This window comes from Streptomyces marinisediminis (genome assembly GCF_026262575.1).
Taxonomy (GTDB): domain Bacteria; phylum Actinomycetota; class Actinomycetes; order Streptomycetales; family Streptomycetaceae; genus Streptomyces; species Streptomyces marinisediminis.
Genome location: NZ_JAPKFL010000020.1, coordinates 1 through 95043, shown reverse-complemented (window position 1 = coordinate 95043; position 95043 = coordinate 1). Strand labels below are relative to the sequence as shown.

At 74.7% G+C, this 95043-nt stretch carries 75 protein-coding genes, 11 tRNA genes, 2 pseudogenes and 1 riboswitch; of the genes and pseudogenes, 54 read left to right on the top strand and 34 right to left on the bottom strand.

The annotated features are described in order from the left end of the window. Window positions 1-203: 203 nt before the first annotated feature. A complete protein-coding gene (locus tag OSB71_RS17405; RefSeq protein WP_265949061.1) occupies window positions 204-713 on the bottom strand; it encodes a MarR family winged helix-turn-helix transcriptional regulator in 510 nt (169 codons plus the stop codon). 138 nt (window positions 714-851) lie between these two features. Here OSB71_RS17405 and OSB71_RS17400 point away from each other — a divergent pair, with 138 nt between their 5' ends. Further along, on the top strand, window positions 852-2147 hold the full coding sequence (locus tag OSB71_RS17400; protein WP_265949059.1) for an MFS transporter: 1296 nt from the start codon (window positions 852-854) through the stop codon (window positions 2145-2147). A 24-nt stretch (window positions 2148-2171) separates the two neighbouring features. Here OSB71_RS17400 and OSB71_RS17395 read toward each other — a convergent pair whose 3' ends face one another. Both OSB71_RS17395 and OSB71_RS17390 read right to left on the bottom strand, forming a co-directional pair. Continuing rightward, complete coding sequence (locus OSB71_RS17395) at window positions 2172-3968, bottom strand: ATP-binding SpoIIE family protein phosphatase (RefSeq protein ID WP_265949058.1); 1797 nt, start codon at window positions 3966-3968, stop codon at window positions 2172-2174. Window positions 3969-4158: 190 nt separating this feature from the next. Beyond that, a complete protein-coding gene (locus OSB71_RS17390; protein ID WP_265949057.1) occupies window positions 4159-5532 on the bottom strand; it encodes an NAD(P)/FAD-dependent oxidoreductase in 1374 nt (457 codons plus the stop codon). 548 nt (window positions 5533-6080) lie between these two features. On the opposite strand from OSB71_RS17390, the gene OSB71_RS17385 reads away from it, so the two are divergent. Beyond that, on the top strand, window positions 6081-7115 hold the full coding sequence (locus OSB71_RS17385) for a TetR/AcrR family transcriptional regulator (protein WP_416237283.1): 1035 nt from the start codon (window positions 6081-6083) through the stop codon (window positions 7113-7115). A gap of 128 nt (window positions 7116-7243) precedes the next feature. Beyond that, window positions 7244-9337 (top strand): sigma-70 family RNA polymerase sigma factor, encoded by a 2094-nt coding sequence (locus OSB71_RS17380; protein WP_441005704.1) that lies wholly within the window; start codon window positions 7244-7246, stop codon window positions 9335-9337. A gap of 15 nt (window positions 9338-9352) precedes the next feature. Here the strand turns inward: OSB71_RS17380 and OSB71_RS17375 are convergent, their stop codons facing one another. Further along, window positions 9353-11713, bottom strand: coding sequence for an asparagine synthase-related protein (locus OSB71_RS17375; protein ID WP_265949054.1), 2361 nt, complete (start codon window positions 11711-11713; stop codon window positions 9353-9355). A gap of 789 nt (window positions 11714-12502) precedes the next feature. Here OSB71_RS17375 and OSB71_RS17370 point away from each other — a divergent pair. The 4 genes from OSB71_RS17370 to OSB71_RS17355 all read left to right on the top strand — a co-directional run bounded on the left by OSB71_RS17370 (window position 12503) and on the right by OSB71_RS17355 (window position 18005). Continuing rightward, entirely contained in the window at window positions 12503-14119 is a 1617-nt protein-coding gene (locus OSB71_RS17370; protein WP_265949053.1) for an NsdA family TPR-like regulatory protein, read from the top strand. A gap of 91 nt (window positions 14120-14210) precedes the next feature. Then, entirely contained in the window at window positions 14211-15461 is a 1251-nt protein-coding gene (lhgD, locus tag OSB71_RS17365; RefSeq protein ID WP_265949051.1) for an L-2-hydroxyglutarate dehydrogenase, read from the top strand. Between the two features lie 346 nt (window positions 15462-15807). Continuing rightward, the gene (trmB, locus tag OSB71_RS17360; RefSeq protein WP_416237280.1) at window positions 15808-16557 is read left to right on the top strand and encodes a tRNA (guanosine(46)-N7)-methyltransferase TrmB; all 750 of its coding nucleotides are present in this window, start codon (window positions 15808-15810) and stop codon (window positions 16555-16557) included. Between the two features lie 287 nt (window positions 16558-16844). Continuing rightward, a complete protein-coding gene (locus tag OSB71_RS17355) occupies window positions 16845-18005 on the top strand; it encodes a PrsW family intramembrane metalloprotease (RefSeq protein ID WP_323055304.1) in 1161 nt (386 codons plus the stop codon). On the opposite strand, the gene OSB71_RS17350 is transcribed toward OSB71_RS17355, so the two are convergent. Beyond that, complete coding sequence (locus tag OSB71_RS17350; RefSeq protein WP_265949048.1) at window positions 18002-18970, bottom strand: YDG/SRA domain-containing protein; 969 nt, start codon at window positions 18968-18970, stop codon at window positions 18002-18004. The two genes, OSB71_RS17355 and OSB71_RS17350, sit on opposite strands and share 4 nt — an antisense overlap. 311 nt (window positions 18971-19281) lie before the next feature. On the opposite strand from OSB71_RS17350, the gene OSB71_RS17345 reads away from it, so the two are divergent. The 3 genes and pseudogenes from OSB71_RS17345 to OSB71_RS17335 all read left to right on the top strand — a co-directional run. After that, window positions 19282-19965, top strand: coding sequence for a hypothetical protein (locus OSB71_RS17345; protein WP_265949047.1), 684 nt, complete (start codon window positions 19282-19284; stop codon window positions 19963-19965). 45 nt (window positions 19966-20010) lie between these two features. Continuing rightward, window positions 20011-20565, top strand: coding sequence for a DM13 domain-containing protein (locus OSB71_RS17340; protein ID WP_265949045.1), 555 nt, complete (start codon window positions 20011-20013; stop codon window positions 20563-20565). Window positions 20566-20823: 258 nt separating this feature from the next. Then, a pseudogene (locus tag OSB71_RS17335) lies at window positions 20824-21080 on the top strand (GNAT family N-acetyltransferase); the annotation flags it as partial. A 293-nt stretch (window positions 21081-21373) separates the two neighbouring features. Here OSB71_RS17335 and OSB71_RS17330 read toward each other — a convergent pair. Further along, window positions 21374-22432: a M23 family metallopeptidase gene (locus OSB71_RS17330; RefSeq protein ID WP_416237279.1), complete on the bottom strand. Its 1059-nt coding sequence runs from the start codon at window positions 22430-22432 to the stop codon at window positions 21374-21376. Window positions 22433-22443: 11 nt separating this feature from the next. Then, a riboswitch (cyclic di-AMP (ydaO/yuaA leader) is annotated at window positions 22444-22571 on the bottom strand. 264 nt (window positions 22572-22835) lie between these two features. Continuing rightward, the gene (locus tag OSB71_RS17325) at window positions 22836-23975 is read right to left on the bottom strand and encodes a PP2C family protein-serine/threonine phosphatase (protein ID WP_265949044.1); all 1140 of its coding nucleotides are present in this window, start codon (window positions 23973-23975) and stop codon (window positions 22836-22838) included. Window positions 23976-24634: 659 nt separating this feature from the next. Between OSB71_RS17325 and OSB71_RS17320 the strand changes: the two genes are divergently transcribed. From OSB71_RS17320 to OSB71_RS17310, 3 genes are all read left to right on the top strand, one after another. Next, window positions 24635-26224 carry a M28 family metallopeptidase gene (locus OSB71_RS17320; protein WP_416237278.1) on the top strand — a complete coding sequence of 530 codons (1590 nt, stop codon included), beginning with the start codon at window positions 24635-24637 and terminating at the stop codon, window positions 26222-26224. 168 nt (window positions 26225-26392) lie between these two features. Then, window positions 26393-26689: a type II toxin-antitoxin system VapB family antitoxin gene (locus OSB71_RS17315; protein WP_265949043.1), complete on the top strand. Its 297-nt coding sequence runs from the start codon at window positions 26393-26395 to the stop codon at window positions 26687-26689. 347 nt (window positions 26690-27036) lie between these two features. Continuing rightward, window positions 27037-27723 carry a LytR C-terminal domain-containing protein gene (locus tag OSB71_RS17310; protein ID WP_265949042.1) on the top strand — a complete coding sequence of 229 codons (687 nt, stop codon included), beginning with the start codon at window positions 27037-27039 and terminating at the stop codon, window positions 27721-27723. 18 nt (window positions 27724-27741) lie between these two features. Here OSB71_RS17310 and upp read toward each other — a convergent pair whose 3' ends face one another. Continuing rightward, a complete protein-coding gene (upp, locus tag OSB71_RS17305) occupies window positions 27742-28377 on the bottom strand; it encodes a uracil phosphoribosyltransferase (RefSeq protein ID WP_265949040.1) in 636 nt (211 codons plus the stop codon). Between the two features lie 86 nt (window positions 28378-28463). Here upp and OSB71_RS17300 point away from each other — a divergent pair, with 86 nt between their 5' ends. The 6 genes from OSB71_RS17300 (at window position 28464) to OSB71_RS17275 (ending at window position 32569) form a co-directional block, all read left to right on the top strand. After that, window positions 28464-28754 (top strand): hypothetical protein, encoded by a 291-nt coding sequence (locus OSB71_RS17300; RefSeq protein WP_265949039.1) that lies wholly within the window; start codon window positions 28464-28466, stop codon window positions 28752-28754. Between the two features lie 154 nt (window positions 28755-28908). Further along, window positions 28909-29439 (top strand): tRNA adenosine deaminase-associated protein, encoded by a 531-nt coding sequence (locus tag OSB71_RS17295; protein WP_265949037.1) that lies wholly within the window; start codon window positions 28909-28911, stop codon window positions 29437-29439. 208 nt (window positions 29440-29647) lie between these two features. Then, entirely contained in the window at window positions 29648-30112 is a 465-nt protein-coding gene (gene tadA / locus OSB71_RS17290) for a tRNA adenosine(34) deaminase TadA (protein WP_265949068.1), read from the top strand. A gap of 10 nt (window positions 30113-30122) precedes the next feature. Continuing rightward, window positions 30123-30209 (top strand) — tRNA-Ser (locus OSB71_RS17285). A gap of 470 nt (window positions 30210-30679) precedes the next feature. Further along, complete coding sequence (locus tag OSB71_RS17280) at window positions 30680-31471, top strand: RNA polymerase sigma factor SigF (RefSeq protein WP_323055303.1); 792 nt, start codon at window positions 30680-30682, stop codon at window positions 31469-31471. A gap of 201 nt (window positions 31472-31672) precedes the next feature. Continuing rightward, entirely contained in the window at window positions 31673-32569 is an 897-nt protein-coding gene (locus tag OSB71_RS17275) for an RNA polymerase sigma factor SigF (protein WP_265949036.1), read from the top strand. Between the two features lie 763 nt (window positions 32570-33332). On the opposite strand, the gene OSB71_RS17270 is transcribed toward OSB71_RS17275, so the two are convergent. Next, window positions 33333-33539: a hypothetical protein gene (locus OSB71_RS17270; RefSeq protein WP_265949035.1), complete on the bottom strand. Its 207-nt coding sequence runs from the start codon at window positions 33537-33539 to the stop codon at window positions 33333-33335. 251 nt (window positions 33540-33790) lie between these two features. On the opposite strand from OSB71_RS17270, the pseudogene OSB71_RS17265 reads away from it, so the two are divergent. Next, window positions 33791-35281: pseudogene (locus tag OSB71_RS17265) on the top strand (MDR family MFS transporter); the annotation flags it as partial. 31 nt (window positions 35282-35312) lie between these two features. Here the strand turns inward: OSB71_RS17265 and OSB71_RS17260 are convergent. Next, window positions 35313-36221 carry an amidohydrolase family protein gene (locus OSB71_RS17260; protein ID WP_416237282.1) on the bottom strand — a complete coding sequence of 303 codons (909 nt, stop codon included), beginning with the start codon at window positions 36219-36221 and terminating at the stop codon, window positions 35313-35315. Window positions 36222-36703: 482 nt separating this feature from the next. On the opposite strand from OSB71_RS17260, the gene OSB71_RS17255 reads away from it, so the two are divergent. Beyond that, the gene (locus OSB71_RS17255) at window positions 36704-37123 is read left to right on the top strand and encodes a subtilase-type protease inhibitor (RefSeq protein ID WP_265949033.1); all 420 of its coding nucleotides are present in this window, start codon (window positions 36704-36706) and stop codon (window positions 37121-37123) included. 136 nt (window positions 37124-37259) lie between these two features. Here the strand turns inward: OSB71_RS17255 and OSB71_RS17250 are convergent, their stop codons facing one another. Continuing rightward, window positions 37260-38864 (bottom strand): helix-turn-helix domain-containing protein, encoded by a 1605-nt coding sequence (locus OSB71_RS17250; protein ID WP_265949032.1) that lies wholly within the window; start codon window positions 38862-38864, stop codon window positions 37260-37262. A 178-nt stretch (window positions 38865-39042) separates the two neighbouring features. Between OSB71_RS17250 and OSB71_RS17245 the strand changes: the two genes are divergently transcribed. Continuing rightward, window positions 39043-39642: a hypothetical protein gene (locus OSB71_RS17245; protein ID WP_265949030.1), complete on the top strand. Its 600-nt coding sequence runs from the start codon at window positions 39043-39045 to the stop codon at window positions 39640-39642. Window positions 39643-39852: 210 nt separating this feature from the next. Here OSB71_RS17245 and OSB71_RS17240 read toward each other — a convergent pair whose 3' ends face one another. Further along, on the bottom strand, window positions 39853-41157 hold the full coding sequence (locus tag OSB71_RS17240; RefSeq protein WP_265949028.1) for an alpha-hydroxy-acid oxidizing protein: 1305 nt from the start codon (window positions 41155-41157) through the stop codon (window positions 39853-39855). Window positions 41158-41194: 37 nt separating this feature from the next. On the opposite strand from OSB71_RS17240, the gene OSB71_RS17235 reads away from it, so the two are divergent. Together OSB71_RS17235 and OSB71_RS17230 are read left to right on the top strand one after the other, a co-directional pair. Further along, entirely contained in the window at window positions 41195-42439 is a 1245-nt protein-coding gene (locus tag OSB71_RS17235) for a PucR family transcriptional regulator (protein ID WP_265949027.1), read from the top strand. A gap of 284 nt (window positions 42440-42723) precedes the next feature. Beyond that, a complete protein-coding gene (locus tag OSB71_RS17230; protein ID WP_265949025.1) occupies window positions 42724-44337 on the top strand; it encodes a CocE/NonD family hydrolase in 1614 nt (537 codons plus the stop codon). Window positions 44338-44469: 132 nt separating this feature from the next. Here OSB71_RS17230 and OSB71_RS17225 read toward each other — a convergent pair whose 3' ends face one another. The 4 genes from OSB71_RS17225 to OSB71_RS17210 all read right to left on the bottom strand — a co-directional run bounded on the left by OSB71_RS17225 (window position 44470) and on the right by OSB71_RS17210 (window position 47999). Beyond that, window positions 44470-44805, bottom strand: coding sequence for a YnfA family protein (locus OSB71_RS17225; protein ID WP_265949024.1), 336 nt, complete (start codon window positions 44803-44805; stop codon window positions 44470-44472). Window positions 44806-45141: 336 nt separating this feature from the next. After that, entirely contained in the window at window positions 45142-46173 is a 1032-nt protein-coding gene (locus OSB71_RS17220) for a sporulation protein (protein WP_265949023.1), read from the bottom strand. 104 nt (window positions 46174-46277) lie between these two features. Beyond that, window positions 46278-47564: an RNA polymerase sigma factor gene (locus tag OSB71_RS17215; protein WP_265949022.1), complete on the bottom strand. Its 1287-nt coding sequence runs from the start codon at window positions 47562-47564 to the stop codon at window positions 46278-46280. Between the two features lie 15 nt (window positions 47565-47579). Further along, window positions 47580-47999 carry a YciI family protein gene (locus OSB71_RS17210; protein ID WP_265949020.1) on the bottom strand — a complete coding sequence of 140 codons (420 nt, stop codon included), beginning with the start codon at window positions 47997-47999 and terminating at the stop codon, window positions 47580-47582. 249 nt (window positions 48000-48248) lie between these two features. On the opposite strand from OSB71_RS17210, the gene OSB71_RS17205 reads away from it, so the two are divergent. The 5 genes from OSB71_RS17205 to OSB71_RS17185 all read left to right on the top strand — a co-directional run bounded on the left by OSB71_RS17205 (window position 48249) and on the right by OSB71_RS17185 (window position 51435). Next, the gene (locus OSB71_RS17205; RefSeq protein ID WP_265949018.1) at window positions 48249-48512 is read left to right on the top strand and encodes a hypothetical protein; all 264 of its coding nucleotides are present in this window, start codon (window positions 48249-48251) and stop codon (window positions 48510-48512) included. A gap of 139 nt (window positions 48513-48651) precedes the next feature. Continuing rightward, complete coding sequence (locus OSB71_RS17200) at window positions 48652-48891, top strand: hypothetical protein (protein ID WP_265949017.1); 240 nt, start codon at window positions 48652-48654, stop codon at window positions 48889-48891. Beyond that, entirely contained in the window at window positions 48866-49390 is a 525-nt protein-coding gene (locus OSB71_RS17195) for a DUF6879 family protein (RefSeq protein WP_265949015.1), read from the top strand. Before OSB71_RS17200 ends, OSB71_RS17195 begins: the two co-directional genes overlap by 26 nt. 10 nt (window positions 49391-49400) lie before the next feature. Beyond that, a complete protein-coding gene (locus tag OSB71_RS17190; protein ID WP_265949013.1) occupies window positions 49401-50249 on the top strand; it encodes a helix-turn-helix domain-containing protein in 849 nt (282 codons plus the stop codon). 772 nt (window positions 50250-51021) lie between these two features. Further along, window positions 51022-51435, top strand: coding sequence for a hypothetical protein (locus OSB71_RS17185; RefSeq protein ID WP_265949011.1), 414 nt, complete (start codon window positions 51022-51024; stop codon window positions 51433-51435). Window positions 51436-51779: 344 nt separating this feature from the next. Here the strand turns inward: OSB71_RS17185 and OSB71_RS17180 are convergent. From OSB71_RS17180 to OSB71_RS17155, 6 genes are all read right to left on the bottom strand, one after another. Further along, window positions 51780-51852 (bottom strand) — tRNA-Lys (locus tag OSB71_RS17180). Between the two features lie 105 nt (window positions 51853-51957). Further along, window positions 51958-54066, bottom strand: a complete 2109-nt coding sequence (locus OSB71_RS17175; protein ID WP_265949009.1) for a DEAD/DEAH box helicase — start codon at window positions 54064-54066, stop codon at window positions 51958-51960. A 239-nt stretch (window positions 54067-54305) separates the two neighbouring features. Beyond that, window positions 54306-54830, bottom strand: a complete 525-nt coding sequence (locus OSB71_RS17170) for a hypothetical protein (RefSeq protein ID WP_265949008.1) — start codon at window positions 54828-54830, stop codon at window positions 54306-54308. A gap of 289 nt (window positions 54831-55119) precedes the next feature. Further along, complete coding sequence (crcB, locus tag OSB71_RS17165) at window positions 55120-55494, bottom strand: fluoride efflux transporter CrcB (RefSeq protein ID WP_265949006.1); 375 nt, start codon at window positions 55492-55494, stop codon at window positions 55120-55122. Next, a complete protein-coding gene (locus tag OSB71_RS17160; RefSeq protein ID WP_265949005.1) occupies window positions 55491-56045 on the bottom strand; it encodes a FluC/FEX family fluoride channel in 555 nt (184 codons plus the stop codon). Before OSB71_RS17160 ends, crcB begins: the two co-directional genes overlap by 4 nt. Continuing rightward, window positions 56042-56404 (bottom strand): metallopeptidase family protein, encoded by a 363-nt coding sequence (locus OSB71_RS17155; protein WP_265949003.1) that lies wholly within the window; start codon window positions 56402-56404, stop codon window positions 56042-56044. Before OSB71_RS17155 ends, OSB71_RS17160 begins: the two co-directional genes overlap by 4 nt. Window positions 56405-56471: 67 nt before the next feature. Here OSB71_RS17155 and OSB71_RS17150 point away from each other — a divergent pair, with 67 nt between their 5' ends. The 8 genes from OSB71_RS17150 to OSB71_RS17115 all read left to right on the top strand — a co-directional run bounded on the left by OSB71_RS17150 (window position 56472) and on the right by OSB71_RS17115 (window position 63335). Continuing rightward, on the top strand, window positions 56472-58160 hold the full coding sequence (locus OSB71_RS17150; RefSeq protein ID WP_265949002.1) for a metallophosphoesterase: 1689 nt from the start codon (window positions 56472-56474) through the stop codon (window positions 58158-58160). 105 nt (window positions 58161-58265) lie between these two features. Further along, window positions 58266-58338: transfer RNA gene (locus tag OSB71_RS17145), tRNA-Glu, on the top strand. 43 nt (window positions 58339-58381) lie between these two features. Continuing rightward, window positions 58382-58456: transfer RNA gene (locus OSB71_RS17140), tRNA-Asp, on the top strand. A gap of 27 nt (window positions 58457-58483) precedes the next feature. Next, window positions 58484-58560: transfer RNA gene (locus OSB71_RS17135), tRNA-Phe, on the top strand. A gap of 1057 nt (window positions 58561-59617) precedes the next feature. Continuing rightward, complete coding sequence (locus OSB71_RS17130; protein WP_265949001.1) at window positions 59618-60379, top strand: hypothetical protein; 762 nt, start codon at window positions 59618-59620, stop codon at window positions 60377-60379. Then, window positions 60376-62481 (top strand): DNA methyltransferase, encoded by a 2106-nt coding sequence (locus tag OSB71_RS17125; protein WP_265948999.1) that lies wholly within the window; start codon window positions 60376-60378, stop codon window positions 62479-62481. Before OSB71_RS17130 ends, OSB71_RS17125 begins: the two co-directional genes overlap by 4 nt. Window positions 62482-63164: 683 nt before the next feature. Next, window positions 63165-63239: transfer RNA gene (locus OSB71_RS17120), tRNA-Asp, on the top strand. Between the two features lie 22 nt (window positions 63240-63261). Next, window positions 63262-63335, top strand: a tRNA-Phe gene (locus tag OSB71_RS17115). A 141-nt stretch (window positions 63336-63476) separates the two neighbouring features. On the opposite strand, the gene OSB71_RS17110 is transcribed toward OSB71_RS17115, so the two are convergent. Next, window positions 63477-64037: a PIN domain-containing protein gene (locus tag OSB71_RS17110; protein WP_265948998.1), complete on the bottom strand. Its 561-nt coding sequence runs from the start codon at window positions 64035-64037 to the stop codon at window positions 63477-63479. Window positions 64038-64040: 3 nt separating this feature from the next. Continuing rightward, complete coding sequence (locus OSB71_RS17105; protein WP_265948997.1) at window positions 64041-64502, bottom strand: helix-turn-helix domain-containing protein; 462 nt, start codon at window positions 64500-64502, stop codon at window positions 64041-64043. A gap of 502 nt (window positions 64503-65004) precedes the next feature. Between OSB71_RS17105 and hrpA the strand changes: the two genes are divergently transcribed. Both hrpA and OSB71_RS17095 read left to right on the top strand, forming a co-directional pair. Then, the gene (gene hrpA / locus OSB71_RS17100; RefSeq protein ID WP_265948995.1) at window positions 65005-69069 is read left to right on the top strand and encodes an ATP-dependent RNA helicase HrpA; all 4065 of its coding nucleotides are present in this window, start codon (window positions 65005-65007) and stop codon (window positions 69067-69069) included. 120 nt (window positions 69070-69189) lie between these two features. Continuing rightward, window positions 69190-69264: transfer RNA gene (locus OSB71_RS17095), tRNA-Asp, on the top strand. 602 nt (window positions 69265-69866) lie between these two features. Here the strand turns inward: OSB71_RS17095 and bldC are convergent. Next, a complete protein-coding gene (gene bldC / locus OSB71_RS17090) occupies window positions 69867-70073 on the bottom strand; it encodes a developmental transcriptional regulator BldC (RefSeq protein WP_003949541.1) in 207 nt (68 codons plus the stop codon). Between the two features lie 505 nt (window positions 70074-70578). Then, on the bottom strand, window positions 70579-71556 hold the full coding sequence (locus OSB71_RS17085; RefSeq protein ID WP_416237281.1) for a DUF8083 family protein: 978 nt from the start codon (window positions 71554-71556) through the stop codon (window positions 70579-70581). A gap of 318 nt (window positions 71557-71874) precedes the next feature. On the opposite strand from OSB71_RS17085, the gene OSB71_RS17080 reads away from it, so the two are divergent. Both OSB71_RS17080 and OSB71_RS17075 read left to right on the top strand, forming a co-directional pair. Further along, window positions 71875-72972 (top strand): Leu/Phe/Val dehydrogenase, encoded by a 1098-nt coding sequence (locus tag OSB71_RS17080; RefSeq protein WP_265949062.1) that lies wholly within the window; start codon window positions 71875-71877, stop codon window positions 72970-72972. A gap of 321 nt (window positions 72973-73293) precedes the next feature. Further along, window positions 73294-73536: a DUF3073 domain-containing protein gene (locus tag OSB71_RS17075; RefSeq protein ID WP_265948993.1), complete on the top strand. Its 243-nt coding sequence runs from the start codon at window positions 73294-73296 to the stop codon at window positions 73534-73536. A gap of 234 nt (window positions 73537-73770) precedes the next feature. Here the strand turns inward: OSB71_RS17075 and purM are convergent, their stop codons facing one another. From purM to purS, 7 genes are all read right to left on the bottom strand, one after another. Next, window positions 73771-74841: a phosphoribosylformylglycinamidine cyclo-ligase gene (gene purM / locus OSB71_RS17070; RefSeq protein WP_265948991.1), complete on the bottom strand. Its 1071-nt coding sequence runs from the start codon at window positions 74839-74841 to the stop codon at window positions 73771-73773. Window positions 74842-74884: 43 nt separating this feature from the next. Beyond that, window positions 74885-76510: an amidophosphoribosyltransferase gene (gene purF, locus OSB71_RS17065; RefSeq protein WP_265948990.1), complete on the bottom strand. Its 1626-nt coding sequence runs from the start codon at window positions 76508-76510 to the stop codon at window positions 74885-74887. 287 nt (window positions 76511-76797) lie between these two features. Then, the gene (locus tag OSB71_RS17060; RefSeq protein ID WP_265948989.1) at window positions 76798-77604 is read right to left on the bottom strand and encodes a maleylpyruvate isomerase family mycothiol-dependent enzyme; all 807 of its coding nucleotides are present in this window, start codon (window positions 77602-77604) and stop codon (window positions 76798-76800) included. Between the two features lie 113 nt (window positions 77605-77717). Next, window positions 77718-78266: a PH domain-containing protein gene (locus OSB71_RS17055; protein WP_265948987.1), complete on the bottom strand. Its 549-nt coding sequence runs from the start codon at window positions 78264-78266 to the stop codon at window positions 77718-77720. Window positions 78267-78335: 69 nt separating this feature from the next. Further along, window positions 78336-80597: a phosphoribosylformylglycinamidine synthase subunit PurL gene (gene purL / locus OSB71_RS17050; protein ID WP_265948986.1), complete on the bottom strand. Its 2262-nt coding sequence runs from the start codon at window positions 80595-80597 to the stop codon at window positions 78336-78338. Next, window positions 80594-81274: a phosphoribosylformylglycinamidine synthase subunit PurQ gene (gene purQ, locus OSB71_RS17045; RefSeq protein WP_265948985.1), complete on the bottom strand. Its 681-nt coding sequence runs from the start codon at window positions 81272-81274 to the stop codon at window positions 80594-80596. Before purQ ends, purL begins: the two co-directional genes overlap by 4 nt. Continuing rightward, the gene (purS, locus tag OSB71_RS17040) at window positions 81271-81555 is read right to left on the bottom strand and encodes a phosphoribosylformylglycinamidine synthase subunit PurS (RefSeq protein ID WP_265948983.1); all 285 of its coding nucleotides are present in this window, start codon (window positions 81553-81555) and stop codon (window positions 81271-81273) included. Before purS ends, purQ begins: the two co-directional genes overlap by 4 nt. A 387-nt stretch (window positions 81556-81942) precedes the next feature. Here purS and OSB71_RS17035 point away from each other — a divergent pair, with 387 nt between their 5' ends. The 9 genes from OSB71_RS17035 to OSB71_RS16995 all read left to right on the top strand — a co-directional run bounded on the left by OSB71_RS17035 (window position 81943) and on the right by OSB71_RS16995 (window position 87864). Next, a complete protein-coding gene (locus tag OSB71_RS17035; protein ID WP_265948982.1) occupies window positions 81943-82260 on the top strand; it encodes a histone-like nucleoid-structuring protein Lsr2 in 318 nt (105 codons plus the stop codon). A gap of 143 nt (window positions 82261-82403) precedes the next feature. Then, a tRNA-Gly gene (locus tag OSB71_RS17030) sits at window positions 82404-82475 on the top strand. Window positions 82476-82549: 74 nt separating this feature from the next. After that, window positions 82550-82622 (top strand) — tRNA-Gly (locus tag OSB71_RS17025). 147 nt (window positions 82623-82769) lie between these two features. Then, on the top strand, window positions 82770-83750 hold the full coding sequence (locus OSB71_RS17020; RefSeq protein WP_265948981.1) for an ABC transporter ATP-binding protein: 981 nt from the start codon (window positions 82770-82772) through the stop codon (window positions 83748-83750). Further along, entirely contained in the window at window positions 83747-84526 is a 780-nt protein-coding gene (locus OSB71_RS17015; RefSeq protein WP_265948980.1) for an ABC transporter permease, read from the top strand. Before OSB71_RS17020 ends, OSB71_RS17015 begins: the two co-directional genes overlap by 4 nt. After that, window positions 84499-85896, top strand: coding sequence for a sensor histidine kinase (locus OSB71_RS17010; protein ID WP_265948979.1), 1398 nt, complete (start codon window positions 84499-84501; stop codon window positions 85894-85896). The genes OSB71_RS17015 and OSB71_RS17010 overlap by 28 nt, the downstream gene beginning before the upstream one ends. Then, complete coding sequence (locus tag OSB71_RS17005) at window positions 85893-86501, top strand: response regulator transcription factor (protein WP_265948977.1); 609 nt, start codon at window positions 85893-85895, stop codon at window positions 86499-86501. Before OSB71_RS17010 ends, OSB71_RS17005 begins: the two co-directional genes overlap by 4 nt. Before the next feature lie 529 nt (window positions 86502-87030). Continuing rightward, window positions 87031-87103, top strand: a tRNA-Gly gene (locus OSB71_RS17000). A 104-nt stretch (window positions 87104-87207) separates the two neighbouring features. Next, window positions 87208-87864 (top strand): putative DNA-mimic protein, encoded by a 657-nt coding sequence (locus OSB71_RS16995; protein ID WP_265948976.1) that lies wholly within the window; start codon window positions 87208-87210, stop codon window positions 87862-87864. 3 nt (window positions 87865-87867) lie between these two features. Here OSB71_RS16995 and OSB71_RS16990 read toward each other — a convergent pair whose 3' ends face one another. Next, window positions 87868-88602: an SLATT domain-containing protein gene (locus OSB71_RS16990; protein WP_265948975.1), complete on the bottom strand. Its 735-nt coding sequence runs from the start codon at window positions 88600-88602 to the stop codon at window positions 87868-87870. Window positions 88603-88836: 234 nt separating this feature from the next. Between OSB71_RS16990 and purD the strand changes: the two genes are divergently transcribed. From purD to OSB71_RS16970, 4 genes are all read left to right on the top strand, one after another. Beyond that, window positions 88837-90108 carry a phosphoribosylamine--glycine ligase gene (gene purD / locus OSB71_RS16985; protein ID WP_265948974.1) on the top strand — a complete coding sequence of 424 codons (1272 nt, stop codon included), beginning with the start codon at window positions 88837-88839 and terminating at the stop codon, window positions 90106-90108. A 378-nt stretch (window positions 90109-90486) separates the two neighbouring features. Further along, entirely contained in the window at window positions 90487-92148 is a 1662-nt protein-coding gene (locus OSB71_RS16980; protein WP_265948972.1) for a YML083C domain-containing protein, read from the top strand. Window positions 92149-92548: 400 nt separating this feature from the next. Further along, a complete protein-coding gene (locus OSB71_RS16975) occupies window positions 92549-94036 on the top strand; it encodes a N,N-dimethylformamidase beta subunit family domain-containing protein (RefSeq protein ID WP_265948971.1) in 1488 nt (495 codons plus the stop codon). A 95-nt stretch (window positions 94037-94131) separates the two neighbouring features. Beyond that, window positions 94132-95043: phosphoribosylaminoimidazolesuccinocarboxamide synthase (locus OSB71_RS16970; RefSeq protein WP_265948970.1), on the top strand; the 912-nt coding region annotated here is incomplete at its 3' end.

Sequence of the window (95043 nt, the reverse complement as noted above, 5' to 3'; positions counted from 1 at the left end):
TCCACCACTTTAGGCGATTTCCCCGGCCATTCAAAATCAGCCGTTCTGGACGCGATTTCGGCATGCCGAAACAGCCCCCAGCGGGGGTTTGCCGTGCTCGTAGTGGGTGCCACCGGAAGTGGCGGAGATGCCGTCACGCGACACGATGGGCCGCTGACAACCCGAAGTACTCTACGGAGCGGCCCGCCCCGTGTCAACCCGGCTCAGTCGAGGTGTCGGGAGACCCGGTCGAGGAGCCGGATGAGCAGGTCACCGAGGTGGGTGCGCTCGGCCGTGGTGAGGTCCTGGAGGAGTTCCGCCTCGAAGGTGGTGGCCTCGCGCATGACCTCCAGCCACTTCTCGCGCCCCTGGTCCGTCAGGCCGATGATGACGCGGACCCGGTTGTCGTCGTCGCGCGCGCGGGTGGCGAGGCCGGCGTCGACCATGCGGTCGATCCGGTGCGTCATGGCGGCGGGCGTCAGGCCGAGCCGCTTGGCGATCGTGCCGGGCCAGAGCTGGTACGGCTCGCCGGCCATCACGAGCTCCTTGAGGACCTCCCACTCGGCGTTGCTCAGCCCGTGGGTGGCGAGCTGCCGGCCGAAGGCGACGTTCATCCGCCGGTCGAGCCGCGAGAGCGCGTTGACGACGCGTTCGACCTGGGGGTCGAGGTGCCGGTACTCGCGCTGGTAGATCGCGATCTGCTCGTCGAGCGAGGGCCGTGGGTCGTCGGGCATGCCCCGCAGTATCGCACGCGGGCGATTAGCGTCGAAGGCTTTCCCTGTGTACTCTTTAGCTTCGAACTTTAACTTCGAAGTCTCTGGTCGTCGTCATGGGGACCAGGACGACGACCAGACGACCCAGGGAAGGTGAGTGTGACCACCCAGACGGGCGCGACGCTGCGCCGGATCCAGTGCGGCAACGCCCTCAGCGCGTTCGGCAGCGGCTTCACCGTGCCGTACCTCTTCCTCTACGTGGCCGACGTGCGCGGGCTCGGGGCGACCACGGCCGGGCTCGTCCTGGCCGTCTTCGCCGCCGCCTCGCTGCTCGTGCTGCCGCTGGTGGGGCGGGTCATCGACCGGCACGGCCCGCTGCCGGTCGCCCTCGCGGGCAGCGCGGCGGCGGCCGTGGGCTCGCTGGGCTTCGGGCTCTCCGGGACGGCGTCCAGCGTCACCGCGTCGGCGGCCGTGATGGGTGGCGGCATCGCCGTCCTGCAACCCGCGCTCGCCACGATGATCGTGTGGAGCTCGACGACGGAGACGCGTTCGCGCGCCTTCGCCACCCAGTTCTTCCTGATCAACCTGGGCATGGGCGCCGGGGGTCTGCTGGGCGGGCAGATCGTCGACGAGCACGCCCCGGCGAGCTTCACCCTGCTGTTCGGCATCGAGGCGCTCATGTTCGCCGTGCTGGCCGGTGTGCTGCTGACCGTCCGGCTGCCGCGCGGCGCGGGGGTGGCGGAGCCGCTTCCGGCGGACTCCGGCACGCCGGCGGCGGGCTGGCGCAGGCTGCTCGCGGACCGGGCGATGCTGCTGCTCTGCGTGCTGGGCTTCGTGCTCTTCTTCACCTGCTACGGGCAGTTCGAGTCCGGGCTCGCGGCGTACGGCACCGCGGTGACCGGCGTCTCGGCGAGCACGCTGGGCTTCGCGCTGTTCGCCAACACCGGGGTGATCGTCGTCGCCCAGTTCGTGGTGCTGCGCCTGGTGGACGGGCACCGGCGGAGCCGCGTCGTCGCACTCGTGGGCGTGGTGTGGACGGTGGCGTGGCTCGCGGCGGGCGCCTCCGGGCTCGTCCCGCAGGCCCCGGCGGTGGCGACGGCCCTGTTCGTCGGCACCTACGCGCTCTTCGGGCTGGGCGAGGCGATGCTCTCGCCCACCGTCGCCCCGCTGGTGGCGGACCTGGCGCCGCGCCGGATGGTGGGCCAGTACAACTCGGCGTTCGCGCTGGTCAAGCAGGTGGGCGTGGCCGTCGGACCGGCGGTGGGCGGCGTCATGGCGGCGCGGGGCGCGTACGCCTCGTACGTGGTCTTGCTGGTGGCCTGCTCGCTGGGTGTCGCGGTGCTCGCGCTGCGGCTCGGCCGCCGTCTGACGCCGGTTCAGGACAATCCGCGGCTGCGGGAGGCCGCCGCGGCGCCGGCGCGGGAGGCCGAGGGGCCGGTGGCCGTCCCGGCGTGAGCCCGCGGGCGGAGCCGCCGGGGGTCAGGTGAGGGCCGGGGCCGGCCGGAAGCCGGGCAGGGCGAACTCGCACCAGACCGCCTTGCCGCCGTCCGGCGTGCGTCGGCAGCCCCAGTTGGAGGCGATGGTCGCGACGATGGAGATGCCGCGGCCCGCCTCGTCCCCCGGGTCGGCGCGGCGGCGCCGGGGCAGGTGGTCGTCGCCGTCGGTGACCTCGACGATGAGCCGGCGGTCGGTGCGCCGCAGCCGCAGCCGCATGGGCGGGACGCCGTGCTGGAGCGAGTTGGCGACCAGCTCGCCTGCGGCCAGCACCCCGAGGTCGTGCAGCTCGCGGGGGAAGCGCCAGGACGTCAGCACGCCGGAGGCGAACGCGCGGGCGCGCGGGGCGGCCTCGACGCCGCCGAGCAGGTCGAGCGAGGCGTTGCGGAACAGCTCGGCGTCCTCGCCCTCGCGGCTGGGGTGCTGGAGGACGAGCAGGGCGACGTCGTCGTCGTGTTCGGCGGTGATGCCCAGGGCGCGCAGGAGGCGGTCGCACATGACGTCCGGGGTGCCGGTGGCGCCCGCGAAGGCGCGCTCCAGGGTGGCGACCCCGTCGTCGATGTCGGCGTCCCGGCGTTCGACGAGCCCGTCGGTGTAGAGCACGGCGCAGGCGCCCACGGGGAAGGCCACGGAGCCGGAGGTGTAGAGCCAGCCGCCGGTGCCCAGCGGTGGGCCGGTGGGGCCCTCGGCCCGGTGGATCGTGCCGTCGGCGGCGCGCACCAGGACGGGCGGGTGGCCGGCGGACGCGTAGCTGAGCGTGCCCTCGCTCGGGTCGTGCACGGCGTACACGCAGGTGGCGATCTGGCTGGCGTCGATCTCCGCGGCGAGGCCGTCGAGCAGTTGCAGCACCTCGTGCGGGGGCAGGTCGAGCCGGGCGTAGGCGCGGACCGCGGTGCGGAGCTGGCCCATGACGGCGGCGGCACGCACCCCGCGGCCCATCACGTCGCCGATGACCAGGGCGGTGCGTCCGGCGCCGAGGGTGATGACGTCGTACCAGTCGCCGCCGACGGCCGCGTCGGTGCCGCCGGGGCGGTAGGTGGCGGCCACCCGCAGGTCGTCGGGCTGCTCCAGGCCCTGGGGCAGCAGGCTGCGCTGGAGGGTGACGGCCGCCTCGCGCTGCCGGGCCTCGCTGGCGCGCAGCCGCTCGGCGGACTCCACCTGGTCGGTGACGTCGGCGGCGAACACGAGCACGCCGCGCTCGGGGCGGGCGCCCGGCGGCGCGGGGCGGCCGTCCGCCGCGAGGTCGAGCGGGGTGCAGGTGAAGGTGTAGTAGCCGTGCTTGCCGTGGCCGTTGACGCGGCGTGACTTCACGGTGCGCGGCCTGCCGCTGCGCAGCACCTGGTCCATGAGCGGCAGCAGGCCCAGCTCGACGAGCTCGGGCAGGCAGGCGCGGGCGGGTTCGCCCACCCGGCGGTCGCCGAAGACCTCGCGGTAGGCGGCGTTGAGGTGGGCGACGCGGTGTTCGGGGCCGTGGACGAGGGCGACGAGGGCCGGGATGCGGCCGAGGACGTGGGCCACGGACAGCCCGTCCGGTCCGGGCGCGGGGCGGGAGGCCGGCTCCTCGCCGGCGGCGGCGCGGGCGGCGTCCGGGCGCGGGCCGTGGGCGGTGCGCGCGGCCGACGCTTCGGGGCCGGCGGCGGCGCGGCCGCGGAGCGACCGGCGGGCCGGTGGCACCTCGCGGCCGGAGCCGGAGGCGGGCACGGAGTCGGCGGACCGACCGGCGCGCGCGAAGGTGCGTCGCGGGGTACCGGGCAGTCGGGCGCTCCAGCGCGTGAAGTTCACTGCGGTTCAGGTCCGATTCTGCTGGGGATGGAAGCGTGGTGCGGCCGCGGCGGACCGCGGGCCGGGCGGGCTGGGAGGCGGCCCGCCCGGACGTCGTGATGCGTCCATGATGGCTCATGGTCGTCACGCAGTGCCGCCATGGACCCACCCATCGTCACATGAGCAGTGTGTCCGACGGCACTGACATCCGTCAGTCCTCGCGCGGCCGTCGGCCGTCGCCCGCGGCCAGCTCGAACTCGGCGCGTGGATGCTCCAGGGAGCCGAGGGAGACGATCTCCCGCTTGAAGAACCCGGCGAGGGTCCACTCCGCCAGGACGCGGGCCTTACGGTTGAACGTGGGGACGCGGCTGAGGTGGTAGGCGCGGTGCATGAACCAGGCGGGGTAGCCCTTGAGCCTGCGACCGTACACGCGGGCGACGCCCTTGTGGAGACCGAGCGAGGCGACGGAACCGGCGTAGGCGTGCCGGTAGGGCGTCTCCTCGCCGCCGCGCAGGGCCGCCACCAGGTTGTCGGCCAGGACGCGGGCCTGGCGGACGGCGTGCTGGGCGTTGGGGGCGCACTCGGCGCCGGTTTCGTCGGCGGTGAGGTCGGGTACGGCGGCGGCGTCTCCGGCCGCCCAGGCGTGCTCGGTGTCCGCCAGGCGCAGGGTGGCGGTGCAGCGCAGCCTGCCGCGTCCGGTGCGCGGCAGACCGGTGGCGGCGACCACGGGGTGCGGCTTGACGCCCGCCGTCCACACCAGCGTGCGGCAGGGGAAGCGCGCGCCGTCGCTGAGGACGGCCACGCGGTCGAGGCAGGACTCCAGGCGGGTGTCGAGGCGGACGTCGACCGCGCGGGCGCGCAGCTCGCGCACGGCGTAGCGGCCCATCTCCTCTCCGACCTCGGGGAGAATGCGCCCGGTGGCCTCCACCAGAATCCACTTCAGCTCCTCGGGGCGGAGGTTGTGGTAGTAGCGGCAGGCGTGGCGGGCCATGTCCTCCAGCTCGGCGAGTGCCTCCACACCGGCGTAGCCGCCGCCGACGAAGACGAAGGTGAGGGCGGCGTCGCGGACGGCCGGGTCGCGCGTGGAGGAGGCGATGTCGAGCTGTTCGAGCACGTGGTTGCGCAGGCCGATGGCCTCTTCGACGGTCTTGAAGCCGATGCCGACGTCGGCGAGGCCGGGCACGGGGAGGGTGCGCGAGACGGAGCCGGGGGCGAGCACGAGCTCGTCGTAGCGCAGCCGCCGCGGGGCGCCGCCCTCGTCCCGCGTGGCGACGGTCTCGACGGTCGCGGTGCGCTCGGCGTGGTCGACGCCCCTGACCTCGCCGACGACGAGGCGACAGTGCGGCAGGACCCGGCGGAGCGGCACGACCACGTGGCGCGGTGAGATCGACCCGGCTCCGGCCTCGGGGAGAAAGGGCTGGTACGTCATGTACGGCTCGGGGCTGACGAGAGCGATCTCGACGCCGCCCCGTCCCTCTCGCGCCTGCTTCAGTTCCTGTTTCAACTTCTTCTGCAGGCGCAGCGCGGTGTACATGCCGACGTAGCCGCCGCCGACCACCAGAATGCGCACCGGTTCCTTCGTCAACTGGGACCCCTGTCCTCGCGTCACTCATCCATGACGCACCTGCGGGCACGTGTTTGTCCACAGGGCTGACGAATTTGTACGACGAGTGGAGGCTTTCCTTCCGGATGGCTCGCCAGATGGATAGCGCAGGGAAAGGCGCAGTTCAGCCGGGGTTGCGCCGCGCGTGCCCGGAGGCGCGCGGGCCACGCCGAATGGAGTAATCCCCGACGGCGGGACGCGCCGGGAGTCAGCCCTCTTCTGTCGTGACCTGGGGTCAACTATGTTCGTACGGCCGGGGTGAGGCGGGGAGGGTGCTGGAAGCCCGGCGTTCACAGGAGGGGAGTCTCCGGGGGGAGACAGTGATTTTCGGGGGAAGACCCATGCGTATTCAGGGCATTCACGGCGTTCATGACCTGCACGGCGCGGAGGAGATGCGCGGCGTCCGGGAGATGCGCGGAGTTCAGGAGGTCCGCGGCGTCCAGGAGGTCCGCGGCGGCGACAACGGGCGCGCGGTTCAGGACGTGCGCGGCGAGCGCGCCGTCGAGGGGGCCCCGGCGCCGCGCGGCCGTATGGCGCTCGTGGCGGGAGGCGCGGGAGGCGCGGGAGGCGCGGGAGGCAGGGCCACGGCCCACGCCTCGGGCCGACCGGGCGAGGCGGACGGGTCGCCCGGGCCCGCCGCGGGGGACGCGCCGGGTGGTGTGGTGCCGCACGCGGTGCCGGGCCCGGGCGGCACCGGTGAGCGCGAGCCGGGTACGGAGACGGCGCCGGCGGGCGCGGCGGGCGCCCCGGGCCAGGCCGACGGTGTCGGCGGTGCGCAGGGCAAACCCGCCCGGCTGCGGATCGACGCCCAGCGGAACCTGGAACACGTGCTGCGTGCGGCACGCGAGGTCTTCGGCGAGCTGGGCTACGGCGCGCCGATGGAGGACGTGGCGCGCCGCGCCCGGGTGGGCGTGGGCACGGTGTACCGGCGCTTCCCGAGCAAGGACGTGCTCGTCCGGCGGATAGCCCGGGAGGAGACGGCGCGGCTGACGGAGCAGGCGCGCACGGCGCTGTGGCGGGAGCAGGAGCCGTGGCCGGCGCTGGCCTCGTTCCTGCGCACCTCGGCCGCCTCCGGGGCGGGGCGCCTGCTGCCGCCGGAGGTCCTGCGCGTGGGAGCGGTGCCCGGTCCGGTGGCGGACCCCGGCGACGCCGAGGCGGGGCCGCACGTGCCGCAGCAGCGTCGGCCCGGGGCCACGGGGGCGGGTGGACCCGGTGAGCCGGTCATACCGACGGAAACCGCCGGGCCCGCGGAAGCCGCCGGGCCTGTCGACGCCGGCGAACCCGCCGACGCCGGCGGGGCGCCGGGCGGGGCGGCACCGGAGGCGGCCGGGGCGCCGGGCGTCCCGGTGGACGCGGACTCGGCCGAACTGCTGTCGGTCGTCGGCGAGCTGGTGCGCCGGGCGCGGGACGTGGGTGCGCTGCGGCCGGACGTCACCGTGGGGGACGTCCTGCTCGTCATCGCCACCGCCGCCCCCGCACTGCCGGACGCCGAGCAGCAGGAGCAGGCCTCCCTGCGGCTGCTGGACATCCTGTTGGAAGGGCTGCGCGCGCGCCCGGAACGCTGAGCGACGCCGCGTCGCACTGACGTCCGAGGCCGCCCCGCCCGGGTGATTCACGCCCGGACCCCGGCCGCGGGCGTTCCCGGCGTGCCACGCTCACCCGGTGCTGGGCTGGGAGTGTGGGGGCGGCCACGATGGGCGTTGAGGAGCGCGAGCCGCGCGGTGGCGCGGACGGAGCGCGCGACGGAGCGGGCGAGGCGCGCGACGGAGCGGAGGGAGCCGGGGCACGCCCGGTGGCCGGGCCCGGGCGGCCGACGGGACCGACGGGACCGACGGGACCGAGGGTGCCGCAGCAGGGCGGGCGCGCCGCGCGCCGGTCCGGCCGCACGGGCCCGCGGCACGCCCGCGGGCGCGGTGGGCAGGCCGTACCGCCTCAGCGCCCGGCCCCGCGCGGCGAGGCGGAACGGCCCGCCGAGGGGGCGCGGGCCGGGGTCGCGGACGCGGAGCTGCTCGCCCGGATGCGCGAGGGCGACGGGCAGGCCTACGGCGAGCTCTACCGGCGGCACTCCGAGGCCGTGCGGCGGTACGCGCGCGCCTGCTGCCGGGACGCCGACACGGCGGACGACCTCACCCACGAGGTCTTCGCGCGCACCCTGCTCGCGGTGCGCGGCGGAAGCGGCCCGCGGACGGCGGTGCGCCCCTACCTGCTGGCGGCGGTGCGGCACGCCGCCGCCCACTGGGTCCGCACCCGGCGCCGCGAGCACCTGGTCGACGACTTCGCGGCGTTCGCCGTCGCCGCGGCGGGCGGACGGCGGGCCGCGGCGGACGAGACCCTGGCGTTCGGCGCGGACGTGCGGGCCCTGCACGCGGCCGAGCAGGCGCTGGTGGTGCGGGCCTTCCGCGCCCTGCCCGAGCGCTGGCAGACGGTGCTGTGGCACACCACCGTCGAGCAGGCGCCGCCGCACGAGGTGGCACCGCTGCTCGGGCTCACGCCCAACGCCACCGCCGTCCTCGCCCACCGGGCCCGCGAGGGGCTGCGCCAGGCGTACCTGCAAGCCCACGTCAGCGACGCGCTGACGACGGGCGGCTCCTGCGCGCAGCACGCGGACCGGCTCGGGGCGTACGCCCGTGGCGCCCTGCGCACCCGCGCCGAGCGCGGCGTGCGCCGGCACCTGGAGGGCTGCGCCCGGTGCCGGACGGCGGCCCTGGAGCTCAGCGACCTCAACGCCCGGCTGCGCGGCCTGCTCCCGGTCGCCGTCATCGGCTGGTTCGCCGCCGAGTACACGGCCCAGGCCGCCGGCGCGGGAGCGCTCGGCACGGCCACCGCCACGGCGGCGGGCGCGGGAGCCGGAGCCGGGGCGAACGCGGGCGCGGGAGCCGGAGCCGGAGCGAGCGCGGGCGGTGGCACCGGGGCAGGGGCCGGCCCCGGAGGCACCGGAGGGGCCGGGGTGGGCGCGCCGGTGAAGGCCGGGGCCGGCGCGGTGCTGGCCGCCGCGGCGGCGGCCGTGGCGCTGGTGCTGGCGCTGGCCGGTGCTCCGCAGCCGGGCGAGCCGCCTCCGCCGCAGGCCCGGCCGTCCCCCGCTCCCACCGCACCGGCCGATCCCCCGGTCACGCGGGCCCCGCGACCGGCACCCGAGCCCCCGGCGCCCGTGCCACCCGCCCCGCGCGCGTCGGCGACACCGGCCACGGCCCCGTCCACCGTTCCGCCTCCGCCCCCGGAGGCCGCCCCGAAGACGGCGCCTCCCGAGCCGTCCGCCCCACCACCCTCGTCCCCCGGCCCGCCGCCCAGTCCGTCCCCGGCCCCGGCCCCGTCGCGTACGTCGGCGCCGCCGACCGCTCCGCCCGAGCCGCCGGCCCCGGTCGCGTACCGGCTCAGCACGCTGCCGTTCGACGTGCTGGGCGGCGACGGTCCGGCCGTGCGCGTCGAAGGGAGCAGCCCGGTGTGGCCGCGCGGGCCGCTGCGCGTCGGCGGCCGGACGTACCCGCACGGGATCACGGTCCAGGCGCCGTCCACCGTGCTCGTGGACCTGCGGCGGGAGTGCACCGGCTACGAGGCGCTCGCCGGGGTGGACGACCTGACGCTGGGCCTGGGCGCGGCGCGCTTCAGCGTGCTCGGGGACGGGCGGCCGCTGTGGCGCTCCGGCGTGGTGCGCGGTGGCGAGCCGCCCGTGCCGGTGCGCGTGCCGCTGGCCGGGGTGCGGGTGGTGAGCCTGGTGGTCGAGCCGCACGGGCCGTACGGGTCGGTGACGCAGGCGGACTGGGCGCGTTCCGTGCTCCACTGCCGGTGACGCGGGCGGCCCGCGTCAGGCTCCTTCGAGCGGGGCGGCGGGGCGGGCCGCCACCGTGCGCCCCGGCACCCCGGCGGAGACGGCGCGGCTGCGCGGCGCGGCGGCGCCCGTCCAGCTCGTGCCGCGCCGCTGGGTGAGCCGCCGCAACCACAGCTCGGTGGAGACGAGTTCGGCCAATCCGTCCGGCGGGAGCGCCTCCCCGCGCACCGCGGCGTGCAGCGCGTCCCGCAGCGCGTGGGCGTCCACCAGGCCGGCGTGGGCGAGCCAGGACGTGGCGAAGAGGTCGAGGAGTTCCTCGCCGTGCGCCCGCAGCCCGGCGCGGAGGGCGGCGGTGTGCGCGGCGTGCGTGGGCGAGCCCCAGCCGGGCGGCAGGTCGCGCGCCCCGGCCCCGGCGAGGACCGCGCGCAGGACGGACGCGCGCGCACCCGGTCGCACGCGCAGCGCCTCGGGCAGCTCCCGGGCGGCGCGGACCACCTGGTTGTCCAGGTACGGGGCGTGCAGCCGCTGCCCGCGCGCGGCGGCGAGCTGTTCGAGCGCCCGGTAGTCGGCGGCGTGCCGGGCCAGCGCGGCGCGGGCCCGGTGCACCCCCGGGCGCAGCCCGTCGCCGGTGTCGGCACGCCGCGCGGCGTGCTCCAGGCGAATCGATACGTCAGCGAGCGCCTCGCCGGTCATCCAGCGGGCGGCGGGGCCGGGGCGGCACCAGGCGAGCGCGGCCAGCGACGCCTCCAGCGCGCCGTCCTCCTCGGGGTGGCCGGAGCCGGTGAGGTCGCGTGCGCGCAGGCGGCGGGCGGCGGCGGCCACGCCGTCACGGTGCGGGGTGCGGGCCAGGCGGCGGGCCGCCCGGTAGAGCGCGAAGGGCACCAGCAGGGCCCGGCCGCGCGGGGCGCCCTCGGCGGCGGCGAGCGCGGCGGCCGGGCGCAGCAGGTGGCGGCGGCGCCGGTCGCGCAGCAGGTCGGCGAGGCGGGCCGGGTGGGCGTCGAACACCTGGCGTGCGCCGTAGCCGGTGAGCTGGTCGGCGCTGCCGCCGGCCAGCCTGGCCCGGTGCCGGGCGGCGACGACGAGCGCGGGCCCGGGCTCGTCGGGCAGCGGCAGCCGCAGCAGGTCCCACAGCCCGGCGTAGGGCAGCGCCTCCTCGTGCCCGGTGACGACGACGTGGTGGAGCCGGGGGTCGGCGGCGACGGCGCGGGCGCGTTCCAGCTCGTCCTGGCGCGCCGGGTCGGCGGTGGCCGTGAGGTCGTTGAAGGTCACGGCGAGCAGCCGCTGTCCGGCGACGGTTCCCGGGGCGCCCGCGATGGTGCCGGGCACGCCGGGCAGGCCGGCTGCGAGCAGGGCGAGCGTGGCGGAGGCGGCCCCGCCGGAGAGGTCGGCGCCCAGGCCGGGGGCGGGGGTCCCCCGGCGGGCGTCGGGGCCCAGGCCGGGCACGGGGCCGGGGTCGCGGCCGTCGCGGGCGCCGGGCACGTGCCCGCCTGCGCCCCGCCCGTACGCGGCGTACCGCTCGTACTCCCCGCGCGGCTCGTACTCCCCGCGCGGCTCGTGCGCCCGGTGCGGTCCGTGCGCCCCGTGCGGTCCGTGCGCGTCGCCGGGTCGGCCGTCGGGACGGACGGCGCCGGGGGTGCCCGGGGTGCCGTCGGCGTCCGGTGCGGCCTCCGGCGCGGCGGTGTAGGCGTCCGGGACGTGCCGGGGCGCGGCCAGCCGGACCCGGACGGCGTCCACGAGGGCGTCGCGCACCGCGCCCACCGCCGCGTCGGCCTCCACGGGCGGGGCGGCGACGACGGTGGGCGCGGCGGGCTCGTAGCTCGCGATCTCCCGGGAGCCGCCTTCGCGCAGGATCAGCGCGTGCCCCGGCGGTACGCGGTGGACGCCGGTGTAGGGGGTGCTGTCGCCGAGGGCCTCGGGCACGTCGGGCATGGCGAGCAGGGCGCCGAGGTGGCCGACGTCGAGTTGGGCCTCCACGAGATCGGCGAGGGTCAGCGCGGCGGTGGCGTAGGCGGTGCCCCCCGCGAACGGGGTGTGGAAGACGGGCCGGGCGCCGGCGAGGTCGGTCGTGACGGCCACGCGCCGGCCGATCCGGGCGACGGCGGTGTAGGAACCGGGCCAGGAGGTGAGGTGGCGCAGGGCTCCCCCGCGGGCGGCGCGCAGGCCGACGCGCAGGTCCTCGTCACCGGCGCCGCAGTGGCCGAAGACGGCGAGGTGGGCGTCCCGGCCGCCGTCCACGACGCGGACCTCGTCCGGGCGCCAGTCGCCCACCGCCCACAGCGGGTCGGTGCCGCCCCAGAGCCGGTGGCCGCCCACGGGGCACAGGCTGCCTTCGGCCAGGCCGCCGGGGACGCGGGCCCGGCCCGCCGCGGTGCTGCTCCACCCCACCAACCACCGCATCGCCGCCGCCTTCCACCCGTGGGCCGGGCATCGCTGGGGCCTGTGCCCGAACCGGCGGGCCCACGCCCGGACCGCTGCGCCGCGGGCGCCTCAGCTCCCACCGGCTGCTCATGAGTCCCCGTCCGCCACTCCCGTTCCGGCCGACGCTGGGCCCATGCTGCCATGTGTCGGGCGCGGTGGCGGCGTGAAAGGCGCGTGGCGGCAGCCGTGTTCGCGGGTAGTGATCCCGTGCCGGACGGTCTTCAAACCACTAGTTCCAGCCAACTTGCGGTGCGGCCCGGCTCCTTGGCGAAACCTTTTCGCAGTCGTGGTCGTCGCGGTCGGGCCGGAACGCCGCGGGCGGCGTCCCCTGCCGGACGCGCCGCGGGACGGCGTGCCGCGCGGGAGCGGCCGCGCGTCGACGGCCCGGGAGACGTGGAGTGCTCCCGGGCCGGGACCGCCGCCCGCGGGGATGTGGGACGGCGGCATTCCCCCAGCCCACTGCCACGCGCACAGCGGGCCGACCCACGCGGAGCCCATCCAAACGCCGCAGTACACCGCCGGGCAGAGCGCACGCACGGGCGCACGGCCACACGGCCGGGGCACGCGCCCGCGCGGACGCCCGCGCCCCCGCCGCGCGGCCCGCCCGGCGGCGGGCGGCTCCCCCGGCGCACTCGTGTACGGGGAGGAATCCCGCCAACCGGGGCGCCACCCCTTAACGGTCGGGATGCGGCGAACTACTCTGGGTTCACGAATGCCCCGCGCATGTTCCGTGTGCGGCGGGGCGGGCGTCGTGTGTCAGGGGTGCGCATGTCCAGGGAGCCACGCGGACCGAATGAGAAGCTCGGGACCGTTCTCGCCCTCGCGGGAATCAGCAACGCCGGGCTCGCCCGCCGGGTCAACGACCTCGGCGCGCAGCGCGGACTGTCACTGCGGTACGACAAGACGTCGGTCGCGCGCTGGGTTTCGAAGGGCATGGTGCCCCAGGGCGCGGCCCCGCACCTCATCGCCGCCGCCATCGGCAGCAAGCTGGGCCGCCCGGTGCCGCTGCACGAGATCGGGCTGGCCGACGCCGACCCGGCGCCGGAGATCGGCCTGGCCTTCCCCCGTGACGTCGGCGCCGCGGTGAAGTCGGCGACGGACCTGTACCGGCTGGATCTCGCCGGACGCCGGGGCAGCGGCAGCGTGTGGCAGTCGCTGGCCGGCTCCTTCGCCGTGAGCGCGTACGCCACCCCGGTCTCGCGGTGGCTGATCAGCCCGGTCGACAGCTCCGTGGCCCGCGCGCACGCGCCCGGCGAGGGCGGCGGTCCGCGGACCGAGGCCGCGGCCGAGCCGCCGGGCGGCGCGGGGGCGCCGGGCAGCCCGGGCGCCGCGGGCACGACGAGCACCACGGGTACCACGAGCACCACGGGTACGTCGGGGTTCCCGGGCGTTCCGGGCGGGAAGGTCGTCGGTCTCGCCGGGACCGCGGGCGGCCCGGGGCGCGGTCCGGCGGGCGCGGTGCCGCGCTCCCGGGTGGGCCACAGCGACGTCGCGAAGCTGCGCGAGGCCGCCGAGGAGGCCCGGCGCTGGGACTCCAAGTACGGCGGCGGTGACTGGCGTTCGTCGATGGTGCCGGAGTGCCTGCGGGTGGACGCCACCCCGCTGCTGCTCGGCGCGTACACCGACGAGGTCGGGCGCGCGCTGTTCGGCGCCACCGCCGAACTGACCCGGCTGGCCGGGTGGATGGCCTTCGACACCGGGCAGCAGGAGGCCGCCCAGCGGTACTACATCCAGGCCCTGCGCCTGGCCAGGGCGGCCGCCGACGTGCCCCTCGGCGGCTACGTGCTCGCCTCCATGTCGCTGCAGGCCACCTACCGCGGCTTCGCCGACGAGGGCGTCGATCTGGCGCAGGCCGCCCTGGAGCGCAACCGCTCGGTCGCCACGGCCCGCGGCATGAGCTTCTTCCATCTCGTGGAGGCCCGCGCACACGCCAAGGCCGACGACGCGGCCGCGTGCGCCACGGCGCTGTCGGCCGCCGAGAGCTGGCTGGAACGCTCACGCGAGGGCGACCCGGACCCGTCGTGGCTGGACTTCTACTCCTACGACCGGCTCGCCGCCGACGCCGCCGAGTGCTACCGCGACCTGCGCGCCCCGCGCCAGGTGCGGCGCTTCACCGAGCAGGCGCTGTCCCGGCCCACGGAGGAGTACGTGCGCTCGCACGGGCTGCGGCTGCTGGTCTCCGCCGTCGCCGAGCTGGAGTCCGGCAACCTGGACGCGGCCTGCGCGGCCGGGACGCGGGCGGTCGAGGTGGCCGGGCGGATATCGTCCGCGCGCACCACCGAGTACGTGCGGGACCTGCTGCACCGCATGGAGCCCTACGGCGACAACCCCCGCGTCGTGGAGTTCCGCGAACGCGCCCGCCCCCTGCTGGCCGCCCCGGCGTGACGCCCGCCGCTCCGCCCGGCGCCTCCCGCACCCCGTGCCTTCGTCACCCCTCCCCGCGACCGGTGTCAGTGGCTCCCCTCATCATGGACGCGTGGTGAACCGCGACGGCAGCGCTCCAGCCCCCGCAGAAGGCCGTGCGTACGACTGCGACGTGCTCGTGGTCGGCGGCGGCATCGTCGGCCTGGCCACGGCCCACGCGCTGACCCGCGCGCGGCCGGGTCTGCGCGTCACCGTGCTGGAGAAGGAGGCCGGCCCCGCCCGGCACCAGACGGGCCGGAACAGCGGCGTGATCCACAGCGGCGTCTACTACCGCCCGGGCTCGCTCAAGGCGCGGTTCGCGGCGCAGGGCGCGGCCGAGATGGTGAAGTTCTGCGCCGAGCACGGGGTGTCGCACGCGGTGACGGGGAAGCTGATCGTCGCCACCGAGCGGGCGGAGCTGCCCCGGCTGCACGCCCTGGCCCAGCGCGGCCGGGAGAACGGCATCCCGCTGCGCGAGCTGGGCCCGGCGCAGATCGGCGCCCTGGAGCCGCACGTGCGCGGGCAGGCCGCCATCCACATCGCCACCACCGGCGTCTGCGACTACTCCGGCGTCGCCCGCGCCCTGGCACGGCTGGCGTGCGACGCGGGCGCGGAGGTGCGCTACGGCGCCGAGGTGGCGGCCGTCGACCGGCGGGACGGCGTGGGCGTCGCCGTGCGCACCGGCACGGGCGCCGTGCTGCGCGCCCGCGCCCTGGTCAACTGCGCGGGCCTGCACTGCGACGCGGTCGCCCGGCTCGCCGGGGACGCGCCGCCCGCCCGGATCGTGCCGTTCCGCGGCGAGTACTACGAGCTGGCCCCGGCCCGCGCCGCCCTCGTGCGCGGCCTGGTCTACCCGGTGCCGGACCCGGCGTTCCCCTTCCTGGGCGTGCACCTCACGCGCGGCGTGGACGGCACCGTCCACATCGGTCCCAACGCCGTCCCGGCCCTCGCCCGCGAGGGGTACGACTGGCGCACCGCCCGGGCGGGCGACCTGGCCGGCACGCTCGCCTGGCCCGGTTCCTGGCACGTCGGACGGCGGCACTGGCGCTACGGGGCGGGCGAGCTGCGCCGCTCGCTGTCCAAGCGGGCGTTCACCGCTGCCGTGCGCCGCCTGCTGCCCACGGTCACCGAGGACGACCTGCGGCCCGCCCCCGCCGGCGTCCGCGCCCAGGCCGTGCTGCGCGACGGCACGCTCGTCGACGACTTCCTCATCACCGAGGCCCCGCACACCGTGCACGTGCTCAACGCGCCGTCCCCGGCGGCCACCGCCGCGCTCCCGATCGGCCGCGAGATCGCCGCCCGGGCCCTCGCCCGACTCCCCTGACGCCCTACGGCGCCGCGAGGCCCGCGGCCGCCGGGCGCGGGGCGCTGGGCGCTGGGTGCGGGCGCGCCCGGTCGTCGGTGCCGGCGGCGCCGGTGCCGCCGTACGGCCGGGCACCGCTGCCCTCGTCCGCCGGCGCCGTGAACGCCGTCCGTCCCCGGTGCCCAACGTCACTGCGGTCCGCGTCACGGGGCCGAGCGGCACCGGATGGCGCGCGGCACCGCGACGCCGCCGGGCGGCGACCGCCAGCCACTCGGCCGCCGCGCCGCCGAGTGCGGGCCGGGGCCGTCCAGCCACGGGGGGCGACGGCCCACGGCGGGGCCTTCCGGGCCGGTAAAATACCGGCCTTGTGTCCTCACCGATGTTTCCGCCCGGTACCGGGCCCGCGGCCGACCCGGCGGGCTCGCACCACGACCGCCGCATCCGCAGCTTCCAGCCCCGGCGCAGCCGCGTCACCCAGGCACAGCGCGCCGCGCTGACCCGGCTGTGGCCGCGGTGGGGCCTGGACATCGACGGTCGGCGCGTGCTGGACCTGCCCGCGCTCTTCGACACCCTGCCCGACGGCGCCCCCGTCGTCCTGGAGGTCGGCTTCGGCATGGGCGAGGCCACCGCGCGGATGGCCGCCGACGCCCCCGGCACCGGCATCCTCGCCGCCGACGTGCACACCCCCGGCCAGGGCAACCTGCTGCGGCTCGCCGAGGAGCGGGGACTGACCAACGTCCGGGTGGCCAACGGCGACGCCGTCATTCTGCTCCAGGAGATGCTCCCGCCCGCCTCGCTCGCCGGGCTGCGCGTCTACTTCCCCGATCCGTGGCCGAAGAAGCGCCACCACAAGCGCCGCATCATCCAGCCCGCCTTCCTCGACCTGGCCGCCGGTCCGCTCGCCCCGGGCGCGCTCGTGCACTGCGCCACGGACTGGGAGCCGTACGCCGAGCAGATGCTGGCCGCCCTCACCGCCCACCCGGCGTACGAGAACACCCGGCCGGACGGCGGCTTCGCCCCCCGGCCGCCGGAGCGTCCGCTCACCAAGTTCGAGGGGCAGGGCCTGGGCAAAGGACACACCGTCCGCGACCTGCTCTTCCGCCGCGTGGCCGACTGACCGCGCCCCTGCGCGCGGGCGCGGCGACGGCGCCGGGCCGCACCGCGCGGAGGGCCGCACGCGGCGGCGCGGGAACGCCGGGCCGGGCCGTCCACGGGTCGTCTAGGGTCGGACGCGTGCAGCCACACGCCCCCGGAGACCTCCCCGCGACCGCGCCGCCGGCCCCGCGCACGCCGCCGCCCGCGCCCCCACAGGCCCCGGCCGCGTCTCCGGCACCGGCACCGGCACCGCCGCCGGGTCCGTGGGCCTACCCGCCGCCCCGGGCCGCCTGGTGGCGTCGCCGCACGGTGCGGGCCGTCGCGATCGCCGTGCTGCTCGCCCTGTCCGGGGCCACCATCCTCGCCATCGTGCGCGAGCAGACGGGTACGGACGGCTTCCTCATAGGTCTGCTCCTGGCCACCTTCCCGGTGCCGCTGCTCATCGCGGCGTTCCGCTGGGTGGGCAACGTCGAGCCGTCCCCCTGGCGCACCGTGGCCTTCGCCTTCGCCTGGGGCGCGTGCGCGGCCACCCTCGTCGCCATCATCGCCAACGGCTTCACCGCCGAGTGGCTGACCACCAGCGTGGTGCCGGACAGCGACGCCGACCTCGTCGGCGCCACCGTCGTCGCCCCGGTCGTCGAGGAACTCGCCAAGGCCGCCGCCGTGCTCCTGCTCTTCCTGCACCGGCGCCGCTTCCTCGGCGGCGTGGTGGACGGCGTCGTGACGGCCTGCGTGACCGCCACCGGCTTCGCCTTCACCGAGAACATCCTCTACCTGGGCACCGCCTACGCCGACGACCAGCTCTACGCCGGTGACGGGTTCGCCGCCACCACCGCGCAGACCTTCTTCGTGCGCATCGTGATGTCCCCGTTCGCGCACCCGCTGTTCACCGCGATGACCGGGATCGGCTTCGGCATCGCCGCCGCCGTCTCCGCCCGCCGCCGGAGCGTGCGCATCACGCTGCCGCTGGTCGGCCTGGTGACGGCGATGGTCCTGCACGCCCTGTGGAACGGCGCCGCCTCGTCCCACAACGGGCTGCACTTCCTGCTCGTGTACGCCCTGTTCATGATGCCGGTGCTGGCCACCCTGGTCTGGCTGACCGTCTGGTCCCGGGGGCGCGACCTGCGCACCATCCGCGAGACCCTGCACGCCTACGCCGCCCAGGGCTGGCTGCACCCGGCCGAGCCGTGGACGCTGGGCTCCATGCACGCGCGCTCCCAGGCCCGCTCCCTGGCCCGCCGCGTGCACGGCAAGCCCGCGGCCCGCTCCGTCGCGGCCTACCACGCGGCCGCCACCTCCCTGGCCCTGCTGCGCGCCCGCGCCGAACGCACGGCCACCCCGCCCCCCGACTTCCCCGCCCGCGAGTCCGCCCTCCTCAGCACCCTCCTCACCCACCGCCCCCAAGCCAGCCCCCCCACCACCACCGTCGCCCCGGTCCCCCCGCACACCCTCCTGGGCCCGTGGCGTTAGGGGTTGGGGTCCAAGCCCAGTGCTCGCGAGCGATCGATCCACCGCGCTCGGTGCTGTCTGAGGTAACGCACCTCAAGGTTGTGCCGGGCGTGCACGTACAGGTCGCCGATCACTTGCCCCGAGAGGGCGTCCACGACCCGGAGCTCGTCGCTGACGAGGCGGGCGCCGTTGTCAAACAGCACGTGACAGTTGGGGCAGAGACAGAGAATGTTCTCCGGAACATCGGGGCCCAAATGGGGACGGCCAAGGGCCTGGACATGCGCGCCCTCGCTGTAGTGGACGCCATCTCCGAGGGTCACCGGGATGCGACACAGTTGGCAGAGGCCGCCGTACAGCTCCTTCACTGCCCGTGTGTGCTGAGTACTGCGAACCCGGCGCTGCGTCGTCACGAAGCGCGCCGCCTGCTTCTCCAACTCGGTGAGTCCACCGACGTCCGTGACGCCCACCGCCGAGCTTTCGGCATCCACGGACTCAGCTCCGGTGGCGAGCGTCTCCGGCTCCGCTGCCGTCTGAACCAAGCGGAATTGCCACAGGATGCAGCCGTACCGTGACTTCTTGCTCCAGTAATCCTCGACTCGGAAGAGGCCGCGGTAGGTGTACTGCTTCTTCTTGCCTCCACCCCGTACTGCCGTTCCTTCGATGACACGCAGTGGGAGACCTTCGCGTACGTTGACCACGAGACCGGCATTGGTGGTGACGCTCAGGGACTGATCACTGTGAATGTGCCCTTCCTTGTCGGGATGCCCACCCTCTGCGGTGTACACGATGACGTCGCCGTGGTCTTCGTCGTCGGCATAGCCTCCGGACGCCACGATCGAGTCAACACCTGTGTGGCGGTTCCCCGCGATGCCCTTGCCGTACGCGCGGTGCAACTTGTTGTCATAGAGCTCGCGATGCGAGGTGAACGTGGCTCCCACGGCAACATTGGGCGGGTGACCAAAGTAGATTTTCCAACCCCCTGGCATTCGGTCAGTCTGCCGGAACCAGACGTCCGACGGCCAGGCCCCGCCCCGGCCACGGGCCCTTGCTCCCGCCCCAGCCCCGTCAACCACGACGGGGACGGGGCCTGCCAGACCCTCGCGGAGCGCTCATCGGCTGCTGGAGGGGTGGAGGCAGTGATCTCCGAGCCGATGCACGGCGCGGTGGAGCTTGCCGGCAGACGTCGGGCGGGGTGGGCATCTGTGGGGTGGGGTTGCGGGTGAGTGGTGGGGGGTTGGGGGAGTTGGGGTATGGGGTGGTGCCGTTGGTGTGTCCGCTGGCGTATCCGGGGCGGGCGGTGGGTGGGCCGACGCTGCTGCGCGGGGACGAGCTGCTGCCGCTGACCGGTGTGCGCACGCGGGGCCGGGTGCCGGTGGTGGCGGTGGGGTCGAACGCGGCGCCGGCGCAGTTGCGGTACAAGCTGGCGTCGGCCGGGGTCTCGGGAACAGTGCCGATGGTGCCCGTGCGCGTGGGTGGGCTGGCGGTGGGCCACTCCGGGCACGTGAGCGTGGCGGGGTACGTGGCATACGCGCCGTACGCGGCCCCCGGGCGGCACGCGGAGGTGGTACTGCTGTGGCTGGACGCGGAGCAGCTCGCCGTGGTGGACGCGTCGGAGCGGCGCAACTACCGCCGGGTGCGGCTGCCGGTGGGGCGCTTCCCGGTGCGGGCGGCGGGCCGGGCCGTCGAGGTGGGCGAGGGCGCGCACGTCTACGCGGGTGTGCGCGGGCTGCTGGCCGGGCCGGACGGGCGGCCCCGGGCGGCCGGGCCGCAACCGGAGCTCCTCGGTGACCTGCTGCGGCACTCGGCCGGGCTGCGGGCGCTGTTCGGGCGCACGCCGCGGGAGTGGGTGGCGCGCGTGCGCGCCGACCACCGGGTGTGCGCGCGGGGCACGGCGGTGCTCCGTGCCGAGGGCCGGGTCCTGGACGCGGCGGGGCTGGACGGCGGCGGAACTCCCGGCCCGGGTCCGGCGTTGCCGGGGTGAGACCGCGGGGCGCGGTCGGTTCATCGCTGGTAGGGGAGGGCGGACGTGAGGCGTCGCAAGCCGTGGTTCGTGGCGGTGCTGGCGCTCGGTCTGGCGCTGGGCGGGGTGGGGCTGTACCTGTTCCAGCCGTGGACGCTGTGGACGGACCGGGCGGTGCACGAGTCGCTGCCGTCGACCCGGCCGGCAACGGAGCAGGAGGCCGGGGACGCGGAGCGGCCGGAGCCCGGGGAGTCGCGACCGGCCGGGCCGGTGACGTTGGCCTCGGGGGAGTTCATCACCCACGAGCACGCCACGCGCGGCATGGTGCGGATCGTCGAGCTGGCGGACGGTTCGCGGGTGCTGCGCCTGGAGGGGCTGGACACCAGCAACGGGCCTGACCTGAAGGTGTGGGTGACGGACGCCGAGGTGCTGCCCGGCCGGGACGGCTGGAGCGTGTTCGACGACGGCGCCTACCTCGACCTCGGTGAGCTGAAGGGCAACAAGGGCAGCCACAACTACGCGCTCCCGGCCGACGCGGACCTGGACGCGTACACCAGCGTCAGCATCTGGTGCGACCGGTTCGACGTCTCCTTCGGCGCGGCCGAGCTGGCCCGGGTCTGAGGCCCGGCCCTACTCGGAAACCCGGCCTGGTTCTGAAACCCGGCCCGGTTCGGAAACCCGCCTGGTTCGGAGGTCCGGCCCCGGCGCCCGTGCCGGATGCCGGGTACCGCGCCCGCGGGTGCGGTACCCGGCGTGGGCCTCCACGACGAGCTGGTACCGGTGGCGCGGGTACGGGCGTCCGGTCCGGGCGGCCACCGGGTACGGCTTGTGCGGAGCCGCCGGTCGTCACCCGGTTCCGATCCGCCCAGCGGCTGTCCGACCGTCGACGTGCGCAGTGCCGACCTGGTCGAGCCTCCCCGATCAGAGGAGGGCTTCCGTGCCTGGACTGCTGAGCGTGCTGGACGCCCCCGGGCGGGGAGGCGTTCCGGCTGGTCGTCGAGGCGCTTGCCGACCACGCGTTCGCAGGGTCTGTGACGGTCGGGGAAACCGACAGTCGTGCGGGACGGTTCAGGACGGGCGTCGAGATCCACCGCGCTCACCGCCGCAAGGGCTACGCGGTCAACGACGCCTCACTCGCCTCTCCACCGCGAGCTGGGCTTGCCAGTGCCCGCCGGTCGGGGCGCCGCCACAGGGGCGAGCCGGCCGGGGGGGGCGACGCCACCGCCGGCTCCGGCTGCCGAGGCGCCCCCGCCCGGAGCCGCCGCCCGCGACCGGCCCGCACAACGCCGCCCCGGGCGCCGTCGCCCCGGGGCGGGCGAAGGGGGCGCGGGTGCGTGGTGGGGACCGGCGGCCCTGGTGTCGGGGGGTGGTCCACCAGGGCCGCCGGAGGCGGGGACGGTTGCGTCGCGGACGTACCGGCGCGCGGGGGTCAGATGTCGAGGCCCTTGCCGCGCAGCCAGCTCAGCGGGTCGACCGGGTCGCCGCCGCCGGGGCGGACCTCCAGGTGCAGGTGCGGGCCGGAGGAGTTGCCGGTGGAGCCGACGCGGCCGATGGTGTCGCCGGTGGTGACCTGGCCGCTGGTGACGGTCATCGAGGACAGGTGGCAGTACCAGATCTCGGTGCCGTCGTCGAGCTGGAGCACGATGCGGTAGCCGTAGGAGCCGGCCCAGCCGGCCTCCTTGACCGTGCCGCCGTGCACGGCCTTGACCGGGGTGCCGGTGGGCGCGGCGAAGTCCTGCCCGGTGTGGTTGCTGGCCCACATGGAGCCGGAGTCGCCGAAGCTGGAGGTCAGTTGGTAGCTGCTCAGCGGGAGGGCGTAGCTGGCGGCGAGCTTGCGCAGCCGCTCCTCCTCCGCCTTGCGCTTGCGCTCCTCCTCGGCCTTGCGCTGCCGCTCGGCCTCCGCTTCGGCCTCGGCCTTCGCGGTCCGCGCGGCCTCTTCCGCGGCGGCGGTGGCCTCGGCGTCGACCGCGGCCCGGGCGGCCTCGGCGTCGGCCGCGGCCTGCTGGGCGTTGGCCTGCTGGAGAATGCGGGAGCGCAGTGCCTCGCCCGCGTCGGTGCCGTTCTCCGCTCCGGTCAGCACCGCTTGCGCGGTGGGCGCGGCCTTGGCGGTACCGGCCGGGTCCGCGGCGGCGGCGTCGGCCGGGTCGGCGGCCGCCTCGGCGTCGCCCGCGAGGAGCGAGGCGCCCGGGATGCCGTCGGTCAGACCGCTCAGGTCGGGCATGGAGACCGGGGCCGTGGAGGGGGACTGGGCGCTGGCCATGCCGCCCGCTCCAATGGCCGCGACCATGCCGACGCCGAGCACGGCGCCGCTGCGGGCCATGCCGCGCTGTTTGGCCACCCGGTGCCGTCCGCGCACGGGGCGGACGCTGTCGGTGGTGGGGTTCCACGTGCCGAGGGAGTCGTCGGACTCCGACAGGGCCGGTCCGTAGACCTCGTACGTGGGGGAACCGGCCAGTCCGGTACCGGTGGCAGACCTGCTCGACGCCACGGGGGCGCTCTCCTTTCCTTCCTTCTCGCCTACCGGGTTAGCTGACGGGTTCGGAGCAGGAAGGTCTCCTACGGGCACGGGTGCCCGATTCACCCCAAGAAGTGGTTCCCCGGTTCCTTGAGTGCGGTGATGCCGTGGTGCAGCCGGGTTGGCAGTCGACGCACTGTCAGGATTCGGCCAAGGCGCACGGTGCCGCCTCTTGCGGCGGCGGTGACGACCGCGCTGCGTTATCGAACGTTAATAGACGCGTGCCTCATATTCCAAGCTTTCCGGGGAACAACCCCCCGCTCCGGCCTGCACGTTCGCCGCAGCGCGGGGCAGAACCGGGCATATGCCTCCACCCCTGTGGTTGCCCTCCCCGGGCCGATCGTGGCCAAGTCGTCATCTCACGCGGTACGCCCGGTCACTCACCGTCACGGTCGGAGTACGTCACGGCGAGCAGGGCCATGTCGTCCGTCGGGCCGCCGTGGGTGTGCTCCGCCACGTCCGCCAGCAGCGCGTCCAGCAGCGCGTCGGGTCCGGCCCGCGCCCAGTCCTCCTCGCCCAGCCGGTGGGTGAGGTCGTAGAAGACGCCGTGGGGGTCGCGGGCCTCGGTGAGCCCGTCGGTGTGCATCAGCAGCGTGCTCCCGGGCGGGAGGCGGAACGCGTCGGTCCCGGGGGGTTCCTGGAGGCCGACGGGCAGCGCGGCCAGGCCGAGCGGCAGGGCGGGCGTGGACGCGTCCAGGACACCCACCTCGCCGTCCGGAGCGAGCAGCAGCGGCGGCGGGTGCCCGCAGTTGACGACGTGGAGCCGCCCGTCCCCGGAGACCTGCGCGAGCGCGGCCGTGGTGAACCCCTCCGACGCGTCCAGCGTCCCCGCGCGGCGGGCGGCCTCGCGGCGCAGTGCCCGGTCCAGCCGCTCGGCCACCCCGGCCAGCGTCTCCTCGTCCTCGGCGGCCTCCCGGAAGGCACCCAGCACGATCGCCACCGCACCGACCGCCTCCAGGCCCTTGCCGCGCACGTCCCCCACCAGCATGCGCACGCCGAAGGCGCTGTCCTGCACGGCGTACAGGTCGCCGCCGATGCTCGCGTCGGTGTGGGCGGCCTGGTAGCGCGCCGCGATCCGCAGCGGGCCGAGCCGCCGCTCGGGGGGTGGCAGCAGTGCGCGCTGCGCCGCCTCGGCGATGTCGCGCACGCTGGCCAGTTGCCTCTGGCTGCGCCGGAGGACGCGGTTCAGGACGACGGCGATGACGGAGACCGTGGTCACCGTCGCGGCCCGGAGGGTGCCTTCGAAGAGGTCGAAGCCGTCGCGCGCGTACATCAGCACGCTCAGCGAGGCCGAGGCGAGCAGGCCGAGCAACGCGGTCGCCCAGGCGGAGTACAGGGGCGCCGCGACGAGCGGGACGGCGGCGAACAGGGCGGCGAAGACGAAGGTCCGCGGGGTCAGGCCCTGTGCGGTGACGGCCGCCACCAGGAGCACGGGCGGCAGGAACCGGGCGAGCCGCCGACCGGTGGTCTCCGCGTCCAGCCCGTCCACCACTGCGTCCAGCCCTCGCCTGCCCACCCTCCCACTGTGGTGGCGCCGCGCGCTCCGGGCGACCGGAGCAGGCCGAACGGCGGGCCGCGCGCTCACGCGCGGGGCGTGCGCGGGGTGCGCCCGGCGCGTGGGGGAGCACGCGCGGGCGCCGACCGCGCGGGCGCTCCGGCCCCCGGGGCCGTGCGGCCGGCCGGCGCCGGTGCGGTGCTCCCCGGCGGGTTCGCGCGGCAAGCCGGCGCCGGGAGGCCCGGGCGGGGCGGGCGGACGCGGCGTCCCCAGCGCCGGCGGGCTCCCCGGGAGGCCCGCCGCCGGGAGGCCGCGGACCCGCCGGGTGCGGGAGCCGCTCCGGCGGGACCGTGCCGCTCCGTCCGCGCCCGCCCGGGAGGCGCGGCCCGGGCCGCGCGGTGACTCCGGCCGGAGCCCCTCGCGCCACACCCGTGGGGGCGAAGTGTGCGACATGCGTTCCCATCGCGCGCCGCGCCCGCTACCTTGCCTGCGACGCGCGTCCGCAACCCGGACACGCGGCCCCCCACGCCGAACAGCACGCCCGCACACGCGGAACAGCACGCACACCAGCACGCACACCAGCACGAGGCACAGCACACCGAACAGCACGCAGCCGGCGGCGGCCGAGCGCCCAGCGCCCCCGCGCCGCTCCTGCCGCTCCTCCACCGGAAGGACTGTCCGTGTCAGATTCGCCCAGGAACAGACGGCGCGCCCTGGCCGCCTTCGCCGCCGCCGCGGTGGCCGCGCCCCTGCTCGTCACCGCCACCGCCGCGCCCGCCGCCGCCCAGCAGGACCCGGCCGAGCGGGGCGAGCGGCTGGCCAAGCAGCTCGTCCGCAAGACCACCGGGGACGGCGCCCTGCGGCACATGCGGGTCTTCCAGGCCATCGCCGACCTCAACGACGACAACCGGGCCGCCGGCTCCCGGGGCTACGACATGTCCGCCTGGTACGCGAGCGCCCTGCTGCGCGCGGCCGGGTACGAGGTGACGCAGCAGGAGTTCGCGTTCACCTACCGCGAGACGGTCGCCGAGTCGCTCACCCAGCTCACGCCCGAGCAGCGCGACATTCCCATCACCCTGATGACCTACACGCCCAGCACCGCCGAGGGCGGCGTCGAGGCGGCCGTGACCGAGGTCCCGGTGGACGAGGACGGCACCACCGGCTGCACCACCGACGACTACGCCGCCGGGGACTTCACCGACCGGATCGCCCTGATCCAGCGCGGCGGCTGCTCCTTCGCGGAGAAGCAGGCCGCCGCCGCGGAGGCGGGCGCGCTGGGCGCGCTGGTCTACAACAACGTCGAGGGCGACCTCAACGGCACGCTGGGCGACCCGGCGGCCGGGCGGGTCCCGACCGGCGGGCTGTCCCAGGCCGCGGGCGAGGCGCTGTCCGACGCCGTGGCGGCGGGCGAGGTCACCGTCAACCTGGAGCTCATCGAGTTCCAGGAGGAGCGCACCACCAGCAACGTCATCGCCGAGACACGCGGCGGCGACGAGGACAACGTGGTGATGGTCGGCGCCCACCTCGACTCCGTGCCGGAGGGCCCGGGCATCAACGACAACGCCTCCGGCTCGGCCGGCGTGCTGGAGTCCGCGCTGCAGTACGCGTGGGCGACCAAGCAGTGGCACCCGCGCGGCGACCACCGGGCGCAGCCCGCCAACAAGGTGCGGTTCGCGCTGTGGGGCGCCGAGGAGCTCGGGCTGCTGGGCGCGGAGCACTACGTGGGCGCGCTGTCGGAGGCCGAGCGCGAGCGGATCGCCCTCTACCTCAACTTCGACATGATCGCCTCCCCCAACTACGGCCTGTTCGTCTACGACGGCGACGACTCCGACGGCGTGGGCGCCGGTCCGGGCCCGGAGGGCTCGGCGCAGATCGAGCACGGCATCAACGAGTTCATCCGCTCCCGGGGCGAGGAGCCGCGCGGCACCGACTTCACCGGACGGTCGGACTACGGCCCGTTCATCGAGGTCGGCATCCCCTCCGGCGGCACCTTCACCGGTGCGGAGGGCGTCAAGACCGAGCAGCAGGTCGCCCTGTGGGGCGGTACGGCCGGCGAGTCCTACGACCCGTGCTACCACCAGGCCTGCGACGACCTGGACAACGTCAACGAGCACGCGCTCGACGTCAACGTCCGGGTGATCGCGGACGCGGTCGGGCGATACGCCTGGGACACCTCCTCGCTCACCGCCGAGGTGCCCTCCGTGCCCTCCGGCCCAGGGTCCGACACCGACGGCGGCCACGACCACGACCACGGCGGCGTGACCGAGTAACACCGGCCTCACCCGAGCGGGCGTCCTCCCGGTCCCGGCGGACCGGGGGGACGCCCGTGCTGCGGCCCGGGAAGGGCGCGCGCCGGGTGTCGTGCGCCCCGGGTGCGCCGGTGCTCACGCCGGTTCAGTCGGCTGTGCCGGGTGCCGTGCGCCCGGTAGGCTTTCCGTGTGATCTTCAAGCGCATCGGAAACGGTCGACCGTACCCCGACCACGGCCGGGACAGCACCCGCCAGTGGGCGGACGTCGCCCCGCGCCCGGTCCGACTTGACCAGCTCGTCACCACCAAGGGGCAGCTCGACCTGGAGACGCTGCTGGCGGAGGACTCCACCTTCTACGGCGACCTGTTCGCGCACGTCGTGAAGTGGCAGGGGGACCTCTACCTGGAGGACGGGCTGCACCGGGCCGTACGGGCCGCGCTCCAGCAACGCCAGATCCTGCACGCCCGCGTGCTCGAACTCGACTGAACCCGGCCACTTCCCGCCCGCCCCCGTCCGGCGCCCCATAGCCCGGCCGGGCACGCCGCGCGGTGGGGCGCCCGGGCGCGCCGGGACGCCCCGCCCCGGCTCGACGACCCGGCCCGGCCCCCGCGCCGGACGCCGCCCGCGAGGGCGCCGCACCGGTACGCCGGTGTACGGGCCCGCGGCAGGCCCCCGGGCCGGTCGGCGCTCCCGCCACCGTCCCGGTGCCGGCGGTGCGGCGGGGGCGGGCGCTGGCCTGTTCTCCGTAGTGCCGTGACCCTTTCGGGGCGCCCCCGGCCCCGTACGATGTTCAGCCAGTACGCACATCCTTCGCGCGGAGATACCCTGCGGCCATGAGCATGCTGACTCCCCCCGGCATGGGCGGCGAGTACCGCATCACGGGAGACCGCTACCCCCGGATGCGGCGCCGTCGCGGCCGCCGCCGGATCGTGCTGGGCGGCCTGGCCGCGGTCACCGCGCTGGGCCTGTTGTCGTGGGGCACGCTGCAGCTCGTCGACGTCTTCGCCGGCCACACCGCGCCGGTGCGCTCCGCGCACGCCGCGGCCTGCTCGCCGCGTCCCGCGGACTCCGCCACGGAGCCGCCCGTGGCGTCCGCGTCGGCCGGGTCCGAGCGCGTCTCGCCGGTGAGCGTCGCGCGGCCCGCCGACGTCACGGTCAACGTGCTCAACGCGACCCGGCGCGCGGGCCTGGCCCAGCGCACCGCCGACGCGCTGGAGGAGCGCGGCTTCACCATCGGCGCCGTGGACAACGCCCCGCCGGAGCTGGACGGCGAGGTGTCGGCGCCGGGACTGCTCATCGGCCCGCCGGACGCCGCGGCCGACGGCGTCTTCGCCCTGCTGGGCGCGCACCTCGCCCGGGCCGAGAACCGGGTGGACGCCGCGCGCGAGGGGGCGGCCGCGGGCAGCGTGGATCTCGTACTCGGGGACGGCTTCACGGAGCTGGCCGCTCCGGCGGACGCCGCGCGCACCGTCACCGCGCTGGCCAGTCCGTCGCCGAAGCCCCGGCCGACCGGCTGCTGAGCGCGCCGCGGCCCCGGGTCAGCCCGCGGCGCCGTACATGCGGTCGCCCGCGTCCCCCAGGCCCGGCACGATGTACCCGTCCTCGTTGAGCCGCTCGTCGACGGCGGCCGTCACCACGGTCACCGGCGTCCCGGCCAGCTCCCGTTCCATCAGTTCGACGCCCTCGGGCGCGGCCAGCAGGCAGAGCGCGGTGACGTCGTCCGCGCCGCGCGCGATCAGCTCGCGGATGGCGGCGACGAGCGTGCCCCCGGTGGCCAGCATCGGGTCGAGCACGTAGACCTGCCGCCCGGAGAGCTCGTCGGGCATGCGGGTGGCGTACGTGGACGCCTGCAGCGTCTCCTCGTCGCGGATCATGCCCAGGAAGCCCACCTCGGCCGTCGGCAGCAGCCGCACCATGCCGTCGAGCATGCCGAGCCCGGCGCGCAGGATCGGCACGACCAGGGGGCGCGGCCGGGACAGCCGCACCCCGGTCGTCCCGGTGACCGGGGTGGTGATGCCGACCCGCTCGGTGCGCACGTCTCGCGTGGCCTCGTAGGCGAGCAGGGTCACCAGCTCGTCGGCGAGCCGCCGGAAGGTGGGGGAGTCGGTGCGCGCGTCGCGCAGGGTGGTGAGTTTGTGCGCCACCAGCGGGTGGTCGACGACGTGGGTCCGCATGCCCCGCACCCTACCGGCGCCGCCTCCGGTGGCATGAAACAGATGTTCCGGGGAAAGTGGGACGCACAGGCCGGAGGTGATGCACGATGCCCGAAGCGTCCCCCGCCAGGCGTTCCCCCGCCCCCTCCGGCGCCCGGAGCCCCCGGCGCCCCCCGCGCGAGGCGCGCGGCGAGCCGCCGGAGCGGCCGCGCACCTCCGAGGGGCGGGCCGCGCCGCGGCCGGGCGAGGCCGTCTTCGACCCCGAACGGCTGCGGCGGCGCGCGCTGTTCCTGCGCGAGCTGAGCGAGGCCAAGGCGCTGCGGGACCGCGTCCAGCCGCGCCGCGCCCGGGCGGCGCGCATGCGGGAGCAGATGCGGATGCGCACGTTCCGCTGGTGAAGCGTGGGGCCAGTCGGCGTGCGGGCGGTAAACACCTGCCCGACGCACGCCCGAACACTCCTCTCGGAGCTGAGGTTTCTGTCACGATTCGAAAGTGAGCGGGGCGCCGCCCCTCTTGCGACTCGGGAACGCGGAAACCAGTGGGAGAGTCACGGTGTACTTCGCCGCACTGCTCGCTCGTACCGAAGAGGGTTGGGTAGCGAGCGACACGGAACTCGACGACGTCGAAACCCTGGACGATCTCGCCGACCTCGCCCATCAGGCGGCCGTCGACGACGATACGGTCCTGATCTGCATCGAACAGGAGGGCGCCTGGTTCGGCGTCGTCCGGGTGGACGGTGAGGAGGACCCGCGGATCTTCGTCTCCAGCGCCGCCGCCGCCGCGCGCAGCGCCTACGGCGAGATCCTGCTCACCGACGAGCTGCTGGGCCGCGAGCCGGACGGCTCCGACGACCTGGACCGCCTCACCGACCTCGACGGCACCGAGGACGGCGAGCCCGAGCCGGACGGCGACGAGCCGGACGCCGGCCCGCACGCCGTGCCCGAGGGCCCGGTCGGGGACGCGGAGCTGCTGGAGGACTTCGGGATGGCCGACAAGGAGGTCCTCTCCCTGGGCGCGGAGGAGGCGCTGAGCGAGATCGCCGACGCGCTGGGCTGCACGGAGGTGCTGGAGGCGGTCCGCTAGCCCGGCGCGGACGCGGCACGGCCGGCCCCGCGGCGGCCGGGGCCGGACGGTTCCCGGGGCCGGCGCCGGGACGCCCGCGGGGGCCCGGACGGCCGCCGGGACCGCACCGCCGGGGCCGCACTGCCGGGGCCGGACGGCGGCGGTCGTGGGCGGGCGGGAGAATGGGGCCGTGTCCGCCGACCCCGTACGCGATCCCTGGCTGCCCGCGATGCGCCTCGCGCTCGCCGAGGCCGCCCGCGCCCCGCAGAGCGGCGACGTGCCCGTGGGCGCGGTGGTGCTCGGCCCGGACGGCACGGTGCTCGGCCGCGGCCGCAACGAGCGCGAGGCCGGCGGTGACCCGACCGCGCACGCCGAGGTCCTCGCCCTGCGCGCGGCCGCCCGGGCGCTCGGCGGCTGGCGGCTGGGCGGGTGCACGCTGGTCGTCACCCTGGAGCCGTGCACGATGTGCGCCGGGGCGCTCGTGCTCGCCCGCGTCGACCGCGTCGTCTACGGCGCGCGGGACGCCAAGGCGGGGGCGGCCGGTTCGCTGTGGGACGTCGTCCGCGACCGGCGTCTCAACCATCGCCCCGAGGTGGTCCCCGGAGTGCTCGCCGACGCCTGCGGCGACCTGCTGACGGCCTTCTTCCGGGGGCGTCCGGACACCGATTTCGGCGCAGCGCCGGGCATGGGCTAGGCTCTCTCCCGGTAGCGTGTCCGAGCGGCCGAAGGAGCTCGCCTCGAAAGCGAGTGAGGGGGCAACTCCTCCGTGGGTTCAAATCCCACCGCTACCGCTTCTCCTCGTCAGGGGCTCAGCCGGGTGCGGCTGGGCCCCTGACGCGTGTGCGGGCCGCGCGGCGCGCGCGGGGACCGGCGGCTGCGCGGGGGTGAGGCGCGCAGGGGGGCGGTTAGACTCTCGCGACCGCGCCCGGGGGAGTCGGCGCGCAGAGCGGGGAGGGGCGGCGTGGCCCAGGCCAAGAAGGTCTTTCTGGTGTGTCTCACGGTGTTCGTGATGTACACGATCATCAACGATCCGGAGCGGTCCGGAGAGCTGGTCAAGATGGGGTTCCAGGGCATCTCCTCCGCCGCCGGAAGCGTCGGCGACTTCATGACCGAGCTCGTCAACTGACGTTCGGCCGTTCGGTTCACCGGCCACCAACACGGAAATCCCGGGTGCTTGCACACCGGCGAGCGGAATTGTGATGCTATGACCGCTTTTGCCGGAACATGCCGGAATGAGGGACCGTGAAGGGGTGGTCAGACGGTGGCGGCGACTCAGGCCGGCGGGAGCCGCAGCGCGCGGACACGGGCGCTGACGCGGATGCTCTTCGAGGAGCTGGCCGGGCAGGAGCCGGGCACCGCCGGGCACGAGCGTGCGCGGGGCGCTCTGATCGAGGCGAACATCCCGCTCGTGCGGTACGTCGCCGCCCGCTTCCGGCACCGCAACGAGCCGATGGAGGACATCGTCCAGGTCGGCACGATCGGCCTGATCAACGCCATCGACCGCTTCGACCCGGAGCGCGGCGTGCAGTTCCCCACCTTCGCCATGCCGACCATCGTCGGCGAGATCCGGCGCTACTTCCGCGACAACGTGCGCACCGTCCACGTGCCGCGGCGGCTGCACGAGATGTGGGCGCAGGTGAGCACGGCCGGGGAGGAGCTGACCGTGCTGCACGGGCGGAACCCGACGACGGCCGAGATCGCCGAGCGCCTCGGCGTCCCCGAGGAGGAGGTGCTGGCGTGCATGGAGGCGGGCCGGGCCTACCGGGCCACGTCCCTGGAGGCGGCCCAGGAGCGCGACGACGGGCTGCCCGGGCTCATCGACCGGCTCGGCTACGAGGACCCGGCCCTCGTGGGCGTCGAGCACCGGGACCTCGTGCGGCACCTGCTGGTCCAGCTCCCCGAGCGTGAGCAGCGGATTCTGCTGCTGCGGTACTACAGCAACCTGACGCAGTCCCAGATCAGCGCGGAGCTCGGCGTCTCCCAGATGCACGTCTCCCGGCTGCTCTCGCGGAGCTTCGCCCGGCTGCGTGCCGCGAACACCATCGACGCGTAATCAATTCGAGCGACGGGCAAGTGGGTTGCGCGCAGACGGAGCAGTGCGGTTTTATCGACATGGCGCTACGTCGTGTTGCTGACTTGTGACATTCTGCAAGAACCGCGTTTGCCGTGGCCGCACCGTCGGTATGGAGCCGGAGGTGCCATCCTCGCCTGCGAGGGGGCCGCTGCGACCCGTCCGCGACCTCAAGGGGGTGGCATGTCCGTAGAACTGGGCAGCTCCAAGGTGCTCATCGAGGAGATCGGCGCCGAGGCGGAGCACGGCACGGTGCCCGAGTCCGACGTGCCGGGCGGCGAGGCCGCCGACGCGGGACTCCCACCCGACGTCACCGCGCTCGACACCCGCACGCTCTCCCGCTCGCTGTTCCTGCGCCTGGCCTCGCTCCCGCAGGACAGCCCCGAGCGGGCCTACGTGCGGGACACGCTCATCGAGCTGAACCTGCCGCTCGTGCGCTACGCCGCGGGCCGCTTCCGCAGCCGCAACGAGCCGATGGAGGACATCGTCCAGGTCGGCACGATCGGGCTGATCAAGGCCATCGACCGGTTCGACTGCGAGCGGGGCGTGGAGTTCCCCACCTTCGCGATGCCGACCGTCGTCGGCGAGATCAAGCGGTTCTTCCGCGACACCTCCTGGTCGGTGCGGGTGCCGCGCCGCCTCCAGGAGCTGCGGCTCGCGCTGACCAAGGCGAGCGACGAGCTGTCCCAGCAGCTCGACCGCTCCCCCACCGTCACGGAGCTGGCCGCCTGCCTCGGGGTGTCCGAGGAGGACGTGGTGGACGGCCTGGCCGTCGGCAACGCCTACACCGCCAGCTCGCTGGACTCCCCCGCGCTGGAGGAGGACGGCGGCGAGGGCTCGCTGGCCGACCGCCTGGGCTACGAGGACGCGGCGCTGGAGGGCGTGGAGTACCGCGAGTCGCTGAAGCCGCTGCTGGCCCGGCTGCCCTCCCGGGAGCGGCAGATCATCATGCTGCGGTTCTTCGGCAACATGACGCAGTCGCAGATCGGCGAGCGGGTCGGCATCTCGCAGATGCACGTCTCGCGCCTGCTCACCCGGACGCTGGCCCAGCTCCGCGACGGGCTGATCTCCGAGGAGTGAGCACCGCGCCGCGGCGGGCGCCCGGGGGCCTCTCCCCCACGCCGGCCCTCCGCGGCACCCGCGCCCTCGCCCGTCCTGGCGGCGGCCGGGACGGGAGCGCGCCGTCCAGGCGGCCGTGCCCAGCCGGGTGACGCCCCCGCCGCGCGCGGGACCCGGCGCGCGAGGGCCCGGCGCGCGCGACGGCCCGGCGCCGGGCGTCAAAGACGCGGCGCGCGGGAGCGGTGACGCGGGCGGGCGCGCCGAGAACGGGGGCTCCGCGCAGCACAGGCGGACGAGCGGACGAGGAGCACGGCCCAGGCAGGCGAGTGGCGCACGGAGCCAGCGCCGAGCACCACCGCGCCAACACGCACCGGCGGTCGCGCGCACCGGCGGTCGCGCGCGGAACGGCGTGCCCGGCCCGGTGGCACGCGACCCGGCGGCCCCACGGCGCAGCGGCTCCACGGCTCCGCGCGCACGGGCCGACGGCGTCACACGGCCCGGTGGGCACCATGCCCAGTGACCACCCGGAGCAGCGTGCGCGACCAGCGCCACGCGCCGCAGTGACCACGCCGCCCGCCGGAGCCGCACCGATCAGCAGTCTCCGGGGTCGACGCGCGCGGGCGCCGGCGGCACAGCAGCGCGGGCACACCCGGGCATGACCGCCGAGCGGGAGCCACCCGGCGCCACGGTCGTCCGGGTCACCGGGCTGACGCGCACAGGCAGGCGACGCGGAAGGCAGGCGACGCGGAAGGCACGGGCGACGCGGCCCGGCGGTCGCGCTCGCTCAGCCGGTGACGGCGAGCCAGGCGACGGCGACGAGGGCGACGGCGATCACGAGGGCCACGACGAGGCGGAGGTTCGGCCCCTTGGACTCGGGCCGGGCGGCGGGCTGGGGGCCGCCCTCGTCGACGAAGGCGCGGAACATCTGCGTGTTGCCGGCCGGGTCGTGGTCGCCCTGGGGACCCTGCGGCGCCTGCGGGTGGTTAGCCATAGGCGTGACCTTAGCGAACCGGCGTACCGGGCCGCACGCTTCGGAGGCCGACCGTCCGTTTTGCGCGAGCTTTAACGACTGTTTGCCACGCGTGCCCTGTTTTCGTTTGTCCGGTTCGACCGCCGGCCGTATGGTTGCTTAGAGCAACAAACTACACTGGAGGAACGTGCATGGCGGCGGCTACGGGAACGGCCGAGGCGGAGATACCCAGGGCGGCGGGCGCGGAGCAGGCGTCCGCGGGCGCGCCCGCGATGACCCACCGGGAGATCATGGAGGCGCTGTCCGGGCTGCTGCTCGGCATGTTCGTCGCCATCCTGTCCTCCACGGTGGTCTCCAACGCACTGCCGCAGATCGTCGCCGAACTCGGTGGCGGGCAGAGCGCCTACACCTGGGTCGTCACGGCCTCGCTGCTGACCATGACCGCCTCCACACCCCTGTGGGGCAAGCTCGCGGACCGCACCAGCAAGAAGATGCTCGTGCAGTGCGCCATCGTCGTCTTCGTGCTCGCCTCCGCGGGCGCCGGGCTGTCCCAGACGACCGGCCAGCTCATCGCCTTCCGCGCGGTGCAGGGCCTGGGCATGGGCGGCCTGGTCTCCCTGGCGCAGACGATCCTGGCCGCGATGGTCTCGCCCCGCGAGCGCGGCCGGTACAGCGGCTACTTCGGGGCCACCTTCGCCGTCGCCACCGTGGGCGGGCCGCTGCTCGGCGGCGTCATCACCGACACCTCGTGGCTGGGCTGGCGCTGGTGCTTCTACGTCGCCGTGCCCTTCGCCGTCATCGCCCTGGTGGTGCTGCAGAAGACGCTGAAGCTGCCCGTGGTGCGCCGCGAGGGCGTGCGCATCGACTGGCTGGGCGCCCTGCTGGTCAGCGCCGCCGTCTCGCTGCTGCTCATCTGGGTGACGCTGGCGGGCAAGGAGTACCCGTGGGCGTCCTGGCAGACGCTCGCCATGACCGGTGGCGCGGTGCTGCTCGGGCTGGCCTTCCTGCGCGTGGAGGCGACGGCGGCCGACCCGATCATCCCGCTGCGGCTCTTCCGCAACCGCACGATCACCCTCACCGCCGGCGCGTCCCTCTTCGTGGGCATCGCGATGTTCGGGGCGACGGTGTTCCTCAGCCAGTACTTCCAGCTCGCCCGCGGGCAGTCGCCGACGATGTCCGGGCTCATGACGATCCCGATGATCGCCGGCCTGTTCCTGTCGTCCACCGTCTCCGGCCTGGTCATCACCCGCACCGGGCGCTGGAAGCGCTGGCTGGTGACCGGCGCGGTGCTGGTCAGCGTCGGTCTGGGGCTGCTCGGCACGATGCGCCACGACACCGAGTACTGGCGGGTCGGCGTCTTCATGGCGCTGCTCGGGCTCGGCATCGGCATGATGATGCAGAACCTGGTGCTGGCCACGCAGAACCAGGTGTCGGTGAGCGAGCTGGGCTCCGCCAGCTCCACCATCACCTTCTTCCGCTCGCTGGGCGGCGCGGTCGGCGTCTCCGCCCTGGGCGCGGTGCTCTCGGAGCGGATCAGCGGCTACGTGCGCGACGGCATGGCGCGGGCCGGGCTCGACGCGGGCGGCTCGCTCGGCGGCTCCGGCAGCGCGATCCCGGACCTGGACGCGCTGCCCGCGCCGGTGCGGCCGGTCGTCGAGGCCGCCTACGGGCACGGGATCGGCGACATCTACCTGTTCGCGGCGCCCGTCGCGGTGGTGGCCCTGGTCCTGGTGGTGTGCATCCGCGAGGTGCCACTGAAGACCCACCACGGGGACTGACCCGACCCCCGGGCCGTCAGGGGCGGGCGGCCGAAGGGAACAGGCGCAGGGCGTTGTCGTGGCAGACGGCGCGGAGCCAGGCGGCGTCCACGGTGTCCTGCCCGAGCCGGGCGAGGACCTCCAGCGCGTGGGCGTAGCCGTAGGGGATGTTCGGGAAGTCGCTGCCGAAGAGGATGCGGTCGGCGTGGTGCGCCAGGCGCGGGCGCAGCCCGGGCGGGAACGGGCTCATGCGCTCGGAGAAGTCGGTGAACGCCATCGTCGTGTCGAGGTGGACGCCGGGGTGGGCGTCGGCCAGGTCGAGGAACTCGCGGTACTCCGGCATGCCCATGTGGGCGATGACCAGCCGCAGCCCCGGATGCCGGGCGAGGACGGCGGCGACGGGCCCGGGGCCGGTGTGCGCTCCGGGCGCCGGACCGGAGCCGGCGTGGACGACGGTGAGCACCCCGGCGTCCGCGAGCAGGCCCCAGACCGGGTCCAGCAGCGGGTCGGCCGGGTCGTAGCCGCCGACCTGGACGTGCGCCTTGCACACCCGCGCGCCCGCCGCCAGCGCCCGGGCGAGGTAGGCGGGCGCGTCCGGCTCGGGGAAGAACGTGGCGGTGTGCAGGCAGTCGGGGGTGCGGGCGGCGAACCCGGCGCTCCACTCGTTGAGCCAGGCCGCCATGCCGGGCTTGTGCGGGTAGACCATCGAGGTGAACGCGCGCACGCCGAAGCCGCGCAGCACGGCGAGCCGCCGGTCCTCGTCGAACCGGTAGGTGATCGGCCACGCGACGGCCGTCAGCGGGCCCACGGAGTCGAAGTACGCCCACACCTTGTCCAGCACGCGCCGGGGCATGAAGTGGGTGTGGACGTCGATCAGGCCGGGCAGGCCCAGCTCCCGCCAGAAGGCTCGGACGCGCCGCGCCTCGACGGCCACCTCCGGGGGCACGGGCGCCGTCCCGGGGGCCGCCCCGGGCGGCTCCTCGGAACGCGGGGGCTCCCCGGAACGCGGGGGCTCGTCGGGGGTGGCGGGGGTGGCGGACGGCGCGGGCACGCGCCGAGCCTACGGCCGTCCCCGTACGTCGAACACCCCTCGCGAGCAGGGGCTCCGCGCCGGGCCACGGGGTCGGCCCGGTGAACGCCGTGTGACCGGACGCGGACCCGCGGCCGCCCCGGCGGAGCGCCCGAGAACCGTTTCCAGCCGTTTGCCGAGCGGGCCGTGACCGGCGCGAGCCGTCCGGTTCACGCCCCCTGTGCACCAGTCCGCCCAGGCCGCACGCCAGGACCACTCGTGACTTCGCGCCACTGGTTCACCACGCAACGTTGCCGAATATGGCGGGTCGATGTGCATTCCGGGAAGGCAGTCGGCAGACTCCGGAACGCAGTCACGCACACACCAAACGTCATCACTGACGCGGAAGGAAGCACACCATGCGGATCACCGCGAAGCTGGCGGCGGGCACCCTGTTCACAGCAGCCGTGTTCGTCCCGCTCGGTGGCACTGCGGGCGCGACCCCCGCACCCACCCTCGCCCCCTCGGCCCTCGCGCTGACCGTCGCCGAGGGCGAGAGCGCCGCCACGACCACGCCGGAGCGCGCCGTCACCCTCTCCTGCGCCCCGGGCACCGGAGGCACCCACCCGAACGCCGCGGCCGCCTGCCGGGAGCTCATCGCGGCCGACGGCGACTTCGAGAACCTGCCCGGCAGCGGCGAACGGCTGTGCCCCCTGCACTACGACCCGGTCGTCGTGACCGCCGAAGGCGTGTGGAACGGCAAGCGCGTCTCCTACGAGCGCACCTTCGGCAACGCCTGCGCCAAGGGCTCCGAGGGCCGGGCCGTGTTCGCCTTCTGACCCCGCCCCGGCCGGTCCGACCGGCCGCTCCCCGAGAACGTCCCGCTCCGCCTCCCCGCGGCGGGACCGCCACCGGGGGCGGCCCGGAGACTCCCCCGCTCTCCGCGGCCGCCCCCGGTCTCCTCGTGCGGTGGCGTCAGCCGAGCAGGCCGACGCGCCAGTTGCCCGTGGCGTGGTCGTGGCCGTACAGCGGGCGGTCCGCCGTACCGCTCGTACGGAACGGGCGCCCGTGGTCGTCGACGCGCAGCGTGCCGGAGCGGCCCCGCGCCGACCAGTCCAGCTCCAGGTACCAGTCGCAGTCGCACCCCGTGGTCGTGGCCGTCACCCGCAGGACGTGCGGCTCGGTGGCCGAGACGCGGAAGGGGAACCGCTCGGCGGGCAGCGCGCGGCCCTCCCCCTCGCCGTCGTAACCGTCCCGCGGCACGGCCTGCGGGCGGGGGGCGTCCAGGTCGACGGCGAAGCGGGCGGGGGTGAGCGCGCCGCCGCAGCCGTTGGACATCGCGTAGGCGTTCCACGGCAGCGGGTCGCGGCGCTCGACGACGCGGACGTGCAGGTCCCGCAGGACGACGGTCGCGCTGTCCACCCCCTGAACGGTCACCTCCAGCAGCGTGCGGTCGCCGTGCACGGCGCCCACGTCCGCCGCCCACCGGGGCGCGTCCTGCTCCACGGGGGGCGGCGGCACGTCGGCGGGGGCGGTGCGGCCGGGGTCGATCAGGTAGCGGTGGTCGCACTGGGCGAGCCACACGTGGGACCGCGTGGTGACGGTCACGGGAGCGGCGCCGGGGTCATCGGGCGCGGGCCCGCCGGGCGCCGACCCGGCCGGGCGCGGCGTCCCCGGGGGCTCGGTGCCACCCGCCTCACCGCTCACCGCCGGGCCGTCGGCGGCTCCGGGCGCGAGCGGCCCGCCCGGCTCCGCACTACCGCCCGGCGCGGGCGTCGACACCTCCGGCGCGCCCGGTTGCGCGCGTCCCCCGCCGGAGGGGGCGGCGGACGGGCCGCCCGGGTCGCGGGTGAGGGCGAGCACGGCGGAGGTCAGCAGCAGGGCGAGCGCGAGCACGCCCGCGAGCACCACCCCGACCGACGACCGCCGCCGCACCACCCCGCGCACCTCCACCACGGCGGCCCGGACCCCCCGGCGCCACTCCGGCCCGGACTCGGGGTCCGGTCCCGGACGGAGCTCGGGCCCCGGCCCGGACTCGGGCTCCGAACCGGCCTCCGACGCGGAACCGGCCCCCGGCGCCGGCTTGGGCTGCGGGTCGGTGACGGGGTCCGGCTCGGGCGCGGGCGGGGGCGTGGGCCGCTGATCGGGCGCAGGCTCCGGGTCGGGCGCGGGCCGCCGTCCGGACGGGGCGCTGGACGCATCCCCCGAACTCCGCCCCGGCGCGGGCTCCGCACCGGGTCCGGCCTCCTGGCCGAACGCGGACCCGGGCGCGGGCGCGGGCCCGGGCTCGGACGCGGGCTGCCGCTCCGGGCCGGGTGCGGGGGCCGCGCGGTGGGCGTCGGCCAGGAGCCAGCGGCGGTGGAGCTCCGTCAGCTCGCCCGGCGTCGCGCCGCACAGTCGGGCCAGGCGTTCGGCGGGGGCGTAGTCGGCGGGGAGCGCGGCGCCGTTGCAGTAGCGGTGCAGGGTGGACGTGCTCACGTGCAGGCGCCCCGCGAGGAACCCGTAGCTGCGTCCCGAGCGCTCCTTCAGCTCGCGGAGGTACGCGGCGAAGTGCGCCGTCTGCGGATGTCGTGCGCCCATGCCTCCCCCGTCGCTCCGCCCGGCTGTTCCACCCCGCCGTTCCAGGCCCGTGACGCGTTCCCTGGTCAGCGTACTCCCCGGCGTTCCAGCGTCCCGCATGCGGCGCGGACCGTTGGCACGGCGCGGTGGCCGTGCCGAGACTCGTTGCCGTAGGACCTCGATGACCAGGAGGAACGAGATGAGACTGACGCATCGTCCACTGCGAGCCGGTGTGGTCGCGGCCGCGTCCGCCGCGGTGGCGCTGACCGTCGCGGTGCCGGGGCCCGCCCAGGCGACGGTGCGACCCGCCGAGCGCGGCTACACGCTGCTGGACGCCGCCGACCTGCCGCCCGCCCCCACCCCGTGGGCGGCCGGGCCGGTGACCGAGGGCGCCGGCGGGGAGCGGTTCTGCGTGGAGTCGCGGGTCCCGAACGCCGGATCGGTGCACCGGTCCTTCCACACCGAGCTGGACACCGGCGGCGCGCAGATCGTGCACGAGGCGGCGAGCGTGCGGGACGCGCGGGACCTGACCGCGGAGCTGCGCGAGGCGGTGGAGACCTGCGCCGAGCGGTTCGCCGAGCGGTACCCGGAGGGGAAGGTCCGCGAGCGCGACCACGGACGCGTGCACGCCCTGCAGACCGAGGTGCCGGAGTCCAGCCGCAACGTGAACATGGTCGGCGTCGCCCGGAGCGGACGCCTGGTCACCGTCGTCGAGTGGGGGCAGATGGGCACGCTCGAGGACGCGCCGGTGCGCGAGTTCCGGCGGACGCTGCGCACGGCGGTGGACAAGCTGCGCTGAGCGCCGCGCGGTGGGCCCCGGCACGGGGGTCCGGGGTCCACCGACCGTGCGGGGCGAGGCGGCGCCGCTCCCGCTCCGCCCCGCGATGGCGGGACGCGGGCGGCGGGCGGCGCGTACCGGCGGGCGCGGGTGCCGAGCGGCCCGGGGGGCGGGCGTCCGGGGTACGAGCTGCCCCCGCGCTCCGGGCGGGGGGCGCGGGCGGCGCGGGCGCTAGATGCGGCGCAGGGCCTCCGGTGTGAGGTCGGCGACGCGGGTGAGTCCGCTCAGGCCCAGCGTCAGATCGAACTCGGCGATGATGTCGGCCACCGCGTCGCGCGCGCCCGCCGCCCCGGCGAGCGCCAGCCCGTACAGGTGGGGGCGGCCGACGGTGACGGCGTCCGCGCCCAGGGCGAGCGCCTTGAACACGTCGGCTCCGCCGCGCACGCCGCTGTCCAGCAGCAGGGTGGCCCGCCCGGCGACCACGGGCGCGATGTCGGCGAGGGCGTCCAGCGCCGCGACGGCGCCGTCCACCTGCCGCCCGCCGTGGTTGGACACGACGATGCCGTCCACCCCGGCGTCCAGGGCGCGGCGCGCGTCGTCGGGGTGGAGGACGCCCTTGAGCAGCACCGGAAGGTCGGTGCGCTCCCGCAGGGTGGCCAGGTCCGCCCAGCTCAGCGAGGGGCGGGAGTAGACGTCCAGGAACGTCTCGACGGCGGCGCGCGGTTCGGGTGAGCGCAGGTTGGCGGCCAGGGTGCCGGGGAAGCGCCGGCTCATCGCCAGCAGGGTGCGCAGGGCGCCGAGCGTCACGCCGGGGGCGTCCGGGCGGGCGCCGCCACCCCCGGCGCGGGCGGCGGCGATCCGCTCGCGCACCAGGGCGCGGAAGCGGGGGTCGGAGGTGTACTGCGCGATGCCCTGGCCGCGGGCGAAGGGCAGCGAGCCGAGGTTGAGGTCCATCGGACGCCAGCCGAGCATGGTGGTGTCGAGGGTGACGACGACGGCGTCCGCCCCGATGTCCCGCGCGCGCCGCAGCAGGCTGTCCACGAGTGCGTCGTCCGAGCTCCAGTAGAGCTGGAACCAGCGCGGCGCCCGCCCCATCGCCGCCGCCGACTCCTCCATCGGGGCGCAGCCCTGGTTGGAGAGGACGTACGGCACCCCCAGCTCGGCCGCGGCCCGGGCGACGGCCACGTCGGCCCGCGGGTGCACGAGTTCGGCCGCGCCGACGGGGGCGAACAGCACGGGTGCGGGAACGCGGCGGCCGAACAGCTCGACGGACAGGTCGCGGTGGGAGACGTCGCGCAGCACGCGGGGGACGATCGCCCAGCGGTCGAACGCCGCCCGGTTGGCGCGCGTCGTCGCGCCGGACCCGGCGCCCCCGGCCACGTAGGCCCACGCGCGGGCCGACATGGCGCGGCGGGCGCGGCGTTCGAGGGTGGCGAAGTCCGTCGGCACGGTCGGCTTCCGGCCGAGCGCGCCCGCCCGGTAGTGGGTGTTCTGCCGGGCGCGGCCGAAGCCGCCGGGCGGTGACGTCTCAGGCATGGCCGCACGGTACGGCCGCCGCGTGCCACAGTGAACTGTGACCGAACCCAAACCTGCCGGGATCATCCTGGGCGGCGTCCCCGTCGCGCGGCACCTGACCGCCCACGCGCACGACCTCGCCCTGCGCGTGGTGGAGGAGCTGGCCGGGCAGCTCGCCGCGTACGCCGCCCTGCCGGACGAGCAGTTGCGCACCGACATCGTGCGGGTGGCGCACCGGAGCATCCGCTCCTTCGCGCGGGCGCTGGACAGCGGCCGGCTGCCGGACGCGGAGCGGCTGGCGGCCATCGAGGAGTCCGCCGCCCGGCGGGCCGAGGAGGGGCTGCGGCTCGGCGCCGTCGTCAGCGCCTACCACCTGGGCGCCCGGGTGTGCGCGGACGAGCTCGCGGCGCTGGCCCGCCCCGCCGACCTGCCCGCCGTCCTCCAGCTCAACCGGCTGCTCCTGGACTACCTCGGACGGGTGACGGCGGCCGGCGTCGACGGCTACTTCCAGGAGCGCCAGGCCGCCTTCGGCGAGGAGCACTCCGCGCGGCGGGCCCTGCTGGACGCGCTGCTGGACGGCGCGTCCGCCCCGGACGCCGCCGGGCGCGCCGGCATCCGGCTGCCGCCCTGCTACCTGGTGCTGAGCCTGGCCGTGGGGCCGCACCCGGACGAGCGCACCCCCGGGGTGGACCCGGTGATCGCCGGGCGGCGCAAGCTGCGGCGGCTGCGGGTGGAGCTGGAGCGGCACGTGCGCGGGGTGACGCTCTCGGCGCTCACCGCGGACGGCGGGCCCGCCCTGCTGCCCGCCGAGTCCGCGCCCGGGGCGGTGCGCGCGGCCACCTGGGAGTGGCTGGCCGGGGTGCTCGCGCACCTGACGCGGGTCGCGGGCGCCGAGGTGACCGCGGGCGTCGTCGCCGCCGCGCCGGACGGGGTGCCCGGCGCGGTGCGGCTGGCCGAGGAGGTGCGCACGGTGGCCGCCGCGGCCGGACGGCCGCCCGGGCTGTACCGGCTGGCGGACGTGCTGCTGGAGTACCAGCTCACCCGGCCGGGGCCCGCGCGGGACGAGCTGGCCGGGCTGCTCGCGCCGCTGGGCGCGAAGCCGGAGCTGCTGGCGACCCTGCGGGCGTACCTGGCGCACGGCATGGACCGGCGCGGCACGGCGCGGGCGCTGAGCGTGCACCCGAACACGCTGGACTACCGGCTGCGCCGGGTCACCGCCTTCACCGGGCTCGACGCCACGCGCCCCGCGGACGCGGCCCGCGTCCAGGCCGCGCTGACCGCCTACGACGCGGCCCGCCCCTGAGCCGCCGCCGCACCCGGCGCCCCGGTGCGGCGCGCACGCATCGCCGGGCGCGGGCGTGCCCGGGGCGGGGGTGGCGGAGGGCCGTGCGGCGGCGCCGTACGCGCGCGGACTCACGCGCGGGACGACGGGACGGACGGTTCCGCCGCACGGCTTGTGACGCGTCACCAACCACGGCGTCGGAACTTTGGCACCGGCCCAGCGCCGGGCACCGCTCGCCGCGCCATCCTGGACACAGCCTGTGTTACCCCCGGGTAACAGCCGCCGCGTCCCGAGGAGCCGACGCCATGCACCGTAGCCACCGCGCCCGCAGCAGCCGGGCGGACCGCAGGAGACGCGCCGCCGTCGGGGCGGTGTCCGTCGCGCTGCTGGCCGGCGCGGCCCTCGGCGGCGCCCCGGCGGCGCACGCCGCGCCCACCGCCGTCACCGCCCCGCCCACCGCCGTCACCGCGTCGGCGGAGCTGCCCACCGAGGTCCGGTTCGTCGACATCCCCGGCCACCAGGGCGTGCGGCTGGCGGCCAACGTCGTCGCCCCGGCCGGCACCGGCCGCGCGCACCCCGTGCTGGTGTTCCCCACGAGCTGGGCCATGCCGCAGGTGGAGTACGTCGCACAGGCCCGCAAGCTCGCGGCGCGCGGCTACGTCGTCGTCTCCTACAACGTGCGCGGCTTCTGGCAGTCCGGCGGCGAGATCGAGGTCGCCGGGCCCGCGGACATCGCCGACGCCTCCCGGGTCATCGACTGGGCGCTCGCCCACACCGCCGCCGACCCCGAGCGCGTGGGCATGGGCGGCGTCTCCTACGGCGCGGGCATCAGCCTGCTGACGGCCGCCGCCGACCCGCGCGTGCGCGCGGTGGCCGCGATGAGCGGCTGGGCCGACCTGGTGGAGTCGCTGTACTCGGGGCAGACCCAGCACACGCAGGCCACCGCGTTCCTCACCGGCGCCGGCTACCTCACCGGCCGCCCGAGCGAGCGGACCGCGACGATGATGAAGCGCATGCTCAGCGGGAAGCTCGACGGCCTGGACGACGTCATCGCCTGGGCCGAGCAGCGCTCCGCCACCCACCAGGTGGACCGCATCAACGCCAACGGCACCGCCGTCTACCTCGCCAACGCCTGGGGCGACTCCTTCTTCGCGCCCAACCAGTACGCCGACTTCTACGAGGAGCTGACCGGCCCCAAGCGGCTGGAGCTCCGCCCCGGCGACCACGCCAGCGCGGAGGCCACCGGCCTGCTCGGCCTGCCCAACGACGTGTGGACCGGCACCCAGCGCTGGTTCGACCACCACCTGGGAGGCGTCCGGAACGGCATCGACACCGAGCGGCCCGTGCGGCTCAAGCCGCGGAGCGGAGCACCGTACGAGTCCTACGCGAGCTGGTCGCAGGCCACGGCGCGCACCGAGCGGATCGCCTTCGCCGACCGCGAGCGCATCCTGTCGAACGGGGGCTCGGGCGCCAACGCGGGCGTGTCCTTCCTGTCGAACATCTTCGACCAGTTCACCCGGGAGGCCCCGAAGGCGGCCATCCCGCTGCTGCCCGGCCACCGCGCCGCCACCTGGCAGACCGGGCGCCACGACACCGAGCGGCGGGTGCGCGGCGCCGCCACCGTCCGCACCACGGTGACCAGCTCCCACCCCAGCGGCACGGCCGTCGCCTACCTCTACGACGTCGGCCCCCTCGGCGTCGGCGAACTGATCACGCACGCGCCGGCCACGTTCCACGACGCGGTGCCGGGGAAGCCCTTCGCCCTCGACGTCGAGCTGTTCGCCACCGCCTACGACGTGCCCGCCGGGCACCGCCTGGCACTCGTCATCGACGGCGTGGACACCCTCTACACCGACCACAACAGCTTCGCGCAGTCCCTGACGTTCACGGACACGGAGCTGACCGTGCCGCTCGGCTGACCGCCCGGCGGCCGCCGCGGTGACGGGCTCCGTCCGGTGCGGGGCGGGGCCCGTCTCCGCGGGGGCGCGTGCCCCGGCACGGACCGTGCCCCCCGCGAGGCCCGTGCGGCGCGTTCCGCGCGGGCCGTCCGGCTAGCCGCCGCGCGGCGCGTACATGATCACCGCCATGCCGACGAGGCAGAGCAGCGCGCCCGCGACGTCGAACCGGTCCGGGCGGTAGCCGTCCGCGACCATGCCCCAGGCGAGGGACCCGGCGACGAAGACCCCGCCGTAGGCCGCCAGCACCCGGCCGAAGTTCGCGTCGTGCTGGAAGGTGGCGACGACGCCGTACAGCCCCAGCGCGATCGCCCCCGCGCCGACCCAGACCCAGCCCCGGTGCTCGCGCAGCCCCTGCCACACCAGCCAGGCGCCGCCGATCTCGCACAGGGCGGCCAGCACGAACAGCGCGACGGAACGGGCGACGACCACGCGGTGCACTCCCTCGACCTCGGACGACCTCGGACGACATCAGACGGCCCCGGACGACCCCGGATGGCCCCGGACGCGACGAACGCCCCCACCCTCTCACCCGGCGTACCCGGGGCAGACCTCGGCCGCCCCGGGTACGCCCCTCCGCGTCCCGGAGCAGCCCGGACGGCGAGGCCACCGGGCGGGGGCCACCGGGCGGGGGCCACTGGGCGGGTGCCACCGGGCGGGGGCACCGGGAGGCCGCGACCGCGGGGCGGCGGGCGCGGCGCGTTCCGGGGTCGGTCGTGGACCGGTCAGCGGCGTCCCGCCGCCGCGCGCCGCGGGCGCGGCGCGCCGTCAGCCCTCCTCGCCCTCGTCCCCGCCCTCGTCGTCGCCTTCGTCGTCGCCCTCGAAGGCGTCCCCGATCTCGTCGACGACCTCGGCGGCGACCATGCCGCCGACGACGCCGACCGCGAGCCCGGCCGCGCCCGCCGCGACGGCCGCGCCCACGCCGGAGCCGGAGCCGTGGTGGCCCGCGTGGTGGTGCCCGTCCTTGCCCGGGTGGGCCCCGTAGGGGTGGCCGTGGTCCGTGCCGGACGCGGCGTAGGCGGCACGGGCGTCGACGAGCGCGCGCAGCCAGGCGTCGACCTCGGCCACCCAGTCCCGGTCCGCCACCCCCTCGTGCGGGACGACGTGGCGGTTGAGCGCGTCGCCGCCCCCGAAGGCGCCGAACGGGCCCGCACCGCGCTTGTCGGCCTCCAGGACGACCTCCACCCCGGCCGGCGAGGCCAGGAACGTCACCTCCAGCTCGTGCAGCGCGTGCGCGTACTGCGGCGCCGGGGTCAGCTCGATCTCCTGGTAGAAGGGCAACTGCTGCCCGGTGCCGTGGATGTGCCCCAGTTCCACGTCGGCCGAGGCGAAGCCGAAGCCGAGCTGCCCCAGCGCTTCGAGCACCGCCTCCTGGGCCGGCGTCGGCGTCACGGCCAGCGCGTCCAGGTCGCCCTTGTCCCGGGCACCGGCGACCGCCAGCTCCGTGCGCACCCCGAGGACCACGCCGAGGTGCTGACCGTGCAGCTCCGTCAGCGGCGTCTCCCACGGCAGGGTGACGGCGAAGGGAACGGCGTGCTCGGTGCCCGCCGCGAGCCGGAAGCCGCCGCCCACGGTGAAGCGGCCGAAGGAGACCGTCCCCTCCGCCTCCCCCTCCTCGTGCTCCGCCTCGACCCGCGCGACGAGGTCGAGCGTGACCTGCTCGACCTCGTAGTCCGCGTCGCCCCCCTTGAGGCGCACCTCACCGCGCAGCGTGCCGCCGGGCACGGCCGACCCGTCCAGCACCGTGTCCACCGTGGGCGCGCCCACCCCGAGCGCCCCGAGCAGTCGTTTGAACACCATGGGAACCGTTCGCTCCTTCGTCTTCCCACCACCGCGCCGCACACGGCGCGCTACGCCCCCTGACGTTACGTGCACACCGGCTTTCCTGCCCACACCCCCCTGGGTCAGCCGAGGTCGGCGAGCTTGCCCTCCAGGACCGCGCGCTCGCGGTCGTTGCCGCACAGCCGCGCCGCGCGCTCCAGCTCGGCGCGCGCCTCGTCGGCGCGGCCCAGCCGGACGAGCAACTCCCCGCGGACCGTGGGCAGCAGGTGCGAGCGCGGCAGGGCTCCGGCGGCCACCAGCCCGTCCACGATGCGCAGCGCCACGGCCGGCCCCCGTGCCATGCAGACGGCCACCGCCCGGTTGAGGTCGACCACGGGCGAGGGCGCGAGCCGGCCGAGCGCCTCGTAGAGCAGCACGACACGCTCCCAGTCGGTCGCGTCGGCCGAGGGGGCCAGGGCGTGGCACTCCGCGATGGCCGCCTGGAGCCCGTAGACGCCCAGGCCCCGGCCCGCGCCCTGCGCGCGGGCCAGCGCGGCGCGTCCCCGGCGGATCGCGGCGCGGTCCCAGCGGCCGCGGTCCTGATCCTCCAGGAGCACCGGCCGCCCGTCCGGCCCGGTGCGGGCGGGGAAGCGCGCGGCGGTCAGTTCCAGCAGGGCCAGCAGGCCGTGCACCTCCGGCTCGCCGGGCGCCAGCCGGGCGAGCACCCGGGCCAGCCGCTGGGCCTCGCCCGCCAGGTCGAGCCGGATCAGCTCGCCGCCGGAGCTGGCCGAGGACCCCTCGGTGAAGACCAGGTACACCACGCTGAGCACCGAGCCCAGCCGCTCGGCCCGCTCGTCGGCCGGTGGCACCGCGAACGGCACCCGGGCCGCGGCGAGCGTCTTCTTCGCCCGCGTGACGCGGGCCTGGACGGTGGCGGTGGGGATGAGGAACGCCTTGGCGATCTCGTCGCTCGTCAGGCCGCCGACCACCCGCAGGGTCAGCGCCACCCGCGCCTCGCGCGACAGCACGGGGTGGCACGAGACGAACATCAGCGCCAGCACGTCGTCGTCGACCCGGTCCGGGTCCCACAGCACGTCCTCGGCGCCCCCGTCCCGGGCGCCCGGCGGGCCGCCCGAGGCCACGCCTCCCTCGTCCAGCCCGTGGGCGAGGGAGGCGTACCGCTCGGCGAGGGCGGAGCGCCGGCGGAACGCGTCGATCGCGCGCCGCCGGCCGACGGTGAGCAGCCAGCCCGTCCGGTCGCGCGGCACCCCGTCGCGCGGCCAGGCCACCAGCGCCTCGGCCAGCGCCTCCTGCGCGCAGTCCTCGGCCAGCGCGAAGTCGCCGGTGTACCGCGCGAGCGCGCCGACGATGCGCGCGGACTCGATCCGCCACACGGCGGCCACGGCCTCCCGGCCGCTGTACTCACCCATCTCCGACCGCTCCGCTCAGAGCTGGCCCGTGGCCTCGCGCCACGCCCGCTCCTTCTTGATCCACTCGTTGTCCTGCGGGAACTCGTCGATCGTGGTGACCCGCCGGATCTCGGTCTTGAACCCCGGCCCGGTCATCGGCGCCCGCTTGGCCCACTCCACGGCCTCCTCCTTGGAGGCCACGTTGATGATGTAGAAGCCGCCGAACAGCTCCTTGGTCTCGCCGTACGGGCCGTCGGTGACCACGGGCGGCTCGGCGGAGTGGTCGACGACCACGCCCTCCCCGGCGTCGTCGAGCCCCTCGGCGGCCAGCAGCACCCCGGCCCGGATCATCTCCTCGTTGTACCTGCCGACGGTCTCCAGCAGCTGGTCGAAGTCGAGGTCCGCCATCCCGGCGTAGGCCTCGTCGGTGGCGCGCCAGATCAGCATGTACTTCATGGTTCTCCCTCTCCCGGGCTCTCCACGGGCCCTCGTGTGGACCCTCTCACCCCAAGGTCGAACGCCCACGCCCCCGATCGACACGCCACCGAAATTTTTCCCCACCTCGTCCCCCACCTCGTCCCCCGCCCCCGCCCCACCGCCGGGCCCGGACGCCGGGCGGAGCGCCGGGTCCGGCCGCCGCCCGGAACCGTCCGCGCCCGTACCGGCGTTCCCGTACCGGAGACCGGTGATCACGACCACCTCGCCGTGACGGCGCCGCCGGAGCCGTCCGGCGTCCACATCAGCGTCACCCAGAAGTACCAGGAGGTGAGGGGGCTGGCCCAGACGGTCGACAGGATCGAGCACAAGCTCGACGGACTCCTCGACGAGACCCGGGATATCCGGGGCGACGTGCAGGGTCACGAAACGCGTATCCGGGCGCTGGAGCGGTCGAGGTGGCCGCTGGCGTCGATCGCCGCGCTCACCGGCGTGGCCGCCCTGGTCATCGCCCTCCTGGAGATCAGTCGCTGACCCACCGCGCCCCCGCTGGCCTCGGCCAGCGGGGGCGCTTCGTCATGTCCGGACATCGACCTGATGCCGTCTTGACGGCGCTGACCCACAGGGCGAAGGTGCGCAAGGAAACGCAACTCCCTCGACGCCGGAGGCTGCCATGCCACTACGGTTCATCGCGAAGGACCCGGAGACAGACACGGGTCAAAGTCCCACCGTGTGGGTGGACGAGAAAAACTTCGATCTCGTCTTCCAAGGCTGGAAGATCGACGAGGCCACCGAGAAGGAGTGCCTGCAGGTGGGTGTGATCCCGGATCACGAAGCGGTCGTTCGTATCCCCGCCCGCATGGTGTCGATCATCAGGGAGGCTTGCGATGCCGCCGAGCGTGCTCAGCTTTGACGAACTGCTGGACTCAGCCGAGCGGTCGGCGGTTCACCTGGAGATGCGTGACGTCTACGCGGTCTCGCACGAGAACGAGCACTTCCGCATGTGGAAGGAAACCGGCGTCCGGCCGACCGACCCGGACTCGCCGTACTGGAAAGCGTGGACGACCCTGATCCGGCGCACCGTCGCACGCGGTGTTCAAGTGCGCCGAGCACGGATCGTCTCCGAGCCGGTGTCTGAGTATGTCCGGTACGGGTACGCCGGGGCGCCCGTCAACTTGGCCGCAGGCGAACAGGTGCGGTGGCTGCCCCGGCGGCGGGCATCCGACATCGCCCTGCCAGGCAACGACTTCTGGCTGATCGACGACCGTCTGATCAGGTGGAACCACTTCACCGGCGACGGTGCCTCCGCTGGTGGCGAGATGTGCGACGACCCTGCCGTCGCAAACCTCTGCGCCACAGCGTTCGAGTCCGTGTGGGCCCGCGCGGTCCCCCACAGCGAGTTCACCGTCTGATCCGCCCAGCATGTCGCTCTCGCCGTCGTCCAGCGTCCAGGAGGCCCGTAAGGCAGTCGCCCAGCGGCTGCGGGAGGCCCGCCTGGACGCTGGACTGACCGGCCGCCAGATCGCCGAGCGCTGCGGGTGGCACCCGGCGAAGACCTCCCGCATCGAGTCCGCCAAGGCCGTCCCCTCGGACGCCGACATCCGCGCCTGGTGCGCAGCCTGCGGCTGCGAGGAGCGGGTCGAGGACTTCATCGCCGCCTCGCGCACGGCCGACTCGATGTACGTCGAGTGGAAGCAACTGCACCGCACGGGCATGAGGAAGGCCCAGCAGGACTTCGTACCCCTCTTCGAACGTACCCGCCAGTTCCGGGTCTACTGCTCCACCGTCATGTCCGGGCTTGTCCAGACCCATGAGTACGCCGCGTCCCTGCTGTCGATGATCAGCCGCTTCCAGGGCACCCCCGACGACTCGGAAGGGGCCGCCGCCGCCCGCGTCGCCCGTTCGCACGTCATCCGGGAAGGAGATCACCGCTTCGCCCTGTTGTTCGAGGAGGACATCTTGTACCGGCTGCACGGCGACTCGGAAGTGATGGCCGGGCAACTGGGCTACCTCTTGGCGGTGATGGCGCTGCCATCGGTGTCCCTCGGCGTGATCCCGAGGGGTGCCCCGCGCACCATGTGGACGCTGGAGACGTTCACGATGTTCGACGAGGCGCGCGTGCACGTGGAGCTGCTGACGGCGAAGGTGACCGTGACCCAGCCCGGCGAGATCGCCACCTACCAGCGGGCCTTCGGGCGGATGGCCGAGATGGCTGTCTACGGAGCGCCAGCGAGGCGGCTGATCACCCAGGCCCTCGACGCCTTGGGCTGACGAGTCGCAACTTTTCGCAACTTCGTAGCCGCTCCTCAGCCACCCTCCCTACGTTCGGTGCACACGCCACTACGGACGCCCGGAGGTTGCCGTGCTCAACCCCACCCCCACCGACTACCCGCCCCCCGCCCGGGCGCTCTTGCGCTGCTGCCGATGCGGCGATCTGACCCAGGACGGGACCCCGGTCGACGCGCCGAAGGCCGGGGAGGGCGCACCGCAGCCCGCCGTTGCCTGCCCCGCCTGCTCGCGGCCAGGCGAGGGTGAGCGATGAGGACAACGCCCCCGCGGTGCCCCGACTGCGGCGAGCTGCGCGGCGACGTGCGCCCCGTCGCGTTCATCGAATCCGGCTCCGGCCCGGGCTGGACCCGGTACGCCTGCCGGCGGTGCGTCCCCCGCACCCCGCTCGACTCGGAACCCGTCGACAGAATTGACGGAACACCGCTCCAGGCCCGTTCCGTCAATTCTGTCGACACCGTTCCCCTGCGCGGCCCCGAGTCCCCGCCGCCCGCACCCTGCCCGTTCCCCTGCCGCATCTGCCGCGAGAAGGGCCGTCAGTGACCCGGCGTCTCGTTATCGCGCCGCACGTGCGGGTACCGCGCGCTCCGAGAGAGGGACACCCTGTCCCTCTGTGCCATGCCGACCTCCCGCCCCGGGCCGCCCGGGTACGCCCCTACGTGTTCCTGCCGTACTCGGTCTGGAAGCGCCCGCCCGGCGGCCCCTACGCGGCCCGGCGGGGTTCGTAGACTGGCGTGCCGCCGACGGAAGGAACACCATGCGACCCCAGCGCTTCGAGTCACTGGCCCTGGACCTGGCGAAGAACGACCCCAAGGTCGGCGCCGCCACGACGCTGAAGGACGCCGGGGAGAGCCGGTACCCCTACGGGCTGGCCGTCACGGCGGACGGCCGCGACATGCGGTTCCAGTTCATCGCGCAGTCCCGAGACGGGGACAAGTTCGACGAGCCGGAGCGCGTCACCGAGGCCCAGCAGCCCTTCAACACCGACGCGGTACCGACGGGCGGCCTGCCCGAAGAGCGTTTCCTGGCCGACCTGGTCGCCCGCTCCGGCTCCCGCGAGCTCGTCGACATCGTCATCTGGTCCCCTCGGAAGACCAACCGGGAGGGCAACCACGGGGTCACCTTCTTCTTCGCCGACACGGCGAGGATCTACGCCCGCGTCATCCGCTGATCCGCCCGCGGGCGGGCGTAGCGCACCACCGAGCACGGACCTGCACCACCACCCACCGAGGAGGTCGTCATGTCTGACCAGTCCGGTTGCGGCGCATGCGGGGCCCGGGTGAGCGTCCCGCCCGGCACCCCCTGCCCGCCCCACCAGCCAGCCGGCGATCGGGCCATGTGCCCCGGCGCCGGTCAGCCCACCCAGTAACGCGACTCTCCGGCCCCCGCTCAGCTCCGGCTGAGCGGGGGCCTCGTCATGCATGATCGCCACCACTCGGCCGAGCAATGGCCCACTGGGCGGCCCAGGAACGACGAAAGCCCCGGCTCAGGCGCTTCTGAGCTGGGGCTTGTCGGTAGGCCGTGTGGGACTCGAACCCACAACCAATGGATTAAAAGTCCACTGCTCTGCCAATTGAGCTAACGGCCCGGGCTGTGCTGGATCGAGCATAGCGGGGCGGGGCGCTGGGGGCCGAGTGGGTATCAGGCGGCGCGTGGTGCCCGCAGGCCCGGGTGGGCCTGCGGGCGGCGGCGGTCAGCCGTTGTGCTTCCAGCGCGGCTTGTCGGTGCGGCGGCCGTAGGCGCGGTTGCCGGCGGCGGGGGCGCCGCGGTGGTCCTCGCGACGGCCGTACGGGCGGCGGTCGTCGGAGCGGCGGTCGCGGTTGAACGGGCGGTCGCGGTCGCGGTCCCGGTCGCGGTTGAACGGGCGGTCGTCGCGGCGGAAGCCCCGGTCCGCGTGGTCGTCGCGGCGGCCGTACGGACGGCGGTCGTCGGAGCGGCGGTCACGGTTGAACGGACGGTCGTCGCGGCGGTCGTCCCGGCGGGGGGAGCGGTCGTCGCGGCGGAAGGGGCGGTCGCCACGGTCCCGGTCGCGGTTGAACGGGCGGTCGCGGCGGTCGTCGCGGCGCTGGGGGCCGCCCTCGCGCTTGCGGTCCTCGCGGGACTGCTGCGCCGCCTTGCGCTCGCGCTCCCGCTCGGCGACGCGGGCAGCCGCGATCTTGGCGGCGCGCTCGGCCTCCTCGACGGCGACCCGGTCCATGTCGGCGCCGAGCTGGGCGACGGCCTCGTCGGCGTCGGCGCCGCGGTCACGGGCGGCGCGGGCGGTCAGCCGTGCGGCCTCCTCGCGCAGCTCCTTCGCCCGGCTCCTGGCGTCCTCCAGCTTGCTGGCCAGCTTGGCGACGTCGCGCTCGGCCTGGCGGGCGGAGTTGGCGGCGGCCTCGGCCTGCACCTCGCTCAGCGAGCGGGCGCCGGTGATGGCGGCGACCTCGTCGTCGAACACGTCGCCGCGGCCGATGAGGTGGCGGGACGCGTCCACGCCGGCGTCCTCCATCAGCCGGAACGTCTGCCGCCGCTGGTGCGGGAGGGCCAGCGAGACGACGGTGCCGGACTGGCCCGCGCGGGCGGTACGCCCGGAGCGGTGCAGGTAGTCCTTGTGGTCGCCGGCCGGGTCGACGTTGAGGACGAGGTCGATGCCGTCGACGTGGATGCCGCGCGCGGCGACGTCCGTGGCGACGAGCACGTTGACGTGGCCCTCCTTGAAGTCGGCGAGCGTGCGGGTGCGGGCGCCCTGGGTCATGCCGCCGTGCAGGGCGTCGGCGCGCACGCCGGACTCGCGGAGCTGCTCGGCGACGCGGTCGGCGCCCATCTGGGTGCGGACGAAGGCGATGGTGCGGCCCTTGCGCGCGGCGATGGCCGCGGTGACGGGCGCCTTGTCCTGCGGCTTCACGATGAGGATGTGGTGCGTCATCGTCGTCACCGCGCCCTGCGCCGCGTCGACCTCGTGGCTGACCGGGTCGACGAGGTAGCGCTTGACCAGGGAGTCGATCTCGCGCTCCAGCGTGGCCGAGAACAGCATGCGCTGGCCGCCCTCGGGCACCATGTCGAGCAGTTCGGTGACTTCGGGCAGGAAGCCGAGGTCGGCCATCTGGTCCGCTTCGTCCAGGACGGCGACCCGCACGTCGGCGAGCGTGCACGCGCCGCGGTTGATCAGGTCGCGCAGGCGGCCCGGGGTGGCCACGAGAACGTCCACACCGCGCTCCAGGGCGCCGATCTGGTTGCCCATGGACGTACCGCCGCACACCACCTTCAGCTTCAGGCCGAGCACGTCGCCGTAGGGCTGGAGGGCGTCGGAGACCTGCATGGCCAGCTCGCGCGTCGGGGTGAGGATCACCGCGCGCGGACGGTTCCGGGCGGTGCGCCCGCCGGCGAGACGGGCGAGCGTGGGCAGGCCGAAGCTGAGCGTCTTGCCGGAGCCGGTGCGGCCCCGGCCGAGGATGTCCTTGCCCTCCAGCGCGTCCGGGATGGTCGCGGCCTGGATGGGGAAGGGCGCGACGACGCCGTTCTGCGCGAGCTTGCGGACGACGGGCTCGGGGAGGCCGAGGGTGGTGAACGTGACCTCGGGCTCGGCCTCTTCGGCGTCGGCGTCGGCGGTGGTGTCCGCACCGGCCGCACCGGCCGCACCGGCCGCACCGGCCGCGTCGGGCGCCTCGGCACTGTCGGCCGCCGCGGTCGCGTCGGCGGCCGGTGCCGGTGCCGGGACAGTGATGTCGGGGTCGGCGTCCGCCCGCTCGCCTACGGGGGCGTCGAGGGTACGCTCGATCTCCTCCACGACGGCGGAGGCGTTTTCGGGCGTGGAAACAGACATGCTGATGCGAACCTTCCGGAGTTCATCGGCACGCGCCACAAACTTCCGTGATTCGCACACGACCGCCTCGTGCGGTCAAGCCCACGGCTAAGCAACGGAACGCGCCACACGGCGCGCTTCGGTTTCGGCGCCGGGCAAATGGGATCAAACGATCTACCACCATACGCACCCGCCACCCTTTCGTGCAAACGCGTCCGGTCGGGGGACGACGGCGGCCGCCCGCCGGGCCGGGGCGAGGCTCACCCGCCCTCCCCACCGCCCGGCTCGTCGGAGGCTTCCGGGGTCTCGCCGGGGCTCTGCGGCGGTTGCGGGGTGGGGGTGGGCGTCGACGGTGGCGGGGCGGACGGGGGCCGGGTGGGGCCCGGCTCCTCGACCGGCGGGCCGGGGTCCCGCGGCCCCTCGCCGCCCTCGTCCGGGGGCGCGTCGCCGGGGTCGTCGGCCCCGGGGCGGGAGGGGTGGACGCCGGGGCCCTCGTCCCGGCCCGGGGCGCCGGCGCCGCGGGGCCCCTCCCCCGCCTCCCCGGGGTCCTCCGCGCGCCCGCCGTCCGCCGTACCGGAGGCGCCGGGCTCGGGCGCGGGGGTGGCACCGGGTTCCTCCGCCCGGGCCCCGGGCGCCGAGGGGCCGGGGGCGCCGGGCGCACCGGGTACCTGCCCGCCGTCCACCACGCCGGGCTCGTCCGGGACCGAGGAGTGGCCCACCGGCGCCGTGCCGGGGCTCTCGTCGGCGCCGACGGTGACGCAGCCGGTGACGCCCAGGACGGCCAACGCGGCGGCGAGCCCGGCACCGACGGCCCGGGCGGCCCCCCGCGCGGCGTTCCGGGAAGCGGCACCCCGGGCAGGGGCGGCGACCCGGACAGCGGGACGGGGGCCGGTGGCACGGGGGGCGGCGGGACGGGGGCCGGCGGGGCGGGGGGCGGCGGGTTCGGGGGCGGAGCACACGGTCGGGCACCTCTCGGCGGGGGCGGCGGCCGCGTGGGCCGGAACGGGACGGGCCCCCTGCCCAACTGCGCACGCGGCGTCCAGGACACGCGCCCGCGGAGGACGCCGCCCGCGCTCAGCCCGCCAGGCCGCGCGCGGCGGCGAACCCGGCGTACAGCGCGGCGAGTCCGGCCACCAGCGTGCCGCCGGTGTTGGCCAGCGCGGCCGGCGCACGGCCGCGCTCGACCAGGCGCAGGCTCTCGTAGGAGAAGGTGGAGTACGTGGTCAGCGCGCCGCACAGGCCGGTGCCGAGGAGCGCGTCGGCCGACGGGCCCAGCGCCCCGCCGCGCACGGCCCCCGCGACCACGCCGAGCAGCAGGCACCCGACCGCGTTGACGGTGAACGTGCCCCACGGGAACACCGAGTCGTGCCGGGCCTGCACCGCGCGGTCCGCCAGGTAGCGCAGCGGCGCGCCCACCGCGGCCCCGAGCGCCACCAGCAGCCAGGTCACCGGCGCGCCCCCGGAGCCCGCCCCGCCCCCGGACTGCGCCCCGCCCCCGGCGCCCGTCCGGCCGCCAGCGCCCGTCGGGTGGCCGCCGCGCCCGCCCACACGGCGCCGAGCGCGCCCAGCAGCGTCCCGCCGAGGTAGGCCGCGGCGGCGCCGACCGCGCCGTCCGCCACCAGCGTCAGGCCGTCCCAGGCGTACGCCGAGAAGCTCGTGAAGCCGCCCAGCAGGCCGACGCCGAGGAGGGGCCGGGTCAGCGCGGGCGCCCCGCGCGCGTCGAGTACGGCCATCAGCACGCCGATGAGCGCGCACCCCGCGAGGTTGACCAGCAGCATGGCCCAGGGGAAGCCCCCGCCGGGGGGCCACAGCCGGGTGAGGCCGTACCGGGCCAGGCCGCCCAGCGCGCCGCCGAGCGCGACGGCCGCGAGCACCCGCGGGCGCCGGGCGCCGCGCGCCTCCGCCCGGTCGGCGGGCACGCTCAGGTCCACGTCGGGGTCGACGGCCCGGCCGCGCCCGCCCGGGCCGTCCCCGAAGGCGTGGGCGGGAGCGGGGCTCACCCGTATCCCAGGGCGTGCAGCCGTTCGTCGTCGATGCCGAAGTGGTGCGCGATCTCGTGCACCACCGTCGTCTCCACCTCCTGGACGACCAGCTCCCGCCCGCCGCCCTCCCGCTCGCACATCCGCAGGGTGGGGCCCATGTAGACGGAGATGCGGTCGGGCAGGACGCCCGCGTACCACTCGCCGCGTTCGGTCAGCGGCGTTCCCTCGTACAGACCGAGCAGCTCCGGGTCCTCGGCGGCCGGCTCGTCCTCGACGAACACGGCCACGTTGTCCATCAGCCGCGTCAGCTCGGGCGGTATGCGGTCCAGCGCCTCGGCGACCAGTTCCTCGAACTCCTCGCGCGTCATCTCCACCACTGGTCCATTGTCGGGTACCGCGGTGGGCCGCCGCATACTCGGGTCCGGACGGGGCAGGGGGTTGCGCATGGCCCGTGCTCAGCTCAGGACGCTCGGCGCCGCCGGTGTCCGCGCCCGCGCCGCCGCCCGCCGCCTGGTCCACCGTTTCCGCTCCGGGCGATCGGCCCGCGTCGTCCCGGAGCTGGCCGCCCGCCGCCCCCGGCACCGCTACGCCCGCGCCGCGGGGCTGCTCGCCGTCACCGTGCTGGGGGCGTGGCTGGGGCTGCTGACGGTCGGCAACGTGCACAAGCCGGTCGGGCCGATGGACACCACCATGACGCTGCGCCCCTCGGCGGTCGGCGGCACCCGGATCAACGTGCCGCCGCTGGGCGCGCTGGACCTGGAGAGCCACTACGCGCCCCTGCGCCTGGACGTCGACGTCACCCAGCTCGACCCGGACCGGGTCGGCTACCTGGTGGACGACCCCAAGCGCCTCGCCGGGCTCCAGGACCAGGTCACCGACGACGTCGCCGCCGGCACCCGCGACCTGGCCGTCCGCTCGTGCGTCGCCGTCGTCTTCGGCGCGACGGCGCTGGCCCTCGCGGTGTACCGCAGGCCGCGCCGGGCCCTGGCCGCGGGCGGCCTCGCGCTCGTGCTGCTGGCCGCGTCCGGGGCGAGCGCCGCGGCCACCTGGAACCCCAAGGCCGTGCTGGAGCCGCGGTTCTCCGGCCTGCTCGCCGGCGCGCCCAGCCTCGTCGGCAACGCCCGCAGCATCGCCTCCGACTTCGACGTCTACCAGCGGGAGCTGGCGCGCCTGGTGACCAACGTCACCAAGCTGTACGACGCCGTCTCCACGCTGCCCACCTTCGCCGCGGACCCGACCACGATCCGGGTGCTGCACGTCTCCGACATCCACCTGAACCCCGCCGCCTGGGCGATCATCGAGTCGCTGGTGGAGCAGTACGAGATCGACGTCGTCATCGACACCGGCGACACCATGGACCACGGCACCGCGGCCGAGAACGCCTTCCTCGACCCCGCCGCCGAGCTGGGCGCCCCGTACGTGTGGGTGCGCGGCAACCACGACTCGCAGACCACCCAGGACTACCTGGCCGCGCTGGACAACGTGCACGTCCTGGACGACGGCGAGGTGACCGAGGTGGCCGGGCTGCGCGTCGCCGGCATGGGCGACCCCCAGTTCACCCCGGACCGCTCGGTCGTCCCCCAGGGCGACCCCGCCGAACGCGCCGCGGGCCGCGAGCTGGCCCACCGCCTGCTCACCGCCCAGCGCGCGGGCGATCCGGTGGACATCGCCGTCGCCCACAACCCCGTGCTCGCCGAGCAGGTGGACGGCACCGTGCCGCTCGCGCTGGCGGGGCACGTCCACCACCGCAAGCAGCGCGACCTGCCCGGCGGCACCCGGCTCATGGTGGAGGGCTCCACCGGGGGCGGCGGGCTGCGCGCGGTGGAGGGCGAGGTGCCCGAGGAGGTCAACGCCTCCGTGCTCTACATCGGCCAGGAGACGCGGCAGCTCCAGGCGTGGGACGAGATCACCCTGGGCGGGCTGGGCCTGACCTCCGCCGAGGTCGTCCGCCACCTGGTCGACGACCCCCTCCCCGCCCCCGGCCCCTCCCCGACGGCGTCCCCCACCCCGACCGGCACCGGCACGCCCTCGCCCACCGGCTCCCCCACGGGCTCCCCGACCGGCTCGCCTACCGGCGATCCCGCCCTGAGCCACCCTGGCAGCCCCGCGCGCGAGCCCTCGGCGGTGCCCTGACGTCCACCGCCGCACCCGCCGCAATCCGTTTTGGCGAACCGTCCCGCTATCCCATATGCTTCTCACGTCCCCGACGCGCTGACGAGGCGCCCAGGTGGGCCATCAGCCCTCATCGTCTAGTGGCCCAGGACGCCGCCCTTTCAAGGCGGTAGCACGGGTTCGAATCCCGTTGGGGGCACGCACAACCTTGCATATGCGAATTCGTTCGCGTGTGCAGATCTGGTCCTGTGGAGCAGTTTGGAGTGCTCGCCACCCTGTCAAGGTGGAGGCCGCGGGTTCAAATCCCGTCAGGACCGCTTGTAGTTCATTTCGGTGAACTGCGTGGCTGGGTAGCTCAGTTGGTACGAGCGATCGCCTGAAAAGCGATAGGTCGCCGGTTCGATCCCGGCCCCAGCCACCATACCGGAGACGTCCCGGACGGCACGCCGTCCCGGGACGTCTCATTCTGTGCTCCAGCAAAGACACGCCCCTGCCCCCAGGGTTCCATGTGCTGACACGGTGCTGACGTGTCAGCACCGGACTGCCGTGATTCCTGGCTGCCGAGCCCTTCCGGCTCCCGCAGGGAACCCGTGCTACTCCGAGAGCGCCCGTGGGTAGACATCGGGTCTCCCGGCAATCAGGCGCGCAGCAGGGTGGCAGTGCACCCCGACGGCGTGGTCTGCTGCGAGAAGGCGGTGCGCTCGTGCGGCGGACGGTCTGCGCGTAGGGGCCGAAGACGACGAGGGCGCCCGTGGACAGCTCCATACGGTCCAGGTAGTCGTCCAGCTGCGCCGCCGTCTCGGGGTCGCCGTTCTCCCGCCAGAGCTCGGCGAAGGAGCGCAGCAGCTTGTCCATGTAGATGATGACCGATTCCATCCTGCGGCCCAGGACGCGGACGATGACCTCTTTGTAGGTTGGCCACGCACACCGGCGAGCGGCTGACCTGCGGGTCTAAACTCGCGGTCGGCACAAGCGGAGGGTCGTGTGGATCTCAACGCGGCGTCCGGCATCGAGATCGGTGACGCCTGGGTCACCGCGACCGTCCACGGCACGGAGCGGTACGAGGTGGAGCCGCCCTTGGACAGTCCCGAGGGTGTGGCCGGGGCGTGCGACTGCCCGTATGGCCTAAAAGCGAACGGTGCGCATCGTCGTTCCGGGGCGGTGGCGCTCAATCCCCCTCGGCGCCACGCCGCTCCCCTCGGACATCCAGGTCCTCACCAGAGAGTGCGTCCAAGATTCCCCGGGTCCGCGAGGTTTCCAGTGCCATCAAGCGGGACCAGCTGAGGGGCCCGCAGACCTCGGCTCGGAGACCGTGCAGGTCACGCCGAAGCAGATGCGGTCGGCGGTCACTGCGTGACCGATGCTGCCAACACGTCTATCAGGCGATGTCACCGCTTCCCGATACGATGCCCCCGAAAGGAAGCGCGCCCCACTCCCGGCGGTGCGGTCGGACGAACCGAACAAACGGAGGGCAGCAGGTGGGCGCGGTCGAGCAGGTGTTTCTGGAATGTGAACGCGCTCGGGCGGACGGCGACCTGATCCAGCGAGTGTCGGCGAGCGACAAGGAGTACCACTTCCAGAACTGGGTTGGGGAACGCATCGAAGCGTGCCGCCTCGCCTACGACGAACCGGGCAGGAACACGTATCCGGACTTCCGGCTCGTTAACCACCCGGAGGGCTACGAAGTCAAGGGTTTGGAGTTCCCCGGCCGAGAGGCTGACTACGACTCCAACTCCCAGGTACCCACGGGGAACCACAACGGCCGCGAGGTCTTCTACGTCTTCGGACGTTACCCCAAGGCCGAGCGCGGCGTTGACGAGTACCCCGTCGTCGATCTCGTGGTCTGCCACGGCAGCTTCCTGAACGCCGACACCAACTATGTCCATAAAAACAAATCGTTCCGCGGCTTCGGCTCCTACGGCGACATACTGGTCCGCGACCGGAAGATGTACGTCGTGCCGACGCCGTTCGCACTGGCCGCGGGAACGGCCGGCCTGGCCACACTCATCGCACCCGCCGACTACCAGGTGCAGTCGAGCGAGCTCGTCCAGGTGGGCGAGCTGGACCGTGTCGAGGTCGACGATGTGCTCGTGTCCTACGAGTTCAACATGCAGACCAACGAGATGGTCACGCACAAGGAGCCGAACCCGAACGCCGGTACCGTGCACCAGTTCCGTGCCTACCGATCGCGTGGAGCGGGCGACACCAAGACGGTCACGCTGAAGGAGCCTCGCTCATGACGCCCGTGGTGCCTGCACGGACGTGCCTGGAGTCAGCCTTCCCCGCCGCGATGCTCAGTGCCGTTGGCACGAAGGAGTCCTGGCGCAAGGAGGTCCACCGCCCTGCGACCAGCACACACAAGTGGTGGGCTAAGCGCCTCGGCACTGTCTTCCGCGGAATTCTCGCCTCGGCTACAACACCCGAGGACGCCGATAGCGCCGCGGCATACGCATCCCCGCTGGATCTGAAGGGTGCCGTCGTTCTCGATCCCTTCTCTGGCTCTGGTGTCACTGGTGTCGAAGCGCTCAAGCTCGGAGCCCGAGCAGTCTGCTTCGATATCAACCCTGTGGCAACCCTGGTCCAGCGCCAAGCAATGCAGCCCTGGAACATGGAGCGTCTGGCGACTGTCTACGAGGCCGTCGAGTCTGCCTGCCGCGAGGAGATTGACCGCTTCCACCGGGCCGAAGATGGCCGGAGCGTCCTGTACTACTTCTGGGTCGCGACCGTCCAGTGCCCCAGTTGCTCCGACAAGGTCCGGCTGTTCGACTCGCCGGTGTTCTCCAAGAACGCTTATCCCAAGCGGGTGCCGAAGGCACAGATCGTCTGCCCTAAGTGCCTGGCTGTCAAGCAGAGCCGACACGACTTCGACTCCGAAACGTGTCTCAACGGCCACGAGATCAGCCAGCGCGGAGCAGTCCGTGGTCAGATGGCAACCTGTCAACAGGGCCACACCTTCAAAATCTTGACTGCTCTCGGCGGCAACAGGGCCGAGTTCGAGATGTACGCCAAGATGGTCGCGAACCCGGACGGCTCAAAGGTCTACGAGAGCATCACTGACTGGGATCGCGACCTCTACGCACAGTGCGTCGAGCGGCTCGCCGGTCTGCCCGACTCCGCAGTCCTGCCGCAGGGTGAGCTCGCCAGAGGCAACAACACCGACCAGGCGCTGAAGTGGAACTTCCGCAAGTGGCACGACTTCTTCAACGCGCGCCAACTGGTCTCGCTCTCGCTGATCGCGACCGCAATCCGGGACTTGCCCGGACCCTCCGCAGAACGTGAAGCGCTCGCGGCACTCTTCTCGGGCACCCTTGAGTTCAACAACCTCTTCACGTCCTTCAAGGGCGAGGGGACCGGCGCTGTCCGGCACATGTTCAGCCATCACGTCCTCAAGCCGGAGCGTACGCCCCTCGAAGCTCATCCGTGGGGGACGCCTCAGTCATCGGGGTCCTTTTCGACTCTCTACAAGAGTCGGCTGCAGCGTGCGCATGAATACAAGGTGAAGCCCGTCGATCTCGTCGACGAAGGCGACGGGGTCGAACGTGTCACCGGGCTCGCTAAGCCGCTGGTTGCGACCCTTGTCGACTCATGGGCATCGTTCGAGACCGCCCAGGGCCAAACCGCCTACGTCGCCACGCGGAACTCGGCGGAGACCGATCTTCCCGATGAGTCTATCGATCTAGTCGTCACGGACCCGCCCTATATGGACAACGTTCACTACGCGGAGCTCGCTGACTTCTTCCACGCCTGGCTTCGCGGAATGCGGCCGCACGAGGCATATGCGGCGACGGCGACAACACGCCGAACCGGAGAAGTGCAACACGCGGATCCGGTGGAGTTCGGCAAAGCCATCGAAGCTGTCTGGAGCGAATGCGCACGGGTCCTGAAGCCGGGTGGCCTCCTCGCCTTCACGTTCCATCAGGCCCGCATCAGCGGGTGGGTACAGGTAGTCGAGTCGCTTCGCCGCGCCGGCTTCGTGATCACTGCCGTCCAGCCGGTCAAGGGGGAGATGTCGACGAGCATCGTCAAGGCTGGCGCCCGAGAGCCGTCGAACCTGGACAGCGTGGTTGTTTGTCGTCGGGCAGCCGACGGCGCGACCAACCCGAACGGCTCACTCGAAGAAGCTCTGGCAACCGCACAGAAAGAGCTGAGCGCTCTGCTGGAGGCCGGTGTGGATGTGGGGGCAGGAGACGTGCGGTCCGTCGTTCGCGGCTCCCTGTTGGCTTACCTCTCGTCAGCGAGCATCGACTTGAACGATGCGGTCATCGCTCAGGTGGACGCGCTGGCTTCAGAGGCAGTCGACGCACCGGTCGCCCCGAAGCAATCTGCTGCGATTCCCGTCTGACACGAGCAACAATGCCGAGAAGCTGGGACGTGTTTCGAAGGTGGCGTCGTGCCGCCCGTGAGGACGGTGCGGGGCGGTGGCAGGTGCGCGCAGCTGCAAGGCGGAGAGAGGATAGGCCACACCACGCATCAGACGCGTGCGCGAGTGATCACTACCGGCACTGAAATGCGTCGTTCTCGGATCCAGCCTCGTGACCTTGACGACTGGGGACACGAAAGCCATCCGTCCCACCGAGTCTGTGTGACCCCCTGCCCCGCACCGCGCAGGTTGAGGACCAAGCCAGAGGGAAGGTCGGCGCCACGCATGAACACTCCCCCTATCCCCCCCCCGCCCGGGAACGACGATGTGCGTGGCGTGCTGAACGCGGTTGCAAGCGCCTCTGGCGCCTCAGCATGATTTGCTTCAGCAGGCACTATAGAGTCGGCGCAAGATTCCCGGAATCGTGGCAATCTCCCACCACACCCAGCAAGTCCAGATTCTCGATCGCAAAGACTGCCCTCCCCGTGCTGACGTGTCAGCACGGGGAGGGGATCGAGGAGGATCGAGCAGGACCCAGGAGGACACACATGGGCAACCTTGTCCGATTCTCTCACGTTTCCGCAGGTCAGGAAGGTAACGATTTCGGGTTCGAATCCCGTTGGGGGCACGCAACACCTGTGCGAGACTGGTGCTCGCACGCTCCTGGTCCTGTGGAGCAGTTTGGAGTGCTCGCCACCCTGTCAAGGTGGAGGCCGCGGGTTCAAATCCCGTCAGGACCGCTGCAACCCTCCGGGGTTGCGTGGCTGGGTAGCTCAGTTGGTACGAGCGTCCGCCTGAAAAGCGGAAGGTCGCCGGTTCGACCCCGGCCCCAGCCACCGCGCTGAACAGCGAGAACCCCCTGCGGAGAGCACTCCGCAGGGGGTTCTCGCGTTCGGGCACACCAACCGCTGTCAGCGACCACGCTCCCGCACGCCCCTGACCCCGGGGAAGCCAGACGGGTCGCGGCGGGGAGGCGGCTACGTCATGGCTCGCAGCGCCGCTGCCGATGCCACGAGGCCTTCCCTCTCCAACGAGACGAGCACGTCCGCGACCACCGCGTTCGGCGGGTTCACCCACGCATCCGCGATCTGTGTGAGCGTCGCGTACACCAACTGGGGCGACAACCCCACCTGCGCTTCGATGAACGCGTCTGGGTGGACTGCCTGCACGTCCCACGCCGACAGCTTGTCCGCGGGGAAGTCCTTCAGGTTGAACGTGACGATGACCTGCGCCTCCGCGCGACTGGCGGCCGCCAGGACGTGACGATCACCGGGGTCCGGCAGATCGACCGCCTCGATCAGCGGTTCGTACCCTCTGACTAAGACGTCCCGGATCGAACCAGCCATCAGCTCCCGCGTTCGCTCCAGCTTGTGCGGGTCCAGGTCGGGTCGGTTCTCCTTCAGGTTCCGGAAGGCTTCGTCGAGGATCTGGTCCGTCCACTTCGCTCGAACCAAGCCACCCTGCCCGATGCGGATGAGGACATCGCGCAGAGTGCTCGGATACAGGACGTTGGCGTCGTAGACGGCGGTGAAAGCCATGCCCTAGAGCGTTCCCGTCTCCTGGCCGAGCCGAGTGAGCTCATCGGCCACCAGCCGACGACGGTGATCATCTTGGCGCTGGTACTCCAGCAGAGACGACGCGGTGATCCTGCGGTGCGTGCCGACGGTCCGGTACTCGATCTCACCGGCCTCCAACAGCCCGATGAGGAAGGGGCGGGACACGTTCAGCATGTCGGCGGCCTGCTGCGTGGTGAGCTCGGCGTCGGAAGGAACGATGGACACGGCCCGGCCGGCGCCCAGGTGGGCGAGCAGCGACGCCAGGAGCTCCACAGCTTCGCGGGGGAGGACCAGCGACTCGCGGCCCCCTCCGTCTCGGACGCTGACGTGGATCTGGGACGCGTCCTGGTGCTCGGCAAGGTAGCTCCGAACTCCGGCGAGTGCGTGATTGGCGGTCTTCCGCTTGTCCTCTGGCAGCTTCACCGGACGGAGGTCAGTCTTGGCCATTTCGTGCGCCCCTAGGTGCCGTGGGTGGGCGCCAGTGGGAATCCGCCACCGTCGGCGCGGCGGCAGGCTGGCGACGGGGGATCCCGTGGCCGTGGCGTGGCGAGGGGATCCGCTGCCGTGGGAGCAGTGACGGTACTGGGCAATGGTTGTGGTCGGGCTCAGGGCTGTCCCGCTGAGTACAGTATCCGCAACAAGCGAAATAAACGCAACAACTAACCGGAGGGCGTGCCGTCACCGCCCCCCGGGCGTGGTGAGGCGGCGTGGGGCGGGAGCCGCGGGCTGCCGCTTCTCCGTCTCGCTCCCGCCCGTGCTCGTCAGACGCGGGTGGCGCCGGGCGGCGCGGCGTTGGGAGGGGGCGTCGGAGCGCGGGCTGCGGGCGGTGGGGACGTCGGGCGCCCGGGGTCGGGCGCCCCGGGGTCGGGCGCCCGGGGCGGGGGCTGGGCGGGGGCGCGGGGGAACTCGGTCGCGGGGAATCGGGCGGGGGTGGGATGCTGGAGGGCGTATGTCCAGAGCGCCTGACCTCAGCCTGCCCGCCCTGTTGGAGCGGGTCTCCGAACTGATGCCGCGGGACGAGCGGCGGCTCGGCCGTCGGCTCGACGGCGTGCGGCGTGTCCGCAAGCCGGAGGCCCGGGAGGCCGTGCTGGCCGAGATCGCCGGGGAGGTGGAGCGCGCGGAGGCCCGCGTCGCGGCGCGCCGGGCGGCGGTGCCGACCATCACCTACCCGGCCGAGCTGCCGGTCAGCCAGAAGAAGGACGACATTCTGGCCGCCGTGCGCGACCACCAGGTGGTGATCATCGCCGGTGAGACGGGGTCGGGCAAGACGACGCAGATCCCGAAGATCTGCCTGGAGCTGGGCCGGGGCGTCAAGGGGCTCATCGGGCACACCCAGCCGCGCCGGATCGCGGCGCGGACGGTGGCCGAGCGGGTGGCGGACGAGCTGAGGACGCCGCTGGGCGACGCGGTGGGCTGGAAGGTGCGCTTCACCGACCAGGTGAAGGACACCACCCTGGTCAAGCTGATGACGGACGGCATCCTGCTCGCGGAGATCCAGACCGACCGGGAGCTGCGGCAGTACGACACGATCATCATCGACGAGGCGCACGAGCGCAGCCTGAACATCGACTTCCTGCTCGGCTACCTCGCCCAGCTCCTGCCCCGCCGCCCGGACCTGAAGGTGATCATCACCTCGGCGACGATCGACCCCGAGCGGTTCTCGCGGCACTTCGGGGACGCGCCGATCGTGGAGGTCAGCGGACGCACGTACCCCGTGGAGGTGCGGTACCGGCCGCTGCTGGAGGAGGACGGCGAGCCGGGCGACGCCGACCGGGACCAGGTCACCGCGATCTGCGACGCGGTGCGGGAGCTGCAGGCCGAGGGGCCCGGCGACATCCTGGTGTTCCTCTCCGGCGAGCGGGAGATCCGCGACACCGCCGACGCGCTGACCAAGCTGAGGCTGCGCTCGACCGAGGTGCTGCCGCTGTACGCGCGCCTGTCGCACGCCGAGCAGCACCGGGTGTTCCAGCCGCACGCCGGGCGGCGCGTCGTGCTGGCGACCAACGTCGCCGAGACCTCGCTGACGGTGCCGGGCATCAAGTACGTCATCGACCCGGGTACCGCCCGCATCTCGCGCTACAGCCACCGCACCAAGGTGCAGCGGCTGCCGATCGAGCCCGTCTCGCAGGCCAGCGCCAACCAGCGCAAGGGCCGCTGCGGGCGCACCTCGGACGGGATCTGCGTCCGGCTGTACTCGGAGGAGGACTTCCTCTCCCGGCCGGAGTTCACCGACGCGGAGATCCTGCGCACCAACCTGGCGTCGGTGATCCTGCAGATGACGGCGGCCGGGCTCGGCGACATCGCCCGCTTCCCCTTCATCGACCCGCCCGACCACCGCAGCGTCAAGGCCGGTGTGCAGCTCCTGGAGGAGCTGGGCGCGCTGGAGCCCGCCGAGAAGGACCCGCGGAAGCGGCTGACGGACACCGGCCGCAAGCTGGCCCAACTGCCGGTGGACCCGCGGCTGGCCCGCATGGTGCTGGAGGCGGAGCGCAACGGCTGCGTGCGCGAGGTGATGGTCATCGCGGCGGCGCTGTCCATCCAGGACCCGCGCGAGCGGCCCGCCGACAAGCAGCAGCAGGCCGACCAGCAGCACGCGCGCTTCCGCGACGAGACGAGCGACTTCCTGTCCTTCCTGCACCTGTGGACGTACCTGCGCGAGCAGCAGAAGGCGCTGTCCTCCTCGGCGTTCCGCCGCATGTGCAAGGCGGAGTTCCTCAACTACCTGCGCATACGGGAGTGGCAGGACATCTTCACCCAGCTCCGCCAGGTGGCGCGCTCGCTCCAGGTGCAGGTGGGCGAGGCGCGCGAGGAGGTGGACGCCGACGCCGTGCACCGCTCGCTGCTGGCCGGGCTGCTGAGCCACGTCGGGCTGAAGGACCCGGGCGGGGAGGGCGGGAAGCCGGCCGGGAAGAACGAGTACCTGGGCGCGCGGAACGCGAAGTTCGCCGTCTTCCCCGGGTCGGCGCTGTTCAAGAAGCCGCCGCGCTGGGTGATGTCGGCCGAGCTGGTGGAGACCTCGCGGCTGTGGGCCCGCGTCAACGCGAAGATCGACCCGGACTGGATCGAGCCGCTGGCCGGGCACCTGGTCAAGCGCACCTACAGCGAGCCGCACTGGGAGCAGCGGCAGGCGGCGGTCATGGCGTACGAGAAGGTGACGCTCTACGGCGTGCCGATCGTGGCGCAGCGCAAGGTCAACTACGGCCGCATCGACCCGGAGACCTCGCGCGACCTGTTCATCCGCCACGCGCTGGTGGAGGGCGACTGGCGCACCCACCACCAGTTCTTCCACGACAACCGCAAGCTGCTGGGCGAGGTCGAGGAGCTGGAGCACCGGGCGCGGCGCCGGGACATCCTCGTCGACGACGAGACGCTGCACGACTTCTACGACCAGCGGCTGCCCGAACACGTCGTCTCGGGGGCGCACTTCGACTCCTGGTGGAAGCACCGGCGGCGCACGGAGCCGGACCTGCTGAGCTTCGAGAAGTCGATGCTCGTCAACGAGCGGGCCGCGCAGATCACCAAGGCGGACTACCCGGACGTGTGGCGGCAGGGTCCGCTGCGGCTGAAGGTGACCTACCAGTTCGAGCCGGGCACGGACGCGGACGGCGTCACCGTGCACGTGCCGCTCCAGGTGCTCAACCAGGTGACCGACGACGGCTTCGACTGGCAGATCCCCGGGCTGCGGCCCCAGGTGGTGACGGAGCTGATCCGCTCCCTGCCCAAGCCGGTCCGGCGCAACTGCGTCCCCGCGCCGGACTTCGCCGACCGCTTCCTCGCGCTGTTCCCCGCACCCTCGGACGTGCCGCTGGGCGAGCCGCTGACGGCGGTGCTGGCCCGTGAGCTGCGCCGGATGACGGGCGTGCCGATCGCCCCGGAGGACTTCGACTGGGGCCGGGTGCCGCCCCACCTGCGCGTCACCTTCCGGGTGGTGGACGAGCGCGGGCGCCGCGCCCGGGGAGACGCGGAGGACAAGGACCTGGAGGTGCTGCGCCTGCGGTTCAAACCGCAGGCGCAGGCCGCGCTGTCCCGGGCGTTCGAGGCGGCGGACGGCGGCTCCCGGGGCGGACGGCGCCGCGGCGGGCCCGGCCCGGAGGCCGCGCCCGCCGGAGCGCCGGCGCCCCGGCAGGCGCGCACGGGGCTGACCGCGTGGACGATCGGCACCCTGGAGCGGACGTTCGAGACGCGGCGTGCGGGGCAGCCGGTGAAGGCCTACCCCGCGCTGGTGGACGAGGGCGCCTCGGTGGCCGTCCGCCTGTTCGACAGCGAGGCGGAGCAGCAGCAGGCCATGGCGCGCGGCACGCGGCGGCTGATCCGGCTGAACCTGCCGTCCGATCCGGGCCGCTTCGCCCAGTCCCGGTTGACCAACCAGCAGAAGCTGGCGCTGGCCGCCTCCCCGCACGCGAGCGTGTCGGCGCTCTTCGAGGACTGCGTGAGCGCGGCGATCGACCTGCTGGTGGCCGCGCACGGCGGCCCCGCGTGGGACGAGGCGGCCTTCCGCAAGCTCTTCGACGCGGTGCGCGCCGACGTCGTCGACGCGACGCTCACGACGGTGCGGCAGGTGCGGGAGGTGCTCGTCGCCTGGCAGTCGTGCGAGCGGCGCCTGAAGTCCCCGGAGCTGGCGCGCAGCGCGACGCTGCTGCCCTCGCTGACGGACGTCCGGGAGCAGGTGGCGGGGCTGGTGCACCCGGGCTTCGTGACGGAGCACGGTGCGCGCCGCCTGCCGGATCTGCTGCGCTACCTGACGGCCGTCGACCGGCGGCTCCAGCAGCTCCCGACGAACGCGCAGCGGGACCGCGCGCGGACGGAGAAGGTGCGGGAGATGCGGGACGAGTACGCCTGGCTGCTGGAGCAGTTCCCGCCGGGGCGGCCGGTGCCGCGGGCGGCCCGGGAGATCCGGTGGATGATCGAGGAGCTGCGCGTCAGCTACTTCGCGCACTCCCTGGGCACGGCGTACCCGGTGTCCGACAAGCGGATCGTGAAGGCCGTCGACGCCGCGGTCCCGGCCGGGCGCTGAGCACCGCCTCCGATCCGCCGCGCGGCCGGTCGGAGGCGGTGCGGGCGGCGATTCGCCCGGACGGGTCAGCCTGCTGTAGAGTCTCGTCTCGCGCCGGTCGGCAGCGACGGGCGGTGCTCTGGTCCTGTGGAGCAGTTTGGAGTGCTCGCCACCCTGTCAAGGTGGAGGCCGCGGGTTCAAATCCCGTCAGGACCGCATGGGTTGCCCGAAGGGCCCGGATCTCACTGGAGATCCGGGCCCTTCGGCGTGCGCGGGCCGGCGCCGGGGCATAGACCACAGGGATGGTGCCGGGTTCGCGGGGTACGCGGGGATCGGGACCAACGTCCCGGCACGACATGACGAAAGCCGCCTCCGGGGGCGGCGGGGGGATGCGACAGTGGGGGCAGGACGCACTCCTCGGGGCGTCCGTGAACGGCTGTCCTCACTACCGCAGGACCAACGGCACCCGCAAGTGGGCAGGGATGTGACGGGAGTCACCGAATTGGCCCTACAACCTGCGGACTTTACGTCGTCCCTACATGCGGTCAATTTGATATGTGCAATTGCACGAATGATTCAACTACCCCGCTGGAGCGTGTTCACACCTCGCCGCGCTGGCCGGTAGCTGCCACCGCCGGCGGCGGGAGGGGGGCCGGGACGGCCTCACAACGCGCAATCGCGCCGGACCCGGCGGAGTCCGACGCGATTGACGACAGTGACGACGAGAGGTGACCCGGCGCCGGGGGAAGCGACCAGGGTCGGCAGCACGCGGGCCCACGCACCGGTGGCGCCGCCCGTTCTGCCCGGTGATGCGGTGTTCAGGCCTCGCTGCGCTGTTGCGGGATGCCCGCCAGCAGTGCACGCACCTCCGCCTCGCGGTAGCGACGGTGCCCGCCGAGCGTGCGGATCGACGTCAGCTTGCCCGCCTTTGCCCAGCGCGTGACCGTCTTCGGGTCGACGCGGAACATGGTGGCGACCTCAGCCGGGGTCAGCAGCGGCTCGGCATCAGGGGTGCGAGCGGTCATGAGCGGCCTCCTCGGGAGAACCGAACCATCACGGTTCTTTCCTCTAAATTCTGCACCTTGGCCCACGTTGCCCGAAATGACGCACGCAGGCCGAGTCGGTTATAGGACGAACGGCTTGTCCTCGGCACTACAACTACACCATCTGTCCAGCCACGTCGGCCAAACCGATGGAATTGCCCTCTCAGGTGTACAACACCGAGCGGACCGCGATGGACCGCCCCATAGCGGACAGTCACCCCGCGATGACAACCCGTCACAGTCATGGGCGAGCCCTCACCAGAGTGAACAACCGATGCAATACCGAAGTATCGGAAGTGTCCGCCCCACAGGAGGACGGAAGGAGGCCATCCCGGACTCCTTGTCCTATTTTGACACGAGGAGTGGCCTTGCGGGCAAGGGGCTCTTTACGCGGTTTTACGTGCTATCCATCACGCTTGAGCCAAAAGCCCGGTTCAGGACCAAGGTCCCGCGCCCGTCCGGACCCCGGAGGGCCCCGCTGCGGCGGTCAGCTCGCGAACTGGCGCTCCTGGACGGCCCGCCAGCGCTCCGTGAGCCGCTCGAAGACCTCACCGGCCCGCTCCGCGTCGCCGTCCCGCAGCGCCGCGATCCCCTCGGCCGCGTCGGCCGCCGAACGGTCCGCCGCGAGCTGCTCCTCGGAGATCGTATGCACCAGCCCGCCGTAGTCCAGTTCGACGAGGGAACGCGGGTGGAACTCCTCCAGCCAACGCCCCACATCTACCAGGCCGTCGACGAGGGGCCCCTCCTGGATCTCCGTCCGCAGCGTCCGCAGGCTCCGCGCCAGCCGCCGCCGGGCCTGGACCATCGGCGTGCGGTAGCGCAGCGCCGGACCCCCACCGCGCCGGCCGCGCGCACCGTTTCCGCCGTGTGCGCCGTCTCCACCGCTCACGCCGCCTCCACCGCTCACGCCGTCCCCACCGCTCACGCCGTCCCCACCGCTCGCGCCGTCCCCGCGGCGCCCTCCGCGCTCCTCGGGCCCGTCCCCGCCGGACGGGCCGTACTCGCGCTCCTCGTCCGTGAAGAGCAGGAACCAGCGCACCGGCACGTGCCACAGCGCCGAGCGCAGCCACGGGCGGGCGTCGGGGTGGTCCTCGCGCCACCGCTCGTAGTCGGCCTCGGCCTGACGGCGCACGACGGCCGGCAGCGCGGCGTCCAGCACCTGCGGCGGCAGCTCGCGGGCCGCCTCGGCCAGCGCCAGCCACGAACGCAGCCGGGTGCGCCAGGGGCACACGCACACCACGCCGCCCACCTCGGTGACGAAGGCGTCGCCGCTCTCCCGCTCCGGGACGGCCACCGGCGGCACCGGCAGCAGCCCCGCCAGCGAGCGCCGCAACTCGTCCTGGGCCCCCGGGCGGAACTCCCGCCGGGCGTACCGCGCCCAGTGCGTGCGCTCCGGCTCCGGGAAGGCGGCCAGCGGTTCGTACACCCGCAGGTAGGACACGTACGGGATGCTCAAGGCCGACATCGGGCCCACGTGCGCCCTCCCTCTCCACTCTCGCCAGCTCTGCCGTCCACCGGGGGCACCCGGACCCGGGCGGTCCCGGCACCGGGCCGGCACCGGACCGCGCCGGGCCGGCGCCCGATGCGGGCCCGGGTGCCCCGAAAGTGGCACACCCATGATCTGCCGGGTCCACCCCCGCGCGCGAGGTCGTACCCTGCTGGACTACAGGCCCTCCCCACCCTTCGGAGGGCGCCCTCCGCGACTACAGGAGTCACCACCGTGACTGACGTACGTCCTCTCTCCGTCAGCGTCGACGGCGTGTCCGCGAGTCAGGCCGGGGTCATGGCCACCCTGTTCCGGTCCGAGCTCGGCGGCCACGAGCAGGTCGTGTTCTGCCAGGACCGGGCCAGCGGCCTGAAGGCCGTCATCGCCCTCCACAGCACCGCGCTGGGCCCCGCGCTCGGCGGCACCCGGTTCCACGCCTACGAGGGCGAGGAGTTCCCCGAGGAGGCGGCGGCGCTGGACGCGCTGAACCTCGCCCGGGGCATGTCGTACAAGAACGCCATGGCCGGCCTGGAGCACGGGGGCGGCAAGGCGGTGATCATAGGGGACCCGGAGAAGGACAAGAGCGAGGAGCTGCTGCTCGCCTACGGGCGCTTCGTGGCCTCGCTCGGCGGCCGCTACGTCACCGCCTGCGACGTGGGCACCTACGTGCAGGACATGGACGTCGTGGCGCGCGAGTGCCGCTGGGCGACGGGGCGCTCGCCCGAGAACGGCGGCGCGGGCGACTCCTCGGTGCTCACCGCGTTCGGCGTCTTCCAGGGCATGCGGGCCAGCGCCCAGCACCGCTGGGGCGCGCCCACGCTGCGCGGCCGCAGGGTCGGCGTGGCGGGCGTGGGCAAGGTGGGGCACCACCTGGTGGAGCACCTGCTGGCCGACGGCGCCGAGGTCGTCGTCACCGACGTGCGCGACGAGGCCGTGGCCCGCGTCCGCTCGGCGCACCCCGAGGTCGTCGCCGTCGCCGACACCGAGGCGCTGATCCGCACCGAGGGCCTGGACGTGTACGCGCCCTGTGCGCTCGGCGGCGCGCTGAACGACGCGACGGTGCCGGCGCTCACCGCCTCCGTGGTGTGCGGCGCGGCCAACAACCAGCTCGCCCACCCGGGCGTGGAGAAGGACCTGGCCGACCGCGGCGTGCTCTACGCGCCCGACTACGTCGTCAACGCCGGCGGCGTCATCCAGGTCGCGGACGAGCTGCACGGCTTCGACTTCGCGCGGGCGAAGGCGAAGGCCGAGCGGATCTTCGACACCACGCTGGAGATCTTCACCCGCGCGGACGCCGACGGGGTGCCGCCGGCCGCGGCCGCCGACCGCATCGCCGAGCAGCGCATCGCCGCCGGGACGCGGCGGGCCGGCGAGGGCCTGAAGCCGGTCGGCTGACCGCTGGCCCCCGCCCGGGCCCCCGCACGGGCGTGCGGGATACGTCACTTTGAGTGACGGGTGGTGGGGGAGACATCCCTCACCACCCCCGCGGCGGGTCTTCCGCCAACGAGAAGGTAAAATCATCGTTGACCAGCGAAGAACCGGTCACCGGGCGTGCCGGGGGCCTGCTCGGTCGCGCGGACGGCGTACCGTACGGGCGCGGAAGCAGGTACCGTTGAAGCCCTAAGAGCCGGTCCCTCTGCCGAGGGGCCGCTCTCCACCATGAACGCGTGTCAAGACTCTGGGGCCGTCGAGCCCCGTCGTTGAGGGGGTCGAGCCATGGGGCGCGGCCGGGCCAAGGCCAAGCAGACGAAGGTCGCCCGCCAGCTGAAGTACAACAGCGGTGGGACGGATCTGACGCGTCTGGCCGAAGAGCTGGGTGCAACGTCGCCGTCGCAGCAGCCGCCGAACGGGGAACCGTTCGAGGACGGCGAGGACGATGACCCGTACGCGCGGTACGCGGACCTGTACAACGCGGACGAGGAGGACGAGGACGACGGCGAGTCGTCCCGTCGCCGCTGAGTTCCCGGGCCTGCCGGGCGCCGTCGTCCGGCGCGTCGGCTCCGCCCGCTGATCTCCGCCTTTCAGTCCCAGCGCCGGAAGCGGCTGGGGCTTCTTGGCGTGTCCGGGGCCGCTGAGCCCGGCGCGTCCCGAGCGGCGACCGGCACCGGGTCCGCCGAGCCGCGCAGCGCACGCTGGAGGTCCCCCGCCCGGCCAAAGTACCGCGGACCCGGCCCGGCGGGGGAACGAACGGTGTCAGCTCGCGTAGGAGCCGGTGAGGGTGACCGGCTGCCCGCCTGCGGCGCGCGGCGTGACCTCGCCGGCGACCCAGGCGTCCACGCCCCGGTCGGCCAGGGTGGTGAGCGCGGCGTCCACCGCGTCGGGCGCGACGACGGCCATCATGCCGACGCCCATGTTCAGCGTGCGCTCCAGCTCCTCGCGGGCCACGCCGCCGACGGCGCCCACCGTGTCGAACACCGCGCCGGGGGCCCACGTCGCCCGGTCCACCGCGGCGTGCAGCGTGTCGGGGACGACGCGCGCGAGGTTGGCCGCGAGGCCGCCCCCGGTGATGTGCGCGAAGGCGTGCACATCGCTCGTACGGGTGAGGGCGAGGCAGTCCAGGGAGTAGATGCGCGTGGGCTCCAGGAGCTCCTCACCGAGCGTGCGGCCGAACTCGGGCACCTGGCGGTCCAGCGCCCACCCGGCGCGCTCCAGCAGCACGTGGCGCACCAGGGAGTAGCCGTTGGAGTGCAGCCCCGAGGAGGCCATGGCCAGGACGGCGTCGCCCGCGCGCACCCGCTCGGCGCCCAGCAGGCGGTCGGCCTCGACGACGCCCGTTCCCGCCCCGGCGACGTCGTACTCCTCGGGCCCGAGGAGACCGGGGTGCTCGGCCGTCTCGCCGCCGACCAGGGCGCAGCCGGCGAGCGTGCAGCCCTCCGCGATGCCCTTGACGATGGCGGCGACGCGCTCGGGCACGACCTTGCCGACGCAGATGTAGTCGGTCATGAACAGCGGCTCGGCACCGCACACCACCAGGTCGTCCACGACCATGGCGACCAGGTCGCGCCCGATGGTGTCGTGCACGTCCATGCGCTGGGCGACGGCGACCTTGGTGCCCACGCCGTCCGTCGCGGAGGCCAGCAGCGGGCGCTCGTAGCGCTTGAGCGCCGAGGCGTCGAACAGCCCGGCGAAGCCGCCGAGCCCGCCCAGGGACTCCGGGCGCTGGGCCTTGCCGACCCACTCCTTCATCAGCTCGACCGCGCGGTCGCCCGCCTCGATGTCGACGCCGGCCGTCTTGTAGGAAACGGGCTGGCTCGGCTCAGTCATGTCTCTCCGTACACAGGGCTCAGCGGGGTGGTGCGGGGGCGCGTCAGGGGCGGCGCAGGGCGTCCGCCCCGCCGGGGCCGGCGAGCAGGGTCCGCACGCCGTCGACGTCCGCGTGACCGCCGGCGGAGGGCTCCCCGGCCCCGCTCGCGGCACCCGACGCGGCGCCCGACGCGGCGCCCGACGCGGCGCCCGACTCCAGGTAGTGCTTCCCCAGCAGCTCCGGGTCCGGCAGCTCCATCGGGTACTCGCCGTCGAAGCAGGCGCGGCACAGGTTCGGCTTGGCGATCTTCGTCGCCTCGATCATGCCGTCGGTGGAGATGTAGGAGAGGGAGTCCGCGCCCAGGGACGTGCCGATCTCCTCCACGCTGAGCCCGTTGGCGATCAGCTCGGCGCGGGAGGCGAAGTCGATGCCGAAGAAGCACGGCCACTTGATCGGCGGCGAGGAGATCCGCACGTGGATCTCGGCGGCACCGGCCTCGCGCAGCATGCGCACCAGCGCGCGCTGGGTGTTGCCGCGGACGATGGAGTCGTCCACGACGACCAGGCGCTTGCCGCGGATGACCTCCTTCAGCGGGTTCAGCTTGAGCCGGATGCCGAGCTGCCGGATCGTCTGCGAGGGCTGGATGAAAGTGCGGCCGACGTAGGAGTTCTTCACCAGGCCGGAGCCGAACGGGATGCCGCTGGCCTCCGCGTAGCCGACGGCGGCCGGCGTGCCGGACTCGGGGGTCGGTATCACCAGGTCGGCGTCGGCCGGGGCCTCCCGGGCCAGCTTGCGGCCCATCTCGACGCGCGAGAGGTAGACATTGCGGCCCGCGATGTCGGTGTCGGGGCGGGCGAGGTAGACGTACTCGAAGACGCAGCCCTTGGGCCGGGCGTCGGCGAAGCGGCTGCTGCGCAGGCCGTCCTCGTCGACGGCGATCAGCTCGCCGGGCTCGATCTCCCGGATGAAGGACGCGCCGACGATGTCCAGGGCCGCCGTCTCGCTGGCGACGACCCAGCCGCGCTCCAGACGGCCGAGCACCAGCGGGCGGATGCCCTGCGGGTCGCGGGCGGCGTAGAGGGTGTGCTCGTCCATGAAGACGAACGAGAAGGCGCCGCGCACCTTCGGCAGCACCAGCGGCGCCGCCTCCTCGACGGTGAGGGGCTTGCCGTTCCCGTCGGTCTGGCCCGCCAGCAGAGCGGTGACCAGGTCGGTGTCGTTGGTGGCCGCCACCTGGTTCGCGCGCCCGCCGCGGCGGGTGTCGGCCAGTTGCGCCACGAGCTCGGCCAGCTCGGCGGTGTTGATCAGGTTGCCGTTGTGCCCCAGCGCGATCGAGCCGTGCCCGGTGGCGCGGAAGGTGGGCTGGGCGTTCTCCCACACCGAGGCGCCGGTGGTGGAGTAGCGGGCGTGGCCGACGGCGATGTGGCCGCGCAGCGAGCCCAGGGACGTCTCGTCGAAGACCTGCGAGACCAGACCCATGTCCTTGAAGACGAGGATCTGCGATCCGTTGCTGACCGCAATGCCGGCCGATTCCTGGCCGCGGTGCTGGAGGGCGTAGAGCCCGAAGTAGGTGAGCTTGGCGACCTCTTCGCCGGGGGCCCAGACGCCGAAGACGCCACAGGCGTCCTGCGGGCCCTTCTCGCCGGGGAGGAGATCGTGATTGAGTCGACCATCGCCGCGTGGTGCCACGCCCCCGAGTCTAGACACGGACTCGGGGTACGCCGAACCGGGTGGCGCAGCACCCGTGGCTGACCAGCGGTTCTCCGGATTCCTACGAGAGCCACCTCACGACAGCGCTGGGTATTTCCCCAATTCCGGCCGCGCTCCGCGCCCGGGGGTACCGCTCCCCGCGCCACGGGGTCGCCCGCCCTCCGGAGGCGCGAACGGCCTCGCGGCCGGGGGCGCGGGCGACCCCGCGGCCGGGGCGACGCCCCGCGGTTCCGGGGTGCTGCGGGCAGGGGCCGGGCGGGCGTCCCTCAGCCCAGCACCGGCAGGTGGTGCTCCAGGTCGGCGCGCGGGCCGGTGGCCGTCACCGTGTGGGACGCCAGCGCACGCGGCCAGGCCAGCCGGCCGGTGGCCAGGCGCAGCCAGGTCAGCGGGTCGGTCTCGATGACGTTCGGCGGCGTGCCGCGGGTGTGCCGGGGCCCGGCCACGCACTGGACGACGGCGAACGGCGGCACCCGCACCTCCACCGCCCCGCCCGGGGCCTTCGCGGCGAGCGCGTCGGCCAGCACCCGCACCGTCGCGGCGAGCGCGTAGCGGTCCAGGGAGACCGGCTCGGCGAGCGCGCGGACCAGGTCGTCGGTGTGCACGACGAGCTCGACCAGGCGGCTGACGGCGAAGTCCAGCGCGCGCATCGCGCCGAAGCGGTGCGGCAGCAGCACGTCCTCGCGGACGGCCATCTCCAGCACCGGTTCCAGCTCCTCGGTGGCGGCGTCGATGGCGGCGGACGCGTCGGGCGTGCGGGCGGCGTCGCCGCGGGTGCGGGCGTCCAGCAGCTCGGCGAGGTCCGCGGTGGACAGCGCCCACTGGACGACGTCGGTCCGCGCGCGGGTGGCCGTCGGCGCGGGCTCGGCCAGCAGCCGGGGCACGGCGTCGATCTGCGCGGCGAGGTGGACGAGCAGGTGGCGCACGTCCCAGCCGGGCAGCGCGGTGGGGCGCGCGAGTTGCTCGGGCGTGCAGCGGTGCGCGGCGGCGCGGACGTTCTCGGCCTGTGCGGCCAGGGCGTTGCGGACCCGCACGGGGTCGTAGGCGCGGGCTCTGCGGCGGGCTGCTGGCGGCATGGGGCGAGCGTAGCGGCCCGGGGCGGCCCGCCCGGGCACCCCGGGGGCCGGTGCCCACCGGCGCCGCGCGGTCGGCGCTGGGCCGTCAGCGCTGGGCCGTCAGCGCTGGGCCGTCAGCGCTGGGCGGCGGGCGGCGGGCCCTCGTAGCCGCCGCCGAGGTGGTCGCCGCGCTGCTCCTCGTCGACCTGCTGGTAGATGAGCGCCTTCAGGCTCTCCGGGTCCGGGACGTGGCGCAGCGTCATCGTGCCCTGTTCGGATGCCGACTGTATGGTCAGCGTCCCGTAGCGCATGATGCGCTGCCACAGGTTGGCCTTGAACGACACGTCGTTGACGCGGACGAGCGGGATGCTGCGGCCGCGCTTGGTCAGGAAGCCCGAGCGCTTGTAGACGCGCTTGGTGGTCAGGATGTAGAGGGTGAAGCGCCAGCGCAGCAGCGGCACGAGCCAGTACCACAGCGACGCGGCGACGGCGGCGCCGAGCACGAGGTAGGCGCCGCCCCGGCTCCACGGCGCGTCCCCGGGGATGGCGGTGAGCAGCACGGCGGCCAGCACCCAGATCCCGCAGAGCGCCAGGAACTCGCTGACCATCTCCATCCAGTGCTGCCGGGTGACGTGCACCAGTTCCTCGTCGTCGGCGAGGTAGCGCTCCGCGATGACTGCCATGGCCCGCATCCTGGCACAGCGGACCCGCCGTGTGAGGAGGGCGCTCCCCACCCGGCGGGTCCGGCGGGCTCAGGCGAACAGGCCCGGCAGCGTGGCCTCGTGGGCGGCGCGCAGCTCCGCCAGGGGCAGCGAGAACTGGCCCTGGACGTCGATCGCGTCGCCGTCCACCACGCCGACGCGGGTGGCGGGCAGGCCCCGCGCGCCGCACATGTCGGTGAACCGCAGCTCCTCGCTGCGCGGCACGGCGACGAGCGCGCGCCCCGCGGACTCGGAGAACAGGAACACGAACGGGTCCAGGTCGTCGGGGACGACGATCCGCGCGCCGTTGCCGCCGCGCAGGCAGGACTCCGCGAGCGCCTGGACGAACCCGCCGTCGCTCAGGTCGTGCGCGGCGTCGATCATGCCGTCGCGGGAGGCGGAGACGAGGATCTGCGCGAGCAGCCGCTCGCGCTCCAGGTCCACCGCGGGCGGCAGCCCGCCCAGGTGGTCGTGGACGGCCTGCGACCAGGCGGAGCCGCCCAGCTCGTCCCCGGTGTCGCCCAGCAGGTACAGGAGCTGGCCGGCCTGGGAGAACGCCATGGGCGTGCGCCGGGTGACGTCGTCGATGACGCCGAGCACGCCGACGACCGGGGTCGGGTGGATCGCGGTGTCGCCGGTCTGGTTGTAGAGGGAGACGTTGCCGCCGGTGACCGGGGTGCCGAGCACCTGGCAGGCGTCGGCCAGGCCGCGGCAGGCCTCGGCGAACTGCCACATGGCGCCCGGGTCCTCCGGGGAGCCGAAGTTGAGGCAGTCGGTGACGGCCAGCGGGGTGGCGCCGGTCGCGGCGACGTTGCGGTAGGACTCGGCGAGCGCGAGCTGCGCGCCGGTGTAGGGGTCGAGCTTGGCGTAGCGGCCGTTGCCGTCGGTGGCGACGGCGACGCCGAGGTTGCTCTCCTCATCGACGCGGATCATGCCGCCGTCCTCGGGCTGGGCCAGCACGGTGTTGCCGAGCACGTAGCGGTCGTACTGGTCGGTGATCCAGCTCTTGGCGGCCTGGTTCGGGGAGCCGACGAGGGTGAGCACCTGCGCGCGCAGCTCGTCACCGGTGGCCGGGCGCGGCAACCGGGCGGCGTCGTCGGCCTGGAGGGCGTCCTGCCAGTCGGGGCGCGCGTAGGGCCGGTGGTAGGTGGGGCCCTCGTGGGCGACCGAGCGCGGCGGGACGTCGACGATCTGCTCGCCGTGCCAGAAAATCTCCAGCCGGTCGCCCTCGGTGACCTCGCCGATGACGGTGGCCGTCACGTCCCACTTCTCGCAGATTTCCAGGAAGCGGGCGACGTTGCCGGGTTCGACGACGGCGCACATGCGCTCCTGCGACTCGCTCATGAGGATCTCCTCCGGCGAGAGCGTCGCGTCGCGCAGCGGCACGGTGTCCAGCTCCACGCGCATGCCGCCGGAGCCCGCGGAGGCCAGCTCGCTGGTGGCGCAGGACAGGCCGGCGCCGCCGAGGTCCTGGATGCCCGCGACGAGGTGCTCGCGGAAGATCTCCAGGGTGCACTCGATGAGCAGCTTCTCCTGGAAGGGGTCGCCGACCTGGACGGCGGGGCGGTTGGCCGACGCCCCCGCGGAGTCGTCCGCGTCGAAGGTCTCCGAGGCGAGCACGGAGACGCCGCCGATGCCGTCGCCGCCGGTGCGGGCGCCGTAGAGGATCACCTTGTTGCCGGTGCCCGACGCCTGGGCGAGATGGATGTCCTCGTGCTTCATCACGCCCACGCACAGGGCGTTGACCAGCGGGTTGCCCTGGTAGCAGGAGTCGAAGACGACCTCGCCGCCGATGTTGGGCAGCCCCAGGCAGTTGCCGTAGCCGCCGATGCCTGCGACGACGCCGGGCAGCACGCGCCGGGTGTCGGGGTGGTCGGCGGCGCCGAACCGCAGCGGGTCCATGACGGCGACCGGGCGGGCGCCCATCGCGAGGATGTCCCGGACGATGCCGCCGATGCCGGTGGCCGCGCCCTGGTAGGGCTCGATGTAGCTGGGGTGGTTGTGCGACTCGACCTTGAAGGTGACGGCGTAGCCCTGGCCGACGTCGACGACGCCGGCGTTCTCGCCGATGCCCACCAGCAGGGCGTCGCTCTCGGGCGCCTTCTCGCCGAACTGCTTCAGGTGCACCTTGCTGGACTTGTAGGAGCAGTGCTCGGACCACATGACCGAGTACATGGCCAGCTCGGCGCCGGTGGGACGGCGGCCCAGGATCTCCCGGATGCGGGCGTACTCGTCCTCCTTCAGCCCCAGCTCCGCCCAGGGCTGCGCGGTCTGCGGGGTGTCGGTCGCGTGCTTGACGGTGTCCAGGGTCATCGTGCGTCCACCAGCGTCTTGAGGGCGGAGGTGAAGAAGCCGAGCCCGTCGGTGGTGGGACCGGTCAGGGTCTCCACGGCGTGCTCGGGGTGCGGCATGAGACCGACCACGTTCCCGGCCTCGTTGGTGATGCCGGCGATGTCGCGGCGCGAGCCGTTGGGGTTGCCGCCCAGGTAGCGGAGGACGACGCGGCCCTCGGCCTCCAGCATGTCCAGGGTGCGCTCGTCGGCCACGTAGCCGCCCTCGCCGTTCTTCAGCGGGACGGTGATCTCCTGGCCCTCGGTGTAGTCGCGGGTCCAGGCCGTGCCGGCGTTGGCCACCGCCAGGCGCTGGTCGCGGCAGACGAAGTGCAGGTGGTCGTTGCGGGTGAGCGCGCCGGGCAGCAGGTGCGACTCGCACAGCACCTGGAAGCCGTTGCAGATGCCGAGCACCGGCAGGCCCGCCCGGGCCTGCTCGACGACCGTCTCCATCACCGGGGAGAAGCGGGCGATGGCCCCGCAGCGCAGGTAGTCGCCGTAGGAGAAGCCGCCGGGCAGCACGACGGCGTCGACCTGGCGCAGACTGGTCTCGCGGTGCCACAGGGCGACGGGCTCGCCGCCGGCGACGCGGACCGCGCGCAGCGCGTCGGTGTCGTCCAGGGAGCCGGGGAAGGTCACGACTCCGATGCGCGTGGTCATGCCGGCGCCCCGTTCCGGGCGTCCCCGGCGGGGGTGCCGTCCTCGACGCGGACGGTGAAGTCCTCGATCACGGTGTTGGCGAGGAAGGTCTCGGCCATTTCCCGGACGCGGGCGAGCACCGCGTCGTCGACCGGGCCCTCCACGTCCAGCTCGAAACGCTTGCCCTGACGGACGTCTGAAATGCCGGTGAAGCCCAGGCGCGGCAGCGCGCGCTGCACTGCCTGCCCCTGGGGGTCCAGGATCTCCGGCTTGAGCATGACGTCGACTACGACGCGAGCCACAGGTACTCCCGGTGGTGTTGGTGCTTGCCTGCCCGATGCCGCGTGCCGTCGTCGGCGGGGTCCGCTCGTTGACGTTCCTGCGCGGCCGCGGCTTCAGCGTACCGGGGGCGCGGATTCTACGCGGGTAGATATCGGGACGGTTTCGGCCAGTACGCATCACATTCACATCTCGGCGACCCAAAAACCCTGCACGAAACGAACGGAAAAACGTAGGGTCCGATTGCGGCGGGACACGCGGTGGCAATTTCCCCGGCTTCCCATTGCGGCGACGGCCGCTGTAGAAAGGGACGGGCGATGCCCGCCCGGCGACGGCCGCCGCATCGCCGCACGTCAGCGTGGTGATCACCGCTCGTTCGGGCGGTGAACCTCCCGAAAGGACCGATATCCGTGGCACAGCGCGTTGTGGTCACACTCTCCGACGACCTGGAAGGCGGCGAAGCCGTCGAGACGGTCACCTTCGGGCTCGACGGGAAGTCGTACGAGATCGATCTCAGCTCGGCAAACGCCAAGAAACTCCGCGGGGCGCTCGCACCGTATGTGCAGGCCGGGCGGAAGCGGTCCCGGTCGGGGAAGACCTACGAGCGCACGTCACTGGCCCCCGATCCGCAGACCGTACGGGCGTGGGCCCAGTCCAACGGGTACGACGTGCCCGCGCGCGGCCGGATCCCCAAGCGCGTCTACGAGGCGTTCAGCGCGGCGAGTTGACCCCGGCGGCGGGCCGGTGCGCGGTGGCGCCGGCCCGCCCGCGGCGGCGCCCGGAGCCGACTTGCACCGGCCCCGGGGTGATCGGCTAGAGTCTGGAACACGCCGCGAGGGCGGGCCGAGAAGGGCCCGACATCGCAGGTCACGCGGGTGTAGCTCAGTAGTAGAGCGCCCTCTTTCCAAGAGGGAGGCGCAGTGTGCGATTCCTGTCACCCGCTCCGCTCGCTCTACCGGTCCCAGGGATCGGGTAGAGTGGCCACCGCGCCACCCGGTGAGAGCCGAGTGGTCGCATGCGGACGTAGCTCAGTTGGTAGAGCGCAACCTTGCCAAGGTTGAGGTCGCGAGTTCGAGCCTCGTCGTCCGCTCCGCAGCCGAAGGCCCCCGGTCACCGCCGGGGCCTTCGTCGTGTGCGCGTCGTGCGCGCGCCCCACGCGGGCGGACATGACATGTGTCATGTCCGCAGGTGACACCGCGCATCGCCACCCGCCGCCGCCGTCCCGCAGGCTGGGGGCATGCGGGATGCAGACAGACACGAGACGGCCATCGAGGCGCGCGGCCTGTGGCGGCGCTACGGCCCACCGGGCCCCGGCGGCTTCGACGCGGTGCGCGGGCTCGACTTCACGGTGGCGCGCGGCGAGCTGTTCGCGCTGCTGGGCACCAACGGCGCGGGCAAGACCTCCACGGTGGAGCTGCTGGAGGGCCTGGACCGGCCGAGCCGGGGCACGGTGCGGGTGCTGGGGCACGACCCGGCCACGGAGCGGGCGAAGGTCCGGCCCCGGATCGGGATCATGCTCCAGGAGGGCGGGTTCCCCGGTGACCTGACGGTCGCCGAGACGCTGCGCATGTGGGCGGGGCTGACCACCGACCCGCGTCCGCAGGGGGAGGCGCTGGACCTCGTGCGCCTCACCGCGCGGGCGTCGGTGCGCGTCAAGCAGCTCTCGGGGGGCGAGAAGCGGCGGCTGGACCTGGCGATGGCGCTGCTGGGCCGCCCGGAGGTGCTCTTCCTGGACGAGCCGACGACCGGCATGGACGCCGAGGGCCGCCGGGACACCTGGCGCGTGGTGCGGGAGCTGACGGCGCGGGGCACGACCGTGCTGCTGACGACGCACTATCTGGAGGAGGCCGAGGAGCTGGCCGACCGGCTCGCCATCATGCGCGCGGGACGCATCGTGGCGGCCGGGACGCCCCAGGAGGTGACGGCGTCCCGGCCCTCGCGCATACGGTTCACGCTGCCGGCCCACGTGCCCCCGGCGCGGCTGCCGCTGGCGGTCCCGGCGGCCGCCGACGGACACCGGGTGGAGGTGCGCACCGACCGGCTACAGGAGGCCCTGACCGACCTGCTGCTGTGGGCGCGCGAGGAGGACGTCGAACTCGCCGGGCTCGACGCCCGGTCGGCGTCGCTGGAGGAGGCGTTCTTGGAGATCACCCAGCGGGACCGGGACGCGGCGGACGACGCGGCCGCCGCGGAGGAGCACGCGGAGGTGTCGGCGTGAACACGGCGACCCTGACCGCGACCCTGACCCGGCTCGGCGCGCTCGGCCGGGCGGAGCTGACGCTGCTCCTGCGCAACCGCTCGGCGGTGTTCACCTCGCTGCTGATGCCGGTGTTCTTCGTCGTCATCACCCGCACGTCCATGAGCGGCGTGGACCTTGAGGAGACCGGGACGAGCGCCAACGGCGCGGTGATGACCGGGGGCATCGGCATCGTCCTCATCCTGGTCGTCTACACCAACCTCGTCTCCGCCTACGTCGCCCGCCGCGAGGAGCTGCTGCTGAAGCGGCTGCGCACCGGGGAGCCGACGGACGCCGAGATCCTGGGCGGCACGGCGCTGCCGTCGGTGCTCATCGCGCTGCTCCAGTGCCTGGTGCTGCTGGCGGCCGGGGTGGCGGCCCTGAACGTCGGAGCACCGGCCCGGGCCGACCTGCTGCTCCTGGGGGTGCTGCTGGGATGCGTGATGCTGACGGGGCTGGCCGCCGCGACCTCGGCGGTGACCCGGAGCCCGGAGAGCGCGCAGATCACGGTCATGCCGCTCATGCTGGTCTCGCTGGCCGCCTCGGGGCTGATGATCCCGCTGGAAATCTTCCCCGACCCGGTGGCCGACGTCTGCCGCCTGCTGCCGCTCACCTCGGTGATGGAGCTGGTCCGGTTCGGCTGGCTGGGCGGCGGCTCGGCCGGTGAGGTACTCCGGGCGCTGGGCCTGGCGGTGGTGTGGACGGTGCTGTCGGTGTTTGCTGTACGCCGGTGGTTCCGCTGGGAACCGCGCCGCTGACGGTCGGTGGCGGCGAGCACGGGAAGGCGGGCGGCACGGTGGGCATGGCGTCACGCCGGCGGTGGATGGCGTGGTGGACGCGGCGCAGCGACACGGCGCGCATCGAGCTCTACACCCGCTGGACGTTCCACTTCTTCGCGCTGTGCGAGGCGCTGGTCTTCTCCCTGCCGGGCCTGCTGGTGACGCTCCCGGTGTGGGCGCGGATCGCGCTGACCGGGTCCGTCGCCGCCCACGCGCTCCTGGTCTCGCGCGCCACCGACCGCGCGCTGGACTGGGCGCTGGAGCGGCGCGGGCGGCCGACCCGGCTGCTGGCCGGGCAGGCCGCGCTCGGCGGGGCGCTGGCGGTGGCGGTCGGGGTGCTGCACGCCGTGGGCCGCACCCCGGAGTTCTCGGTCACCCTCACGCTGTGTTCGGCGGTGCTCACCTTCTCGGTGCTGCCGCTGGTGGTGAACCTGCGTCCGGCGGCGCGCGTCACCGGCGTCGCCTGTGCGGTCGGCGCGGTGGCGTTCGTCCTCGGCCTGCTGGCGACCGACCATCTGGTGCAGGCCGTCAGCCTGGGCGGCTACACCCTGTTCTTCGCCGCCCTGCTGGTCTTCACCGGCCGGTTCTCCGCCTGGCTGCTGGCGGTGGTGCTGGAGCTGGAGGCCGCCCGCGAGACGCAGACCCGGCTCGCGGTGGCCGAGGAACGGCTGCGCTTCGGCCGCGACCTGCACGACGTGCTCGGCCGCAACCTGTCCGTCATCGCGCTCAAGAGCGAGCTGGCCGCCCAGCTCGCCCAGCGCGGCGCGGCCAGCGCCGTGGACCAGATGGCCGAGGTGCAGCGCATCGCGCGCGAGTCGCAGCGCGAGATGCGCGACGTGGTGCGCGGGTACCGCGAGGCCAGCCTCGACGCCGAACTGGCCGGGGCGCGCGGGGTGCTGGAGGCGGCGGGCATCGCCTGCCGGATCGAGGCGGGCGGGGAACGCGGACTGCCGCAGGCGGTCCAGGCGGCGCTGGGCTGGGTGGTGCGCGAGGGCACGACGAACGTGCTGCGGCACGCGGACGCGCGGACCTGCACCATCACCGTGCGCACCCGCGACGCGGTGGTGCTGACGATGGAGAACGACGGCGTCCGCCGACGGGCCGGGGCCGCGGGCGCGGGGACCGGGCTGGCGGGCCTGCGCGAACGGCTCGCCCCGCTGGGCGGCACGCTCACGGCCGAAGCGCCCGAGTGCGGCCCGTTCCGGCTGACGGCGAGGCTGCCCACGGAGCCGGGGCCGGACGCCGCGCCCGGCCCCGGCGACGCGGGCGCCGGTCCCGCGGGCGGGGCGGCGGGGGACGGGAGGAGCCGCGGGGACGGGCCCGCGGCGGAAGGAGAAGTGCGCACATGACGATCCGGGTGCTGCTGGCCGACGACGAGCACCTCATCCGGGGCGCGCTGGCCGCCCTGCTGGCGCTGGAGGACGACCTCGCGGTCGTCGCGGAGGCGGCGTCCGGCCCCGAGGCGCTGGCCATGGCCCGGGCCCACCGGCCGGACGTGGCCGTGCTCGACCTCCAGATGCCCGGCGCGGACGGCGTCTTCGTCACCGCGTCCCTGCGCACGGAGGTGCCCGACTGCGCCGTCATGATCGTCACCGGGCACGGACGCCCCGGACACCTCAAGCGCGCGCTGGCCGCCGGGGCGCGCGGGTTCCTGCCGAAGACCGTCTCCGCCCAGCGGCTCGCGGAGATCATCCGCACCGTGCGCGCGGGCGGGCGGTACGTCGACCCGGAGCTCGCGGCCGACGCCATCAGCGCGGGCGACTCCCCGCTCAGCGCGCGGGAGGCCGAGCTGCTGGAGCTGGCGTCCGACGGCGCGCCGATCGCCGAGATCGCCGACCGGGCGGCGCTCGCGCCGGGCACGGTGCGCAACTACCTGTCCTCGGCGGTGGCGAAGCTGGGGGCGGACAACCGGCACGCGGCGGTCCGCCTCGCCCGCGAACACGGGTGGCTGTGACGCCCGCTCCGCCGACGCCGCCCGCGCCACCGAACCCCGCGCTCCGCGCCGCCCGCGCGGCCGAACCCCGCGCGCCGGGCCGCCCGCGCCGCACCGAGCCCCGGGGGCGAAGTACCTCGGTCGCGTCCTGCGTGCCTCCTGCGCCGGACCGCTGCTCCCGCGCCCGCGTCGGCCCGCGTCCCGCTGACGTGCCCGGGCCCCGTGGGCCCGCTGCCCGGCCGCGCCCCCGGCCCGGGCTCCGACCGTCCCGGGCCGCGTCGGTCACGGCGCCGCGTCGGTGCCGTTACCGTCACCACGGGGTGGGTGCCCCGGCCCGGGGGTGGGTTTCACCCGATCGTGGGTAGGCGTGGAGCGTCGGCAGCGGAAGGCCCCCGGACGTGCCGGGCGGCCCGGAAGGAGACCCGATGGGCAAGATCCTGGCGCTCGTCCTCGTCGTCGTCGTGATCGTCGTGGTGGCGCGCACCCTGAGCGGCCGCAAGGGGCGGCGGTGACACCGGAGCCGGGCGGCTATACTCTGTGGCGCGACCAGGCGGACGTAGCTCAGTTGGTAGAGCGCAACCTTGCCAAGGTTGAGGTCGCGAGTTCGAGCCTCGTCGTCCGCTCCGTGGGAAGGGCTCCGGTCTTCGGCCGGGGCCCTTCGCGCTGCCCGGCCAGGCCATTACGCTGACCCGACGACCCGCGGCCGCGACCCTCCTGGAGCGCTACCTTGGCCTGTGATCTCTGGCTGGTTCCCCTCGTCGACGTGTTGTGCCACAGCCCGGACAACCCCCTGGCCGAAGAGATCGCCGTCTACGACAGAGCGCTGCGGGAGGCGGGCCTGCCGCCGGTGCCCGTCCACGGGTACATGCCCGGCCTGTCCGGGGACGTGGCGCCGGTCGCCGGGTTCGACTACGACGCGCTGCACTTCCTGCGCCGCGCCCACCTGCTCCAGCTCTGCGGCCTGGAGGTGACGCCGGTCGAGACGCTCGGCGGGGAGTACGAGCGGCTGCTGGAGATGTTCGAGGCGACGGCGCGCCAGTCCCACCTGGTGTGGCACTTCGACCACGCGGGCGCCTACGTGCCGGTGGACTTCGCGGAGCCGCTGGGCGGCGCGGAGCTGATGGCCTCGGGCGGCCCGCTCGGCTCGGCGCACGGCCTGCTGCGCGAACTCGCCGCCGTCGCCCCGCACCTGGGCATCGACGCCGACAACCCGCCGCCCGCGCCGCCGCCCCCGGCCGGGCCCACCGACCTCGGGGAGCCGGCCGGGCACCGGCCCGACCCGGCGGTGGAGGGGCCGTTCGCCCGCGAGCGCCACGTGTGGCTCGGGCTGCACGCCGCCGTGACCCGCAGCCTGGCCCAGAGCTCGATGATCGTCTTCTCCTGACGGCTACCGCGGGTTCTCCGGCGGCCGCTGGCGCGGCATGTTGGGCCGGGCCGCCGGGTGCGGCGCCGGGAAACGCGGGTGGCCCGGCGCGGTGGGCGCGTCCGGGCGGGACGACCAGGCCGTGGCCGGCGCCGCCTGCGTGAGCTGGGGCGCGGGCCCGGAGCGGAAGGCGGCCATCCAGTCGAGCGTCTCCACCCGCACGAGTTCGGTGACGTCCTCGGTGAACCGGCGCAGCAGGGTCAGGCAGCGCTCGGCGGCGTCGGCGGCGCTGCCGTCGGCCGGGCCGAGCACCTCGCGCACCGCCTCGGCGGCCCAGTCGTACTGGAGCGCCTCCAGCCGGCGCTGCACCGCCTGCGCGGCGGCGACGTCGCGCATCCAGCCCGCGGTGCAGCCGAACCAGCGGTCGGCGCCCACGCACACGGCCGCGCCCAGCAGCGACATCAGGCCCCACGCGCCGGCGCCCGGCAGCGCCCCGGTCAGCTCCAGGGCCGGCAGCGCCGCGCCCCCGGCGCCGCCGAGCGCCGCCCCGGTCCGCAGCAGCCGCGCGCCGCGGCGTTTCCACGCCCGGTCGGCCAGGTACCAGGCGGTGACGCGCAACGCGCCCTCCTCCGCCCACTGGTACAGCTCGTCGAGCCGCTCGACGGGTTCCCCCCAGTCCCCGAGCGGGAAGGTGCGCCCGAGCAGATCGCTCCGGCTGACCCGCCTGCTCCCCCGGGGCTCCTTCTCCGGCTGACTCACCCGCCACTCCCAACCACGCGCCGCGACGACACCACGCAAAGGTCCCCATTCCTACCGTCCGGGCAAGGGCCTCTCCGGCCCGTCCGCGCCCGTTTTCGCCCCGAGGGGGCCTGCCGCCAGGCGCGGGGCGGGAACGGGCTCACCCGAAAGGAGGACCCCGTCGTGCCGCCCGCTCCGTTCCACCGTCCGGACCGGGAGCCGGGGGGCGCGGGCGCTGCGACTAGGCTTCGCGGCGTGAAGGTCCTCGTCATCGGCGGCGGCGCCCGCGAACACGCCCTGTGCCGCGCTCTCTCCCTCGACCCCGAGGTCACCGCCCTGCACTGCGCTCCCGGCAACGCGGGGATCGCCGAGGTGGCGACCCAGCACCCCGTGGAAGCCCAGGACGGCGCGGCCGTGGCCGAACTGGCCGCGCGGCTGGGCCTGGGCCCGGCCGACCTGGTCGTCGTCGGCCCCGAGGCACCGCTCGTCGCGGGGGTGGCCGACGCGCTGCGCGCGAAGGGCGTCCCGGTGTTCGGGCCGTCGGCGCGGGCCGCCCGGCTGGAGGGGTCCAAGGCGTTCGCCAAGGACGTGATGGCCGCCGCCGGGGTGCCCACGGCGCGGGCGTACGTGTGCGCGACCGAGGCGGAGATCGACGCGGCGCTGGACGCGTTCGGCCCGCCCTACGTCGTCAAGGACGACGGGCTGGCCGCGGGCAAGGGCGTCGTCGTGACCTCCGACCTCGCCGCGGCGCGGGCCCACGCGCTGGCGTGCGACCGGGTGGTCGTCGAGGAGTTCCTGGACGGCCCCGAGGTCTCCCTGTTCGCGGTGACCGACGGCCAGACCGTGGTGCCGCTGCAACCCGCGCAGGACTTCAAGCGCGCCTACGACGGCGACGAAGGCCCCAACACCGGCGGCATGGGTGCCTACTCGCCGCTGCCGTGGGCCGATCCCGGGCTGGTGGACGAGGTGCTGGCCACCGTGCTCCAGCCCACCGTGGACGAACTGCGCCGCCGGGGCACGCCGTTCGCCGGGCTGCTGTACGCCGGGCTGGCCGTCACCGCGCGCGGTGTGCGCGTCATCGAGTTCAACGCCCGGTTCGGTGACCCCGAGACGCAGGCCGTGCTCGCGCGGCTGCGCACCCCGCTGGCCGGGCTGCTGCACGCCGCGGCCACCGGCGCGCTCGCGGCGTTCCCACCGCTGCGGTGGAGCGCGGGCGCGGCGGTCACGGTGGTGGTCGCGGCCGAGAACTACCCGGCCGCGCCGCGTGGCGGCGACCCCGTCGAGGGGCTCGACGCCGTGGCCGCCGAGGACGCCCCGCACGCCTACGTGCTGCACGCGGGCACCCGGCGGGACGAGACCGGACGCGTGGTGAGCGCGGGTGGGCGCGTGCTGTCGGTGACGGCGACGGGCGCGGACCTGGCGGCCGCCCGCGAGCGCGCCTACCGCGCCGTGGGGCGGATCTCGCTGGCCGGTTCGCACCACCGCACGGACATCGCCCGGGCCGCGGCGGCGGACGCCACGGCGTAGGCGCGGCCGGGCCGGCCCCGCGGTCGGCGCCCGCAGGCCCCAAAGGTCCCGAAGGCCCCGAAGGCGACGCGGGCGGCGGAAGGGGACGCGCGGAGCCGAAGGGGACGCGCGGGCATCCGGGCCCCGAGAACGGGCGGGACGGGGCATAGGAGGGCACCCTCGACGTCCGGCGGTGGCGCAAGAGCTTTGGCCGGAGCCATTCCATCGAGTGACCGCGGGGCGCGAGCCGCTGACGGTCGTGCGCCCCGGGACTAGGGTTCCGCGCGGCGGACGCCGGGCTGGTCGGTCAACTGGCCCACCGCACATTGCGATGTCGGTGCCCGGTGCGACAGTGGGTGGATACCCAGGCACGTCGTCCCGGCAGGGGGTGAGCGGTCCATGGCAAGGCCGGCAGGAAGGGGCGCGAAGTCGGCGCGGGAGCACGCGCTGGCCGTGCTGCGGGTCCGTGGGGCGGCGTTCGCCGTCGCCCTGCTGCCCGCCGCCGTGGCCGTGGTCCTGCTCACCGGTGTCGCCACGGGGCACCTGGGCGGCGGCTGGGCGTGGCTGCGGCTGCCCGCGGTGCTGCTGGCCGCCATCGTCCTGGCCGGGGCCGCCGCGGCGACGGCGTCGATCGCGCGGGCGCGCCCCGCCGTCTCGCCCACGGTGCCGGTCGCCGAGCGGGCCGCGCCGGACCTCTACCGGTTGGTGCGGGACCTCGCCGAGCGCCTGGCGGTGCCGGTGCCCGCCGGTATCGCGCTCACCCCGGACTGCGACAGTTGGCTGGAGGAGCGCGGCAAGGCCGGCGCCACACCCCCCGTGCTGGTCGTCGGCTCGCCGTTCCTGTGGTGGATGCGGGTGGCCGAGCTGCGGGCCCTGCTCGCCCCGGTCGTCGCCGGTACGGGGCCCGCCGCGCACCCGGACGTCGCGGCCGCCCGGCGGTTCGTCCGGGCGCTGGACGCCGCCGCCGTGCGCCCGCGCGTGGGCGGGCTCGCCCGGCTGCTGCTGCGCGCCGCGGGCGGGCACGCGGCGGAGATGGAGCGGCTCGTGGCCGCCGCGGCGTCCGCCCGGGCGCAGACGGTGGACCACGGGCTGCGGATGCTGGCCCAGGAGCAGGTGGGCCTGGCCTACGCGGGCTGGGACCGGCTGCTGACCCGGGTGGCGCTGCCGGCCTGGCGCTGCGGCCGCTGGCCCGCCCGGCTGGACGCGGGCGTGGTGTCGGCGCTGACCGAGCTGTCCCGGCGCGACCGGCTCGCGGAGGGCTTCACCTCCCGGCTCGGCGAGCGCCCGGCGTGCGATCTGCTGGAGGAGCCGGGCGCGGTGGACGAGCAGGTGTCGCTGCTGGCCGCCCGGCTGTTCTACGGCGGCCCGCCGGGGCCCGGGGGCGCGTGGGCCCCGGTCACCTGGGCGGCGTACCCGGAGGAGGTCGTGGACCGGCTGTGGCGCACCGAGGCCTCCCGCCTGTTCGACGCGCTGGACGCCACCGAGCCCCCGGCGGAGCGGGAGGCGGCCCGGCACCGGCCGGAGCCGGCGCCGGCCGGGCGCGCGGCGCCGGGCGGGCGGGCCCGGCTGCCGGGCGGCGGGCCCGCCCGGGCGGCCGGTCCCGCGCACGACGACGGCGGCGGCTGGGGCCGTCCGACGCTGGCCCGGGTGATGGCCCGGCTGGCGCACGAGGAGGGCCGGGGCCTGCTGGCCGCCCGGCTCAGCGCGACGGCGGCCCGCGCCGAGCGGCACGCCCCACCGCCCCCGGGCACGGCCGGGCTGATACCGGACGCCACCGGGGACGCGGGCCCGCTGGGCTTCCCCGCGCCCGCCGCGCGCGGCGCCCGGGAGGTGCTCGCCGACCACATCAGGGCCGCCGTGTGCTGCGCCGCCGTGGACACCGGGCACGGGGCCCCGGGGCTGGACTGGCTGGACGGCCCCGCGCTGCTCGTCGGCGGCGAGCGGCGCACGGACCTGGGCCCGCCGGTGCTCGCGCTGACCGAGGACGGCGACCCGGAGCCGCTGCGGGACTGGCTGGCGGCGGTCGGCGTCCGCGACGACAAGCCGCTGCGGCTGGTCTGACGGACGCCCCCGGGGCGCGGTCGGCCGCGCCCCGGGACCCCCGGGCTCCGCGCGCCCGGGCCCACGCCCGCGCTGGGACGGCCCCGGGGACGCTCGGTACCCGGGGCCGCCCCGGGCAGCCGAACACCCGTGCGGCGGAGCGCCCGAACGCCCGCGCGACGCGGGGCCCGGCCACCCGCGCCGGGGCCCGCGCGGCGGCGCTCACGTGGCCGGGACCACCGGCTCGGCGCCGGGGCGCGGCGCTCGCGGCGGTCCGGGCGGCGGCGAGCTCCGGCCCTTTCACGACGAACCGTGACGGTGGCGCTGCACCATGTGATGTGCTGTACTCCGCGCAACCACGGCACTACGCGGAGCGGAGCGGAGCGACAGGAGCGCGGGAGACGCCGGGAGGGGAAGTCCGATGGCCACTGAGCAGATCAGGCGCTGGGAGTCCGGCGCGCTCGCCCACGCGGTGACGGACCCCTTCGGGCAGGGCCCGCTGCCCTGGCTGCGCGGCAGCGAGCAGTACTTCGACAGCGGGCGCGTCGTCCCCTGGTACGTGGACAGCACCACGCTCGCCGCCGACGGGCGCCTGCTGCCCGCGCCGCGCGGGAGCGGAAGCGCCACCCGGTCGGCGGACGACGTGCGCTGCCAGATCAAGGGGTTCGCCTCCACCAGCTCCGTGGCGCCCGGGGAGTCCATCGACTTCCGCGTCACCGTCAACCCGCCGCAGCCGTTCGCCGTCGACGTCTACCGCATCGGGCACTACGACGGCGCGGGCGCCACGAAGATCTCCACCAGCCCCCGGCTGTCGGGCATCGTGCAGCCGCCTCCGCTGGCGGCCGAGCGCACGGTCTCCTGCCACCACTGGTGGCAGTCGTGGCGGCTGCCCGTCCCGGCCGACTGGGGCGGGGGCGCGCACGTGGCCGTGCTCACCACCGACGACGGCCACCGCTCGCACATCCCCTTCACCGTGCGCGACACCCGCGCCGCCGACCTGCTGCTCGTCATCCCCGACATCACCTGGCAGGCGTACAACCTCTTCCCCGAGGACGGCCGCACCGGTGCCAGCCTCTACCACGCGTGGGACGGGGCCGGGCGGCTGCTCGGCGAGGAGGAGGCCGCCGTCACCGTCAGCTTCGACCGCCCCTACGCGGGGGCGGGGCTGCCGCTGCACGTCGGCCACTCCTACGACTTCATCCGCTGGGCCGAGCGCTACGGGTACGACCTGGCCTACGCCGAGGCGCGCGACCTGCACGCCGGGCGCGTGGACCCCACCCGCTACCGGGGCGTGGTCTTCGCCGGGCACGACGAGTACTGGACGGCGCCGATGCGACGGTGCGTCGAGCGCGCCCGGGACTGCGGCACCGCGCTCGTCTTCCTGTCGGCGAACACCATGTACTGGCAGGTGGAGCTCGCCCCCTCGCCCTCCGGCGACCCCGACCGGCTGCTGACCTGCCGCAAGCGCCAGGGTCCCGGCCGCCCCGCGCTGTGGCGCGAACAGGGGGAGCCGGAGCAGGGGCTGCTGGGCATCCAGTACGCGGGCCAGGTGCGCGAGCCCGCGCCGCTGGTCGTGCGCAACGCCGACCACTGGCTGTGGGAGGCCACCGGGGCCCACGAGGGCGACGAGCTGCCCGGGCTGGTGGCCGGCGAGGCCGACCGCTACTACCCGCGCGTGCCGCTGCCCGACCACAGCGGGCGCATCCTGCTGGCGCACTCGCCCTACCACGACCGGCGCGGGGCGCGCCGCCACCAGGAGACGTCCCTGTACCGGGCGGCGAGCGGCGCCCTGGTCTTCGCCTCCGGCACGTTCGCCTGGACGCCGGCCCTGGACCGCCCCGGCCACGTCGACTCCCGCGTCCAGCGCGCCACGGCCAATCTCCTGGACCGCATCTGCAAGGTCGACTGACGGCCGGGGCGCGTCCGCCGCGGCCGGGGCGAACGCGCCGTCGGCGGGGTCGTGCGGGAGAATCGGGGTGTCGTCGTACTCTCCATGGAGGACTGGTGTCCGGATTCGTCGAGAAGCCCGAACCCGCGCAGGTGCCGGGGTTGGTGCACCTGCACACCGGGAAGGTGCGCGACCTGTACCGCAACGAGGCCGGGGATTTGGTGATGGTGGCCAGCGACCGGATCTCCGCCTACGACTGGGTGCTGCCCACCGAGATCCCGGACAAGGGCCGCGTCCTCACCCAGCTCTCGATGTGGTGGTTCGAGCAGCTCGTGGACCTGGCGCCGAACCACGTGCTGTCCACCGAGGTGCCCGAGGGCGCGCCGGCCGGCTGGGCGGGCCGCGTCATGGTGTGCCGGTCGCTGGACATGCTCCCCGTGGAGTGCGTGGCGCGCGGCTACCTCACCGGGTCGGGTCTGGTGGAGTACCAGCGCACGCGCACGGTGTGCGGGCTCGCGCTGCCCGAGGGCCTGCGGGACGGCTCCGAGCTGCCCGCGCCGATCTTCACCCCGGCGACGAAGGCCGAGGTCGGGGAGCACGACGAGAACGTCTCCTACGAGGAGGTGGCCCGTCGCGTGGGCGCGGAGACGGCGACCCGGCTCCGGCAGCTCACGCTCGCGGTGTACGCCCGGGCCCGCGACACCGCCCGGGAGCGGGGCATCATCCTGGCGGACACCAAGTTCGAGTTCGGCCGCGCCACCGACGGCGCGGACGCCGGGGGCCTGGTCCTCGCGGACGAGGTGCTGACGCCGGACTCCTCCCGGTTCTGGCCCGCCGACCAGTGGGCGCCGGGCCGCCCGCAGCCCTCCTACGACAAGCAGTTCGTACGGGACTGGCTCACCGGCCCGGAGTCGGGCTGGGACCGCCGGAGCGAGCAGCCGCCGCCCGCGCTCCCCGAGGAGGTCGTGGCGCGCACGCGGCAGAAGTACGTCGACGCCTACGAGCGCCTCACCGGGCTGCCCTGGAGC

What these genes read in the sequence shown, in the direction of transcription:
- OSB71_RS17405 (WP_265949061.1), bottom strand. Translation starts at nt 713, where the DNA reads ATGCCCGACGACCCACGGCCCTCGCTCGACGAGCAGATCGCGATCTAC.
- OSB71_RS17385 (WP_416237283.1), top strand. Translation starts at nt 6,081, where the DNA reads ATGGCGCTCGTGGCGGGAGGCGCGGGAGGCGCGGGAGGCGCGGGAGGC.
- OSB71_RS17380 (WP_441005704.1), top strand. Translation starts at nt 7,244, where the DNA reads ATGGGCGTTGAGGAGCGCGAGCCGCGCGGTGGCGCGGACGGAGCGCGC.
- OSB71_RS17375 (WP_265949054.1), bottom strand. Translation starts at nt 11,713, where the DNA reads ATGCGGTGGTTGGTGGGGTGGAGCAGCACCGCGGCGGGCCGGGCCCGC.
- OSB71_RS17370 (WP_265949053.1), top strand. Translation starts at nt 12,503, where the DNA reads ATGTCCAGGGAGCCACGCGGACCGAATGAGAAGCTCGGGACCGTTCTC.
- OSB71_RS17350 (WP_265949048.1), bottom strand. Translation starts at nt 18,970, where the DNA reads ATGCCAGGGGGTTGGAAAATCTACTTTGGTCACCCGCCCAATGTTGCC.
- OSB71_RS17310 (WP_265949042.1), top strand. Translation starts at nt 27,037, where the DNA reads ATGAGCATGCTGACTCCCCCCGGCATGGGCGGCGAGTACCGCATCACG.
- upp (WP_265949040.1), bottom strand. Translation starts at nt 28,377, where the DNA reads ATGCGGACCCACGTCGTCGACCACCCGCTGGTGGCGCACAAACTCACC.
- OSB71_RS17300 (WP_265949039.1), top strand. Translation starts at nt 28,464, where the DNA reads ATGCCCGAAGCGTCCCCCGCCAGGCGTTCCCCCGCCCCCTCCGGCGCC.
- tadA (WP_265949068.1), top strand. Translation starts at nt 29,648, where the DNA reads ATGCGCCTCGCGCTCGCCGAGGCCGCCCGCGCCCCGCAGAGCGGCGAC.
- OSB71_RS17275 (WP_265949036.1), top strand. Translation starts at nt 31,673, where the DNA reads ATGTCCGTAGAACTGGGCAGCTCCAAGGTGCTCATCGAGGAGATCGGC.
- OSB71_RS17270 (WP_265949035.1), bottom strand. Translation starts at nt 33,539, where the DNA reads ATGGCTAACCACCCGCAGGCGCCGCAGGGTCCCCAGGGCGACCACGAC.
- OSB71_RS17255 (WP_265949033.1), top strand. Translation starts at nt 36,704, where the DNA reads ATGCGGATCACCGCGAAGCTGGCGGCGGGCACCCTGTTCACAGCAGCC.
- OSB71_RS17250 (WP_265949032.1), bottom strand. Translation starts at nt 38,864, where the DNA reads ATGGGCGCACGACATCCGCAGACGGCGCACTTCGCCGCGTACCTCCGC.
- OSB71_RS17245 (WP_265949030.1), top strand. Translation starts at nt 39,043, where the DNA reads ATGAGACTGACGCATCGTCCACTGCGAGCCGGTGTGGTCGCGGCCGCG.
- OSB71_RS17240 (WP_265949028.1), bottom strand. Translation starts at nt 41,157, where the DNA reads ATGCCTGAGACGTCACCGCCCGGCGGCTTCGGCCGCGCCCGGCAGAAC.
- OSB71_RS17230 (WP_265949025.1), top strand. Translation starts at nt 42,724, where the DNA reads ATGCACCGTAGCCACCGCGCCCGCAGCAGCCGGGCGGACCGCAGGAGA.
- OSB71_RS17220 (WP_265949023.1), bottom strand. Translation starts at nt 46,173, where the DNA reads ATGGTGTTCAAACGACTGCTCGGGGCGCTCGGGGTGGGCGCGCCCACG.
- OSB71_RS17215 (WP_265949022.1), bottom strand. Translation starts at nt 47,564, where the DNA reads ATGGGTGAGTACAGCGGCCGGGAGGCCGTGGCCGCCGTGTGGCGGATC.
- OSB71_RS17210 (WP_265949020.1), bottom strand. Translation starts at nt 47,999, where the DNA reads ATGAAGTACATGCTGATCTGGCGCGCCACCGACGAGGCCTACGCCGGG.
- OSB71_RS17200 (WP_265949017.1), top strand. Translation starts at nt 48,652, where the DNA reads ATGCCACTACGGTTCATCGCGAAGGACCCGGAGACAGACACGGGTCAA.
- OSB71_RS17195 (WP_265949015.1), top strand. Translation starts at nt 48,866, where the DNA reads ATGCCGCCGAGCGTGCTCAGCTTTGACGAACTGCTGGACTCAGCCGAG.
- OSB71_RS17190 (WP_265949013.1), top strand. Translation starts at nt 49,401, where the DNA reads ATGTCGCTCTCGCCGTCGTCCAGCGTCCAGGAGGCCCGTAAGGCAGTC.
- OSB71_RS17185 (WP_265949011.1), top strand. Translation starts at nt 51,022, where the DNA reads ATGCGACCCCAGCGCTTCGAGTCACTGGCCCTGGACCTGGCGAAGAAC.
- OSB71_RS17175 (WP_265949009.1), bottom strand. Translation starts at nt 54,066, where the DNA reads ATGTCTGTTTCCACGCCCGAAAACGCCTCCGCCGTCGTGGAGGAGATC.
- OSB71_RS17150 (WP_265949002.1), top strand. Translation starts at nt 56,472, where the DNA reads ATGGCCCGTGCTCAGCTCAGGACGCTCGGCGCCGCCGGTGTCCGCGCC.
- OSB71_RS17125 (WP_265948999.1), top strand. Translation starts at nt 60,376, where the DNA reads ATGACGCCCGTGGTGCCTGCACGGACGTGCCTGGAGTCAGCCTTCCCC.
- OSB71_RS17110 (WP_265948998.1), bottom strand. Translation starts at nt 64,037, where the DNA reads ATGGCTTTCACCGCCGTCTACGACGCCAACGTCCTGTATCCGAGCACT.
- OSB71_RS17105 (WP_265948997.1), bottom strand. Translation starts at nt 64,502, where the DNA reads ATGGCCAAGACTGACCTCCGTCCGGTGAAGCTGCCAGAGGACAAGCGG.
- hrpA (WP_265948995.1), top strand. Translation starts at nt 65,005, where the DNA reads ATGTCCAGAGCGCCTGACCTCAGCCTGCCCGCCCTGTTGGAGCGGGTC.
- bldC (WP_003949541.1), bottom strand. Translation starts at nt 70,073, where the DNA reads ATGACCGCTCGCACCCCTGATGCCGAGCCGCTGCTGACCCCGGCTGAG.
- OSB71_RS17085 (WP_416237281.1), bottom strand. Translation starts at nt 71,556, where the DNA reads ATGTCGGCCTTGAGCATCCCGTACGTGTCCTACCTGCGGGTGTACGAA.
- OSB71_RS17080 (WP_265949062.1), top strand. Translation starts at nt 71,875, where the DNA reads ATGGCCACCCTGTTCCGGTCCGAGCTCGGCGGCCACGAGCAGGTCGTG.
- OSB71_RS17075 (WP_265948993.1), top strand. Translation starts at nt 73,294, where the DNA reads ATGGGGCGCGGCCGGGCCAAGGCCAAGCAGACGAAGGTCGCCCGCCAG.
- purM (WP_265948991.1), bottom strand. Translation starts at nt 74,841, where the DNA reads ATGACTGAGCCGAGCCAGCCCGTTTCCTACAAGACGGCCGGCGTCGAC.
- OSB71_RS17060 (WP_265948989.1), bottom strand. Translation starts at nt 77,604, where the DNA reads ATGCCGCCAGCAGCCCGCCGCAGAGCCCGCGCCTACGACCCCGTGCGG.
- OSB71_RS17055 (WP_265948987.1), bottom strand. Translation starts at nt 78,266, where the DNA reads ATGGCAGTCATCGCGGAGCGCTACCTCGCCGACGACGAGGAACTGGTG.
- purL (WP_265948986.1), bottom strand. Translation starts at nt 80,597, where the DNA reads ATGACCCTGGACACCGTCAAGCACGCGACCGACACCCCGCAGACCGCG.
- purQ (WP_265948985.1), bottom strand. Translation starts at nt 81,274, where the DNA reads ATGACCACGCGCATCGGAGTCGTGACCTTCCCCGGCTCCCTGGACGAC.
- OSB71_RS17020 (WP_265948981.1), top strand. Translation starts at nt 82,770, where the DNA reads ATGCGGGATGCAGACAGACACGAGACGGCCATCGAGGCGCGCGGCCTG.
- OSB71_RS17005 (WP_265948977.1), top strand. Translation starts at nt 85,893, where the DNA reads ATGACGATCCGGGTGCTGCTGGCCGACGACGAGCACCTCATCCGGGGC.
- OSB71_RS16980 (WP_265948972.1), top strand. Translation starts at nt 90,487, where the DNA reads ATGGCAAGGCCGGCAGGAAGGGGCGCGAAGTCGGCGCGGGAGCACGCG.
- OSB71_RS16975 (WP_265948971.1), top strand. Translation starts at nt 92,549, where the DNA reads ATGGCCACTGAGCAGATCAGGCGCTGGGAGTCCGGCGCGCTCGCCCAC.